Here is a 113,729-nt window from a genome sequence, read left to right on the forward strand (position 1 = left end):
GATGCGCTGGCGCATACCGCCGGAGAACTCGTGCGGGTAGTTCTCGTAACGGCTGGGCGGAATGCCCATTCCGCGCAGCGCCTCCAGCGAGCGCTCCCGGATCTCCTGCTTGGACAGGCTCTTTTCGTGGGTGCGCAGGGTCTCCTCGAACTGTTCCGAGATCTTCATCAGCGGATTGAGCCGGGTCATCGGCTCCTGGAAGATCAGCCCGAGTTCGGGGCCACGCCGTTTCTGCAGTTCCCTGGGCGTGAGTTCGACGAGGTTCGTACCGCGCAGCAGTACTTCGCCGTCGACGGCGGAACCGGGCGGCGTCAGTCCGAGCACACCTCGGCCGAGGGTCGACTTGCCGCAGCCGGACTCGCCGACCAGACCGAGGGTCTCTCCCGGCCGTACGTCGAAGCTGACGCCGTCGACAGCGCGGACCGGGCCGCGCTCGGTCCCGTACCAGACGCGCATGTCGCGCACGGACAGCACGGGTTCGCGGGCTTCGCCCGCGGCGAGCGCGGGCTGGGCGGCCGCATCTGTGGTGGTCATCGACCCTCCTTCGGGGTCTCGGCGGACTCGCCGTCCGACGCGGGGTCGGCGTCCGACGCGGATTCGGTGTCGCTCTTGGCCTCAGCGTCCGGCTTGGCCTCGGCGTCCGGCTTGGCCTCGCCCTTGGCCTCGGGCTCGCCCTTGGCCTCGGCTTCCGGCGTGGCCTCGGCGTCCGGCACGGATTCGGTGTCGCTCTTGGCCTCAGCGTCCGGCTTGGCCTCGGCGTCCGGCTCGGGCTCGGGCTTGGCCTCGGCTTCCGGCTTGGCCTCAGCGTCCGGCTTGGCCGCGGACTTCGCCTCCGCGCCGGGCTCGGCTTCGGCGTCCGCTTCGACCTCCGGCTCCTGCTCGGCCTCGGCAGTCGGCCCGGACTCCCGCTTGGCCTCGGCGTCCGGCTCGGGCTGGGCCTCCGGCTCCGGCTTCGCGGCAGGCTCGGGCTGGGCCTGCGGGGCCTCCTCGGCGGTAGCCACCTTCGCCGCGGGCTCGGTCTCGACGGCCGCCTCCTGCGTCTTGGCGGCCGGTGCCCCGGCCGTGACGACGCGGCGGGTTCCGGTGCGGGCAGGGAGGATCACCCTGGTGATACGACGCTTGCGCAGTGAGGAGTTGAGGGTGTCGTTGAGGCCCTCGCCGACCAGCGTGAAGCCGAGGATCGCCAGGATCATGGCGATGCCCGGGAACAGCGCGGTCCACCACATGCCCGCGTTGACGTCGTCGATGGCGCGTTGCAGGTCGTAACCCCACTCGGCGGCCTCGGTGGGCTGGATGCCCAGGCCGAGGAAGCCCAGCCCGGCCAGCGTGGAGATGGCGTCGGCGGCGTTCATGGTGGTGATGACCGGCACGGACTGCACCACGTTGCCGAACAGGTACTTGCGGATCACCACGGACGGCTTGGCGCCCATCGCCCGCGCCGCCTCCACGTACAGCGCCTCACGGGCGGAGAGCGCCGAGGAGCGCACCACCCGGAAGTACTGCGGGATGTAGACCACGGTGATGGAGAGCGCCGCGGTGACCACACCACCGCCGACGACGCCGGAGAACACGAATCCGGCGACGATCGCCAGCAGCAGGTACGGGAAGGCGAACAGGGCGTCCATCACCAGTACCAGGATCCGGTCCAGCCAGCCGCCGAAGTAACCGGCCAACAGTCCGAGCAGCACACCGAGGATGAGCGAGAAGACGACGGCGAGCACCATCACCTCAAGCGCGGTGCGCGCGCCGTAGATGGTGCGCGAGAGCACGTCCAGGCTCTGCACGGTCGTGCCGAACAGGTGGGCACCGTCCGGCGCCCCCTGCTTGGGGAACGGCTTCCCGCCTGACTGGTACTGGGCGAATCCGTACGGCGCGATCAGCGGCGCGAACAGCGCGACCAGCACGAACAGTCCGGAGATCACAAACCCGGACCAGAGCATGAACTTGGGGATGCCGTGGGCCTGGGCGACGGGCGCGAAGGTGCGGCGCAGTCCGCGCAGTCGGCCCGGTTTGACGGTGGGCTTGGCCACCTCGTCCGCGTCCGTGGGCGGAAGCAGGGCTGTCTGGGTCATCAGTACCGCACCCTCGGGTCGATCAGTGCGTTCACGAAGTCGATGAGCATGGAGATCACCACGACCACCAGGGCGAAGACGGTGACGATGCCCTGCACCGCCGCGTAGTCCCGCGCATTGATGTACGTGATCAACGCCTGCCCGATGCCGGGCCAGTTGAAGGTCTTCTCGGTCAGCACCGAACCGCCGAGCAGCATCGCGACCTGGAGGCCGAGCACGGTGACCACGGGCACCAGAGCGTTGCGGAAGGCGTGCCGGGTGACCACCGAGGTCTCCTTGATGCCTCGGGCGCGGGCCGCCTCCACGTAGTCACCCTGGAGCGTCTGGATCACGTTCACCCGGATCATGCGGATGAAGACACCCACGATGATCAGGCCGAGCGTGACCGACGGCAGTACGAGGTGCTGGGCGATGTCGCCGACCGCGCCCCAGTCACCGGCGATCGCCGCGTCCAGGATCAGGATGTGGGTGGTGGTCGGTACGTTCAGGCCGACCAGCAGCGAGGACTGCCCCGAGGTCGGCAGCAGGTTCAGGCCGTTGGGCCCGAAGGCGAGTTGGGCCAGCAGACCCAGCACGAACGCGGGGGCGGCGTACGTGATGATGGCGAACAGCCGCCCGGTGACGTCGATGCCGCGGTCGCGGAACCGGCCTGCCACCAGCCCGACCGGAACCCCGATGACGGTGGCGACGAGCAGGGCGCCGAAACTGAGCGAGAGGGTCGCTCCGCCGCGCTGGATGATGACCTCGCGGACGCTGAGGTTGTCGGAGAAGGTGGTGCCGAAGTTCAGGGTGGCGACCGACTTCAGGTACTCCCAGAACTGCTCGTACAACGGCTTGTCGAAGCCCGCCGCGTGCCTGCGGATGGCGAGTTCGGCCGCGGACAGCTTGCCGCCCTGGGACGCCGCGATGGGGTCGCCTGGCGCGACCCGCATCATGACGAAGACCAGAACCAGCAGGATGAAGACCATGGGTACCGCGAGCGCGATCCTGGTGAGGATGTAGCGGCGCAGCGACCCGGACTGCTTGCTCATAGGGGACGTCTTTCTTCACCGGGCGACGGGGCCGACCCGTGGCTGTCGCCATGGGTCGGCCGACGTCACATGCCGCTACTTGCTGAGTTCGTAGAAGCGGAACATCGACGGGTCGAGGGCCTTGTCGGTCCCCTTGACGCCGGTGCGGACGATCGCGGTCTGCTTGCCCTGCCAGACCGGAATGATCGGCGCGTCCTCCGCCTCGGTCTTCTGGATGTCAGCGAGGGCCTGGTTGCGGGCGTTCGGGTCGGTCGCGCTCTCTTCCTTGGCCAGGTCGTCCTGGATCTGGGAGTTCTGGTAACCGGTGCCCAGGAACGGCTGCTTGGTCAGGAACGGCGCCAGGTCGTCATCGGGGTCGGGGAAGTCCGGGTACCAACCCATCATGTACGAGGCGTAGTTGTCGGCCTTCTCGTCCTTCTGGTACTGCGTCCACTCGGTGGTCTGGACGTTCACCTTGAACAGGCCGCTGGCTTCGAGCTGCCGCTTGATGGTCGTGGCCTCGTCGGCGGAGGCGGGACCGTAGTGGCTCGGGGTGTAGAAGTACTGGATCGTGACCGGGGTGCTGATGCCGGCGTCCTTCAGCAGCTTGGCGGCCTTGTCCTTGTCGGGCGCGCCGTACTTGTCCTTGAAGGCCGGGATCTGGCCCTGGAGGCCGTTGCCCACCATCGAGTACAGCGGCTCCACGGTGCCGTTGTACGCGCTCTTGGCGATCTCCTCGCGGTCGATGAGCTGGGCGATCGCCTGCCGGACGGGCTTTTGGTCCGCAGGTTTCACCTTGGCGTCGAAGACGATGTAGCGCTTCTCCGTGCCGGAGCCCTGCACGACCTGGACGCCGCTGGCGCCCTGCATCGACTTGACGTCGGTGGGCGAGAAGGTGCGGAACGCGACGTCGACGTCGCCGGCCTGGATGGCCTGCTTCAGCGGCGAGGAGTCGGAGAAGTACTGGATGACGAACTGCTGGTTCTGCAGCTTGTCCGGACCCTTGTAGTCCTTGTTCGCCACGAACTCGGCCGACTGCTTGGCGGAGTACTTCGCCAGCGTGTACGGGCCGGATCCGACCACCTTGGAGCCGTCGAGGAGCTTGTCCTTGGGGTAGACCTTGCTGTCCACGATCAGTCCGGCGTCGGTGGCCAGGACCATCGGGAACGTGGCGTCCGGGTTCTTCAGGTGGAAGATGACCTGGTCGTCGCCCTTGGTCTCGGTGTGGTCCAGGTTGGCCAGCAGACTTGACGGCCCGTTGGGTGCGGCGATGCCGACCATCCGGTCGAAGGAGAACTTCACGTCATTGGCGGTGAGCTTGTCACCGTTGGAGAAGACAAGCCCCGCCTGGAGTGTGCAGGAGTAGGTCTTCGGGTCGGTGAAGCCGCAGGACTTCGCGGCGTCAGGCTCCGGCTTGTTTCCGCCGGTTGGGAGGTGCATCACCTTCTGGAAGACGCTGTCGAGAACCTCCCAGGAGCCGTAGTCATACGCGCCCGCGGGATCGAGGGACGACACCGTTTCGGTGGTGCCGACCACGATCGCTTTGCTACCGGACGCTGATCCCTTGTCGCCTCCGCATGCGGATACACCGATGGCCAGGAAGGCAACGGTGGTGGCAGCGACGACACGCTTGGTACGTGACATCTCGTGAATCCCCTTGCTCAAACGCCGATCGGTTGATTCGGCATTGACCAGCAAGGACCCTAGTGGGAACGCTCGACTCCGCTAAGGCACAGTGCAGTTGAGGCGATATCACGCACTGATAACGGCATGCCGCGTCCCGATATCCGAACACTGGAGCGATCTACTCTCGGTGTGACCAATCAGGACACAAGGGCAGCGGGCGGGAGGGTGGGATCAGACGGCGCGCCGACTGTCGACTGGGCGGGAATGTGACAAGTATCACGGAACCAGCGGGTCGGGCAGGCACGGAATTTCGGCCACCACATTCGTCACGGAAAACAGTCGGCCGACCGCCCACAGTTTCCGCCGCGCGCCCCGCCGAATTACCGGGGGCGCGGAAGTTGCACGGTCAGTGCGCGGCCGTGACCAGAGAGCGCAGAAAAGCCAGGTCCACCTCTTCGAGCGACCCCACGATGGTGCGGCCGGGGCCCGGCGCGATCGGCACCAGCGACGGTACGGCGACCACTCGGCAGCCCGCCGCCTCACCGGAGGCGACACCGGTGGCGGTGTCCTCCACGACCACGCATCGGGCGGGGTCCGCACCCAGCCCGGCGGCGGCCAGCAGGTACGGATCGGGGTGCGGCTTGGTGTGTTCGACCTCGTCACCGGCGACCGACAGGGCGAAGTTCTCCGGGCCCAGGGAACGCAGCACGGTGTCGATGATGTGCCGGTGCGAGGCGGAGACCAGCGCGGTGGGCACCTCGTGGGCGGCTAGTTCGGTCAGCAGCCGCCGGGCACCGGGCATCAACGGCACGCCGTGGCTTATGAGTTCGGCGAACCGCTTGTTGATCAGTACGGACAGTTCGGCGAGCGTCAGCTGGACTCCGGTCACGTCGATCAGATGATTGACGCTGCGGGTCATCGGGCCGCCGATGACGATCTGGCGGTGCTCCTCCTCCAGGATGTGCCCGAGTTCGGCGAAGACCTCGGACTCCGCCTTCCACCAGAATCCCTCGGTGTCCACCAGGGTGCCGTCCATGTCGAGAAGCACCGCCTGGAGGGCGGAGCCCTCGGCGCGGGCCGTCGTGACGGCGGGGATGCTGCTGGTCATCCGGGTCGCACCTCCGTACGGGGAACAAGAGGCCGGTCGCCTTCGCGACCGGCCTCCACCGGATCGTCCATTCTACGACCCTCGCGGATCAAGCGCGCATCTCGCCGATGGCGATCCGTAAAACCCCAGGTGAGGAGCCGGGGCCCTGGCAAGTGTTCCGGCCGGTTCACCCCGCCCTCCCCGCCGTCGTGGTCACTCAGCGCCACGGCGGCAGGACATTGTGCCACCCGACGCCGGGACGTCGACCGGTTCCCGGCGCGACAGCGAGCACCCCCACGGCGCGGTCCGGCAGTGCCACACCCACCCCGGGGCACGGCACCGCGGAAGGCCCGGGGACCGGGCGCGGCCCCAGATGAGCCCGGGGGCAGGGGCGCGTGGAGCCGGGGGCCGCGCCCCCGGCCCCCCTCCGCGTGCTCAGCGCGCGTTGAAGTACTTGGCCTCCGGGTGATGGATCACGATCGCGTCCGTGGACTGTTCCGGATGGAGCTGGAACTCCTCCGAGAGCCGTACGCCGATCCGTTCCGGTTCGAGGAGTTCCGCGATCTTCGCCCGGTCCTCCAGGTCGGGGCAGGCCCCGTAGCCCAGGGAGAAGCGCGCCCCGCGGTACTTCAGGGCGAACATGTCCTCCACGTCGGCCGGGTCCTCCCCGGCGAACCCCAGCTCCGCCCGCACCCGGGCGTGCCAGTACTCGGCGAGCGCCTCCGCGAGCTGCACGGACAGCCCGTGCAGCTCCAGGTAGTCACGGTAGGAGTCGGCGGCGAACAGTTCGTTGGCCGCGTCGGAGACCCTGCTGCCGACGGTCACCACCTGCAGGCCCACGACGTCCGTCTCGCCGGACTCCCGCGACCGGAAGAAGTCCGCCAGGCACAGCCTGCGGCCCCGGCGCTGCCGCGGGAAGGTGAACCGGGTCCGCTCGCTGCCGTCCTCGTGCAGGATGATCAGGTCGTCGCCCTTGGAGACGCAAGGGAAGTATCCGTAGGTGACCGCGGCCTCCAGCAGCCCGTCGGTCTGCAACCGGTCCAGCAGGCCGCGCAGCCGCGGACGGCCCTCGGTCTCCACCAGCTCCTCGTAGCTGGGGCCACCGGCCCGGGACTGCTTGAGTCCCCACTGGCCCTTGAACAGCGCGCCCTCGTCCAGCCACGACGCGTAGTCCTTGAGCGCGATGCCCCTGACCACGCGGCTGCCCCAGAACGGCGGGGTGGGCACCGGGTTGTCGGTGGCAACGTCGGAGCGGATCTGACCGTAGTTGGCCTCGGGCTCGTCGATCTCGACGGTCCGCTGCGCGACCCGGCGCGGCTTCAGCTCCGGCAGCGTCGCCCCGGGCACCCCGCGCTTGACCGCGATCAGCGCGTCCATCAGCCGTAGTCCTTCGAACGCGTCGCGGGCGTAGCGGACTTCGCCCTCGTAGATCTCGTGCAGGTCCTGTTCCACGTAGGCCCGGGTGAGCGCGGCGCCGCCGAGGATGACCGGGTAACTGGCCGCCAGGCCGCGCTGGTTGAGCTCCTGGAGGTTCTCCTTCATGATCACAGTGGACTTCACCAGCAGTCCCGACATGCCGATGACATCCGCCCGGTGCTCCTCGGCCGCCTCCAGGATCGCCGAAACCGGCTGCTTGATACCGAGGTTGACCACGGTGTAGCCGTTGTTGGACAGGATGATGTCGACCAGGTTCTTGCCGATGTCGTGCACATCGCCGCGCACCGTGGCGAGCACGATGGTGCCCTTGCCCTCGTCGTCGGTCTTCTCCATGTGCGGTTCGAGGTACGCGACCGCCGCCTTCATCACCTCGGCGGACTGGAGCACGAACGGCAGCTGCATCTGGCCCGAGCCGAAGAGTTCGCCGACCACCTTCATGCCTGCCAGCAGCGTCTCGTTGACGATCTCCAGCGCGGGACGTGCCCCCAGCGCCTCGTCCAGATCGGCCTCAAGGCCGTTGCGCTCGCCGTCGATGATGCGCCGCTGCAGCCGCTCCTCCAGCGGCAGCGCCGCCAGTTCCTCGGCGCGGCCCGCCTTGACCGACTTGGTGTCGACGCCCTCGAACAGCTCCAGGAACCGCTGCAGCGGGTCGTACCCCTCACGCCGCCGGTCGTAGACCAGGTCGAGGGCGACCTCTCGCTGCTCCTCGGGGATCCGCGCGACCGGCAGGATCTTGGCGGCGTGCACGATGGCCGAGTCGAGCCCGGCTTCGACGCACTCGTTGAGGAAGACCGAGTTGAGCACCATCCGGGCGGGCGGGTTGAGGCCGAAGGAGACGTTCGACAGTCCCAGCGTGGTCTGGACGTCGGGGTGGCGCCGCTTGAGTTCGCGGATCGCCTCGATGGTCGCCACCGCGTCCTTGCGGGACTCCTCCTGGCCGGTGGCGATGGTGAAGGTCAGGCAGTCCACGATGATGTCGCACTCGCGCACCCCCCAGTTGCCGGTCAGATCGGCGATCAGCCGCTCGGCGACCGCCACCTTGTGCTCGGCGGTACGGGCCTGGCCCTGCTCGTCGATGGTGAGGGCGATCAGCGCGGCGCCGTGCTCCACCGCGAGCTTGGTGACCTTCTGGAACCGGGACTCGGGCCCGTCGCCGTCCTCGTAGTTGACGGAGTTGATCACCGCGCGCCCGCCGAGCAGCTCCAACCCGGCCTGGATGACGGCCGGTTCGGTGGAGTCGAGGACGATCGGCAGGGTGGAGGCGGTCGCCAGGCGGCCCGCGATCTCCCTCATGTCGGCGACGCCGTCCCGGCCCACGTAGTCGACGCACAGGTCCAACAGGTGCGCACCCTCGCGGATCTGCTCGCGCGCCATCTCCACACAGTCGTCCCAGCGGGCTTCCAGCATGGCCTCGCGGAACTTCTTGGAGCCGTTGGCGTTGGTGCGCTCGCCGATCGCCAGGTACGAGGTGTCCTGCCGGAACGGCACGCTCTGGTAGAGGGAGGCGGCGCCCGGCTCGGGGCGCGGGCGGCGCTCGGTGATCTCCTGGCCGCGCACCCGCTCCACGAGCTGGCGCAGGTGCTCGGGGGTGGTGCCGCAGCAGCCGCCGACCAGCGACAGGCCGTACTCACGGACGAACACCTCCTGGGCGTCGGCGAGTTCCTCCGGCGTCAGCGGGTAGTGCGCGCCGTCCTTGCCGAGCACCGGAAGCCCCGCGTTGGGCATCGCGGAGACACCCACGCGGGCATACCGCGACAGATAGCGCAGGTGCTCGCTCATCTCGGCGGGCCCGGTGGCGCAGTTGAGCCCGATCATGTCGATGCCCAGCGGCTCCAGGGCGGTGAGCGCGGCGCCGATCTCGGAGCCGAGCAGCATGGTGCCGGTGGTCTCCACGGTGACCTGGCACAGCAGCGGCAGGTCGACGGCCGCGGCGCGCAGTGCCCGGCGGGCGCCGATGATCGACGCCTTGGTCTGCAGCAGGTCCTGGGTGGTCTCCACCAGGATGGCGTCCGCCCCGCCCGCGATCAGTCCCTCGACCTCGGTCTGGTAGGCGTCGCGCAGCGCGGTGTACGGGGCGTGTCCCAGGGTCGGCAGCTTGGTGCCGGGTCCGACGGAGCCGAGCACCCAGCGCGGGCGGTCGGGGGTGGCGAAGCCGTCGGCGACCTCGCGGGCCAACCGGGCACCGGCCTCGGCCAGTTCGTGGATGCGGTGGGCGATGTCGTACTCGCCGAGCGCGGCGAGGTTGGCGCCGAAGGTGTTGGTCTCGACGCAGTCGACGCCCGCGGAGAAGTACGCCTCGTGCACCGAGCGGACGATGTCCGGGCGAGTGACGTTGAGTACCTCGTTGCACCCTTCGAGGCCCTCGAAGTCGTCCAGGGACGGGTCCTGGGCCTGGAGCATGGTCCCCATCGCGCCGTCGGCCACCACGACACGGGTGGCGAGCGCCCTGCGCAGGGCGTCGGCTCGGGACTGCTGGGCGGTCTGCTGGGACGGCGAGGCCATGGACATGCTCCCTGGGATGCGACGGCTGTCGGCTTTGCGTGCCCTGTGCAGGGGCACGCACCCGGCCAGGGTAACCGTCGTCGGCTTGGGTTTCGCCAGGCGTTTCAAGGGGTGGACCGACTCAATCAAGCCACCTCGGCGGTGGATCGGCCACCGCACCGCACCGCCGAGGGATTCGGGCTACTACGATGGGTGGTCGGCATCGCCCAATGGTGTTCAGCATTGCCGAACCTGTGCTGACGCCCGGCAGAACGCAGACGGAGGTTGCCCGATGGCAGGAAGCATCCAGTCGGTTGAGCGCGCGGCTGCGGTCCTGCGCCTGCTCGCGGGAGGCGAGCGCCGACTGGGCCTGACCGATGTGGCCTCCGCCCTTGGCCTGGCCAAGGGCACCACGCACGGCATCCTGCGCACCCTCCAGCAGGAGGGGTTCGTCGAGCAGGACGACGCGTCGGGCAAGTACCAGCTGGGCGCGGAGCTGCTGCGGCTCGGCAACAGCTATCTGGACGTGCATGAGCTTCGGGCCAGGGCGCTGGTGTGGACCGACGACCTGGCGCGGGCCAGCGGGGAGAGCGTCTACCTCGGTGTGCTGCACCAGCAGGGCGTGCTGATCGTGCACCACGTCTTCCGCCCGGACGACAGCCGCCAGGTGCTGGAGGTCGGCGCCATGCACCCGCTGCACAGCACGGCGCTGGGCAAGGTGCTGACCGCGTTCGACCCGGTCGCCCACCGGGAGGCCCTGGAGCTGGAGCGTGAGCGCTTCACGCCCCGCACGGTGACGGCGGCCGACGAGTTGGAGGGTGTGCTGGACCTCACCCGGGCCCGGGGGTGGGCCGCCGACCTGGAAGAGACGTGGGACGGCGTGGCGTCCGTGGCGGCCCCGGTGCACGACCGGCGGCGGATGCCGGTGGGCGCGGTGGGCATCACCGGCGCGGTGGAGCGGGTGTGCGAGGACGGGGAGATAAGGGCCCGCCTGGTGGCGGCGGTCCGGGACTGCGCGCGCGCCGTGTCGCGCGATCTGGGAGGCGGACGCTTCTAGGATCTAACCGCTTTCCCGGCACGAAGGATCAACCGGACCTTCGGCACTTTTGGAGTCCTGGGTCACTCCTAGGTTACGAACCCTTGACGCGTTTCCTACGGAGGATAAAACTGCCGTTCGGCGGTCGACAATGTCGAACACCGGACGGGACCCGGTCCGCCACTTTGGACGAAGACAAAGGAGTCGCGATGTCCAGCGGCCACATCTTCATCGGCGAGACCATTGGCACCGCCGTTCTCATCCTGCTTGGCGGTGGCGTCTGCGCCGCCGTCACGCTCAAGAAGTCGAAAGCCAAGGACGCGGGCTGGCTCGCGATCACCTTCGGCTGGGGCTTCGCCGTACTGGCGGGCGCCTACATAGCCAACGGCTACTCCGGCGGACAGCTCAACCCGGCCGTCACGATAGGCATAGCCATCAAGACCGGCGACTGGAGCAAGGTGCCGGTGTACCTCGGCGGCCAGCTGCTCGGCGCGATGATCGGCGCGTTCCTGGTCTGGGTGACCTACCTCGGCCAGTTCACCGCCCACCTCACCGACCCCGAGGTGATCGCCGGACACGACGTCGACCCGGCCGGCCCGGTCACCAGGGACGGCGCCCGCAACCCCGGCGGTCCGGTGCTCGGCATCTTCTCCACCGGCCCGGAGATCCGCAACCCGGTGCAGAACCTGCTCACCGAGATCATCGCCACCACTGTGCTGGTGCTGTTCATCCTCACCCAGGGCATGACCAACGGACTGGCCCTCAACGGCCTGGGCATCCTGCTCACCTCGCTCCTCGTCGTCGGCATCGGCCTGTCGCTCGGCGGCCCCACCGGCTACGCGATCAACCCGGTACGCGACCTCGGCCCGCGCATCGTCCACAGCCTGCTGCCGCTCCCCAACAAGGGCGGCTCGGACTGGGGCTACGCGTGGATCCCGGTGGCCGGACCGATCATCGGCGCCGTCCTCGCCGGCGGCATCTACCACCTCGCTTTCGCGTAGGCCGTCCGCTAAGCCATTCGTATGAACCAGCCGCGCACCGCCGCCGAGACCTCAGACCCCAGGAGCACCCACGTGACCGACAACCACACCGCCGGGCCGTTCATCGCCGCGATCGACCAGGGCACCACCTCCAGCCGCTGCATCGTCTTCGACCGGGACGGCCGGATCGTCTCCGTCGACCAGAAGGAGCACGAGCAGATCTTCCCCAAGCCGGGCTGGGTCGAGCACGACGCCGCCGAGATCTGGACCAACGTCCAGGAGGTCGTGGCGGGCGCGCTGTCCAAGGCCGGGATCACCAAGGAAGACGTCAAGGCGCTCGGTATCACCAACCAGCGCGAGACCACCGTGCTGTGGGACAAGAACACCGGGGAGCCGGTGCACAACGCCCTGGTCTGGCAGGACACCCGAACCGACGCCCTGTGCAAGGAACTCGGCCGCAACGTCGGCCAGGACCGGTTCCGCCGGGAGACCGGCTTGCCGCTGGCGAGCTACTTCGCCGGGCCGAAGATCCGCTGGGTACTCGACAACGTCGAGGGCCTGCGGGAGCGCGCGGAGGCGGGCGAGATCCTCTTCGGCACCATGGACAGCTGGGTGATCTGGAACCTCACCGGTGGCCCCAACGGCGGTGTGCATGTCACCGACGTCACCAACGCGTCCCGCACTCTGCTGATGAACCTCCAGACCCTGGACTGGGACCAGCGGATCCTGACCTCCATGGAGATCCCGGCCGCCGTGCTGCCGCAGATCCGCTCCTCCGCCGAGGTCTACGGCCACGCCAAGGGCGCTCTGGAAGGCGTCCCGGTCGCCTCCGCGCTCGGCGACCAGCAGGCCGCGCTGTTCGGCCAGACCTGCTTCTCCAAGGGTGAGGCCAAGTCCACCTACGGCACCGGCACCTTCCTGCTGCTCAACACCGGTGAGACCCCGGTCAACTCGTACAACGGCCTGCTGACGACGGTCGGTTACCGCATTGGCGACCAGGCACCGGTCTACGCGCTGGAGGGTTCCATCGCGGTCACCGGCTCCCTGGTGCAGTGGATGCGCGACCAGATGGGCCTGATCAAGAGCGCCGCGGAGATCGAGACGCTGGCCAGCTCGGTGGAGGACAACGGCGGCGCGTACTTCGTCCCCGCCTTCTCCGGACTGTTCGCGCCGTACTGGCGCTCCGACGCGCGCGGTGTCATCGCGGGCCTGACCCGCTACGTCACCAAGGCGCACATCGCCCGCGCGGTGCTGGAGGCCACCGCCTGGCAGACCCGCGAGATCGTCGACGCGATGAACAAGGACTCCGGCGTCGAGCTGACCGCCCTCAAGGTCGACGGCGGTATGACCTCCAACAACCTGCTGATGCAGACCATCGCCGACGTGCTGGACGCCCCCGTCGTCCGCCCGATGGTCGCCGAGACCACCTGCCTCGGCGCCGCCTACGCGGCCGGGCTGGCGGTCGGCTTCTGGCGGGACACCGATGAGCTGCGCGCCAACTGGCGCCGCGCGGCCGAATGGACCCCCCGTATGGACGCGGCCACCCGTGACCGCGAGTACAAGAGCTGGCTCAAGGCCGTCGAGCGGACCATGGGCTGGATCGAAGAGGAGCACTGAGACACATGAGCACCCTGCAGAGCGTCCCCACCCTCGGGACGCATCCGGCCAACGGCCGCAACCCCAGCCGCAGCGAGACCCGGGACCTGCTAAGCCACGCCACGTACGACCTACTGGTCATCGGCGGCGGGATCCTCGGCACCTCAGTGGCCTGGCACGCGGCCCAGGCCGGGCTGCGGGTCGCCATGGTGGACGCCGGCGACTTCGCCGGCGCCACCTCCTCCGCGTCCTCCAAGCTGGTCCACGGCGGTCTGCGCTACCTGCAGACCGGCGCGGTCAAGCTGGTCGCGGAGAACCACCACGAGCGCCGGGTGCTGGCCAAGGACGTGGCCCCGCACCTGGTCAACCCGCTCACCTTCTACCTGCCGGTCTACAAGGGCGGACCGGTGGGCGCGGCGAAGCTGGGCGCGGGTGTGTTCGCCTACTCGGCGCTGTCCGCCTTCGGCGACGGCGTCGGCAAGGTCATATCCCCGGCCAAGGCGCAGGCCGCCAACCCGGCGCTGCGCACCGACAACCTCAAGGCCGTGGCGGTCTACTACGACCACCAGATGAACGACTCGCGGGTGGCCGTCATGACGGTCCGCGCGGCCGCGGAGTCCGGCGCCGTGGTGCTCAACCACGCCGAGGTGACCGGTCTGCGCTTCACCCAGGGCAGGGTGTCCGGCGCCGAGCTGAAGGACCGGCTGGACGGCACCGAGTTCGGCGTCAACGCCCGGGTGGTGCTCAACGCCACCGGCCCCTGGGTGGACCACCTGCGGGCCATGGAGGACAAGGGCGCCGCCCCGTCCATCCGGCTTTCCAAGGGCGCGCACATCGTGTTGAAGCGCAACTCGCCGTGGCGGGCGGCGATGGCCACCCCGATCGACAAGTACCGCATCACCTTCGCCCTCCCGTGGGAGGACCAGCTGCTGCTGGGCACCACCGACGAGGCGTACGAGGGTGACCCGGCGGAGGTGAGGGCCACCGAGTCCGACATCCACCAGATCCTGGACGAGGCCGCGTTCTCCATCCGCGACGCCGACCTGGACCGCTCGCTGATGACCTACGCCTTCGCGGGCCTGCGGGTGCTGCCCGGTGGTCCTGGTGACGTGTCGCAGGCCAAGCGCGAGACGGTGGTCACCGAGGGCAAGGGCGGCATGCTGTCGGTCGCGGGCGGCAAGTGGACCACCTACCGGCACATCGGCCGCACGGTGATGGACAAGCTCGCCAAGCTGCCGGGCAGCCCGCTCACCGAGGACATGCAGCCGGTGGGCGACCTGGTGCGCCGGGTGCCGCTGCCGGGTGTGGCCAACCCGAACGCGGTGGCGCACCGACTGCTGGTCGACCGGGAGCCCGGCACCCGCCTGGACCCGCTGACGGCACGCCACCTCGCCACGCACTACGGCGCGTTGTCGTTCGACATCGCCCGACTGGCCAACGAGGACCCGTCGTTGGCCGAGCGGATCCACCCCGACGGCCCGGAGATCTGGGCGCAGGTGGTGTACGCCCGCGACAACGAGTGGGCGGAGACGGTGGACGACGTGCTCCGTCGCCGCACCACCTTGACCATCCGCGGCCTGGACACCGACGAGGTGCGGGCCAAGGTGGAGGAGCTGCTGGCGAAGCGCGGCTGACGCGTCTCACCGCGAGGGCCCGGGAGCTTGCTCCCGGGCCCTCGCTTGTCCCGGCTGGAGGTCCGGGGGTCACCCCCGGAAGTGACACAGTCCGGCAGACTGCTGCGATGGACGTCTACGAATCACTTGTCGACGTGGTCGGCAACACCCCGCTGGTACGGCTGAACCGGATCACCTCGGGCCTCGCCGCCCCCGTCTACGCGAAGTTGGAGTACGTCAACCCGGGCGGCAGCGTCAAGGACCGCATCGCGCTGGCCATGGTGCGGGCCGCGGAGGACGCCGGGCAACTGCGGCCGGGCGGCACCATCGTGGAGGCCACCTCGGGCAACACCGGGGTGGGGCTGGCCATGGTGGCGGCGCAGCGCGGCTACCGCTGTGTGTTCACCCTGCCGGAGAAGAGCAGCGCCGAGAAGGTGGCGGTGCTGCGCGCCTACGGTGCCGAGGTGGTGGTCTGCCCCGGCGACGTGCCCCGTGAGCACCCCGACCACCCGAGGTCGGCGGCGGAGCGGATCGCGCGCACGACTCCCGGCGCATGGCTGGCCGACCAGTACAACAACCCCGCCAATCCCCGCGCGCACCGCGGCAGTACCGGCCCGGAGCTGTGGCGGCAGACCGACGGGCGGATCACGCACCTGGTGGCGGGCGTGGGCACCGGCGGCACGATCAGCGGCACCGGCGGCTACCTCAAGGAGGTCAGCGGCGGGCGGGTACGGGTGATCGGCGCCGACCCGGAGGCCTCCGTCTACTCCGGCGGGCCGGGCACCGCGTACGCGGTGGAGAGCATCGGCCTGTTCCGTCACCCGGAGACGGTTGACGACTCCTGGCCGGAGTCGTTCGACACCGATGTGGTGGACCGGTTCGAGCGGATCGGCGACCGTGAGTCGCTGCTGACCGCCCGCCGACTGGCCTGCGAGGAGGGGCTGTTGGTGGGCGGTTCGGCCGGTACCGCGGTGGCCGCCGCGCTCCGGGTCGCCGCCGGGCTCGGCTCCGAGGACCTGGTGGTCGTGGTGCTGCCGGACTCCGGCCGCAACTACCTGAGCAAGGTGTACGACGACGAGTGGCTGCGGGAGCAGATCGGTGACACCACGGCTACCGCCACCGTGGGCGGGGCATAATAGGCCGATACATCGGAGGTCTGGGACGAGGAGGTCGCTGATGGCGGTCACCGACGAGGCGATCGAGAAGATCAAGGAAATGATCGTCTCCGGCGCACTGCGACCCGGCGACCGGCTGCCGAAGGAGAGCGAACTCGCGGCGGAGCTGGGACTGTCCCGCAACTCGCTGCGCGAGGCGGTGCGCGCCCTGTCACTGATCCGGATCCTGGACGTACGGCAGGGCGACGGCACCTATGTGACCAGCCTCGACCCCCAACTGCTGTTGGAGGCGCTGAGTTTCGTGGTGGACTTCCACCGCGACGACACGGTGCTGGAGTTCCTCGCGGTGCGCCGGATCCTGGAGCCCGCCGCGACCGCCATGGCGACCCCGCGGATCAGTGCGGCCCGACTCGACGCCCTTGAGGAGCAGTTGGACGCGCTGGGGGCGCGGCCCTCGGTGGAGCAGTTGGTCGCCTGCGATCTGGAGTTCCACCGCGGCATCGTGCAGTCATCGGGCAACTCGGTGCTGTGCTCGCTGCTGGACGGCCTGTCCGGACCGACCACCCGGGCCCGGGTGTGGCGCGGTCTGACCCAGGAGGACGCCGTGGAGCGCACACTGCGCGAGCACCGCGCGATCCTCGGCGCACTGCGCGCCAGGGACGCGGAGGCGGCACGTTCCTGGGCGACGGTGCACATCGCGAGCGTGGAGCAGTGGCTGCGCGCGACGCTGTGACCGCGGGCGTCAGTCCGGACGGTTGAGGCCGTAGACCCGGGCCGCGGTACCGCCGAGCACCGCCGCCCGCTCTGTGGGGTCCAGATCGGCGACGCACCGCTCGGCGAGCGCGAGCACCTGGCCGTAGCCGGCGGCCAGGGTGCACACCGGCCAGTCGGAGCCGTACATCACCCGCCCGGGGCCGAAGGCGTCCAGGACGTGCCGGGCGTACGGAAGGATCCGCTCCGGCGTCCAGGACCGCCAGTCGGCCTCGGTGACCAGGCCGGACAGCTTGCAGACGACGTTCGGCGCGGCGGCCAGCTCGGTGATCAGACCGGCCCACGGCTGCCACTCGCCGCGCGCCACGGGTGGTTTGGCCGCGTGGTCGAGGACGAAGACCAACTCCGGCAGCTCCCGTACGGTGTTGACGGCGGCGGGCAGTTCGCGCGGGGTGACCAGCAGGTCGTAGACCAGGCCCGCCTCCGCGACCCCGGCCAGGCCGTGCCGTACGTCGGCGCGGCACAGCCAGCGCGGATCGGGCTCGTCCTGCACCTGGTGCCGGATCCCGGCCAACCGGTCGCCACCGGTTGCGGCGGACAACCGGGCGAGTCGGTCGCCGAGTCGGGGGTCGGTGAGGTCGGCCCAGCCCACGACCGCGGCGATCCGGTCCGACTCCCCCGCCAGCGCCAGCAGTTCCTCCGTCTCCGCCGAGGAGGAGCAGGCCTGCACCACAACGGTGGCCTGGATGTCGTGGGCGTCCAACTCCGGTGCCAGGTGGTGGAGGTGGTAGCTGCGGCGGATCGGGTCGGCCCACGGCCCGTCCATCCAGGGCTGCTCACGCCGGGACAGGTCCCACAGGTGGTGGTGTGCGTCGACGCGCATCGGTCACCCTTCGGTCGGCAGCGGAACGCTCTCGCCCAGCAGTCCCCGGTCCACCAGGTCGTACCAAAGTGCGTCGGGGATGTGCCGGCCGAACAGGGCGGCGTTGTCCCGCACTTCGGCGGCACCGGCCGCGCCCACGACAGCCGCCGCCACGGCCGGGTGCCCGAACGGGAAGCGCAGCGCCGCCGCCCGTAGCGGCACGCCGTGCCGCGCGCACGCGTCGCGTAGCGCCAGCGCCCTGGCGACGAGGTGCGGCGGTGCCTCCCGGTAGTCGTACGGCGCCCCCGGCCCGGGGTCGGCGAGCAGGCCGGAGTTGTAGACCCCGCCCACCACGACCGAGGTGCCCCGCCGTAGGCACACCGGCAGCAGGTCGGCCAGCGCGGACTGGTCCAGCAGCGTCCAGCGCCCCGCGCAGAGCACCACGTCGACGTCGAGGTCGGCGACGAACCGGGCCAGCGGACCGCTGTGGTTCATCCCGAAGCCGATCGCGCCCACCGTCCCGTCCGCGCGCAACTCGGCCAGGGTGGGGAAGGCCGTCTCATGCACCTCCCGTTCCCTGCCCTCCACATCGTGCAGGTAGACGATGTCGACGGCGTCCGTGCCGAGGCGCGCCAGGGACGCCTCCAGGGTGGCCAGGACGCCGTCGCGGCTCAGGTCCCACTCGCGGGCGCGCGGCGGGGTGTCGACGAACCCCTGGCCGTCCACCGCCTCCCCGGGCGCCAGGGGGCGCAGCCTGCGGCCGACCTTGGTGGACAGCAGGTACGTGCCGCGGTCCCGTCCGGCCAGCGCCCGGCCGAGCCGCTCCTCGGCCAGGCCCAGCCCGTAGTGCGGCGCGGTGTCCAGGTAGTGGCATCCGGCGTCCAGCGCCGCGTCGACCACCGTCCGCGCGTCGTGCTCGGTGACCGCGCGGTAGAGGTTGCCGAGCGGGGCGGTGCCCAGGCCGAGCGGCGGAACGTGGACGTCCGAACCGCCCAGCTTTCTGAGGCCGATGGGGTTCGGCACGCCGGCCCCCACTCAATCCTGCCGCTCGCCGCTGGCGAAGCGGGAGATGACCAGGGCGACGATGATGATCGCGCCGTTGAGGAACTGGTTCCACAGCGGTGGCACTCCGCCCAACGTCATCACGTTGACCACCAGTTGCAGGGTGAGCACACCGGTGAGCGCGCCGAACAGGGTGCCGCGGCCGCCGCTCAGGCTGATGCCGCCGATCACCGCCGCGGCGAAAACCTGGAAGATCCAGCCGTTGCCCTGGGTGGCGGAGACGGATCCGTAGTGCCCGGTGTACAGCACACCGGCGAAGGCCGCGAGCACACTGCCCAGGCACAGCACGGTCCAGGTGACCCGGTCCACCCGGATGCCCGCCGCCCGGGCGGCCTCCGGGTTGCCGCCGATCGCGTACAGCGCCCTGCCGTGCCGCAACCAGGCCAGCGCGCAGCCACCCAGCGCGTACAGCGCCAGGCAGATCCACACCGCGGCGGGCACCCCGAGCCAGGCGGCCGCTCCGAGGTAGGAGAAGGAGCCGGGGACGGTGACGATCGACTGCCCCTGGGAGATGCCCACCTGCAGTCCGCGCAGCATGGTGAGCATGCCGAGGGTGGCGATGAACCCGTTGACCCGGAGTTTGAGGATGAGGAAGCCGTTGACGGCGCCGATGGCGAGCCCGACCAGCAGGCAGAGCGGCACCGAGGTCCAACCGGGCAGCAGTCCGAGGCCGTTGAAGCGCCCGCCGTGCGCGGGCAGCACCAGCCACATGGCGATGACCGGCGCGACCCCGATGGTCGACTCCAGTGACAGGTCCATCCGCCCGCTGATCAGGATGAGCGCCTCGGCCAGCACCAGCAGGCTCAGTTCGGTGGACTGCTGGACGACGCCGACCAGGTTGTCCGTGGTCAGGAAAGCGGGCGAGACGATGAACCCGATGACGCAGAGCACCAGGACCACCGGCAGCAGTGACAGGTCCCGCAGCCGGGCCAGGTCGGGCCGGGAACCGCGGCTCATGGCGCGGTCCCGGCCCGGTGGGGCGTCGGCGGCCAGTGGTCGGGTGGTGTCGGTCATTGCCCGCCTCCCTGTCGCTCGGTGACGCCTTCCATGGCCGCGACCAGTGCCTGGTCGGTCCAGCCGCGGTCGAACTCGGCGACCACGCGCCCGTGGAACAGGGCCAGCACCCGGTCGCAGACCCGTAGGTCGTCCAGTTCGTCGGAGACGATGACCGCCGCCCGACCCGCCCCCGCCACCTCCCGCACCACCGCGAGCAGCGCCTCCTTGGACCTGACGTCCACGCCCGCCGTCGGCCGGATCGCCACCAGGCAGCGCGGCTCCCGGGCCAGTGCGCGGGCGATGACCACCTTCTGCTGGTTGCCGCCGGACAGTCCGCTGACCGGCTGGTCGGGGCCCGCCGTCTTGATGTCCAGGGCGGCGATCGCGCGGCTGGCGAACGCCCGGGTGCGGGACGGCAGTACGGTCCCCCAGGGGCCGAGTTGGTCGGCCACGGTGAGGGTGGCGTTCTCGGCGACGCTGCGGTTCAGCACCAGACCCTGCCGGTGCCGGTCCTCGGGTACGTAGCCGATCCCGGCGGCCAGCGCGTGCGGCACGCTGCCCGGGCGTACGGTGCGCCCGCACACCGTGATCCGTCCGGCGGTGGGCCTGCGCAGGCCCACCAGGGTCTCGCCGAGCGCGCTGCCGCCGCTGGCGGTGGCCCCCGCGACGCCCAGCACCTCGCCGCGCCGCACATCCAGGTCAAGCGGCTCGAACTGACCGTCCAGGCAGAGCCGTTCGGCCCGTAGGACGGTCTCCCCGGCGGCCGGGGCCGCGGTCGCCGGAGCCTGCCAGGAGGTGCGGTGCGCCGGGGTCTCGCCGGTCATGGCGGCCACCAGCTCCCGTTGGGCGAGGTCCGCGACGGGGGCGGTGAGCACATGGCGGGCGTCGCGGTAGACGGTGACAGTGGTGCACAGCTCGTACACCTCCTGGAGGTGGTGCGAGATGAACAGGAACGCGACGCCCTGCTGCCGCAGTTCCCGCAGCCGGGCGAAGAGGCGCTGGATGCCGCCCGCGTCCAGTTGGGCGGTGGGCTCGTCCAGGATGATCAGCCGGGCGCCGAAGGACAGCGCGCGGGCGATCTCCACGAACTGCCGCTGCTCCACGCTCAGTTCCAGGGCACGCCGGGCCGGGTCCACCTCGACGCCGTACTCGGCGAGCAGCGCGCGGGCCCTGGAGCGCAGCCTGCCCCAGCGGATCAGGGCGCCGCGCTGGTCGAAGCGGTTCAGGAACAGGTTCTCGGCGACGGTGAGGTCGGGAACGACCATCGACTTCTGGTAGACGCAGGCCACTTCGGCCTGCCATGCCGCGCGGTCGCCGGGCGCGGGGGCGGGCAGGCCGCGGAAGGCGACGGTGCCCGCGTCCGGGCGGTGCAGTCCGGTCAGTATCGACACCAGGGTGGACTTGCCCGCTCCGTTGCGTCCCACCAGCGCGTGCGACTCGCCGGGGCGTACGGTCAGTTCGACGCCGTCTAGCGCCACAGTGGAGCCGAAGCGCTTAACGATGCCCTGTGCGTGGACGGCGGCGGGTGCGTCCGTCACGGCTGCCTGCGCAGTTGGTTGGCCCACAGCTTCGGGTCGTCCACGTTGGCCTTGGTGACCAGGGGCGCGGGCAACTGGTCCTCCAGGCCGTTGGGTATGGCGACGATGGTCGACCCGTGGTCGGTGGCGCCCGGGTGGAAGCTCTTTCCGGCGAGTGCCGCCTTGGCGTAGTAGAGCGCGTACTCGGCGTACAGGTCAGCGGGTTGGGCGATGGTCGCGTCGATCTTTCCGGCACGGATGGCGTCGAACTCCTGTGGGATGCCGTCGTTGGAGACGATCGCGATGTGGCCCGCGGTGCCGACCGGTTTGAGCAGGCCCTTCTGCTGGAGCAGCGCAAGGGTCGGCTGGAGGAAGACGCCGCCCGCCTGCATGTAGATGCCGTTGATGTCGGGGTGTTGGGCCAGGACGCTCTGGAGCTTGGCGGAGGCCACATCACCCTGCCAGTTGGTGGGCAGCGCGAAGACCTGGGTCCGGGGGTACCTGGTCTTCATACAGTCGCCGAACGCCTGGGAGCGGTCCCGGCCGTTGATGGAACTGAGGTCGCCCTCGAACTCCACGACCTTGCCCCGCCCGCCCAGCCGCTGCCCGAGGTACTCGCACGCCTTGGTGCCGTAGGCGCGGTTGTCGGCCCGCACCACCATGTAGACCTTGCCCTTGTCGGGCCGGGTGTCCACGCTGACCACCGGGATCTTCCTGGCGGCCAGTTCGCCGAGTGTGGAGGCGATCGCTCCGGTGTCCTGTGGGGCGATGACCACGGCCTTGGCGCCCTGGTCGATGAAGGCGTGCACATTGGCGACGAGTTTGCCGATGTCGTTCTGCGAGTTGGAGACCGGAAGGGCGGAGACGACGCCGCTCTTGACGCCCTGGTTCACGTACTGCGCGTACGAGTTCCAGAAGTCGCTGTCGGCACGCGGTAGATCGATGCCGACCTTGCCGGAGGCGCCTGCGGCGGTGCTACCGCGGTTGCAGCCCGCCAGCGCGGCGACGGCCAGTAGGGCGGCACACGCCGCCGCGGCGGTTGGGTGGAGTCTCATGGGGACCTGCCTTTCGCTGTGCGCGCCGAGGTGCGTTGGTGGCGGTGCCCGCGGCCGGCGGCCGCTGATCGACACCGTGGCACCGCCGGACCGCGTGGGTTGTGGTCGCTCGCCGCGACCCGGCGGAGGCCGGACCGCTACCGCGTGAGCGGACGCGGTCTGACGCCTTGCATGCCGCCGTCGACGGCCAGCGCGGTCCCCGTCACCGCTGACGCGCCAGGGCCGGCCAAGTAGGCGACGGCGTAGGCCACTTCGTCCGCCGTGACCAGCCGTCCCATCGGCTGGCGTGCCTCCAGCGCGGTCCGTTCCGCCGCCGGGTCGGCGGCCTGGTCGAGCAGGCGGCCTACCCAGGGGGTGTCTGCGGTACCTGGGTTGACGCAGTTGACCCGTATCCCCTCGCGCACATGGTCGGCGGCCATCGCCAGGGTGAGCGAGTACACCGCGCCCTTGCTGGCGCTGTACAGGGCGCGCTGCGGCAGGCCCGCGGTGGCGGCGATGGAGCAGGTGTTGGTGATGGACGCGGTGCCGGGCCGCTCGTGCGCGGCGCGCCGCAGATGCGGCAGGGCGGCGCGGGCGGTCCGCACCATTCCGAGGACGTTGACGTCGAGCACCCGGTGCCATTCTTCGTCCGGATTGTCCTCCACGGTCCCGACGCTGCCGATTCCGGCGTTGTTGACCAGGATGTGCAGGGCGCCGAGTTCGCCGGCCGCCTCGGCCACGGCGGCGCGCACCGCCTCGTCGGAACTCACGTCGGCCTTCAGCGGCAGGCATCCGGTGGGGGCGCCGGACGGGTCCCGGTCCAGCACGGCGACCCGGGCACCGCGTGCGGTGAGCAGGGCGGCGGTGGCGGCGCCGATACCGGAGGCGCCGCCGGTGACCAGGGCGGCGAGCCCGGTGAAGTCATCTGGGTGCGGCATCAGTTGGCCTCCTTCGCGGTGGCGGACCGGGCCCGCCAGACGGGTCCGTCGGGGTAGCGGTGGGCGGCCAGCGACTCTGGGCGCATCCGGGCCGAGAAGCCGGGCGCGGTGGGCGCGCGGTAGCGGCCGCCCTCGATGACCACGGGGTCGGTGAAGTGCTCGTGGAGGTGGTCGACGTATTCGATGACCCGGCCGTCGAGGCTGCCGGAGACCGCCGCGTAGTCGAACATCGCCAGGTGCTGGACGAGTTCGCACAGTCCGACGCCGCCCGCGTGCGGGCAGACCGGGACGCCGAACCTGGCGGCGAGCAGCAGGATCGCGATGTTCTCGTTCACCCCGGCGACCCGGGCGGCGTCGATCTGCACGAAGTCGACCGCCCCGGCCTGGAGGAGCTGTTTGAAGACCACGCGGTTGGCCACGTGTTCGCCGGTGGCGACCTTGACCGGCTGACCGGCGCGTACGGCGGCGTGCGCCAGGATGTCGTCGGGGCTGGTGGGTTCCTCGATCCAGTACGGGTCGTAGGGTGCCAGCGCGCTCATCCAGCCGAGGGCGTCGGAGACGTCCCATCTCTGGTTGGCGTCCACCGCGATGCGGATGCCGGGGCCGACCGCCTCCCGGGCCAGCCGCATCCTTCGTACGTCGTCGGCCAGGTCGGCGCCTATTTTGAGCTTGATCTGGCCGAAACCGTCGGCCACCGCCTGCTGGGCCAGTTTGACCAGCTTCTCGTCGGAGTAGCCCAGCCAGCCGGGCGAGGTGGTGTACGCGGGGTAGCCGCTCGCCTTCAACTCCGCGACGCGCGCGGCCCTTCCGGGCACCGCGGCGCGCAGGATGTCCAGCGCCTGCTCGCGGTCGAGGGCGTCGGTGACGTACCGGAAGTCCACCAGGTCGACGATCTGCTCCGGCGGCATGGCGGCGAGGAACTCCCAGACCGGCAGGCCCGCCTGTTTGGCGGCCAGGTCCCAGACGGCGTTGGTGAGCGCACCGGCCGCCATGTGCGTGACGCCCTTGTCCGGCCCCAGCCAACGAAGTTGGGAGTCGCGCGTCAACCGCCGATGGAATCCGCCCAGATCGCCGACGACGCTGTCGACCGCGCGGCCTTCGACGTGGGGGCGCAGGGCGCGGATGGCGGCGGCTGCCACCTCGTTGCCGCGTCCGATGGTGAAGCAGAAGCCGTGGCCCTCCAGACCGTCCGGCGCGTCGGTGCGCAGCACCACGTACGCGGCGGAGTAGTCGGGGTCGGGATGCATGGCGTCCGAGCCGTCCAGCCGTTCCGAGGTGGGAAACCTGATGTCGTGGACCGCGACCTCGGTGATGGTCGGACTCATACATCCCCCAGAAAGACATCGGATCTTTCCTTGGCCCTCCGATGTATAGCGCTACGGCTTCCGTCGGGTCCAGAGGTGTGCAGCAAATTCGACGAGAAGACGCAGGGTGACACCTCGGATGTCTTGCGGTAGCGGGGCTACGCCTCCGTCGGCAGTCGGTGGGCTCGGGGAGACCGGTCCGGGTTGGCTCACTAGTGCCTAGGGCTGCGGACCCAGGCGGCGAAAGCCGTAGGCTGGTGACGCAAGAAAGACCAGACACACGTGCCCCGGTCCCCGGGGCGCCGCAGGACAGCAAAGCCGCGGGGGCGCACAGCCGCCGGGGCCGGAAGGAGGCGCTGGGTGATCGAGCTCGCGGGGGTACCCGAGCTGATCGACCCGGTCATGGTGGCCGCGTTCGAAGGCTGGAACGACGCCGGAGACGCCGCGTCCGCCGCGGTCGCGCACCTGGACCGGGAGTGGAAGGGCGAGGTGTTCGCGGCCCTCGACGCCGAGGACTACTACGACTTCCAGGTCAACCGGCCGACCGTATGGCTGGACGGCGGCACCCGGAAGATCACATGGCCCACCACGCGGCTGTCCGTGGTCCGTGTCCAGGGCCCCACACCACGCGACCTGGTCCTGGTCCGGGGCATCGAGCCCAGCATGCGCTGGCGCTCCTTCTGCAACGAACTCATGGGGTTCGCCCACGAGTTGGGCGTGGAGATGGTGGTGATCCTGGGCGCGCTGCTCGGCGACACCCCCCACACCCGCCCGGTACCCGTCACCGGCGTCACCTCCGACCCGGACCTGGCCCGCACGCTCAACCTTGAGGAGTCCCGGTACGAAGGCCCGACGGGCATTGTGGGCATCCTCCAGGAGGCCTGCACCCACGCGGGCATCCCCACGGTGAGCCTGTGGGCGGCGGTGCCGCACTACGTGTCCCAGCCGCCGAACCCGAAGGCGACACTGGCGCTGCTCAACCGCCTGGAAGACCTGATCGACCTGCGCATCCCGCCGGGCGAGCTACCCGAGGACGCCCGCGCCTGGCAGCTCGGCGTCGACCAGTTGGCCGCCGAGGACAGCGAGGTCGCCGAGTACGTGCAGACGTTGGAGGAGGCCCGGGACACCGCCGAACTCCCCGAGGCCTCGGGCGAGGCGATCGCCCGGGAGTTCGAGCGCTACCTTCGCCGCCGGGACGGCCAGCCCGGCTCGCACGCCACCGAGAGCGGGGAGACCGGTCCGTTCCTACGCGGCCCGCAGCTCGCCCGGGACGATGACCGGGCGGACCAGGAGGACGGCGACCCGGAGCCCCCCGAAGGCCCGGAGGAATCCGGCCAGTAGCCCGTGCGTGATGTGTGAGGGGCGCCCACCAGTGGTGGGCGCCCCTCACACATGAGTAGAACCGGGTGCCCCGGACCGGGGCACCCGATTGCCGATACGTTTCTTCCGTTCTCTGTCCGGGCCGCCCTACAGCGCGACGCCGAGCAGCGCGTCCACCGCCCGGGAGACCAGTCCCGGCGCGCTGGTGTCCGTACCGCCCTCGGCCTCCTGCGCCGCCGCCCAACGGTCCACGGCGGCCAGCGCGGCGGGTGCGTTCAGGTCGTCGGCGAGCGCCTCGCGGATCTCCTCGACCAGCGCGTCGGCGGACGGCCCGTCAGGACGGGACACGGCCGCACGCCACCGGTCGAGCCGTGCCTCGGCCTGCGCCAGCACCTCGTCGGTCCACTCCCAGTCGGCGCGGTAGTGGTGCGCCAGCAGGGCGAGCCGTATGGCGGCCGGGTCGACGCCGTCCGTGCGGAGCTTGGAGACGAAGACCAGGTTGCCCTTGGACTTGGACATCTTCTCGCCGTGCAGGGCGACCATCCCGGCGTGCACGTACGCCTTGGCGAACGGGAACTCACCGGTCAGCACCTGGGCGTGCGAGGCGCCCATCTCGTGGTGCGGGAAGGCGAGGTCGGAGCCGCCGCCCTGTACGTCGAAGCCCATACCGAGGTGGTCCAGCGCGATGGCCACGCACTCGATGTGCCAGCCGGGTCGGCCGGGCCCCAGCGAGCCTCCGTCCCAGCTCGGCTCACCGTCGCGGGCGGCCATCCACAGCATCGGGTCCAGCGGGTTCTTCTTGCCCGGCCGGTCCGGGTCACCGCCGCGCTCCGCGGACAGTCGGCGCATGACGGCCGCGTCCAACCCGGAGACCTTGCCGAAGTCCGGGTCGGACTCGACGGAGAAGTAGACGTCGCCGTCGAGTTCATACGCCGCGCCCGCGTCCCGCAGCCGCTCAACCAGCGGCACGATCCCGGGAATGGCCTCCACCGCGCCGATGTAGTGCCGCGGCGGCAGCAGCCGCAGGGCCGTCATGTCCTCGCGGAACAGCGCGGTTTCGCGCTCGGCGAGCTCGGTCCAGTCGATCCCGGTCTCGGCGGCCCGCACCAGCAGCGGGTCGTCGACATCGGTGACGTTCTGTACGTAGTGGACCTGCCGCTTCGTGTCGAGCCACACGCGCTGCACGAGGTCGAACGCGGTGTAGGTGGCCGCGTGCCCCATGTGGGTGGCGTCATAGGGGGTGATGCCGCATACGTAGATGCGGGCTACGGGACCGGGGTCCAGGGTTACCAGACCGCCCGTCGCGGTGTCGTGGAGGCGGAGTTCGCGTCCCCTGCCGGGCAGGGCGGGAACCTCCGAAGCGGGCCAGGCATGCATGCCTTGAGCCTAACCGGATGCGCGTTCCGGATACGACCCGGGACCAGCAGGGATGGCCGGATTCACGGTCTTGCGTTCTGCGGCCTGATGTGATCCACGGCCACACCCTCACGGCCGAAGGGCCCGGGAAGCGGCGAGGCCGTCAGACCGGCGGCCAGGGAATCGCGGGCCAGCGCCCGCTCGGCTCCGGATGGCGGCCGGTGGTCAGCAGCGTTTCCACCCGGGCGCGCAGCGCCGCCAGCTCGGCGTCGGTGAGCAGGGGGGACAGCCGCTCGCCCAGGTCGTCGCCAAGGGCCTCGGAGAGCCTCTGAAGCGCCGTACGGGCGTCCTCGGTAAGTGGCTCGCCCGCCCAGCCCCACAGCAGGGTGCGCAGCTTGTCGTCGGTGTGGAACGAGACGCCGTGGTCGATGCCGTACAGGTGGCCGTCCGCGGTGGGCAGCAGATGGCCGCCCTTTCGGTCGGCGTTGTTGATCACGGAGTCGAGCACGGCTAGCCGCCGCAACCGCTCGTCGTCGGCGTGCACCAGCAGCGCGGTGCGTCCCTCGCCCACCTCGGCGAAGGCCACCGCCCTCCAGCCGTCGCCGGGCTCGTCGTCCTCGACCAGCGCCAGTAGCTCGGCGCCGGGGTCGGCCTCGATCCACAGCTGGCACATGCCCTCGCCGTACGGGCCGTCGCGCAGCACGGTGGGCGGCACCAGGTCCCAGCCGGTGGCCTCGGAGACCAGGTAGGCGGCCACCTCACGGGCGGCCAGCGTGCCGTCGGGGAAGTCCCACAGCGGCCGCTCACCGGCTATCGGCTTGTAGACGCAGTTGGCCTTGCCGCCGTCGTACTGCACGGTGCAGTACAGCACCGCGTTGGAGGCCTCCCGCACCTGTCCTCGGACGGTCAGCTCGCCCTTGGCCAGCAGCTCCACGCCGCCGGCACCCTGCGGGCGAGCGGACCTCAGCCCGCCCGGCGGTACCCGTTCTGGCGCGGGCATACGTGTCCTTCCGGATCGAGGGGCAGGCTGCACAGCGGGCACGGCGGACGGCCCGCGGAGACCACGTCCAGGGCCCGTTTGGCGAACGACCTGGCCTGCGCCCCGGTCAGTCTCACCCGGAGCATCGGCGGGCCGTTCTCCTCATCCTGGAGCAGCATCTCCTCCGCCGCCTCCAGGTCCTCGGAGGACAGCTCGGAGTCGGCGTCGATCTCCACCAGCGCCTGGGCCTCAAGGATCATTCGCTCGGCGGTGGTGTCCCAGGCCAGCGCCATGGTGCCGACCCGGAACTCCTCCTCCACGGGAGTGTCGAGCGGCGCGGTGTCGTTCAGCTCGGCCGGTGCCACCGCCGGTACCGCGGCGCTGCCGCCGCTGCGCCGTACGACCTCGTCCAGCAGCTCGTCGATGCGCTCGGCCAGCGCTTCCACCTGCGTCTTCTCCAGCGCCACAGTGGTGGTGCGGCCGGCCGCGGTCGCCTGGAGGAAGAAGGTGCGCTGACCCGGCTGCCCGACCGTACCGGCCACGAACCGGTCCGGCTGCTCGTAGAAGAACACCTGACGGGGCACGTCCCGCTCCGTTTGCTCGGCTGTCTGTTTACTTGCTCGCTTCACGTACCAGCACGTGATCGAGCGGAATCCGCGGCACCACCCTACTGCGGAAGCCGATCACGGTGCGCCGGTGGCTCCGCCGACCACCGCGTCGTCACCACCCGCGAACGGTGCCGCCGGGCGGGGCAACAGCCCGGCGAACTCCCCTGTGTCACCGAGGCGCAGCAGATACGGACGTACCGGCGTGTACCGGATGGCCGTGATGGAGCAGGGCTCCACCGACAGCCGTTGGAAGAGGTCGAGGTGTATTCCCAGCGCGTCCGCGGCGATCGACTTGATGATGTCGCCGTGCGAACAGACCAGGTACATCGCGTCCGGGCCGTGGCGCTCCTCGATCCTGGCGTTCCACTCCCGTACCGCGTCGACGGCGCGAGCCTGCATGGCGCGCACCGACTCCCCCTCGTCGCCCGGGAAGACGGCGGCCGACGGATGCTGCTGGACTGTCTGCCACAGCGGCTCGTCCGCCAGCTCGGCGAGCTTGCGGCCGGTCCAGTCGCCGTACCGGCACTCGCCGATCCGGTCGTCGGTGTGGCTGGGCAGCTCCGGCCGGGCGTCCAGCAGTGGGCGCACGGTCTCGCGGCAGCGCTGGAGCGGACTGGTGACCACGGCGGTGATCGGCAGCTCGGCGAGCCGCCCGGCGAGCGCCGCCGCCTGGGCGCCGCCGCGCTCGTCCAGGCCCACACCGGGGCTCCATCCGGCGAGAACTCCGTCGGCGTTGGCGGTGGACCGGCCGTGCCGGACCAGGATCACGATGGGCATGGTTCCGAGCGTACGGCCACGGTCCGACAACGCAGAAGCGCCGAGCGCGATCTTCCGATCCCCGTGTGGTGGCCGGACGGGCAGCGCAAGCGCTGGTTCGTTGGCTCTGGAGGGTGACCCGCGGACACGGTGACATGCCGCCCGAAATCCGGGTGAATCGCGGGGGGTTGGCCGCACCGGGCCGCCTCTTGGCCGTTGTGCCGGCCCGCAGCGGCCCACATCCATGGCCCAGCCCACGTGCTGTATCGGTTCTCCACCCATCACAGCTGGGTCGTACGGCGTAACCCTTCGTCCCGCGGTGCGTTGTGTTCGGTGACGGCCGTGGCGGGGAAGACGCCCGAGCCCCCACCACGGCCGCAGAAACGTCACCACACCGCGTCCGCCCGTCCACCGCGCACCACCCTCCGGTACCGCCTCCCCGCACACGCCCCAACGCCGTCAGTGGGGCTGGGTAAGGTGCGATGGGATCGGTGGTACGCCAGGGGACGGGATCGCGAAGCAGTGGACATGTTCAGCAAGGCCGCCAGACGCCACCCGACGACCGCGCGGCCGGGGCCGGCCGGCTCCGACTGGTCCCCGTACGATCGCCTCGACGACGCCGCCCGCGCCTACTTCCTGCACGCCGACATCGCGTTGGAGGCGATCGGGGGCGTGCTGGGCCGCCGCCGGGTGCGCGGCTTCACCCTGGAGCGGGTGGTCGACCTGACGGAGTCCGGTGCCTCGGTCTGGCAGGAGGCGGCGGTGTGCGACGGTCGGCGGCTGATCCTGTGGCACAGCGAGGAGTTGACGGACACGGCCGCCCCGGGCGGCACCGTGCTGGACTCCTCGATCCAGGTGCTGCCACTGGACGCCATCGGCCACGTGGGGATGCGCACCCTGGTCGGCCGCGACGAGCGGGGGCAGCGGGTGGACCGCGGGGTCTATCTGGTGCTGGCCACGGCGACGCCGCACGAACTCAGCGCGGTGCAGACCGATCCGGACTCCCCGGTGGCCTCGGCACGGGTCCGCCCCGAGGCGTTCCGATTCAGCAAGTCCCTTGAGGACGGTGGCCCGGGGCAGATAGCGCGACTGATCGAGTTCGGCAGGCTGTTGGGACGGCTGGTGCCGAGCTGACGCCGCGGGGCTCCTGTTGGGGCGCTGGGCGGCTCCTGTTCAGGCTTCGGTTGGCTCGGCGGCGCCGTAGGACCGCCGAGCCAACCGATGGTCGCGGATCAGGCCAGTCCGGCGCGCTCGACGGCCTCAACTCCGGCGCGCAGCGCGGAAACCCGCTCGTCCAGGGTGAACCCGGCGGGCGAGAGGGTCAGCGTGGTCACGCCCGCCTCGGCGTACGCCCGCATCCGGTCGGCGATCCGGTCGACCTGGCCGAGCAGACAGGTCTTGTCGATGAGGTCGTGCGGCACCGCCGCGGCGGCGCCCGCCTTGTCGCCGGACAGGTACTTGTCCTGGATCTCGGCGGCCTCCTTCTCGTAACCCATGCGCTGGGCAAGGCGGTTGTAGAAGTTCTGCTTCCGGCTGCCCATGCCGCCCACGTACAGCGCGGTGTAGGGACGGAACTGGTCGGCCAGCGCCTGGATGTCGTCGCCGATCGCGATCGGCAGCGTCGGGCAGACGTCGAAGCCCTCCAGCGTCTTGCCCACCCGCTCACGACCGGCGCGCAGCGAGGACAGCGCGGTCTCCTCCAGGTGCTCGGCGGCGGGGAAGATCAGCAGCGCGCCGTCGGCGATCTCGCCGGTCTGCTCAAGGTTCTTCGGGCCGATCGCCGCGATGTACAGCGGGATGTACTCACGCACCGGGTGCACCGTGAGCTTCAGAGGCTTGCCCGGGCCGTCGGGGAGCGGCAGCGTCCAGTGCTCGCCCTGGTGGGAGAGGCGCTCGCGGGACATCGCCTTGCGGACGATCTCCACGTACTCACGGGTGCGGGCCAGCGGCTTGTCGAACTTGACGCCGTACCAGCCCTCCGAGACCTGCGGTCCGGAGACGCCGAGGCCGAGCCGGAACCGGCCGCCGGACAGCGAGTCCAGGGTCGCCGCGGTCATCGCGGTCATGGCCGGAGTGCGCGCCGGGATCTGGAAGATCGCCGACCCGACGTCGATGCGCTCGGTCTGCGCCGCGACCCAGGACAGCACGGTCGCCGCGTCCGAGCCGTACGCCTCGGCGGCCCAGCACACCGAGTAGCCCAGCCGGTCCGCCTCGCGCGCCACGGCGAGGTTGTCCGCGTCCATTCCGGCGCCCCAGTACCCGAGGTTGATCCCGAGCCGCATTCCGCTCGCCATACCGCTCCCCTTACTGATCAGTAACGTCGTCCTCTCCGGGACTGTAGCGCGGACCGCGCCGATCGGCGCCTGTCGGATGTGCCACACCGGCACGCGACCGGCCGACGAGCGTCCGCATTTCCCCGTGCCCGGTCAGTCCGGCCGTCACGCCACCTAGGGGCACTGCCCGGCCCTCGGCCGAAACGGCGAACCGTACACCCCGCCCCGGGCAACAACGCGCCGCGAACCTCAGTAGTCTCACCCGGCATGGAGCAAAGGCATCTCGGCCGTACCGGGCTGCGCGTCTCGCGACTCGGGCTCGGCACCTTGACCTGGGGGCGTGACGTCGAGGAACGGGAGGCCGCCGACCAGTTGAAGACGTTCTGGGAGGCTGGCGGCACCCTGGTCGACACCGCGGATGTCTACGCCGACGGGGGCTCGGAGTACCTGCTGGGCCGACTGCTGGAGAACCTGGTACCACGCGACGACCTGGTGATCGCCACCAAGGCGGGCAGCGTCCCGGACCCCGACCGGCGGTTCGACTGCTCGCGCGGGCACCTGCTCTCCGCCCTGGACGCCTCGCTGCACCGACTCGGCACCGACCACGTCGACCTGTGGCAGGTGCACGCCTTCGACCCGGCGACCCCGCTGGACGAGACGCTCCAGGCCCTCGACATCGCGGTCGCCTCCGGCCGCGCTCGGTACGCGGGGGTGTCCAACTTCTGCGGCTGGCAACTGGCCAAGGCCGCCACCTGGCAGTCGGGCGCCGTCGGCCGCACCCGGCTGGCCGGGGTGCAGATGGAGTACTCGCTGCTGCAGCGCGGTGTCGAACGCGAGGTGCTGCCCGCCGCGTTGGACCTCGGCGTCGGCCTGCTCCCCTCCTCTCCGCTCGGCCGCGGCGTCCTCACCGGCAAGTACCGGAACGGCACACCGGCGGACTCGCGCGGCGGCTCGGAGCACATGGCTGCGTTCGTCGCGCCGTACCTCGACGAGACCGCGCGCCGGATCGTGGACGCGGTGGTCACGGCCGCCGACGGTCTGGCGGTCAGCCCGTTGCATGCCGCCCTCGCCTGGGTACGGGACCGTCCCGGAGTGGCCGCCCCGATCCTCGGTGCCCGTACCGCGCAGCAGCTCAGCCAGGCGTTGTCAGTGGAGGCCCTTACGCTTCCGGATGAGATCAACCAGGCGTTGGACGATGTCTCGGCGCCGGTGCATCGCTATCCCGACCACGACTGGAGCACGCTGTGACCGACAGGCGTCGCCCCAGCCGAGCAGCGAACGGAGCAAGGCAGTGAGCACGGACCGTACCCCGGCCGAGGACGCGAACCCGGCGGCCCACCCGACCGGGCAGCCCTCCGAGGAGCTGGCCCGCCTCGCCGAGGCGGTACGGGCGATAGAGCGCGGCGACCACACGACACCCCAAACCGAGCGACCGGCACCGCCCGAGCGGCCCGCCGCCGAGGCTGCGCCCGCGGCCGCCCAGCCGTCCGCGCCCGCCGCCGTGCGCCCGGTCGCGCTGTCCGGCGAACCGGTAGAGGCGGCCCGCCAGGTGCTGGCCCGCGGCAGCGCACCGCAAGCCCTCGCGGAACCGGCCGTGGAACGGCTCGGCGAGCGGGCCGGAGAGCTGCTGGCCGAGGATCCATGGCTGGTGCTGTCACTGCCCGGGGTGCGGGTCGACCAGGCCGACGGCTTCGCCCGGACGCTGCTGGGCGCCTCCTGCCGTCCCGATGACGAGCGGCGCGGCCGGGCGGTGGTCGGCTGGCTGCTGGAGCGGGCCGCGGAGGCCGGACACACGGCACTCGAGTGGTCGGTGCTGACCACGGCGCTCCAGAAGCAGTCGGTCCCCGACCCGGACGGAACGCTGCGCAAGGCCGTGGAGGAGGGCCAGTTGATGGTCTTCCACGACGAGCAGGAGGGCGCGGCGCCCGATGACGAGGCACCGGTCACCTTGCTGCTGGGACTTGACCGCTACGCGCTCGCGGAGGAGAGCCTCGCGGACGGTCTGGTACGACTGTTGAACACCTTTGAGACGGCCGCGACCCCCTGGGAGCCGTCCGAGACCGAGTCGCCCTCCCCGTCGGCGGCGCAACTGATCCTCGCCGTCGCCGGAAGCGGCCTGACCGCGCACACCGGCGGCGAGGCGGCCCGCGCCGAACCCGCCGCCCTGGTGGCGGCGGCCCGCGCCGCCGGCCTGCGGGCCTATGCGGCGGCGCACACCGAGAACGGCAGGCGACGGCTGGCCGAACTGCTCGGCGCGGACGGCGAGCAGGCCGCGGTCACCGTGGACGGGCTGCTGTCCGGCGGCGAAGGGCCGGGGCGCGGCGCGGACGGCACGCTGGAGCTGGATCTGCTCGCCGTGCTGGACGCACCGCAGTTGGACGTGGAGCGAGCGGCCTCGCTGGTCGAATCGGTGCCGGACGGCGCCCGGTTGGTGCTCAGCGGGGATCCGGGCGTGCTGTGGTCGGCGGGTCCCGGGCGGGTGTTCGCCGATCTGCTTGCGGCGAAGGTGTGCCCGCAGGTCGCGTCCAGGACGCCGGATCCCGGGCCGATCGGGGAACTGGTCTCCGGTATCGGCATCGGGGAGTTGGCGCAGGTGGAGGCGCCGGAGCGGGAAGTGGTCATCGTCCCGGTGCGGGACGCCGGTGAGGCGGTCCACCGCACCGTGCAGCTCGTCGCCGACTCGGTTCCGCGCGCCCTCGGCGTACCGGCCGGGCAGACGCAGGTGATCACCCCGGGCCACGGCGGGGCGGCGGGCACCCGCGCGCTGAACGCCGCGCTCAAGGAGCGCCTCAACCCCGGCCCTGGCCGCTACGCGGGCTTCGACCCCGGCGACCGGGTGGTGTACGTCCCCGGCCCCGGACGCGCACTGCCCGGCACCGTTGTCTCGGCCGACTCGGACGGGCTGCGGCTGGACTGCGAGGGCGGCCCCGTGGTCGTACCGCGTGAGCAGGTGGCCTCGGCGGTGCGGCACGGCTGGGCGGTGACGGCACACCAGGCCGTCGGGGCGCGCTGGCCCGCGGCGGTCGTGGTGCTGCCGGGGGACGCCGCGGCCACGCTGACCCGGCAGTGGGTGTACTCGGCGTTCAGCCGCGCCGAGCGCCATTTGTCAGTGGTACAGGGCATCGACGAGGCGCTGCCCCGGGTGGTCGCCGAGGTGCCGGCGAAGGACCGTACGACCCGGTTGCGCACGGTCCTTCGCGAGCAGACGGCCGAGGGGTGAGCGCGGGGCCGCCGTCAGCGCTACGGGTCCAGTGACTCCAACTCGTCGTCGAACACGGCGCTGACGTCGAACCGGCAGACGATCATCTCCGGGTCGGCCTGGTCGAAGGGGGCTGCCAGCCACTCCCCCGGTTCGGCGGGTTCCACCGCCGTGACCCAGAGGGTGGAGTCGCCTTCCTCCAGTCCGAACTCCTTGTGCCTGGAGGCGATTTCGTCCGGTTCGTACTCACCGAACAACGCGCCGAGCCCGGCGTTGACCCCGTTGCCGCCCCCGGTGACGGCGTCCGCCACCCGCCCCGCCTGGGCGATCAGGCGCTGCGGGTCGGCGACCGTGTAGTCACGCCGGATCAGCACGCTGACAGCGCTCGGCTCGTCGGGGCCCGCGTACGCGGGCAGGGTGTCCCCGGCCGGGACCTCGAACGGGGTCACCTCGTCGTGGACGTCGTAGAGCAGCTCGTCGTAGGTCTCGGCTGCCGCGGCCAGGGAGTCGAAGGCGGCGAGGACGGCCGGATCATCCTCGCCCGCGCGGTTCTCGATCGCGGCCAGATGGCGGTCGATGGCTGCTTTGACCGCCTCGGCGGCGGCGCGTACCTCGGCAACGGTGGGCTGCGCGGCATCAGACATAGTGCAGACGCTATCCGTACAGGGCGGTTGCCCGCACAATAGATTCGATGCCGGAATACGAATTTCAAGACGTGTACGTGCCCAGGGGTGTCTCCCGTAGCGCCACCCGGCGCCTGTTGACCGACCACGCGGAGTACGGGCACTGGGAGTTGGACCGGTTGCGGCTCTATCCGGACGGCAGTCGCAGGGTGCGGTTGCGCCGCCGGATCATTCGCCAGGTCCGCGCCAGCTGGTGACCACGAGACACCGCCGACAGCCGGACGGGGTGGCCGCACCGTGCGTGGTGCGGCCACCCCGTCCGGATCAAGACGGTGCCCGAGGCAACAGCGCGATAAGGCTCAGCGCCTGGCCAACCGGCCCCGGCGGTAGAGCACGTACCCACCGATCAGCAGCCCGGCGCTGGCGGCGCCGATCGTGCCGAGCTGGTCCGCACCGGTGTGCGCCAGGGTGGGGGCCGCCGCCGTTGAGAGCGGCTGCGAGTGCGCCAGCACCTGGTGCGCGGGCTGGGCCGACACGTGGTTCACGTGGTGCACGGGCGCCTGCGGCTGGTGCGGCTTGGCCGACGGGGCGACGGACTGCGGCGGCGGGGTGTACGCCTGACCACTCTCCGCCGGGCCGCCGTTCTCGCAGGAGTTGCCGAACACCGGGTTCAGCACCCCGACCACGTCGATGCTGTTACCGCAGACGTTCACCGGTACGCCGACCGGCACCTGCACCACGTTGCCGGAGCCGACACCGGGCGAGCCCTTGGCCACGCCATGCGCCTGGGCGCCGCTGCCCTCGTGGTGGCCCTGGTACCTGCCGTGGTCGTCGCCGTGGTTTTCGTGCCCGACGTGCCCGTGGTCGCCCTGCCAGTTGCCGCCGTGGCCCTGGTCACCCTGACCGTGGTCGTGGTGCCCCTGGTCGCCCTGGCCCTGACCGGTGTGGCCGTACCCGTCCTCGTGGCGCTCCGAGCCGTTCGCACAGCTGTTGCCGAACGTGGGGTTGAGCGCCCCGATCACGTTGACGGTGTTACCGCAGGCGTTGACTGGCACGCTGACCGGCACCTGGACGTTGTTGCCCGACACGACACCGGGCGACCCCACGGCAGCGCCGCTGGCCCCCGTGCCCGCAAAGGCATAGCTGCCGCCGGTGACGGCCAGGACACCGCCTGTCGCGACGGCGGTAATCAGGCCCTTCTTCGCGACCTGTCTCATGGATTCCCTGCCTTCTGGTGTACCTGAATACCCGCGGGCCCAGGCCCGCGATGAGGGAACGGGCGGATGAGTTCGGTTGAGATTTTCCGACCATTCCCGGACTATCACCGACGGCCCTGGAGCAAAAGGGAGGTGCCCCAGGGCCGAGCGGGACCAGACCGTTACCGGGTCCGACTCAACGTCACTTGTTGACGCAGGTGTTGCCGAAAGACGGGTTGAGCAGCCCGACAACATTGATCGTGTTACCGCAGACGTTCACCGGAACCGAGACCGGAACCTGGGCGACGTTGCCGGAGACAACACCGGGAGAGTCGATCGCGGCGCCCTGCGCACCAGAGTCAGCAACGGCCAGGCCCGCACCCGCGAGCACCAGACCGCCTGTGGCGGCCGCGGTGGCGACAACCTTCTTGAGCATTTATTCCTCCTCGTTGAACAGCGCGGTCCCAGCCGCGGACCGCACTGATCTAACGAGGTTCATAAGGCAGGGCAACGAGCCCCTGTTTCCATTCACCCTTTCCGACTACTTCCGTACAGGCAGTCGAATAAAGGTCGCAGGGATGCGTTCAGGACTGGTCCAGGAACCGGTCCAAGACGCGCACACCGAACTTCAGCCCGTCCACCGGAACCCGCTCGTCCACACCATGGAACATTCCGGCGAAGTCAAGCTCCGGCGGCAGTTGCAACGGCGCGAACCCGAAGCAGCGAATGCCCAGGTCGTCGAACGACTTCGCGTCCGTACCGCCGGACAGGCAGTACGGAACGGCGCGTGCGATCGGGTCCTCGGCACGCAGCGCGGACTGCATCGCGTCCACCAGCGCCCCGTCGAAGCTGGTCTCCAACGCCTTGTCGGCGTGCACGTCCTCGCGCTTGACCTTCGGCCCAAGGATCCGGTCCAGGTCGGCCAGGAACTCCTCCTCGAGGCCGGGCAGGAAGCGCCCGTCGACATGCGCGGTGGCCTGCCCCGGAATGACGTTGACCTTGTACCCGGCACCGAGCATGGTCGGCGCGGCGGTGTTGCGCAGCGTGGCGCCGATCAGCTTGGCGATTCCGCCGAGCCTGGCGAGCGTGGTCTCCATGTCCTCGGGATCGAGCGGAATGCCGAGCGCGTCGGACAGCTCGTCCAGGAAGGACCGTACGGTCTTGGTCACCCGGATCGGGAACTTGTGCCGCCCCAACCGGCCGACCGCTTCGCACAGTTCGGTCACTGCGTTGTCGTCGTTGGTCATCGAGCCGTGGCCCGCGGTGCCCTCGACCGTGAGCCGCATCCAGTGCATGCCCTTTTGGGCCGTTTCGACCAGGTACAGCCGCAGGTTCTCGTTGACGGTGAAGGAGAAGCCGCCGACCTCGCCGATGCCCTCGGTCACGCCCTCGAACAGTTCGGGGTGGTTGCGCACCAGGTGCTTCGCCCCGTAGACGCCGCCGGCCTCCTCGTCCGCGAGGAAGGCGAGCACCACGTCGCGCGGCGGCTTGCGCCCGCTGCGCAGCCGGTCCCGCACGACGGCGAGCGTCATCGCGTCCATGTCCTTCATGTCGACCGCACCGCGCCCCCAGACGCAGCCGTCGGCGATCTCACCGGAGAACGGGTGGTACGTCCAGTCGTCGGCGTTGGCCGGTACGACATCGGTGTGCCCGTGGATCAGCAGGGCCGGCCGGGACGGGTCCTCCCCTTCGATCCGGGCCACCGTGGACGCCCGTCCCTTGTGCGACTCGAAGATCTGCGGCTCAAGCCCGACCTCGGCGAGCTTCTCCGCGACGTACTCGGCGGCGGCGCGCTCACCGGGACCGGAGTGGTCGCCGTAGTTGCTGGTGTCGATCCGGATCAGGTCGCGGCACAGATCGACAACCTCGTCCTCACCAGTGATCGTCCGTGCCGGATTCGACTCGCTCACGCTGCCTCCTTGTTCGCCGATGCGCCCACGCGGGGTCCCCGCCATCCTCTCTCGCCGCACCACCACACCCCAAGGTCCCCGGCCACCGTCACATGCCCGTCACACAGGGCATCCCCACCAGGGCCCTGCCTAGTCGAGGGCCTGCGGACGTGATCGAGAGTGGCCAGATGTTTGCTATGGTTAACCCCGTCGCCGAGGCGACAACCCGGTCCGGGTGGCGGAATGGCAGACGCGCTAGCTTGAGGTGCTAGTGCCCTTTATCGGGCGTGGGGGTTCAAGTCCCCCCTCGGACACAGACGAAAACCCCAGTTGAACTGGGGTTTTCTGCATTTCCGCGGCTTGCCGGGCTCGTCGGCCAGCCCCCTACCCCGCCTTCCGGCCGCGGACCAGCGGCTCCACATCGTCGTCGGGGTCGGCCGCGGGGGGCCGGAGGATGTCCGGGGGCGCCGCGTCCTGGATCCTGTTGTAGCGGAACGGGCGGTAGCGGTGGGCGGAGAGGTAGCCGCGCGTGTAGAAGCGGGCGTCCTCCCGGGCGGTGGTGCCGGAGTGGGCCTCCTCAAGGATCCTGGCCGTGGTGTGGTTGCCATCGGTCCAGCCCTTGAACAGCACGACATGGGTGGAGATGTTGTCCAGCATGTCACCGGGCTGGAGGTCGTCCAGGGAGTTCAGCTCGGTGGCGAAGTTCGGCAGCGTGCCGGTGGTCTCGCCGTAGTTGTTGGCCGGGCTGGACGGCAGGTTCCAGGCCATGGAGACGAAACCGGAGCAGTCCTGGCGGTACGTGCCGTTGCTGTCGCTGTTGTACGCGTTGCGGTTGTAGGGCACGCCCTCGGCGATCCAGCTGTGGGCCCGCGCCATGACGGCGCCGCGGGTGATGGGCTGACCGGTCCGGGCCCCCAGCGACCGGGAGTCGAGCCGCTTGGACAGCACCACGGACCGGGCGCCCGTCGCGAGCTGGACCGCGGAGGCGGTGGTCGGGTTGGCGACGGTCGGCCTGAAACGGGTGCTGTGCGCCTTGGCCGGAACCCTGGCCACGGCCGCGGGCTTCGCCACGTCCGCGTGCGTGGCTGCATGGCCGGCGGGGCCGCTCAGAGCCACGTCGGCGCTGGCGGCGACGGTGACGGACAGCACGAGGAGCTTGCAGGCACTAGGACACACGAACACTGTTACTATCCCGAAAAAGGGATGAAACGCGGTAAATAACCATGGGTGGCGTGGCGTACCACCCATCCCGCCGATCGCTTGGCCCTGACAGTTGGTCAGGACAGGTTCGAGCCCGGGCCGTTCAGCCGCGGCGGCCGACAGCCTCGAACGCCGCGGTGATCTCGGGGAGTTGGCGCCCGGTCGCGAGCAGCCGGTGCAGCAGCAGTCGCGCCTTGTACGGGGTGAGGTCGCCGCCGCGGATCAGCCCGCGGGACAGCAGGTCCCGCTCCGAGCCGGGGAAGCCGTAGGTGGCGGCGAGCACCGGCCCCGCTCCGGTACGGGAGGTGAGCACCACGGGGATGCGTGCCGCCAGCCGCTCCAGCGGCGCCACCACAGGCTCCGGCACGTGGCCGACGCCGAATCCGGCGACGACCAGGCCATGGCACCGGTCCGCGGCACCGTCCAGCAGCAACTCCAGCGCCAGGCCGTCGTCGCCGAGTGTGACGGTGTGCAGCAGGACCCGTACGCCCTCGCGCACCACGTCGCCGGCGAGTCGTGCCGAGGTGCGGTAGGGCAGGCCGTGGTGCGGCCACACCCGCCCTTCGGCCACCAGGCCGAGGGGGCCGGATCCGGGTGAGGTGAACGCGGCGGGGCTGGTGCTGTGGCCCTTGGTGACGGTGCGCGCGGCGTGGATCTCGTCGCCGAGCACGACCACGCATCCGGCGCCGCGCAGCCGCGCGGAGGAGGCGGCGACCACGGCCGCGTACAGATTGGCCGGACCGTCGGGGCCGGGCTGCGTCGGGTTGCGCAGCGCTCCGGTGACGACGACGGGGATGTCGGACCGGTGCAGCAGGTCGAGGTAGAAGGCGGTCTCCTCGATGGTGTCGGTGCCCTGGACCACCACCACACCGTCGGCGCCGTCCGCCGACTCCGCCTCGATGGCGGTGTGCAGGCCGTCCAGGTCGGCCAGTGACAGTGAGGCGCCGGGCAGGTTGCGGAAGTCGCGCACGCGCAGGGACACCCCGAGCGCGGTCAAGCCCGGTACGGCCTCGAGGAGTTGGTGCGCGGAGAGCGCGGGGCGCACGGCCCCCGTCGCGGGGTCGGCGATCATCGCGATGGTGCCGCCGAGGGTGAGCACGGCGACCCTCGGGTCACGCCGGTCCGCCGGTTCCGCAGCCACGTCGATCGCCTCGTTTCCGTTCGCGTCCGTCGCGTTCACAACGCGTTGTTCCCACCACTCGGACTCTCTCACGCCACCTCCGCAACGGTCCCGCGGAGTGTGCCGTGTGGCTCCGTTGGGCAGGGAGCCATGGGGACGCATCACGAATCGCGCAACTGTGCCGCCGTTTCACCTGAACGTGTGATGACAATCCTCGCTACTGGCCGTCACCATTGTTTTGCAGGCCACACGGGTTCAGGGGAGGGACTTTCGATGTCGGTCGATGCTGGTATTGGCGTGGAATCAGGTGGGGAATCCGGCGACGCCTCTTCCTCAAATGGCCCGGCTCGGTTGAGCCTTGGCACCGCGGCGGCACGGAACTTGGCGACCACCACCAAGTCCGCACCGCAAATGCAGGGCATTACCTCACGGTGGCTGCTGCGCGTTCTTCCATGGGTCCAGGTTTCCGGTGGCACGTATCGGGTGAACCGACGGCTGACCTACACGGTGGGCGACGGGCGGGTGACGTTCGTCCAAAGCGGGTCCGAGGTCCGGGTGATCCCGGAAGAACTCGGCGAGTTGCCGGTGCTGCGCGGTTACGACGACATCGATGTGCTCAACGCGCTGGCGGACCGTTTTGTGCAGCACGAGTTCACCGCCGGGCAGGTCATCTCGGAGGCGGGGGCACCCGCCGACCATGTCTACCTGGTAGTGCACGGCAAGGTGAACAAGATCGGCACAGGCAAGTACGGCGAGCAGGCCGTGCTGGGCGTGCTGGCGGACGGCGACCACTTCGGCAACCAGATGCTGACGCAGGACGACAGCAGCTGGGAGTTCACCGCGAAGGCCGTGACACCGGTGACCCTGCTGGGCCTGCCGAGGCAGGCGTTCCAGGCGATCGCCGAGCAGTCGGAATCGCTACGGGAGCAGATCCAGCGGTTCCTGAGCGGCACACAACTGGCGAAGAACAAGCACGGCGAGGCGGCCATCCACCTGGCCTCCGGACATGACGGCGAGCCCGACCTGCCCGGCACCTTCGTGGACTACGAACTCTCGCCGCGTGAGTACGAGTTGAGCGTCGCCCAGACGGTGCTCCGGGTACACAGCCGGGTCGCCGATCTCTACAACCACCCGATGAACCAGGTCGAGCACCAGTTGCGGCTCACCATCGAAGCGCTCCGCGAACGCCAGGAGCACGAGCTCATCAACAACCGTGATTTCGGGCTGCTGTACAACGCCGACTACAGCCAGCGGATCCACACCCATTCCGGCCCACCCACCCCGGACGACCTCGACGAACTCATCAGTCGGCGCCGCAACTCCCAGTTCCTGCTGGCGCATCCGCAGACCATCGCCGCGTTCGGACGGGAATGCAACCGGCTGGGCATCTATCCGGGCACCATTGATTTCCACGGTAATGCGGTGCCGTCATGGCGCGGACTACCGCTGCTGCCCTGCAACAAGATTCCCATCAACGACGGCCACACCAGCTCCATCATCGTGCTGCGCGTCGGCGAGGACAATCAGGGCGTGGTCGGGCTGCACCAGATCGGCCTGCCCGACGAATACGAGCCGGGGCTGTCCGTACGCTTCATGGGCATCAACGAAAAGGCCATCATCTCCTACCTGGTGAGCGCCTACTACTCGGCCGCGATCCTGGTGCCGGACGCCATCGGCATCCTGGAGAACGTGGAGGTCGCCCGCGCTCGGAACTGAGGGGTCCTCCGTCCCAGCGGTCACTGACGAAATCGAGGTGTGGCAACCATGGGAATGTCAACGCTCGATCGAGAGGGCCATGAGGCCGCGGAGATCCTGTCCCGTACCAGGCTCACGGTGGATCCCGCGTTACGTACGGCGGTTGAGTCGCTGCCCGAGTCGATGCGCCGCGTCGCCGGGTACCACTTCGGCTGGCTGAACGCCGATGGCTCCCCCGCCTACGCAGACGCGGGAAAGGCGATTCGTCCCGCGCTGGTACTGGCTGCCGCGCATGCGCTTGGTGGCCCACCCGGCCCGACGGCATCGGCCGCCGCGGCCGTGGAGTTGGTGCACAACTTCACACTGCTGCACGACGATGTGATCGACCGCGACCCAACCCGCCGCCACCGCCCGTCTGCCTGGGCGGTGTTCGGCACCGAGGACGCCATCCTCGCGGGCGACGCCCTGCAGGCCCTGGCCCTGCGGCTGTTGGCCGAGGACACCCATCCCGCCGCCGGTAGGGCCGCCACCCGGCTGACCGAGTGCGTGATCGAGCTGTGCGACGGCCAGCACGCGGACTGCGAGTTCGAGCGGCGCACGGATGTCTCACTCGACGAGTGCCTGGCCATGGCCGAGGCGAAGACCGGAGCACTGCTGGGCTGCGCCTGTGCGCTGGGCGCGCTGTACGCCGGGGCCGATGACGCGACAGCGGACGCGCTGGACGCGTTCGGCCGCCAGGTGGGATTGGCGTTCCAGCTGATCGATGACCTGATCGGCATCTGGGGGGACGCGGAGGTCACCGGCAAGCCGGTCGGGGCGGACCTGGCGGCCCGTAAGAAGTCACTTCCGGTGGTGGCGGCGCTGCGTTCGGGGTCGTTGGCCGGGGCCGAGCTGGCCCGGATCTACGCTCGCGATGACGCACTGTCCACCGACGACCTGTGCCGGGCGGCGGAGGCCATCGAGCGGGCAGGGGGCCGTGACTGGGCCCAGGCCCAGGCCTGCGACCGGATGGCGGGAGCGATCGACCATCTGTCGGGAGTCGTCCCCGACGGCGTCGCCGCCGGGGACCTCCTGGCGCTGGCCGAGCTGGTGACCCGCAGGAACCACTAGGGCTCAGCCCGTGGTGCGGCGCAGCCGTACCACGGGGATGTCCCGGCTGGTCTTGCGCTGGTACTCCTCGTACGGGGCGAACACCTCCACCAGATGCGGCCAGACGCGCGCCTTGTCCTGCGGGGAGAGGGTTTCGGCGTGGGCCGCGAACCGTTCGGTGCCGACGCGCAGATGGACGTCGGGGTTGTGCTCCAGGCTCAGGTACCACAGGGGGTGGTCGTCGGCGCCGCCCTTGGAGGCCACGATCAGATAGTCCTCGCCGTCCCGCCCGTAGATCAGCACGGTGCGGCGCCAGTCCCCGCTGCGCCGCCCTCGGTAGTCGAGCAAGAGGCAGGGCGAACCGTGTATCTCGGTGCCCTGGGTGCCGCCGGAACTCTCGTACAGCTCGGCCTGCTGGGCGACCCAGTCGGTGGGGCTGGGCTTGGTGCTGGCGGGGTCGTACTCCGTCATGTCGTCGCCTCCGTCGTCGGTGGTTGAGGGGTGTTCGACTGCTGACCTCCCAACAGCCCTCAACGGTAGGACGTCGGTGCGGAATTCCTCGAACAGACAGTGTCCGTATCCCACGTGTTGTCCGAGAGCGTGGTGACATGCCATGAGTCAGCAAATCATTCAATCGCCAGCACAATCATCCCCGGAAGTGACAGCAGAGCCGACCTCAGGGGGCATCATGAATCCGCGACCGCGAAGACTGCGTATGGCCTTGGCGGTGCTCGCCGCATGCGGGGCGCTGTTGGCGGAGTCCGCGGCGGGCACCGCGCAGGCCGCACCGGCGGTGAGTCTGCAGGCCGGTACGCAGACCGCGATCGCCCCAGGAGTGCGGTACCAGGAGTTCTCGGTGCACGCCTCGCACGGCACGGTGTACGGGCATCTGCTCATCGCTGACCTGAGCAACCCTCATGTCTCGGTGGACCTGCTGACGCCCGGTGTGGTGGCGGCCCGGGAGCCGGTCTCCCGGATGGCCGACGCGCGGGGCGCGGTGGCCGGGGTCAACGGGGACTTCTTCGACATCAGCGAGGCGCAGCACCCCGGTGTGGTCGCGACCGGCGCGGCGGTCGGCCCAGCGGTCGAGGGCGGGGTGCCGGTCAAGGCGGCGGTGCCGAACGGTCAGCGCTTCGGTCCTCCGTTGCCGCCGGGCACCTCGACCCGGGATGTGATCGCGGTGGGCGAGGACGGGGTGGCGCGGCTGGCCCAACTGTCGTTCACCGGTTCGGCGTCGACCGCTGGTGGGACGATTCCCCTGCGCGGGTTCAACCAGTACGCCCTGCCGGTGGGCGGGGTCGGCGTCTACACCTCGCGCTGGGGAAGCGTGTCCCGGGAGCGCGCGGTGTGCGGTACCGATCGGCTGCGGGCGGCGGGATGCAGCCGGGACACCTATGAGGTGACGGTGCGCGGCGGCCGGGTGACCGCGGTGGCCGGCAGGCCCGGTGCCGGGGCGGTGCCGCGCGACGGCTTCGCGCTGGTGGGCCGGGACGGTGGGGCGCGGGCGCTGCGGCGGCTGCGGCCGGGTGCCCGGGTGCGGTTGAGTGACGGGCTGTCGGGCGCGGCTGGGCTGCGGTTCGCGGTGGGTGGCTTTCCGGTGCTGCGCGGGGGTAGCCCACTGTCCGGTCTGGACAGGGCGGTCGCCGCGACCCGCACGGCGGCCGGATTCGGGTCGGGCGGCCGCCGGTTGTATCTGCTGGCGCTGGACGGCAACGCGGAGCGAGATGCCGGGTTGACCATCGCGGAGTTGGCGAGTTTGATGCGGCAGCTCGGCGCCGAGTCGGCGGTGGACCTGGACGGCGGCGGTTCCTCCACGCTGGTCGCCCGCTCCCCGGGCAGCCACCGGGTGACGGTGCGCAACCATCCGTCAGGTGGGTCCGAGCGTCCGGTGCCGGAGGGCATCGGACTCTTCTCCCGCTAGCCGACCGGGCGGACGCGCGCCCACCGTGGCCACGGCCCGTGCGCCGGTACGGCATCCGGCGGCAGCCGCCTCGGCCGGGTCCGCGCCGTGCAGCAGTGCCGCCAGGAAGCCACCGGTGAAGGCGTCGCCCGCGCCGGTGGTGTCCACAGGGGTGCTCGGTACCGGGGGTATGCGGAGGGTGGGCGCGCCGCGTCGTACGACCAGCGCGCCCTGGGCGCCGAGGGTCACCACCACCGTATGGTGGTCCTCGGCCAACTCCCGTGCAGCGTCGGCCGGTTCACGTCGGCCGGTGAGCAGTCGGGCCTCGGCCGCGTTGGGCAGCAGCAGATCGGCGCCGCGTATGGTGTCGCGCAGCACGGCCACTCCGGTGCGGGCCATGAAGCCGGTGGAGGCGGGATCCACGCTGACCGTCGCGCCCCGCTGCCGCGCCCGGGTGATGGCGAGCGCGGCCAGCCGCCGACCGGGCTCGGTGAACAGCGGGTAGCCGGAGAGGTGGAGGTGCCGGACACCGTCGAGCAGTCGGTCGTCCCAGTCGTCCGGGCCGAGGTGGACGGCGGCTCCGCTGTCAGTGACCAGGGTGCGCTCGGCGCGGCTGTCCACCAGTGCGATCACCACCGCGGTGGGTCGCTGGTGGTCGGTGCGCAGCACCGGCCGCACTCCCTCGGCGAGCAGCGCGTCCCGGTGCCATGCGGCGTCCGCTGCGCCCACCCGGGCCAGCAGCCGGACGTCGGTGCCGCAACGCGCCGCCCACGCCGCCGCGTTGGCCCCGGCGCCGCCCGGCCGTACCGCGATCCGGGCGGGGGTGTCGGTGTCCGGGGCGAGCGCTCCGGTGTGCCGGGCCACGATGTCGGTGACCGCCTCGCCGATGACCAGCAGTGCCCGGTCGCCGGTCATTCGGCGCGCGCCCAGGCGCCCGCGACCGCGGCGGCCAGCCGTACGTTTCCGCGCACCGCGGCAAGGTTGGCCTCCAGTGAGGCGCCGCCGGTGTGCCGTACCAGGTGGTCCAGCAGATACGGGGTGATGGCCTGGCCGGTGACGCCCTCGACGGCCGCGGCGTGCAGCGCCTCGGCGAGCACCCGGTCGTGCAGTTCGGGGTCGAGTTGCCGGTCCTCGGGTACCGGGTTGGCGACGATCAGGGCGGAGTCGGGGCCGCCGAGCGCGTCCTGGGCGTGCATCACGGCGGCGACATCGGCCGGTTCGCGCACCGTCCAGTCCACGGGCTCGCCGGAACTGTGCAGATAGAAGCCGGGGAAGGCGGCGGTGCGGTAGCCGACCACGGCCACCCCCAGGGTTTCGAGGCGTTGCAGGGTGGCGGGGATGTCGAGGATGGACTTCACGCCGGCGCACACCATGGTGATGCGGGTGCGTGCGAGCAGCCGCAGGTCGGCCGACTCGTCCTGGGTGCTGGTCCAGTCGCGGTGTACGCCGCCGAGTCCGCCGGTGGCGAAGATCCGCAGGCCGGCTCGGGCGGCGAGGAACGCGGTGGCGGAGACGGTGGTCGCGCCGCTGGCCCCCGTGGCGATGGCGGGTGCCAGGTCGCGGTGGCCCAGCTTGCGCATCGAGGGGTCGCCCGCGACCCGCTCCAACTGGGCCGCGTCCAGGCCGACATGGGGTACGCCGTCGAGTACGGCGATGGTCGCCGGGACCGCCCCGCCCTCACGTACCAGTGCCTCCAGCTCGGTCGCGACCCGCAGGTTGCGCGGCCGGGGCAGGCCATGGGCGATGATCGTCGATTCCAGGGCCACCACCGGGGCCGCGCGCCGCACGGCGTCGCGGACCTCGGCGGACAGCTTGATGACGGGCATGTGCGACCTCCTGCGCTCGACTTCCCCATGTCTGGCACGCGGTCGGCCGCCGCAAACCCTCCGCATTGATCAAACCCGTCGCGGGTGATCACATCGGATCGATTTCGGTCAGTTCACCATCCATCCTCAGCCAACGGGTGGCCCCGATACCGCGTAGGAACGGCACGTCATGACTGGCGATGATCAGCGCGCCCTGGTAGGACTCCAGCGCCCTGGTCAGTTGGCGGACGCTGGCCAGATCCAGGTTGTTGGTCGGCTCGTCCAGCATCAGCAGCTGCGGCGCGGGCTCGGCGAGCATCAGCGCCGCGAGCGTCGCCCGGAACCGTTCGCCGCCGGACAGTGTGCCGACCGGCTGGTCGGCGCGGGCTCCCCGGAACAGGAACCGGGCCAGCCGGGCCCGGATCACGTTGTTCTCCGCGGTGGGCGCGAACCGGGCGACGTTCTCCGCGACGGTGAGCGCGTCGTCCAGCACGTCGAGCCGCTGCGGCAGGAAGCGCACCGGGACGTGCGCCACCGACTCGCCCGCCACCGGCGTAAGGTGCCCGGCGATGGTGCGCAACAAGGTGGACTTGCCGGACCCGTTGCCGCCCACCAGTGCCACCCGTTCCGGGCCGCGCAGTTCCAGGTGGGCCAGCGCGCCGTGCACCAGCTCGGCCTCACGCAGGGTCAGTACGCCGCGGCCGGGCGGCACCGCGGTGTGCGGCAGGTCGACGCGGATCTCGTCGTCGTCCCGCACCGCCGATACCGCCTCGTCCAGGCGGGCCTTGGCCTCGGCCACCTTCTCGGTCTGCATGGTGCGGTACTTGCCCGCGGAGACCTGGGCCTCGCGCTTGCGTGCGTTCATCACGATGCGCGGTTCGCGCTTGTTGTCGTACTGCTTCTGCCCGAAGCGGACCCGTCGGGCCAACTTCACGTGGGTTTCCTCCAGTTCGCGCCGCTGCCTGCGCAGATCGGCCTCGGCGGCCCGGACCATGCGCTCGGCCGCCTCCTGTTCCACGGCGAGTGCCGTCTGGTAGGCGGTGAAGTTGCCGCCGTACCAGCGCACTTCGCCGCCGCGCAGTTCGGCGATCTGGTCGACCCGCTCCAGCAGCTCCCGGTCGTGGCTGACCACGACCAGCACCCCGCGCCAGGCGGCGACGGCGTCGTGGAGCCGTTGCCTGGCGGCCAGGTCCAGGTTGTTGGTCGGCTCGTCCAGCAGCAGGACGTCGGGGCGGCGCAGCAGCAGTGCCGCGAGCCGCAGCAGCACCGACTCGCCGCCGGACACCTCGCCGACCGTACGGTCGAGGCCGATCCGGCCGAGCCCCAACTGGTCGAGGGTGGCGCGGGCGCGCTCCTCGACGTCCCAGTCGTCGCCGACCGTGGTGAAGTGGTGTTCGCTGACTTCACCCCGCTCGATGGCGTGCAGGGCGGCCCGTACCCGGTGGATGCCGAGTGCCTCGTCCACCCGGACGGTGGTGTCGAGGGTGAGGCTCTGCGGCAGGTAGCCCACCTCACCGGTGACCCGCAAGGTGCCCTGTGTGGGCGTCAGTTCGCCCGCGAGGAGCCGCAACAGGGTTGACTTTCCGGAGCCGTTGAGGCCGATCAGGCCGGTGCGGCCGGGGCCGATGGCGATCTGGAAGCCGTCGAACACGGTCGTTCCGTCGGGCCAGGAGAATCCGAGGTCCGCGGTGGTGATGGAGGGGGACGCGACAGACATATGTGGTCTCCGGTTGCTCAGTGGATCTGGGATCGGGCAACACGTGGAGACACCGCGGCAGGTGGCAACGCTCAAGCGGCAGATGGAACGAGGGCGCCCCGGCATGCGGAAGGCGGCTCATGGCTGAGGTCGCACACGGCTTCGCGTGGTGTACGCGGTCGCGGTGTCTGCTGGGACCTCAGTAGAGCAACGGCCTTCTCCGATCGACGACAACAGGGCCGACAACAACCGTAGGCAGGGGCGCGCCGGATGGCAATCGGATTTTCCGGCGCCGCCCAGATGGCCGTGCGCGGCCTTCCGTGGTGGCGGGTGGTGTGGTGTGCTGGCGACCATGGTTGACGAATGCGCTCACCGCACGGTGCCGCTGCGCCCGATGGCCGTCCCCGGCGACGAGGCGGAAGCGCGTAGCAGGGCGTTCCACGAGGTGATGGCACGCCGCCGCACGGTGCGTGACTTCTCCCCCCGACCGGTCCCCGACGGGGTGGTGGAGTGGGCCGTACGCACCGCTGCCACCGCCCCCAGTGGCGCCAACGTGCAGCCGTGGCGCTTCGTGGTTCTCACCGACCCGGAGCGCAAGCGGCGGCTGCGTGAGGCGGCCGAGGCCGAGGAGCGGGAGTTCTACTCCCGGCGGGCCTCGCAGGAGTGGCTTGCGGCCCTGGAGCCGCTGGGCACCGACTGGCGCAAGCCGTTCCTTGAGCAGGCCCCCGTGGTGGTCGTGGTGTTCGAGGTGCACAAGGGACCGGAATCGCCGCGCCCGTACTACACCAAGGAGTCGGTGGGCATCGCGGTCGGCCTGCTGCTGGCCTCGCTGCACCAGGCGGGGCTCGCGACGCTCACCCACACCCCGAGCCCGATGCGGTTCCTCAACGAGGTGTGCGACCGGCCGCCGGAGGAGCGCGCCTCGTATGTGATCCCGGTCGGCTACCCGGCCGAGGGCGCGCGGGTGCCGGACATCCACCGCAAGGACCTCGATCAGGTTCTGGTCCGGCTCTGAGCGGCGCGGGTGGCAGTCACGGCGTGATGCGTCCCGTGTGCGAGCTCCGGCCGTCCGGGGCGCGTGTCTCGCTGCGGCAGGTCTCCACCCAGCCACCGAGCGAGAGGACGCGCCGCGTCAACTCCCCACGCACTGCCAGGTCGTAAGCGAACCGCTCCCAGTCGAACACGAGGCAGACGCGGCGCTTGTCGGTCCCTGCCGCGCGCATGGTGTTGCACAGGTGATCGAGCGCCGGGCGGCGGTTGAGGGACAGCGCGTCCTCACCCCGGTCAACGAACCATCCGCCGTAACCCCAGCCCTGCTTCTGCACGTACGCCGCGCAGGCTTTCAGGCGTACGTCGAGGGTGATGATGTTCTTGGTGACGTGGCGGTCGTAGATGAACGCGAGGGTTGGCTGAGTGGCTGTCATGGTCGGCTCCGAACGGCACATCGACGGTGGGTAACCGACCGTAGGTCCCCGGTGACGGGGGCTCAATGGCACTTTTCCAGCGGCCTGCCGCGAAGTGCCACGCAGTGCTAAATCGGCAGGCCGACCGTGTCCGCCAACTCTCGTATCTCGCCCGTCAACGTTCGCCGCCTGGTGACGATGCGCTCCACGATGTCCCGTGCGTACCGCTGGTGCGCCAGCCACTGGGGTGCAGCTTGGCGGACCGCGTTCAGCACCTCTACCGCCTCGGCGTACTGGCGTTGCCGGACACGGGCGTTCGCCACGTCAAGCCGGTGCCGGTTCAGGTTGTTCGATGATGGCCGCAATCCCTGCGTTGGGATGCTGGCCGCGAGTCTGAGCACTTGGTCGGGTCGATCTGCGATCATCGCCGTCTCTGCCTGCTTCAACGCCACCGTAACGGGGCCGAAGGTGCGCAGGAAATCACCGGCGGGTGTCCACTCCTGACCGGTGGCGACCGCCGCCGACTTGGCGAGCCTGAGCGTATCGTCGGCTTCACCTGGACGGTTGTCGCGGATCGACGCGGCCGAGGCGCGTAGCAGGAGCCAACCCCACGCGCTGAGGTCCTCCGGCGTGGCCCGCGACATTCGCGGCTCCACCTCGTCCGCCCACTGGATTGCCAACTCCCTTGCGTCCGCGACACTGCCGCGGCGCAGTAGCAGCCAGCACTGGGTGCTGACCGTCGCGGCGGCGTCAAGCCGGTCGGCGGCGTCGTCCATGGCTCGCTCCATCACGGCCTCGGCGGCGTCGAACTGCCGTGTCTGGGTGAGCAGCCACCCGGTCAACTGCAAGAGTTTGCCGCGCACCCGGCGTGCGGCCGGGGAAACCTCGACGAGGGCATCGGCATCGCGCAACAGGGCGGGCAGAATGGTGCTCAACTCGGCGAACTGGTCGGAGGCGAACAGCGGTACAGCTGCCTTGATGGCATCACGTACCCCGTCGAGGGTGGGGGGCTCGTCCGGCCCGGACGGTGCCGGGGTGAGGAGCGCTTCACGCACTGCCGCCCAGCGATCAACGGTCTGGGGATCGGCACCCTCTTCATGACGGTCGGCGATGAGCCGGGACGTGGGGACGCGTAGGGCGACGGCAAGCCGCCGTGCGGTCTCCAGACGGGTGTCGGGCCGCTCGCCTTGTTCCAGCTTCCGGACGAGCGACAGAGAGACACCGGACGCGGACGCGAGACCCTGCTGGGTGAGCCCTCGTCGCTTGCGAATTTCCCGCAGCCGCCCCCCGATGTGAGACGAGGTCTCCTCAGTCATGCTGGTCTCCGTTCTGGCGACAACGGAACCGTACCCCCAGTCGGCACCCGTGGAACGGTCGTTGGCCCGTGCTTCTGCCGGTGCGGGCGCTACCTCTGGCGGCGTACGGGGGTTGTCCCCCGGGTGCGTGGCGGTGGACTCCCCCGGTCAGCCCGGGTGGTGACTCCATGGTTCGGGCGGCGGCGGGTTCCTAGGTTCTAGGGGTCAGCTTCCCGCCCCGTCACCAGGAGTTCCGCATGCCGCCGACCAGCACGCTCGCCGCGCCGCCCAGCACCAGGGGAAGCGAGTTCGCGCCGCTGCTGCGGCTGGCCAAGGAACGCGGTCTACTGGGCCGACGCGCCGGATACTACATACGGACGATCACGTTCAACGCCCTGGCCCTGGCGGCCACTTGGGCGGGTGTGCTGATGCTGGGCGGCTCCTGGTGGGTGCTGCTGCTCGCCGTCCCGTTGGCGGTGCTGTGCGGCCGTACCGCCTTCATCGGGCATGACGCGGGCCATCAGCAGATCGCCCGCAGCCGCGGGGTGAACCGGGTGCTGGGGCTGGTGCACGGCGACCTGCTGCTGGGGATGGGCTACGGCTGGTGGAACGACAAGCACAACCGGCACCACGCCAACCCCAACCATGTGGGCAAGGACCCTGATGTGGAGGTCGGCGCGCTGGTGTGGAGCCGGGCGCAGGCGGTCCAGCGGGAGGGCTTCGCCCGCTTCCTGGCGAAGCATCAGGCCCGCCTGTTCTTCCCGATGCTGCTGCTGGAGGGCTTCGCGCTGAAGGTGGCCACCGTGCAGGACCTCAGGCGACGGCCCCCGCGAGACCGGGCCGTCGAGGCCGTGCTGCTCGCGGCACACCTCGCCGGGTACGTGGCGCTGCTGCTCACCGCGATGCCGGTGGGAACCGCGGTGGTCTTCGCCGTGCTGCACCACGCCCTGTTCGGACTGCACCTGGGATGCTCGTTCGCGCCGAACCACAAGGGGATGGCGATGCCGGAGGACGACGGGCAGCGCTGGGGTCATCTGCGCCGCCAGGTGCTGACCTCGCGTGACGTCCGCGGCGGCCGCGCCACGGACTGGTTCCTCGGCGGGCTCAACTACCAGATCGAACACCATCTGTTCCCCAGCATGCCGCGCCCGCACCTGCGGCTGGTGCAGCCGCTGGTGCGCGAGCACTGCCAGCGGCTCGGCGTCCCGTACGCGGAGGCCGGGCTCATGGAGTCGTACGCACAGGCGCTGCGCCATATGCACGCCGTCGGTGCTCCTTTGCGCGGCGCGTGAACGGGTGGCTCCTCGCGTCCCTGCTCACGCGGCCCCCGGCCAGCCGCTAGCGTCGGGAACAGGAACGCCCTGCCGCAGGAGGACCGGGATGAACGGTGCGCAGTCCCTGATCCGCAGCCTCGCCGACGCCGGTGTGGAGGTCTGCTTCGGGAACCCCGGTACGTCCGAGATGCACCTGGTGGCGGCGTTGGACGAGGTTCCCGCGCCGCGTGCGGTGCTGTGCCTGTTCGAGGGCGTGGCCACGGGGGCGGCGGACGGGTACGGGCGGATGGCGGACCGGCCCGCGGCCACCCTGCTGCACCTCGGTCCAGGTCTGGGCAACGGTCTGGCCAATCTGCACAACGCCCGCCGCGCCTGCACCCCGCTGGTGAACGTGGTGGGCGACCACGCCACGTACCACAAGCGGCTGGATCCGCCGCTGGAGTCGGACATCGACGCGGTGGCGGCGACGGTGTCCGGCTGGTTGCGCCGGGCGGGCGCGGCGGACGATCTGGCCGCCGACGCGGCGGACGCGGTCGCCGCGGCACTGACCCCGCCGGGCCGGATCGCCACCCTGATCCTGCCCGCGGATCTGGCGTGGACCGATGTGTCGTGGAGCGCTGCCCCGGCAACCGGTGGTCCCGGCACGGTCGATGTGGTCGGGCCGATCCCGGTGGCGGACGAGGTGGTGGCGCGCACCGCCGGCATCCTGCGGTCCGGTGAACCGGGGGCGCTGCTGATCGGGGGCGCGGCCGCCCGGGGCGAGGGGCTGCGGGCAGCGGGCCGGATCGCGGCGGCGACCGGCGCCAGGCTGCTGTGCGAGACGTTCCCGGCCCGGCTGGAGCGCGGGGCCGGGGTGCCCGTGGCGGAGCGGCTGGCCTATCGGGCGGAGGCGGTCGCCGGTCAACTGGCGGGCGTACGGCACCTGGTGCTGGCCGGCGCGGTCTCACCGGTGTCGTTCTTCGCGTATCCCGGAGCGGTGGGCGATCTGGTCCCGGAGGACTGCCAGGTGCACGTCCTGGCGCACGGCCAGGAGGACCTGACCGGGGCACTGACCGCGCTGGCGGACGCCACTGCCGGGGGCGCCGCCGCCCAACTGGCCGCGCCCGAGCGGCCGTCGCCGCCGGGCGGCGCGCTGACCGCCGAGACCATGGCGTACGTGGTCGGCGCGCTGCTGCCGGAGCGGGCGATCGTGGTGGACGAGGCCAACACCTCGGGCCCCTGGCTACCAGGCGCCACCGCGGGCGCTCCGCCGCACGACTGGCTGACGCTGACCGGTGGGGCGATCGGCCAGGGGCTGCCGGTGGCCACCGGTGCGGCGGTGGCCTGCCCGGACCGGCCGGTGCTCTGCCTGGAGTCGGACGGCAGCGCCATGTACACCATCTCGGCCCTGTGGACCCAGGCGCACGAGGGCCTCGATGTGACGACGGTCGTACTGAACAACAGCGCGTACGCGATCCTGGACATGGAGCTGCGGCGGGCGGCCGCCGCCGAGCCCGGGCCGAAGGCCCGCGAACTGCTGGACCTGTCCCGGCCCGGGCTGGACTTCGTGAGCATCGCGCGCGGCATGGGCGTTCCGGCCGAACGCTCCGTCACCGCCGAGGAGTTCACGGGGGCGCTGGGCCGCGCGCTCGCCGAACCGGGACCGCATCTGGTCGAGGCCGTGGTGCCACCGCTGGTGTGAGCGGTTTCGCAACCTCGCTGAGACAGCAATACTGTCTCACCAGACCGCCGCGGTCGCCGACCAGAAAGCGAGGGCCAGTCGATGACTCCGCCGCCGAGCCTCACCGTGGACGAGTTGGCCGCGCGGGCCGGGGTGACGGTGCGGACCGTCCGCTTCTACGGCACCAAGGGCCTGCTGCCGCCTCCGGTGCTCGGCCCGCGCCGGGTGGGGCACTACGGTCCCGAGCACCTGGCCCGGCTGGCGCTGATCGAGGAGTTGCAGCACCAGGGGCTGACGCTGGCCGCCATCGAACGGTATCTGGAGCAGCTCCCGGCCGACATCACCGCACACGACCTCGCCATCCACCGCGCGCTCGTCGCCTCCTGGCTGCCGGAGGACGCGCAGGAGGCGACCCGTGAGGAGTTGGAACGGCGGGCGGGCCGGGCGCTCAGCGAGCAGGACGTGGACCGGCTGGCGGCGATGAACGTACTGCGGCGCGGTGACGACCCGAACGTGTTCGAGGTGGACCCGGGCATCCTGCACCTGGGCGTGCGGCTGCTGGACGTGCCCGTGGCGCTGGAGACGATCCTGGCGGCGCGCGAGGTCATGCTCCAGCACTCCCGCGCGGCGGCACGGGAGTTGAGCCGGATGTTCCGGGACGAGATGTGGGAGGAAGGCAGCCTGCGCGAGGTGAAGTCGCTTTCGGCGCATATGCAACCGCTGGTCGTGCAGGCACTGGTCACGGCGTTCCAGCGGTCCCTGCGCGAGGAGCTGCGGGCGCTGTACGCGCAGCGTTCTGTTGAGTGATGCCCTGCCGCGAGGGCGGGACCGGGCAGGCATCCGGAAACGGTCGGCGGCTCATGGGCAGCGCTGGCGGCCTGGACCGCCGTCCCGATGATCGTCGCCGTGGCCGTCGTACGGCGACGGGACGTGTGAAGTCCCGTTACACGGGCGGTGTTGGGGGCGAGCCCCCAACACCGTCCGGCGCCACGCTACGCGTCCGTGAAGACCTCGCCGCGTTCTGCCTTGTCCAGCAGCAGCCGCGGCGGGGCGAAGCGTTCGCCGTACGCGGCCCGCAACTCGCGGGCCCGGGCCACGAATCCGGGTAGTCCGCCCTCGTAGCCGTTGATGTACTGGAGTACACCGCCCGTCCACGCGGGGAAGCCGATGCCGAGCAGGGAGCCGACGTTGGCGTCGGCGACCGAGGTCAGGACGTTCTCCTCAAGGCAGCGCACCGAGTCCAGCGCCTCGGAGAACAGCATCCGCTCCTTGATGTCCTCGAACGGAACCGCCACCTCCGGCTTGCCGAAGTGCTCGCGCAGCCCCGGCCACAGACCGGCACGCTGGCCGTTGTCGTACTCGTAGAAGCCCGCTCCCCCGCTGCGGCCGGGTCGGCCGAACTCGTCCACCATGCGGTCGATGACCGCCTCCGCGGGATGCGGCTGGTAGCTGCCGCCGGCCTCCTCGACCGCCCGGCGGGACTCGTCGCGGATCTTGCGCGGCAGGGTGAGCGTCAACTCGTCCATCAGCGACAGCACCTTGGCCGGGTAACCGGCCTGCGCCGCCGCCTGCTCCACCGAGGAGGGGTCGACGCCCTCGCCGACCATCGCCACGCCCTCGTTGATGAACTGCCCGATGACCCGGGAGGTGAAGAAGCCGCGCGAGTCGTTGACCACGATCGGGGTCTTGTGGATCTGCCGGACCAGGTCGAAGGCGCGGGCCAGCGCCTCGTCACCGGTCCGCTCGCCCTTGATGATCTCCACCAGCGGCATCTTGTCGACCGGCGAGAAGAAGTGCAGTCCGACGAAGTCCTGGGGCCGGGCGACTCCGTCGGCGAGCATGGTGATCGGCAGGGTGGAGGTGTTGGAGCACAGCAGCGCGTCGGGTGCGACGACCTCCTGGATCTCCTGGAAGACCTTGTGTTTGACCGCCGGGTCCTCGAAGACCGCCTCGATCACCGCGTCGCAGCCCGCCGCGTCCGCGGCGTCGCCGGTCGGGGTGATCCGGGCCAGCACCTCGTCACGCTGCTCGGGCGTCGTCCGGCCCTTGGCCACCGCCTTGTCCAGCAGCCCGACCGAGTACGACCTTCCGCGCTCGGCGGCCTCCAGCGAGACGTCCTTGAGCACCACGTCGATGCCGGAGCGCGCACAGGCGTAGGCGATGCCCGCGCCCATCATTCCAGCACCGAGTACCACGACCCTGCGGACGGTGTGCGGTGCGATGCCGTCCGGGCGGGACGCACCGGAGTTGACCGTCTGCATGTCGAAGAAGAAGCCCTGGATCATGTTCTTGGAGATCCGGCCGCAGGCCAACTCGGTGAAGTAGCGGGCCTCGATGACCTGCGCGGTCTCGAAGTCCACCTGGGCGCCCTCGACCGCGGCGGCCAGGATGTTGCGCGGTGCGGGGTAGGGGGCGCCACCGAGCTGCTTCTTGAGGTTGGCGGGGAACGCCGGGAGGTTGGCGGCGAACTTCGGGTTGGCTGGCGTGCCGCCGGGGATCCTGTAGCCGTCGGCGTCCCAGGGCTGCCGGGCGTCGGGATTGGCGTCGACGAAGGCACGGGCGCGGGCCAGCAGGTCCTCGCGGCTGTCGGCGACCTCGTGGATCAGCCCGGCCGCCAGGGCGCGCCGCGGGGTGTACTGGGTGCCCTGCACCAGCACCTTCAGCAGGGCGTCGGCGACGCCCAGCAGCCGTACCGTGCGGACCACGCCACCCGCCCCGGGCAGCAGGCCGAGGGTGACCTCGGGCAGCCCGATCTTCGTGCCGGGCGCGTCCAGCACCACCCGGTGGTGGCAGGCCAGCGCGATCTCGTAACCGCCGCCCAGCGCCGCGCCGTTGACCGCCGCGACCACCGGCCTGCCGAGCGTCTCCAGTCGGCGCAGCAGCCGCTTGACGCGCATGCCCCCCGCGAAGACGTCCGCCGCCCGGTCGGGGGTGGCGCGGATCAGGTCGCGTAGGTCGCCTCCGGCGAAGAAGGTCTTCTTGGCGGAGGTGACGATGACGCCGCGCAGCTGCTCGCGTTCGGCCTCCAGGCGTGCCACGACGGCTTCGAACGAGTCGGCGAAGGCGTCGTTCATGGTGTTGGCGGACTGGGCGGGGTCGTCCAGCACGAGGGTGACGACGCCGTCGGCGTCCTGTTCCCACCGGATGGTGGTGCGCGTGGTCATTCCTGGGGCTCCAAGTTTCGGGGTCCAGGGGCAGCACCCCTGGTGAAGGGAATCAGCAACGGCGAACGTGTTCAGAGGCGTTCGACGACGGTGGCGATGCCCATGCCGCCGCCCACGCAGAGGGTGGCCAGGCCGTAGCGCTGGTCGCGCCGCTCCAACTCGTCGATGAGGGTGCCCAGGATCATCGCGCCGGTGGCGCCCAGCGGGTGGCCCATGGCGATCGCACCGCCGTTGACGTTGATCCGGTCCAGGTCGATCTCCATGTCCCGGGCGAAGCGCAACACCACGGCGGCGAACGCCTCGTTGATCTCGACGAGGTCGATGTCGCCGGTGCCCAGGCCCGCCTTGGCGAGCGCCTTTCGGGCGGCGGGGGCCGGGCCGGTGAGCATGATGGTGGGGTCGGCGCCGCAGACCGCGGCGGAGACGATACGGGCGCGCGGGGTGAGCCCGTGGCGCTCGCCGACCTCGCGGTTGCCGATGGCGACCAGGGCGGCGCCGTCCACGATGCCGGAGGAGTTGCCCGCGTGGTGGACGTGGTCGATCTTCTCGACCCAGTGGTACTTCTGCAGCGCCACGGCGTCGAAGCCGCCGGCCTCGCCGATGGCGGCGAACGACGGCTTGAGCCCGGCGAGGCTCTCCACAGTGGTGCCGGGGCGGATGTGCTCGTCGCGGTCGAGCACCACCAGGCCGTTGCGGTCGCGCACCGGGACCACGGACCGGTCGAAGTACCCGGACTTCCATGCCTCGGTGGCGCGTGCCTGTGACTCCGCGGCGAAGGCGTCCACATCCGCGCGGCCGAAGCCCTCGATGGTGGCGATCAGGTCGGCGCCGATGCCCTGGGGCACGAAGCCGGTTTCGAAGCTGGTCATCGGGTCCATGGCCCAGGCGCCGCCGTCGGACCCCATCGGCACCCGCGACATCGACTCCACGCCGCCCGCCAGGACCAGGTCCTCCCAGCCCGAACGCACCTTGGCCGCGGCCATGTTGACCGCTTCCAGACCCGAGGCGCAGAAGCGGTTCTCCTGCACGCCCGCGACGGTGTCCGGCAGGCCCGCGGCAATGGCGGCGATCTTGGCTATGTCGGAGCCCTGGTCACCGAGCGGGCTGACCACGCCCAGCACCACGTCGTCGATGGCGGCCGGGTCCAGGGCGGGGAAGCGGCGGCGCAGTTCATGGATCAGCCCGACGACCAGGTCGACCGGCTTGGTGCCGTGCAGCGCGCCGTTGGCCTTGCCGCGACCGCGCGGGGTGCGGATCGCGTCATACACGTACGCTTCGGTACTCAACGTTCTTCTTCTCCGTGGTTGATGGGATGTCTGAAGGTCTTCTCAGGACAGCAGCGCGCGGCCGATGATCTCCTTCATGATCTCGGTGGTGCCGCCGTAGATCGTCTGGATGCGGCCGTCGGTGAAGGCCTTGGCGACCGGGTACTCGGTCATGTAGCCGTAGCCGCCGTGCAGTTGCAGACAGCGGTCGGCGACCCGCTTCTGCAGTTCGGTGGCCCACCACTTGGCCATCGAGGCGTGCACCGCGTCCAGTCCGCCGCGGTTGTGCTCGGTGACGCAGCGGTCCACGAAGGTCCGGGTGACCGCGCACTCGGTGGCCATCTCGGCGATCTCGAAGCGGACGTGCTGGAGTTTGGCCAGCGGTCGGCCGAACGCCTCGCGCTCCTTGACGTAGGTACGGGTCAGTTCCAGCAGGTGCTCGGCCGCGGCGATGGCGGCGACCGCGATGGCCAGCCGCTCCTGCGGCAGATTGGCCATCAGGTGGCCGAAGGCGCCGTTCTCGGTGCCCAGCAGGTTCTCCTTGGGCACAGGTACGTCGGAGAAGAACAACTCGGCGGTGTCCTGGGCCTTCTGGCCGATCTTGTCGAGGTTGCGGCCCCGTTCGAAACCGGGCGTGCCGCGCTCCACGACCAGCAGGCTCAGTCCCCTGGCGCCGCCCTCCGGTGTGGTTCTGGCCACCACGACGACCAGGTCGGCCAGGATCCCGTTGGAGATGAAGGTCTTGGTACCGTTCAGCAGCCAGTGGTCGCCCTGGTCGGTGGCGGTGGTACGGATCCCCTGGAGGTCGGAGCCGGCGCCCGGTTCGGTCATGGCGATGGCACCGATGCTCTCGCCGCCGCAGAACCCGGGCAGCCAGCGGCGCTTCTGCTCCTCGCTGCCGAGCGAGGTGAGGTACGGGCCGACGATGTCGTTGTGCAGGCCGATGGCGAGCCCGGAGGCACCGGCCCTGGTGAACTCCTCCGCGAGCACGACCGCGTAGCGGAAGTCGTCGGTGCCGCCGCCTCCGTACTCCTCGGGTACGGCGAGGCCCAGCAGCCCCTGCCGTCCCGCGGCCAGCCAGGCGTCCCGGTCGACCACGCCCGCCCGCTCCCAGCGGGCGTGGTGCGGTAGCACCTCCTTGGCCAGGAAGGTGCGCACCGTCTCACGGAACGCCTCATGTTCCGCGGTGAACAGGTCCCGCCGCATGCTGCTGGCTCCCTCTTGTCGTGTTCGCTGGCCGGAGGCGGGGGCACCCGGTGCGTGCCACCACGGGTTCGCTCAACGCCCGTTGAGCGCCGGCAGGTTCCAGTCACGGGCCACTTCCCCGGTGTGGGCTCCCGGCACCGCGGGCGGACGGCGCAGCCCGCCCGGGGTGGCCGAGAACCGTGGCGCGGGCGCGGGCTGGGTGCGTCCCTCGGCGTCCGCGGTGAAGGTGCCGCGGGCCGCCAGATGCGGATGGCGGGCCGCCTCGCGCAGCGAGAGCACCGGTGCCACACAGGCGTCCCGCCCCTCGAAGACCTCGGTCCACTCCTGCCGGGTACGGGACCTGAAACGCTCGGCGACGCGCTGTCGCAACTCGCCCCAGCGGGACGGGTCGTCGCGGTCCGGAGCATCCTCGCCGAGTTCCAACAGCGCGGCGAACTCCGCGTAGAACGGCCGCTCCAGGGCGCCGACGGCCATGTGGCCGCCGTCAGATGTCTGGTAGACGCCGTAGTAAGGGCAGCCGCCGTCCAGCAGGTTGACACCGCGCCGGTCCTGCCACGCGCCCGCGCCGAGCATCCCCCAGATCATCGCGCCCAGATGCGCGGTGCCGTCCACGATGGCGGCGTCCACCACCTGTCCGGCGCCGGTGGACCGGGCGTGGTGCAGGGCGGCGAGCACTCCGACGGCGAGGTAGAGGGAGCCGCCCGCGTAGTCGCCGAGGAGGTTGGCGGGTACGGAGGGTGGGCCCTCGGCGGGGCCGATCATGCCGAGGGTCCCGGCGGTGGCGATGTAGCCGATGTCGTGTCCGGCGCTGTGGGCGAGCGGTCCTTCCTGGCCCCAGCCGGTCATCCGCCCGTAGACCAGGCGGGGGTTCGCGGCCAGGCACTCGTCGGGTCCCACGCCCAACCGCTCGGCGACGCCCGGCCGGTAGCCCTCGATCAGGATGTCGGCACGCCGCGCCAGCTCGACCACGAGTCCTGGTCCGGCCTCGGACTTGAGGTCCACGACGACGGAGCGCTTGTTGCGGTTGGTGACGTCGTGCGCGGGGTCGATGCCCAGCGGCGCGCCGCCCGGCCGGTCGACGCGGACCACATCGGCGCCGAGGTCCGCCAGCAGCATCGCGGCGAACGGTCCCGGGCCGATGCCGGCCAACTCCACGACCCTGACTCCCACCAGCGGACCGGGACTTCTCGGCTCGTCCATGGACCGGCTCCCCTGCCACGACAGCCATCACTTTGACAGTACAGGTGTAACATCAGGGATGTTAGAAGTCCGCGGCACGCGGGGCAAGGGCCACCCCGGCCGGTGGCGGCGAATTCTTCGGGGGCTTCACCGCGCATTCCGGGTCTTCGGGGCTTCGCCGCCCGGCCCCAGGCCCTACGGTCCCGAACTTCCCCGCCCGTCATGCCCTTTGCGCCCCAAAGCCAAAAGGGCCGGGACGCTCGGCGATCCCTGGAATCCGCCTCTCGCGTCCCGGCCCTTCTCGTGGGCTACCGGCGGCCGCGGCCCGGGCCGCCGTCGCCGCTCACCAGGCCTGCCCGGCGCAGCGCGTCGGCCAGCGCGCCGCCGCCCCCGGAGTCCCTTGCCTGGCCGCGGTTCTGCCTCGGCGGCGCGTTCCGCTTCGCACCGCCCCTGCCACCGCCGCGCTGCTCGACCTTGCCTCCGCCGCGCTGCTCGCGCTCACCGCGCGGCGCGCCCGCCTCGTCGTCCAGCCGCAGCGTGAGGCCGATGCGCTTGCGCGGGATGTCCACGTCGAGGACCTTCACCCGCACCACGTCGCCGGGCTTGACCACATCGCGGGGATCCTTGACGAACGACTTGGACATCGCGGACACATGGACCAGACCGTCCTGGTGGACGCCGATGTCCACGAACGCGCCGAAGGCCGCGACGTTGGTGACCACGCCCTCCAGCAGCATCCCGGGCACGAGGTCCTTCAGCTCCTCGACGCCCTCCTTGTAGGTGGCGGTCCTGAAGGCGGGACGCGGGTCGCGGCCCGGCTTCTCCAACTCGCCCAGGATGTCGGTGACGGTGGGCACGCCGAAGGTCTCGTCCGCGTAGTCCTGCGGCCGAAGCCCGCGCAGCTTCTTGCTGTCGCCGATCAGCGCCTTGATGTCGCCGCCCGCCGCGGAGACGATGCGGCGCACCACCGGGTACGCCTCCGGGTGCACGGCGGAGGCGTCCAACGGGTCGTCGCCGTCGGTGATCCGCAGGAAGCCCGCGCACTGCTCGAACGCCTTCGGCCCGAGCCTGGCCACGTCCTTGAGGTCCTTGCGGGTGCGGAACGGGCCGTTGTCGTCGCGGTGTTGGACGATGTTGTCGGCGAGCGTCGCCGTGATGCCGGAGACCCGGCGCAGCAGCGGTGCGGAGGCGGTGTTGAGGTCCACGCCGACGCCGTTGACGCAGTCCTCGACCACCGCGTCCAGCGAGCGGGACAGCTTGGCCTCCGCCAGGTCGTGCTGGTACTGGCCGACGCCGATCGACTTGGGGTCGATCTTGACCAGTTCGGCGAGCGGGTCCTGTAGCCGTCGGGCGATGGAGACCGCGCCGCGCAACGACACGTCCAGGTCCGGGAGTTCCTGGGAGGCGTAGGCGGAGGCGGAGTAGACCGACGCGCCCGCCTCGGAGACCACGACCTTGGTGAGGTTCAGCTCTGGGTGCGCCTTGATCAGGTCGGCGGCGAGCTTGTCGGTCTCCCGGGAGGCGGTGCCGTTGCCGATGGCGATCAGGTCCACCTTGTGGGCGGCGCACAGCTTGGCGAGGGTGGCCAGCGACTCGTCCCAGCGGCGCTGCGGTACGTGCGGGTAGATCGTCTCGGTGGCGACGACCTTGCCGGTCGGGTCGGTGACGGCCACCTTGACGCCGGTGCGGAAGCCGGGGTCGAGGCCCATGGTGGCGCGCGCCCCGGCGGGTGCGGCGAGCAGCAGGTCGCGCAGGTTGGCGGCGAAGACCCGGACCGCCTCGTCCTCGGCGGCGGTGCGCAGCCGGGTGCGCAGGTCGATGCCCAGGTGGACCAGGATCCGGGTGCGCCAGGCCCAGCGGACCGTCTCCAGCAGCCACGCGTCGGCCGGACGGCCGCGGTCGGCGATCTCGAACCGGGCGGCGATGGCCCGCTCGAAGGTGGACGGGCCGTCCTGCGGCTCCTCGGGCTCCAGGGTGAGGTCGAGCACCTCTTCCTTCTCACCGCGGAACAGCGCGAGGATGCGGTGCGAGGGCAGTTTCTCGAAGGGCTCGGCGAAGTCGAAGTAGTCGGCGAACTTGGCGCCCGCTTCCTCTTTGCCCTCCCGTACGCGGGAGCTGAGCCGTCCCCGCGACCACATGCGCTCGCGCAGGTCGCCGATGAGGTCGGCGTCCTCGCCGAAGCGCTCCACCAGGATCGAGCGGGCGCCGTCCAGTGCGGCGGCGGCGTCCGCGACGGTGTCGTTGACGAACTCCTCGGCCGCGGACCGGGGTTCGACGGTGGGGTCGGCGAGAAGCCGGTCGGCGAGCGGTTCCAGACCCGCCTCGCGGGCGATCTGCGCCTTGGTGCGCCGCTTGGGCTTGTAGGGCAGGTAGATGTCCTCAAGCCGCGCCTTGGAGTCGGCGGCGAGGATCTGCGCCCGCAGCGCGTCGTCCAACTTGCCCTGCGCTTCGATGGATTCCAGGATGGCGGCGCGGCGGTCCTCCAACTCCCGCAGGTAGCGCAGCCGCTCCTCCAGGGTGCGCAGCTGCGCGTCGTCGAGGGCGCCGGTGGCCTCCTTTCGGTAGCGCGCGATGAACGGCACGGTCGCCCCGCCGTCCAGCAGGTCGACCGCGGCCTTGACCTGCCCTTCGCGCACCCCCAGCTCCTCGGCGATCACGCGTCCGATGGACTCGGTGGCGCCGGTGGCGCTCTCCCCCATGGCCTTGAGGGCGTGGGAGGTGCCCCCTGCACCGGTGGACCCGATAGACGTTGTCGTCACTATCCGTTCCGCTTCCTCTGCCTCGCTGAGCTTTGCTCTGCATTGTGCCGGTGCGGTGGCGGGCTTGTCGCGCAGGGGCCGGGTGCGCGCCGCCCCTAACCTTCTTGAACTTTCAAGCTTCTGGGGCGTACGGTGGAGGCGACGGCCCCACCCGGCCGGTTCCTCACCCCAGGAGCACGCCATGCCCGTACGACGCCTGAACCACGCGGTGCTCTACGTCCGCGACACCGCCGACGCGGTGGAGTTCTACACGAATGTGCTCGGTTTCAAGGTCGACACCGAGATACCCGACCGGGCTGCCTTCCTCAGCGCGCAGGACACCCTCAACGACCATGATCTCGGACTGTTCGCCGTCGGCGCGCACGCCCCCGGCCCGGAGCAGGGCCGGGTCGGCCTGTACCACCTCGCCTGGGAGGTCGGCACGCTCGGTGAACTCGCCGAGATCGCGGACCGGTTGACCGAGCGCGACGCCCTGGTCGGTGCCACGGACCACCTGGTGTCCAAGTCGCTGTACGCCAAGGACCCGGACGGCAACGAGTTCGAGGTGATGTGGCGGGTGCCGCGCGAGGACTGGCCGGGCGCCGAGGAGCCGCACCGGCTGCGCCCGCTCGACCTGCGCGCGGCCCTGGAGCGCTGGGGTCCGGACCGGCTGACCGGCGCGGCGGCGGGCTCCGCCACCTGATCCGGTGGCCGGTCAGTAGCCGACCGCGAACCGCTCGCCGATGTGCCGCGGGTTCTCGATCTCGTCGACCACCGCGATCGCGAAGTCCTCGACGGAAATGCGGCTTTCACCCTGGTCGTCGACGACCAGGTCCTCCGACGCGGTGCGGTAGGAGCCGGTGCGCTCACCGGGTTCGATCGTCGCCGCGGGGCTGACGCTGGTCCACCGCACGTCCTTCACGGTGCGGAAGAAGTCCAGCGCCTCGCCGTGCGCGTGCATGATCTGCAGCAGGAACGCGGGCAGTCCCGGCGCGTCCCACACGCGTGTACCGTCCGCCCTGCGCAGCGATCCGGCGCCGCCGACCGTGATCAGTCGCGGCGCCTGCGGGCCGAGCGTGCGCAGGCCGCCGATCAGCGACTCGGCGGCCGGCCTGATGGTGGCGATGTGCCCGGGACCGTTGCCGCTGCCTCCTCCGACCGCGCTCACCACCGCGTCCTTGCCCTGGGCGGCGGCGGCCACCGTCGTCGGGTCGAGCACATCGCCCTTGGTGACCGACAGCCGGGTGTGCTCGGTGGTGAGTTTGGCCGGGTCACGGACCACCGCGGTGACCTCGTGCCCGCGGCTGAGCGCCTCGCGCAGTATGCGGCCACCGAGGGTGCCGGTGGCTCCGAACAGGGCGATGGTCGACATCTCGGTTCTCCTCCGCTGTCCCGCCACTGCGCGGGCGCTGTCCGCGTTCGGTCCGGTTCCCAAGGTCCCCCACTTCCGGGCCGGGTGCGAACCGGGGTTACGCCGTCGCGGGGGCGGCCAGTGCGGCGTGGTGGCGGCGGGCCACACCGGGGTGCGCGCGCAGCCAGCCCTTCAGCTCGTTGCGGCCGTACTCGGCGAACAGCGGATTGGCCGGGTCCTGGGTGGTGCCCGGTGCCCGCTCGGCGTGCGGGAACGGCAGCGGTTCGATGCGGGCGTCCAGCCGCGGGTTGTAGAAGAACGGCACGGAGAATCGTTCCTGCGCGGCGGCCGGGCTGACCACCCGGTGGTTGGTGGCCTTCAGATAGCCATTGGTGGCCACCTCCAGCAGCTCGCCGAGGTTCACCACGAACGCGCCGGGCAGCGGCGGTACGTCGTGGAAGACTCCGTCCTCCCGCTCGACCTGGAGGCCGCCGATGTCGTCCTGGAGCAGCAGGGTGAGGAACCCGTAGTCCTTGTGCGCGCCCACACCCTGGTCGGCGCCGTCGGGCGCGCGGCCCGGGTAGCGGACGATCTTCAGATGCAGATGGGGGTGGTCGGCGAAGGCGTCGTCGTAGAAGTCTGCGGGGGCGCCGATGGCGGTGAGCAACTCCCTCAGCAGCCGGCCCGCGACCGCGCTCAGCCGGTCGATCCAGGCCAGGGCCGTATCGCGCAGTTCGGGCAGGGCGGCGGGCCACTGGTTGGGGCCCTCCAGCCACCAGTAGGCGGGCTCGCGGGGGCCGGGGACGCGCGCGGCGCGTTCGGCGCCGATGTCGAGCTGGTCGCGCCAGTCGGGGCTGCCGCCGGTGCGCTCGTCGCCGATGCGGGTGTAGCCGCGAAAGTGCGGGGAGTTGAGGTTGGAGATGGCGAACCGCTCGCTCTCCGGCAGCGCGAAGAACGCCCGTACCACGGAGTTGAGCGCGGCGGTCTCGGCGGACGTGATGCCGTGGCCGACGAGTTGGAAGAAGCCGACGTCGTGCGCGGCCGAGTGGAGTTCGGCGTGCAGTCGGGCACGCGCGGCGGGGCCGCCGGAGGCGGCGGACAGGTCGATGACCGGAAGCTGATGCGACATGGGTGTGGTCCGCAGGGTGAGGTCCGGACACGCCCCGGCGGTGGCCGGGCACGCCGCGAGCGGGCCGGGGTACGGCGGGATCGCGGAGCCGGAGAGGCGACTGGAGAGGGGAAGCCGTGGGATCAGCCGCTGCGGCGACAGGACATGCTCGTGACGCGGACGAAGTCCACGTGGCGACGGCGTACGAGCGCGAGCATGCGGGCAGCATACCTCGCTGATCCGCAGGCCGGGTCACGGTGGTTCGGACCGCCGGACGCCGCCGCGGCGCAGGGTTGCCACCGCCGCGACGGCGAGTACCCCGCGGCGGAGCCCGGCGGTGCCGAACCGGTCCGCTCCCCGGCGAAGTGGACTACGGCAGGCGCGACATCCGGGGCGCTCCCCGGACCCCGGACAGGGTCCGCCCCACCGGATGCGTCACCGGGCCGGGGCCGACCGCCCGTATCAGCGCCGGGTAGCCGCCGACCAGCGGAAGGTCGGCCGAGGAGTGCGCGAGGTCGACGCTGACGGTCGGAGTGGTGTCGGGCGCGACGATGAGCCCGTTGTCGGTACCGGCGACGATCAGGGCCAGCCGGTGCCCGGCCGGGACGACGTGGTCGCTGGCGGCCAGCCGCAGTGTGATGGTGTACGGCTGGCCCGGGGTGAGCGGCACGCCGTGCAGCGACGGGGCGTAGTGGCCGAGGTCGGCCCAACCGCGGCTGAACACCGTGAAGTTGACGTTGGTGGTGTCCGCGGCGGTGTCGTAGAAGCAGGCACTGTCACCGGAAGTGCTCTCGCCCCAGCACGACTTGGTGTTCAGGGTGGTGATGCCCTCGCCGTCGCCGCCGTAGTTGCGGATGGTGGCGGGCCCCAGGTCGACCAGTACAGCGGACAGATGGGCGCTGGTGGTGGAGGAGGTCGCGGTGAGCGTCACCGTACCGCTGCCGGACAGCCGCAGGTCCCGCTTGAGCACCCCGGTGGTGAAGGCGACCTTGTCGTTGTTGGCCTGGTCGACCTGCGCCGACCAGTCGGTCTCGCTCTGCGACGGGTCGTCGGTGTACGTCTCGGTGCTGCCCGCCGCGGGGGGCGCGACTCCGAGCGTGCCCAGTCCGTTGCCGCTGCCCGGGTCCAGCTGGACCTCGGTGGCCGCGGTGCCGGGGGCGGGCCATACGGCGTCGGTGGTCCAGTGGTCGGGGGTGCGCTCGATGTCGGCCATGGGGGCGCGGTCGATGCCGTTGTCGACGCCCATCAGGTAGTGGTCGAACCACTGGTGCAGGGTGTCCACCCAGGCCGAGCGGCGGTAGTCGAACGGATCGACATGGCCGGTCTGGGAGAGCCAGACCTTGCGCTGTACGCCGTGCGCGGCGAGCGCGTCCCACCACTGGCCGAAGTTCTTGGTGCGGACGTTGAGGTCCTCCATGCCGTGCACCAGGAAGACGCTGGCCTTGACCTTGGCGGCGTCCGCCGCGTAGTCGCGCTGCTGCCAGGCGCTCGTCCAGTCGCCGTCGCGCGGGGCGCCGTCGCGCAGCCGCTGCTGCTCGGCGGAGCAGTTGGCCTGCGCGTTCCGGCTCTCCACGTCACCGGCGAGGGCGTCGGGGCCACCGTCGTAGAGGGCGGCGCCCTGGGCGAAGTAGTAGTCGTACCAGGAGCTGATGGCGCTGATCGGCACCACGGTCTTCAGGCCCGCGACGCCGGTGGCCGCCACCCCGTTGGCGATGGTGCCGTCCCAGCTCTTGCCGATCATGCCGACCGAGCCGTTGGCCCAGCTCGCCGTGGCGGCCTGGCCTCCGGTGCGCGAGCTGTAGCCCTTCGCGCGGCCGTTGAGCCAGTCGATGACCGCCTTGGCGGAGGTGATGTCGGACGGTCCGCCGACGTCCACACAGCCGTCGGAGCGGTTGGTGCCCGCGAGGTCGACCAGGACGACGGCATAGCCGCGTGGTACGAAGTAGTTGTCGTAGTAGAGCGGGAACTGGACCGGTTTCCCGTTCTTGTCGTAGGTCTTGACCTGGTTCTCGTTGCCGCGCCCGCAGCAGGAGTAGTACGGGCTGGCGTCCATGATGACCGGGACCTTCTGCCCGGCCGCCGCCGGTTCACGGGGCCGGATGATGTCGGCGGCCACCCGGTCGCGCTTGCCGTTGCCCTCGCCGTCCAGGCCGGTGTCGACCCAGACGGACTCCCGGATGGCGTTGGCGTACGAGTAGACGGGTTGCGTCGGTCCGGTTCTGGGTCGGCCGTGCGCCATGGCCGGCGCGGTGAACGCGGCGACCAGGGCGGTGACGACGACCGCCACGACCGCTATGGATGGGATGCGGAATCTCCGCGCAAGTGACAGCACGGGCCGCACGGTACCGCCTGTCATTGCCATGACAAATAGCATTTGCGAAAACTTATTCGGGAGACACCGGACCTGCCCCCCGAAAGGCGGTATTGAGCGGTGTCCGGAAGGCGAAGGCTGTACACAATGTTTCAGTGATGTCCATTGATCGCCGCAGCGTTCTGGCCGCGGCCGCCGCCGCGCTGACCGCCGGATGCGCGGGCGGCCGGCCGCCCGCCTCATCACCCCGGGCGGCGGCCCCGTCCAGCGCCGCCCCGTCACGCACCCCCGGCGCGCCGCTGCCCGCCGGGCTGCCGGACCAGATCAGCCACGGCCCGCGGGACCGCCAGATGGTGGCGCTCACCTTCCACGGCCAGGGTGAACCCCGGCTCGTCGAGGGGCTGTTGGGCGAGGTGGAGCGGGCCGGGGCACGGATCACCGTGCTGGCGGTGGGCAGTTGGCTGGACGTCTATCCGCGAATGGCCCGCCGGGTACTGGACGGCGGCCACGAACTCGGCAACCACACCCAGAACCACCGCGGCATCTCGGCCATGCCCGCGGACCGGGCGTCGGCCGAGATCACCCAGTGCGCCGAGCGGCTGCGCAGGTTGACCGGTGACATCGGCCGCTGGTTCCGGCCCTCACAGGCCCAGTACGCCACGCCACTGGTCCAGCGATTGGCCCGCGCCGCGGGGTACCGCCATGTCCTGTCGTACGACGTGGACTCCCTTGACTACACCGACCCCGGCGCCGAGGCGGTGCGCCGTACCGTACTCGCCCAGGCGCGGCCCGGGTCGGTGGTGAGCTTGCACTTCGGGCACGCGGGCACGGTCGAAGCGCTGCCCGCTCTCCTCGACGGCCTCAAGCAGCGCGGTCTGCGCGCGGTGACCACCTCGGAGTTGCTGACCTGATGCGTGCCATACCCCGTACCCCGCTGCACACGGCGCTGCTGGCCGTCGTGTGCGTACTCGTCGCCGTCGGCTGCTCGTCGCTGAGCAGCCGCCACAACACCCCGTCCCGCCCGAGGAGTTCGACCTCGCCGGGGGCGGGCACCATGGGCGTGGCGTTCGACGGACTGCCGGGCATGCCGCCCCCACTCGATCCGCACGACCTCTACGCGGCCGACCGGCCGGGCGCGCTCTCCGCCGCCGTGCGGAACTTCCCGAACCTCATATACGTGCCGAACACGATATCCAACACGGTGTCGATCATAGATCCGGCGACCGACAAGGTGATCCGGACGATACGGGTGGGCCGCCAGCCGCAGCACGTCGTCCCGTCCTGGGACCTCAAGACGCTGTGGGTCAACAACGACCTGGGCAACTCGCTCACCCCGATCGACCCGGCGACCGGCAAGGTGGGCAAGCCGGTCGACGTGCACGACCCGTACAACCTCTACTTCACGCCGGACGGCAAGCACGCGGTGGTGATGGCCTCCCAGGACCGGCAGCTGGTCTTCCGGGACGCCCACACCATGGCCGTCGACAAGGCGGTGCCGGTCTCCTGCGGCGGGGTCAACCACGCCGACTTCTCGCCGGACGGCAAGTACTTCATCGTCTCGTGTGAGTTCTCCGGTGAACTCCTGAAGGTCGACACCGCCGCGATGAAGGTGGTGGGCCAGCAACGTCTGGCGTACCAGGGCTCGATGCCGCAGGACGTGAAGCTCTCGCCGGACGGAAGGACCTTCTACATAGCGGACATGTCCGCGGACGGGGTGTGGGTGCTCAACGGCGACACCTTCGCCGCGCCCACCCTGCTGAAGACCGGCAGGGGCGCGCACGGCACCTACGTCAGCCGGGACTCCAGGTATCTCTACGTCTCCAACCGGGGTGAAGGCTCCATCTCCGTGCTGGAGTTCGCCACCGGCAAGCTGGTGAACAAGTGGTGGCTGCCCGGCGGCGGCAGCCCCGACATGGGCGGCGTCTCCACGGACGGCAACATCCTGTGGCTGTCCGGGCGTTACAACTCCGAGGTGTACAAGATCGACACCCGCTCCGGGAAGCTGATCGACCGGATCCCGGTCGGCGCCGGCCCGCACGGCCTGTGTGTGTATCCGCAGCCCGGCCGGTACTCGCTCGGCCACACCGGGATCTTCCGCTGAGGGATGACACAGGAAGCCGCGCGGTGCCCGCTGGCGCCGCGCGGCTCGGGTGTACCGTATCCGACCGGGTGTCATCGCTTGAAGTGCATGTCGCGGTGCGTGTCCATCCGCTCGTGACGCATCACACCGGTGTGGTACGAGGTGTGACGACGCAGGTGCGTGTGACGGTAGTGGCTGTGGTGGCGGTGGTGACGCGAAAGCCTGGCCTCATGCCCCTTGGTGAGGTGCTTTCCGTGGTGGTGCTGGGCGCTGCCGACCGAGGGAGCGGCGGAGGCGCCGCCCGCCGCGAGCAGCAGAGCGGCGGCGCCGCCAACCAGTACCCAGGCGCCGCGAACGGCCGACGACGTCGTAAGGGACTTCATGGTGTGTTGCCTCCAAGAGCGTTGAGAACGGGCCCCGACAACGAGCTGTGACACATCGGGCTCGGGCTCTGCCCAACGACCCAGGTAGCAAAGGGTATGGAGACGGTTACCGAATTTTGCCATTTATTGGGGAATTCCGGTCATCTGTGTCAGATGCTGCTAGATGCCGCCTTACGCCGACAGCAGGAGGGACCTTCGTCCCGGTTGGCGATCGGACGAACTGGGAGAATCGACCAGAGCGGCCATCTCGGGACGCCGCCCGCCAGGATCGTACGAAGGAGAGCCGGATGACCGCCCGCCCGCCGCGCCGCAGCCCGTGGCACGCGCCGGCCCGCTGCTGGCCCGCCCGGCTCCGGGCGCGCCGCGCCGCGTGGCTGGCGCTCGCCGTGGTGCCCGCGTTCGGCATGCTGCCGGTGACCTGCTGGCTGGGGATGCACGGGCCGGTCGGGCGGGCGTGCAAGGTGGGCGTGGTCTGCCTGTTGTACCTGGCGGGCGTGGTGCTCCACGCGCGGACGCTGAGCGGGCAACGGGGACGCGTGGCGTCGGCCGGGTTCCACGGTGCGGCGTATGTGGGCGCCACGCTGCTGGAGCCGTGGCTGGTCATTCCGTTCGGCCTGTACCTGGCCCGGGCGATGGTGCTGCCGACCCGGGCGCTGTCGCTTCGGGCGGTCGGCGGGATCGAGGCGACGGGTGCGGCGGTGCTGGGGGCGACGCTGCTGCTGGCGGTGTAGGGGCCGGGCACGCCCGGGAAATAGTTGAACGGTCTCATACTTTCGGCCAACGCCAAGTGGCCGGACAGCCGAGGCGCGCGGGCTGATCCACTTCCTACCGTGAGGTGGTCGCAGGAGTCGTCCCCCCACCGCACCACGAGGCGATCGGTAGATGAGGCAGATGTCGTCCCCCCGGATCATCCAGCGTTGGCTGCACTGGCCGATCATGGTCCGCGGTGCCATGGCGGGCACCCTGCTGGCGATCCTGCTGTGGGAGGAGGGGGGACTGCTCAGCGGCCACCCCTCGGGCGCGCACCTCGCGGTGTGGATCGCCGGGGTACTGGTGAGCCTGTGCCTGTTGCCGTGGGGTCCGCTGGCGGTGCGGGCCGGGGTCGCGGCCGGGGTCTCCTGGACCGCGACCGTGGTGCTGCTGTGGTACGGCAGCCATGTGGTGGTCTGGGGGCTGACCGAGACACTGGTGCTGCTCGTGCTGCTGGTGCAGGTGCTGCGCCGGGTTCCGGTACGGGCCGCGGTCCTGGTGGGGGCGGCGCTGGCGGCAGGGGCGGTGGCGGCGCCGGTGCGCGACGCGCAGTCGAACAACGTGGCCGCCATCTCGTACGCGGTCATCGTGGCCGGGGCCGCCGCACTCGGGCTGTACCTACGCGCGTGGGACGTGGAGCTGGAGCGGTCGCAGACCGCGGCGCGGAACGCGGAACGGCTCGAACTGGCCGGGGAACTCCACGACTTCGTGGCACACAACGTCACCGCGATCACGGTGCTGGCTCGCGCCAGCGAGCAACTCGCCGTCGACAACCCGTCGATCGCGGCATCGCTGCGGGACATCGAACTCGCGGGAGGAGAGGCGATGACCTCGTCCCGTCGGATGCTGAGGGTGCTGCGGGCCGAGCGCCCGCAACGCCAGCCGCTGGCCGATCTGGAGAAGATCGAGGACCTGGCGCACGCGTTCCGGCTGCCCTCGGCCGAGCCCGGCGCGGTGCGGCCCGCGGTGAGCCTCACCGTCGACCCGCGGTTCTACTCGGGACTCGCCCCGGACCTGGCCACCACGGTGCACCGGATCGTGCAGGAGGCGCTGGCCAACGTGGCCAAGCACAGCCCGCGGGCCACCACGGTACGGATCGCGCTGCGCTGCGACGGGGGCCGGTTGCACGTTTCCGTCCGCAACGACGGTCACCGCCCGCGCAGGGCGGCCGAGGACACCGGTGGCCTCGGCCTGGTCAGCCTCTCCGAACGGGCCGACGCGATCGGGGGCTCGCTCATCGCCGGACCGCTGCCCGACGGAGGGTGGGAGGTCCTGGCAGTGCTTCCGGCGGAATGAGGCAGGGCCCGGGGGCGATGGGGGCTTGCCCCAAAAAGGCTGGAGCGCCGCATCGGTGGGCCACCACGGCGGTGGGGTCCGCCGGTGCCGAAACCACCGCGACCCGGACCCACCGCCCGCTAGCGCGCGTCCCGCACCGTGCTGCCCCGCGGCGTCAACCGCGGCCGCTCGTCCAGGACGTGGACCGCGGACCCACCGTCGAGCAGCGCGAGCAGCGCCGTGGCCGCGCGGCGGCCGAACGCGCTGGTGTCCCGGACCAGGGCGGTCAGCCCTGGATGCGTACTGCGGCACAGTACGGAGTCGTCCCACGCCACGATCGCCAGATCGCCCGGTACCGCGAGCCCTCGCTCGGCGGCGACCGCCAGACCGGCCACCGCCATCACGTCGTTGTCGTAGACGATCGCGGTCGGCGGGCGCTCCCCCGCCAGTACCGCACGGGTCGCCGCCGCGCCCTCGGTGTCCGAGTAGTCGGTGCTCACCGAGCGGACCTCGGTCAGCCCGCGAGCGTTCGCCGCCGCGCGCAGCGAGTGCGTTCGCCGCTGGGTGTGGGCGAGTTCGGGCAGCCCCGCGATGTGCACGATACGGCGGTGCCCGAGCTGGAAGAGGTGGTCCACGATGGACGCCATCGCCCCGGCGTCGTCCGTGCGCAGCTGGGAGATGGCCGGGTACTCCACCGCGCCGTCCGACAGCGCCGGCTCCAGGCCGCCGATGATGACCGCGGGCAGCCCCAGCGAGTCCAGCAGCCCCGGCCGTGGGTCGTCATGGCGTGGGTCCACCACCAGCAGTCCGTCCACCCGGTGCTCGGCCCACCAGCGCCGGTACACCTCGCACTCCGCCGCCACGTCCTCCACCACCTGGAACAACAGGCCCAACCGCCGTTCCGCCAGCACCTCCTGAACGCCGGAGACCAGCCGCAGGAAGAACGATTCCACCCCGAGGGTGCGCGCCGGCCGGGCCAGCACCAGCCCCACGGTGGCCGCGCCCTCCCCGGACAGCGCCCGCGCCGCCGTACTGGGTTGCCAGCCCAGTTGCTCGGCCACCCGCCGCACCCGCTCCCGGGTGGCCGGTGAGACGCCGGGCCGGTCGTTGAGCGCGAACGAGACGGCGCTCTCGGAGACACCGGCCCGGCGCGCTATGTCCTTCATCGTGGGTCGGCGGGCGGGTCGGCGCACGGTCAGGCCTCTCAGGATCGTTGAACGCTGCGCACCGCGACCGGCCGATCAGTCCGCCCGTAGGGCTAAAGCGCTTGAGCAACTCCATGCTAAAGCGCATTAGTTCATGACGGAAGTATTGACTGCGCCCGCTCGCCGGGTGCACCTTCGTGACCGCCACTCCCGGCCCGACCGAAGGAGTTCACCGGCCATGCCCATATCCCGTGGAACCCTGCCCCGTAAGGCGGTTGGCGCCGCCGTGCCAGTGGTCCTGGCCGCCCTCACGCTCACCGCCTGCGGGGGAGGCGGCGGCGGAACAAGCGCGGACGGGAAGGTCGCGGGCGACATCAGCTTCCAGACCTGGAATCTGCGGGCCAACTACAAGGACTACTTCAACGGCCTCATCGCGCAGTTCGAGAAGGAGTACCCGGACGTACGGGTGAAGTGGATCGACCAGCCCGCCGACCACTACGCGGACAAACTCAGCGCCGACGCGGCGGGCGGCACCATGCCGGACGTCGTCAACGTCTCCCCCGACCTGGCCTATCCGCTGGCGAGGGCCGGGGTGTTGACGAACCTGGACAAGGAACCGGCGAGCGCCAAGTACCGGGGCGAGTACACCCCGGAAGCCTGGCAGGCCAACGAGATGCCGGGGCTGAACGGCGGTTACGCCTTCCCCTGGTACCTCAACACCGGGCCGCTGTTCTACAACAAGGCGTTGTTCGCGCAGGCCGGTCTCGACCCCGACAGACCCCCGAAGACCTATGACGAGTTGTTCGCCGACGCCGACGCGATGGCCAGGCACTCCGGCGGGAAGGTCGCCACCCTCGCCGCCACTCCGGCCATCGAGGACTTCGGACGCTACGGCGTGCGCCTGATGAACGCGGACGCCTCCGAGTTCACCTACAACGAGCCCAAGGGCGTGGAACTGCTCAACAGATACAAGCAGCTCTACACCAGCGGAGGACTCGACTCGACGGCGCTCACCAACGGCCCGGAGGAGTCCGGTCAGAAGTTCCTGGAGCAGAAGGTCGCGATGAATCCCGGCAGCGCGCACGACCTGAGCAATTTCAAGGAGAACGCGCCCACCCTCTACAAGAACCTGGGAATCACCGACGCGCCCAACAACACCGGCCACCCGAACATGTACGTAATGGGCCTGGGAATAAGCAGCACCAGTCGGCACAAGGCCGCCGCCATCGCGTTCGCCCATTTCGTCACCGACAAGCGGAACCAGGAGTCCTTCGCCCACAAGGTGGCGATATTCCCGTCGACGAAGGGCTCGTTGGACGAGCCGTACTGGACCAGGGACGACGGCACCGACGAGGGCCGGGTGCGGGTGGCGGCCGCGAGGATGCTCAAGGGCGCGGTCAACTACACCCCGGTGGTGATGAGCGACGAGATGAAGACCGTCCTGCAGAACCAGGTGGCCCTCGCGCTACAGGGCAAGAAGTCGCCGAAGCAGGCGCTGGACGACGCCGTCGCGCAGAGCGACAGACTGCTCAAGCAGAGCTGAGGCGCCCGACATGCGCCAGTCACGAGGGGCCGCCACCCATTGGGCCGCCAGCCCCTGGCTCTTCCTGCTGCCCGGCCTGGCCGTCATCGCGGTGTTCAACCTGTACCCGTTCCTGGCCACCGTCTGGCAGTCCTTCACCGACGCGCGAACCCTGCTGCCGGGCCACTGGGTCGGGCTGCGCAACTTCCAGGACATGCTGCACGACGACCAGTTCTGGACCGCGCTGCGCAACAGCGCCCTGTACGTGGCGCTCGTGGTGCCCTGCACGGTGCTGCTGCCGCTGCTGCTCGCCCTGCTGGTCCAGCCGCGCGTGCGCTTCGTCGGCTTCTTCCGCGCCGCGTTCTACACCCCGGTGGTGGCCTCGGTCGTGGTGGTGGCGCTGATCTGGAACTGGATGCTCGACGACCGGGGGCTGATCAACGGCATCCTGCACGCCCTCGGCGCCGGGCCGGTCCCGTTCCTGGGCAACGGTTGGCTGCTGCTGTTCAGCGCCATGGCGCTGACGGTGTGGAAGGGCCTCGGCTACTACATGATCATTTATCTCGCGGCGCTCGCCAACGTGCCCCGGGAGCTGCACGAGGCGGCCTCGGTCGACGGCGCCGGAGCGGTGCGCCGGTTCCTCAGCATCACGGTGCCGTCGGTGCGCTCCACCATGGTGCTGGTCGGCGCGCTGTCATCGGTGGCCGCCTTCAAGGTGTTCTCCGAGGTCTTCTTGATGGCCGGTCCCACCGGTGGCCCGGCCGGGCAGGACACCACGCTGGTGATGCTGGTGGAGCGCACCGGCACCGGGCTGTCCGGACGGGTCGGCTACGCCTCGGCGCTCTCCCTGGTGGTGTTCGTCATCACCCTGGTCCTGATGCTGCTGGTGCTGCGCGCCGGTCGAGGGGAGGGCGAGCGGTGAGGGCTTCCCGGATCTGGGGCCGCGCCCTGCGCTACGCGGTGCTGCTGGCGGTACTGGTGATCACCGTCGGACCGTTTCTTTGGCAGCTGTCCACATCGCTCAAAGGGCGCACCGAGGACATCTACACCTTTCCGCCGCGGCTGCTGCCACGGCAGCCGACTCTGGGGAACTACAAGGGTGTCGCGGACATCATCCCGGTCTGGGACTACGCGCTCAACTCGCTGACGGTCGCCGTGACGAACGTGGTGACCAATCTGGTCGGCGCCTCGCTCGCCGGATACGCGCTGGCCCGCCTGCGCTTCCGGGGCCGCAGGGCCGCCGCGCTGGCCTTCGTGCTGGCGCTGCTGGTGCCGTTGGAGAGCGTCGTCGTCGCCCAGTTCACGCTGATGCGCCAACTCGACCTGAACAACACGCTAATAGCGGTGGTGCTCCCCGGCTGTGTCGGCGCGATGAACGTGCTGCTGATGCGCAACGCGTTCGGTCAGCTGCCGTACGAGACCGAGGAGGCGGCGGTCATCGACGGCGCCAACGTCTGGCAGCGGTTCGTCCGGATCGCGCTGCCCTCGGTCAAGGGCACGCTGGCGGTGGTCGCGATCTTCTCCTTCATGGGTTCGTGGGACGACTTCCTGTGGCCGTTGATCGTGCTCTCCGACTCCTCGAAGTTCACGCTCACGGTCGGACTGAACTATCTGCATGGCACGTTCTCCAACAACCAACGGCTGGTCGCGGCCGGGACGATCATCGCCGTCGCGCCGCTGATCGCGATGTTCGCCTGCCTCCAGCGGTACTTCTTCCGCGGTGTCGGCGAGGGCGCCGTCAAGGGCTGACCCGCACCGCCACCTGGCCTCGAACCGAGGAGGACCCCGCTATGAGCTCTGTGCGCTTCGGTGTCAACTACACGCCAACGCACGGCTGGTTCCACCACTGGCTGGACTTCGATCTGGACGAGGTCCACGCCGATCTCGACTCCATCGGACGGCTCGGCCTGGACCACATCCGGGTCTTCCCGGTGTGGCCGGTCTTCCAGCCCAACCGCGCGCTGATCAGGCCGCGCGCCGTGGAGCAGTTGGTGCGGCTGGTCGACACGGCGGCGGAACACGGCCTCGACGTCAACGTCGACGGGCTGCAAGGGCATCTGTCCAGCTTCGACTTCGTCCCGTCGTGGACCACCACCTGGCACCGCCGCAACCTGTTCACCGACCCCGCGGTGGCTGAGGGCCAGGCCGAGTACCTGCGCACGCTGGCCGAGGCGCTCGCCGACCGGCCCAACTTCCTCGGCATGACCGTCGGAAACGAGATCAACCAGTTCTCCGCCGCGCCCCACCCGGACCCCGATCCGGTCACCCATGAGCAGGCTGCCGACTGGCTGCGCCGGATGCTCGACGCCTGCGAGCGGGGCGCGCCGGGCCGCTGCCATCTGCACGCCAGCTACGACGCCGCCTGGTACCACGACGGCCATCCGTTCACCCCCGCCCACTCGGCCCGGCTGGGCGCCATGACCGCCGTGCACTCCTGGGTGTTCAACGGCACCGCGCAGCGGCACGGCGCCACCGGCGCCGCCACCGAGCAGCACGCGGCCTATCTCGTCGAGCTGTCCAAGGCCTGGGCCGACCGCCCGGACCGCCCGGTGTGGCTCCAGGAGGTCGGTGCGCCCGCCCCGCACATCCCGCCCGAGCGCGCCGCCGCCTTCACCGAGGCCACGGTCGCCAACGCGCTGGACTGCTCGGGCGTTTGGGGCGTGACGTGGTGGTGCTCGCACGACGTGGACCGGGCCCTGGCCGACTTCCCGGAGCTGGAGTACGGGCTCGGGCTGCTCACCAACGACCGCGAGGTCAAGCCCGCGGGTCGGGCGATCGCCCGGATCGTACGGGAGCAGCGGGGCCGCGAGCACCAACCGCCGCCGCGGCACATCGCGTTGGTGCTCGACGTGGACGACGCGTACGGCGCGCCCGACCGGTCCGGGTGCGCGCCGGGCGGCGAGTACTTCGAGGCGTGGATGCGACTGGCCGCACAGGGCCTGCGCCCGGCCGTCGTACTGGCCGAACGGGCCGCGGACGCCCGGCACTTGGCGGACCGCGGCATCACCGAGGTCGTCACCGTATCGCAGACCCTCAAGGGGGCAGGCCGATGAACCGGTATCCGATACCCCGCCGCGCCGTCCTGCTGGCCGGGGCCGCGCTCGCCGTGCCCCGGGCCTCGGCTTCCGCGGCCACCGCGGGCGCCACGCTCCAGCAGCCGTACGCCTCCTACTGGTTCCCCGACTCGCTGCCGTCCGGCACCCCGCAGCCCGGGGTGGTGTGGCGCAGCCTGAAGGAGTGGGATCCGCGCACCGACCCCGATGTGCCGTTCAACACGTCGTCGGTGCCGCTCGCCCCGCGGTTCGCTCCCCCGCCGCCGAACTCCACGGCGCACACCGGCCAGGCCCGGATCAGCGCACTGGCCGCGTTCGACCACACCTCGGGCAATCCCGCACAGGGCTCGCCCACCGCCGACTACTACGCGCTGACCCAGTGGGCCTACCTGGACGAGCTGGTGTTCTGGGGCGGCTCCTCCGGCGAGGGCCTGATCCTGGCCCCCAACGCTCCGGTGATCGACGCCGCGCACCGAAACGGCGTCCCGGTACTGGGCACGGTCTTCCTGCCGCCGGTGGCGTACGGCGGCGATCTGCGCTGGACCCGCGACCTGGTGCGCCGCGACGCCTCGGGGGCGTTCCCGCTGGCCGACCAGATGGCGCTGGTCTGCGCGACGTACGGGTTCGACGGCTGGTTCGTCAACGCGGAGACCGACGGGGGCGATGCGGCGCTCGCCGCCGACATGCGGGACTTCGTCGCCCGGCTGCGGTCCAGGGGCCTTCGGGTGACCTGGTACGACGCGATGACCGACACCGGGCAGGTCAACTGGCAGAACCAACTGGACGCCGCCAACCAGGAGTTCTTCACCGCCGCGGACACGATCTTCCTCAACTTCGACTGGGACCGCGCGGGCCTCGCCTCCTCGGCCCACGCCGCGGAGCGCCTCGGCCGCGAGCGCTACGCGGTGCGGGCTGGGGTGGACGTGGAGTCGGACGGCTGGGACACCCAGGTGGACTGGGAGGCGGTGGTGCCCACGACGGGTCCCGCCGTGCTGTCCTACGGGTTCTACCGGCCGGAGTGGACGTGGACCAGCCTGCCGCAGGACCAGCGCAGCCCCGCCGCCTTCCATGACCGCGACGACCGCTTCTGGTCCGGCCAGCGCCTGGACCCCACGGCACCGGGCGGCACCAGCGGCTGGCGGCCACCCGCCTCGGCCGTCGGCGACCGCTCCACGGTGACCGGGCTGCCGTTCGCCACCAGCTTCAACACCGGCCACGGCCTTGGCTGGTACGAGAACGGCATCCGGCTGTCGGACGCCCCGTGGAACCATCTGGGCCTACAGGACCGGCTGCCCGCCCGCCGCTGGGTGGTCCGCAGCGCCGCCGCCCGCCCGGCGGTCGGCTTCGACTTCGCCACCGCATGGCGCGGTGGCAGCAGCCTGCTGGTCGGCGGTGCGCTGGGGGCGGCCAGTACGGTGGAGCTCTACTCGGTGCGGCTGCCGGTGTCCAAGGACACCGTGGTCGACCTCGTGCACCGCTCGGAAGCCCAATCCGGCGGCGTGGTCGTGGAGTTGGCGGTCGCGCTGGCCGATCCGGCGGCCGGTGCGCCGTATCCGTTCCGGTACCTGCCGGTGGGCACGCTGCGCGCGGGCGGCCAGGGCTGGACCAGCACCACGCTGCGCCTCGGCCGGGTGCTCGGCGCCGGGCACACCGTGCACGCGCTGGGCGTCCGGCTCACCGGCCAGGGCGGCGCGGTGCGCTGGCGGCTGGGGTCGCTCGCCGTACACGACGCGGCGGCCGGCGCGCCGTCCCGACCGGGGACGCCGCAGATCACCGCCGCGCTGCGGGGCATCGACGGGACGGCCGCGCTACGGCTGGCCTGGGGGCGGTCGGCCGGGCCGGTCCGGCACTACGAGGTGCACCAGGCGCTGCCCGGCGGCGGCCGGAGGTTCCTCGGCGGTACCTGCCAACTCGCCACCTACCTGCTGGAACTGCGCCGGGAGGGGGGAGAGCCGGCGACCCGGATCGAAGTGCGGGCGGTCGGCGAGCTGTTCGACGCCTCCGCACCCGCCAGCACCCAGTTCACCTGGTAACCCGAACCCGTAGGGAGCCCCCGGTATGCACAACGACCCCGCCGTGACCGAGGCGCGCCTCAAGCGCGTCCTGGACGAACGCATCCGCCCGGCCGTCCATCCGGCCTCGGTGCCGCTGGAGGTGGGCGTCTGGACCGCGCCCGGCGAACCGGTGCCGGTCAGTGAGGGCCTGGCCGCGCCCCGCACCCCGATCGCGGTGGGCGAACCGTGGGGCCCACCGTGGGGCACCAGTTGGCTGACGGTGCGCGGAACCGTACCGCGGGAGTGGGCGGGGCGCACCGTGGAGGCACTGCTCGACCTGGGCTTCGACGAGAACATGCCCGGCTTCCAGTGCGAGGGCCTGGTCTACCGGCCGGACGGCTCACCGGTGAAGGGCCTCAACCCGCGCAACCAGTGGGTGCGTGTCGGCTCGCCGGTGGTGGGCGGCGAGCAGGTCACCCTGCACATCGAGGCGGCGGCGAACCCGGTGATCCTCGACTACCACCCCTTCCTGCCGACGGAGTTGGGCGACAGGGACACGGCGGGCGACACACCCCAGTACAAGATCGCCAGGATGGATCTGGCGGTCTTCGACGCCACGGTGTGGGAGCTGGTCCAGGACCTCGAGGTGCTGGGCCAGTTGGCGGCCGAGCTACCGAAGGACACACCGCGCCGCTGGGAGATACTGCGGGCGGTGGACCGGGCGCTGGACGCCGTCGACCTCCAGGACGTCGGCGGCAGCGCGGCCCGCGCCCGGCAGCGGCTCGCCGGGGTGCTCTCGTCGCCCGCGCACGCCTCCGCGCACCGGATCAGCGCCGTCGGCCACGCCCACATCGACTCGGCCTGGCTGTGGCCGCTGCGCGAGACGGTGCGCAAGGTGGCCCGTACCACGGCCAACATGACGGCGCTGCTGGACGACGAACCGGACTTCGTCTACGCGATGTCTCAGGCGCAGCAGTACGCCTGGCTCAAGGAGCACCGGCCTGAGGTGTACGCGCGGGTCAAGAAGGCGGTGGCGGAGGGCCGTTTCGTGCCCGTGGGCGGCATGTGGGTGGAGTCGGACACCAACATGCCGGGCGGGGAGGCGCTGGTACGGCAGTTCACGCACGGCAAGCGGTTCTTCCTGGAGGAGTTCGGCGTCGAGACCGAGGAGGTATGGCTGCCCGACACCTTCGGCTACTCGGCGGCGCTGCCGCAGATCGTGCGGCAGGCGGGCGCCAGGTGGTTCCTCACGCAGAAGATCTCCTGGAGCCGGACCAACAAGTTTCCGCACCACACGTTCTGGTGGGAGGGGCTGGACGGCACGCGGGTGTTCACGCACTTCCCGCCCATCGACACCTACAACGCGCAGCTGTCCGGCGAGGAGATCGCCCACGCGGTGCGCAACTTCCAGGACAAGGGCGCGGCCAACCGCTCGCTGGCGCCCACGGGTTGGGGCGACGGTGGTGGCGGCACCACCCGCGAGATGCTGGCCAGGGCCAGGCGGCTGGCGAACCTGGAGGGGTCGGCGCGAGTGGCCTTCGAGAAACCGGCCGACTTCTTCGCCGAGGCGCACGCCGAGTACCCGGACGCACCGGTGTGGGTCGGCGAGCTGTACCTGGAGTTGCACCGCGGGACACTCACCAGTCAGGCCCGCACCAAGCAGGGCAACCGGCGCAGTGAGCACCTGCTGCGCGAGGCGGAGTTGTGGGCGGCCACCGCGGCGGTCAGGACCGGATTCCGGTATCCCCAGGCCGAGTTGGACCGGATCTGGAAGACCGTGCTGCTGCACCAGTTCCATGACATCCTGCCCGGGTCCTCGATCGCCTGGGTGCACCGTGAGGCCGAGACCACGTACGCCGCGCTGGCCGAGGAACTGGAGGGCATCATTCAGGACGCGCAACGGGCGCTCGCCGGGTCCGGCGGCTCGACCCTGGTGTTCAACGCCGCCCCGCACACCCGGTCCGGCGTTCCAGCGGGCGGCGCGGCGGTCGAGGCGGCGGGGCATGCCCGGGTCGACGTACGGGAGCGGGCGGACGGCGGGTTCACGCTGGACAACGGACTGCTGCGAGTGGCGATCGACGCGCGCGGGCTGGTGGTGTCGGCGTACGACATCGAAGCGGACCGCGAGACGGTGGCGCCGGGCCAGGCGGCCAACCTGCTCCAACTGCACCCCGATTTCCCGAACATGTGGGACGCGTGGGACGTGGAGGAGTTCTACCGCAACACGGTGACGGACCTGACCGGTGTCGAGACGCTGGAACTGGACGAGCGGACCGCGACGGTACGGGTGGTGCGGACGTTCGGAGCGTCACGGGTGGAGCAGCGGCTGGCGCTGCCGGCCGGGCACAGGCGGCTGGACATCGACACCGAGGTCGACTGGCGGGAGACGGAGAAGTTCCTCAAGGCCGCCTTCCCGCTCGACGTCCACGCCGAACGGATCGCCGCGGAAACCCAGTTCGGCCATCTGTACCGGCCCACCCACACCAACACCAGTTGGGACGCCGCCAAGTTCGAGGCCTGCGCGCACCGCTTCGTCCACCTGGCCGAGCCCGGCTGGGGTGTGGCGCTGGTCAACGACTCCACGTACGGCTACGACGTGACTCGCGCCGTACGCCAGGGGCCGGGTTCGCGGGCGGCGGGCACCACGACGACGGTGCGACTGTCCCTGCTGCGCGCGCCGCGCTTCCCCGATCCGCGCACCGACCAGGGCGTCCACCGCTTCCGCCACGCCCTGGTGCCGGGCGCCGAGATCGGCGACGCGGTGCGCGAGGGGTACCGGATCAACCTGCCGGAGCGCCGGGTGCCGGGCGGTGCCGCGGTACCGCCGCTGGTGGCGGTGGACGACGACGCGGTGGTCGTCACGGCGGTCAAGCTGGCCGACGACGGCAGCGGTGACGTGGTGGTCCGGTTGTACGAGTCACGGGGCGGCCGGGCCCGCACCCGGCTGCGCGCCGGGTTCGACGCGTCGGCGGCGTACGTCTGCGACCTGCACGAGCGGCCGACCGCTCCGGCCGAGTTGACCGACGGCCAACTGCCGCTCGTCCTCGCCCCGTTCGAGATCGTCACGCTGCGCGTGGCGCGCGCCGGGGCGTGACGTCGGGGCTGCGGTGCCCGTGGCCGAAGGCCGCTGACGGACGCCGCGGCGCCGCCGGATCGCCCCATGTCGCTGACCGCCCCGGCGGGTTCCCGGTCAGGCCAGCGACCGCCCCGCTGGGATGAGTTTGCCCACACGGGCGACCAGTTCCGCGAGGCGGTCCATCGAACGCGGGTCATGGACATCGGGAATGCTGAGGATGATGTGTTCGACGCCGTGGGCGGCCAACTCCTCGCAGCGGTCGGCGCACTGGTCGACCGAACCGCCGGGGCCGGTGAGCGGCAGCCTCGCGGCGACGGTCTTCTCGATCTCGTCGTAGGGCCGCCCCTCGCGTTCGCAGTGCTCGCGCAGCACGGTCAGCTTGTGCGGGACCTCCGGGGTGTCGAACAGGTTGCAGGCGTCCGCGTACTTCGCCACCAGCCGCAGCGTCTTGCGCTCGCCCGAGCCGCCCACCAGGATCGGCGGACGCGGACCGGACAGCGGCGCGGGCGAGACCAGTGGACGCTGAAGCGAGTAGTGGCGGCCCTCGAACGGCCGGGTGTCCCCCGACCACGCGTGCCGCACGATCCGCAGCGTCTCCTCCAGCCGCTCGAACCGCTCGGCCACGGGCGGGAACGGAATGCCGAGGCCGGCCGCCTCCGCGTCGTACCACCCCGCGCCGATGCCCAGCCAGGCGCGGCCCCCGGAGAGGACGTCCAGCGTGGTCACCGTCTTGAGCAGGACACCGGGGTGCCGGTAGATCACGCCGGTGACCAGTGTGCCCAGCCGCAGCCGCCGGGTGTGCGCGGCCGCGAACGCCAGCGCGGAGTACCCCTCAAGCATCGGCTCGTCCTCGGCGCCGTTCATCGGGATCTGCCAGAAGTGGTCCATCACCCACAGGCTCGCCAGCCCCGCCTCGTCGGCGTCGCGCGCGACGCGCCCCAGGGTCGGGCCGATCGCCTCCGGCCCACCTGGCCAGCTGAACGAGGTCACCGTCAAACCGATTCGCACTGTTTCTCCCGTTATGTTCGACTTCCGGCTCACGGTCACGCTAGACGCACCGCACACCGTGCGCCGCGGGACCGCCAGCCCTGCCCACCGCGGTTAATCCGTTCGGCCGGGCGGGCCGTACAGTGATCCGCGTCCGCCTGCCCCGCGACGAACAGGAGCGGCCGCACCATGCACGACCCCGTGGAGACCGTGAGGACGGCCGTCAGCGGCGGCATCGGCTCGCTGGTGCTGGACCGGCCCGGCGCGCTCAACGCCCTTGACCTGCGGATGGTCCGGGGGATGCGGGAGGCACTGGACGCGTGGCGCGCGGACGACGCGGTGCGTGCGGTGGTGGTGCGCAGCACCTCGCCCAAGGCGTTCTGCTCAGGCGGCGACATCAGGGCGGTGCGCGAGGCCGCGCTGCGCGGCGACCACGCGGCGGTGCGCGAGTACTTCGTATCCGAGTACGGGCTCAACGCCGCGATCGCCGCATACCCCAAGCCGTATGTGGCGCTGATCGACGGCTACGCGCTGGGCGGCGGGCTGGGGATCTCGGTGCACGGCGCGGTGCGTGTGGTGACCGAACGGTCGGGGTTGGCCATGCCGGAGACCGCGATCGGCTTCTTCCCGGACATCGGCGCCAGCTACTTCCTGCCCCGGCTGCGCGGCCGGACCGGCTGGTACCTGGGGCTGACCGGGCGCCGGATCTCGGGTGCGGCGGCGGTGGAGTGCGGGCTGGCCACGCACTATGTGCATTCCGTCGAGTTCGCCGCACTGGAGCGCGAGTTGACCGCCACCGGCGGCGAGCGGCTCACCGAGGTGCTGGGCCGCCATGCCACGGTGCCGCCCGCGTCCGAACTCGCCGGCCACCGTGAGGCGATCGACCGCTGCTTCGCCGCCGACAGCCTGAACGGGGTCTTCGAGCGGCTGACCGCCGAGGGCGGCGACTGGGCCGAGGAGACGCTGGCGGAACTGCGCCGCGCCTCACCGTCCGCACTCCATGTGACGTTCGAGCTGCTACGGCGCGGCGCGCGTCCGGACGCCTCGCTGGCGGACTGCCTGGCCCTGGAGCTGCGTACGGCCTGCCGGACAGCGGCCACCCATGACTTCGCGGAGGGCGTGCGGGCGGCACTGGTCGACAAGGACCGCAGGCCGACCTGGGACCTGGCCCAACTCGACACCGTACGCGGCTGGTTCGAACAGTAGCGGTCAGCACCCGTGCGGGACCGCTCCCATGGTGTGACCTGGCGTAACTCACCGGCGGGGTTCGGCAGTTATCGCTGGTGACGCCTCCGCGTGAGGTGAGCCGTACGGAGAGTAGGACCGCATGCCGCCCAGGAGCAACCCCACGGCGCGCCAGGTACGACTGGGCGCCGAAATGCGCAGGATGCGCGAGCGCGCAGGCGTCACGGCACGGGACGCCGCCGCCTTCCTCAATTCCAACCCGATCCAGATGAGCCATGTGGAGTCCGGCCGCAGCGGCATCAGCGAGGAACGCGTCCGGCGGCTCGCCGACTACTACTCGTGCGAGAACCCGCGCTACGTCGACGCACTGGTGGAAATGGCCAACGAGCGGGGCAAGGGGTGGTGGGAGGAGTTCCGCGGCCGGCTCTCCCCGGTATCACTGGACCTCGCCGAGATGGAACACCACGCGGTGTACATGCGCGCACTGGAGGTGCTCCATATCCCTGGCCTCCTGCAGACCGAGGACCACATGCGGGCCGCTTTCTCGTACGTGAATCCGGACCTCCCGCCGAAAAAGCTGGACACCTGGGTGGAATTCCGTTCCCGCCGCAAGGCCGCGCTGGCCGACTGCACGTTCGGCGCGGTGATCCACGAGGCGGCGTTGCGGCTGAAGGTGGGCGGGACGAAGGAGGCCCGTGCCCAGCTCACCTACCTCCTGGAGATGTCGGAGTGGGACAACGTCACGGTGCGGATCATCCCGTTCGACGCCGAGGGCTTCGCGGGCGCCGGGTACTCCATGCTCTACGTCGGCGGCCGGGTCTCACAGCTGGACACTGTACAGATGGACACCATGGACGGTTCCAGTTTCGTTGACGGGGAATCCCGTTTGAGGAAGTACCGCACACTGCTCGACCGGATCGAGTGCTCGGCCCTGACACCCGCCGCCTCACGGGACTTCATTCGCCGCGTCGAAGGAGAGTTGTAGCCTTGGCCACCTCGATCACCTGGCAGAGGTCCTCCTATTCCGCGGGCTCGGAGGGGAACACCTGTGTGGAGGTGGGCACCTCCGCGAACCGAATACACCTTCGGGAAAGCGACACGCCCAACGCGATCATCACTACCAATCGCACGCATCTCTCCGCCTTCATTCGCCGTATAAAGGCGGGGCGTTGAAGCATGGGCCGGGTACTGATCGTCGATGACGACGCCGCGATCCTGCGCTCGCTCGGGCGCGGACTGCGACTGAACGGTTACACCGTCACCCTCGCGGACAGCGGCGAAGCCGCCTTGGAGCAGCTGACCGCGGCCCCGGCCGACGTCATCGTGCTGGACGTCTCCATGCCGGGCATCAGCGGCACCGAGGTGTGCCGCCGGCTGCGTGCCGCCGGAGACGACACACCGGTGCTGATGCTCTCCGCGTTGGACGAGGTCAAGGACCGGGTGGCCGGGCTACAGGCCGGGGCCGACGACTACCTCGTCAAGCCGTTCGCGCTCCAGGAGCTGCTGCTGCGGTTGCAGGCGCTGCTGCGCCGACGCCCGCCCTCACCCAGCGAGCCCGTCCGGGTCGGCGACCTGGTGCTCGATCCCTCCTCACGCGAGGTGCGCTACCAGGGCGAGCCGATCCGGCTCACCCGCCGCGAGTTCGAGCTGCTTGAGGTGCTGGCGCGCAACGCGGGCGTGGTGCTGAGCCGGGACCAGCTGCTGGAGCGGGTCTGGGGGTACGACTTCGACGTGCGCACCGACGCCGTCGACACGTTCGTCAGCTACCTGCGGCGGAAGATGGAGGCGCGGGGACGCCCTCGGTTGCTGCACACGGTGCGCGGGGTGGGGTTCGTACTACGGCAGGAAGCGAAATGAGGGCGGAGCGCAGCTCCTCACTTGAGGGTGGTGGCGGGCGGCGGGCGGGAATGCGGCTGTCCACCCGGATCGCGATCGCGGTGGGCGTGACCGTGCCCCTGCTGGTGCTGGCGTCGGCGGCGCTGCTGCTGCGACTGGTGAGCGTTGACGCGCACGCCGCACAGGACTCGCATCTGCGGGACCGGGCGGCCGTGGTGCTGCCGATGGCCCGCAACCTGATCAACGTCAACCGTGCCGGACGCTACCAGCAGGAGCGCAACCGCGAACACCGGCTGTTCGCCAATGCGTTGGACGTGGGCGTACGGGTGGTGACCGGGCCGGACGCCACACCGATCGCGGCGGGCGGCCCGCAGCCCGGCCTCGGCGTCTCACTGCCCGCGGCGACGGCGAACCCGGTGACCGTACAGGCGAACGGCAGGGCGTGGCGGGCGTTCCGGCTACCGGTCACCGGGGAGCGGGCGGGGGACGCGCTGTGGGTGTTCTCGCCCGCGTCGGTGGTGCGCAGTGGGGTGGACGCGGTGCGCGGCCGGATCCTGCTGACCGCGCTGATCGCGGCACCGGTCTCGGCGCTGCTGGCGCTGCTGGTCGCGGAGCGGGCGACCCGCTCGCTGCGCAGGTTGCAGCGGCAGGCCAGCGGGCTCGACCCCCGGGTGAGCGAGGCCCGGCTGGAGCACCGGCCGTCCCGTGTCACCGAGGTCGACGACCTGGCGCGCACCCTGCAGACGCTGCTGGCGCGCTACGACGAGCAGGCGGCCCGCACCGGTGAGGCACTGGCCACCGCCCGGTCGTTCTCGGCGGCGGCCTCGCACGAGTTGCGCACCCCGCTGATGAGCATGCGGACCAACCTGGAGATCCTTTCCGGCCATCCGGATCTGGACCCGGCCGAGCGCACCGAGGTGCTGGCGGACCTACGGGACGAACACGCCCGGCTGGAGGGGCTGTTGGTGACGCTGCGGGCGCTGGCGCAGGGCGATCTGGTGGAGGCGGACGCGTTCACCGCCGTGGATCTGGGCGAGCTGGTCGAGGCGTCGGTGGCCGACGCGGCCCGCCGTCATCCCGAGGCGCTGATCACGGTACGGGCGGACGCGGCCCCTCGGCTGCGCGGCTGGGAGCCGGGGTTGCGGATGATCGCCGACAACCTGCTGAACAACGCGGTGGTGCACGGCCGTCGCCCGGGCCGCGCGTCCGAGGTCCAGGTGACGCTGCGCCGTACGGACGAGCACGCGGTGCTGACGGTGGACGACGCCGGTCCGGGCATCCCGCCCGAGGCTCGGGACCGGGTCTTCCAGCGCTTCGAACGCGGCCCGCAGAGCCCCGGCACCGGGCTCGGGCTGACGCTCGTCGCCCAGCAGGTCGATCTGCACCGCGGCACCGTGCGCATCACCGAGCGGCCCGACGGTGAGCCCGGCAGCAGCTTCGAGGTGCGGCTGCCGATGTCCGCAGCGGCGATGCCCGAACTACCGCCGCACCGCGACTGGTTGAGCGGTTCGGTGCGTTCCGCGCAATGACCGTCCGCCCCCACAAGGAAACCACAAGAACCACTTCTACGGTCTGCGTCGAGCGGCCCGCCCACCGTCTCCCAGCGGGGGCGGACCGCGCCCCAACCGTCACCACGAAGTGGAGAGAGTCATCATGCAGCGTCGCAAGGCGACGGTGACCGCGACCGTCGCGGGACTCGTCCTCACCGGTTCACTGGCGGCCGTGGCCGCGCCCGCGTACGCGGACGGCAGCAGCCCGTCCCCCTCCGCCGGCACCGCCCCGCACGCCCACCCGAAGGGTCCGAAGACGGACGGTGCGCGGGCACTGTGCCGCCGGGTGCCGAAGCTGGACCGCCGGATCGCACGGGAGATCAAGCGACTGGATTCGGGCGTCGGCACGCCCGGCTCGATCGCGTTCCTGAGGCAGCGCGTCGAGAACGCCAAGAAGGAGAACCACGCGGCGATCGCCAAGTTCCTCGGCGACCGGCTCAGCGCGCGGCAGGCCCTGCTGGTCAACCTCAAGCAGCGGCAGAGCGATCTGAAGGATGTCGCCACCTGGTGCAAGGCGAACGGCAAGGGCAAGCCGGCCAACAGCACCACGAGCGCGTGAGCCGCCGCCGACGTCTCACCCTGCTGGCGACGGCGGCACTGGCGGTGCCGCTGCTGGCCGGGTGCGGGCACTCCGCCACCGGCTCGGCCAGCGGCACGCCGTCGGCCACGTCGACACCGGGTTCGTCCTCCGCGAGCCAGCTCCAGCAGATGCAGCACAAGGTCGACGCCGCCCAGAGCGCGGCGGACGCGGCGGACCAGGACGCCCGCAGTAACTAGCCCTTCCGGCGGATTCCCGCCCGGTTGCCGTCGGTGCGCCGGAAGATGCCGTCTGACGTGCGCGAACGCCCCCGCTCCTGGCGGGGGCGTTCCAGCATTCGGGTGAGGCCCGGCGTTCGGTTCGCATCGCAAGCGGGGCCGAGAGGGGGTTGCATCCTGGTGAGCCGGTCGGGCCAACGCGGCCACGCAGACCGCGCCGTCCGGCGCCGGGAGAGTGCCATGTCCTCTGGTCGAATCACCGCGGTCGCCCTGGCCGCCGTTGCCACGCTCGGATTCACCGCCGCGGCCGCCGTGGCCAGTGTGCACCCCGATCCGGTGGGTCCGGGGCAGCAGTTGCGGCTGAGCGACGACAGGAAGTGCGACATGTCGATGGGCGCCCACGCTTCCTCACCGCTGTTCGGTGAGACGGCGCTGGCCGCAGGGGCGGACCGGATGGTGGCCGGCGTCACCACTCCCGCGACCGCGCGGCCCGGCAGCTATCCGGTGACGATCCGCTGCGGCGCGGGCGGTGTCCGGGTCACCGGCACGGTCACCGTCCAGGCCGCCCCCTCCAAGGGCGCCGAGGCGGGCACCGGCGCCCCCGGCGGGGGCGCGCCCCAACTCGCCTGCGGTACCGCGCTGTTGGCCTTGGCGGCCTGCGGCGCCGTACGCCGACGGCGCGGCCCCTCCCACCGCTAGCACGGTTGCGCCGGGGCGGGTTCGGGCTCGCGGCGGGCCCGGCGTCCCGCATGCGAACCCCAGCGGGCGTCAGCCGTCCACGCGGGCGTGAAGGTGCATGTCGTGCCAGCCATCGGCATGCAGTGTCGCGCTGCGCTTCGTACCCTCCAAGGCGAACCCCGCCTTCTCCGCCACACGGCAGGACGCCGTGTTCGCCACCCCGTGGGTGAGTTCGAGCCGATGCAGACCGAGGTCGCGGAAGGCCCATCGCGCGACCCTGTTGGTGGCGTGCAGGGCCACTCCCGCGCCGCGGGCGGCTGGCAGCACCCAGTAGATGTACTCCGCGGTGCCCTGCCGCAGGTCCATGCCGCCCAGGGCGACCGACCCCAGCACCGAGTCGTCGTCGGCACGGGTGATGCCCCAAGTGGCAGCCGCCTCCTCGTGCCACCGCCGCCCGTAGCGCGCGATCCGCTCCCGGGCCTGCTCGACGCCGCCGGTGGGCGGGCGGTTCCACTGCCGGATCGCCGGGTCCTGCCAGGCGGCGGCCAGCGCGGGGGCGTCCTCCTGCCGCCATGGCCGCAGGGTGAGCCCGGCGTCGGCTATGTGCAGTACGGGTTGCGCGGCACAGCCCATCCGTCCGGCGGGGACGACATCGGGTATGCGCTCGTTGATCGGGTTCATCGCCGCATCCTGCCAGACGCGTTCACCCCGCCCCGGCCCAACCGGTCGGCCAGGAAGCCCTCAAGGCAAGCCCCGCGGCGGCGAGCGGCCACGACGGCGGAGACCGGCGGTGCCGAGCCGACCGCGTCCCGCATGCGAACCCCGGCGGGCGTCAGCCGTCCAGCAGCCAGGTACTGGACGGAAGTGTCTGCTCCCGCGCCGCCGAGCGCAGGTGCTCGCGCAGCACGCTGCGCAACTCCCGTGCGGCTCGCGGCGGTTCGACGTCCTTGCGGTGGGCGACCGCGATGGTGCGGTGCAGCCCGGGCGGGGCGAAGGGGGTGACCCGTAGCCCGGATCGGGCGGCGACCATGGAGGGGATCACGGCGAGGCCGAGGCCAGCTCGGACGAAGCCGAGTACCGCGTCCATCTCACCGCCCTCGACGGTGAAGACGGGGTCGAATCCGGCCGCCCGGCACGCCGAGGTGGTGAACTCACGTAGGTCGTAGCCGCGCCGGAACATCACCATTGGCTGGTCGCGCAGGTCCTCGATGCGGATCCGGCCGCTGCGGGCCGGGGCGGACGACGGCGCGGAGACCACGACGAGGTCCTCGCGCAGCAGCTCGGTCGCGGCCAGCGCCGGGGCCTGGCCGGGCAGCGGGGTGATGATCAGGGCGAGATCGAGTTCACCGGCCGCCAGCACCCGTACCAGGTCCTGCGAGCCGTCCTCGTGGACCACCAGGTCCACCCCGGGGAAGCGGTCGTGGAAGTCCCGCAGCACATCCGGCACCAGACTGGCGCACAGGCTGGGGGTGGCCCCGATGCGGACCCGGCCGCGGCGCAGCTGGGCGACCTCCTGCACCTCCCTGCGCGCCGTCTCGGCGTCGGCGAGGATCCGCTGGGCGAGCGGAAGCAGCGCCTCGCCCGCGTCGGTGAGCGTGATATGACCGCGGGCGCGGTGGAACAGCTCGGCGCCCAACTCCCGTTCCAGGGCCCGGATCTGCTGGGATAGCGAGGGCTGCGCGACATGCACCCGGGCGGCGGCCCGGGTGAAGTGGCGGGTCTCGGCGACGGCCGCGAAGTACTGGAGCTGGTGCAGCTGCACGGCTGCCACGATACCCCCACACGATAGGGAACGCCTATCGAAACCAGCCGCACCATGTCTTGGACCGATCCACCCTGACCTGCCTACCGTCTGTGTCATGGCACTGGCGACGCGGACGGTCCGACGGCCGTCCACCTTGGCAACCCTGTGGCGGTCGACCGTCGGCAAGAAGACCGTGATGGCCGTCACCGGCGTGATCATGCTGCTGTACCTCGTCGCGCACATGCTGGGAAACCTGAAGATCTTCTTCGGCTCGACGGAGTTCAACGGCTACGCGCACTGGTTGCGCACCATCGGTGAGCCCGCGCTGCACTACAGCTGGTTCCTGTGGATCGTGCGGGTGGTGCTGGCCGCCTCGGTGGTGCTGCACGCGGTGTCCGCGTACCAGCTCAGCCGCCGTGACCTGGCCGCCCGCCCCACGGCCTACGCGCACCGGCGGCCGCGGGCCGGCTACGCGACCCGCACCATGCGGTGGGGCGGGGTGATCCTCGGCCTGTTCATCGTCTGGCACCTGCTGGACCTGACCACCCTGACGGTGAACCCGCGCGGTGAGGCGGGCCACCCGTACCAGAACGTGGTGGCGGACTTCCACAACTGGTACGCCGACGTGGTCTACATCGTCGCGATGCTGGCCCTCGGGCTGCACATCCGGCACGGCTTCTGGAGCGCTGCGCAGACCCTCGGCGCCAACAACGCGCGCCGCGACAGGACGCTCAAGTTCACCGCCAACGCGCTGGCCCTCGTCCTGACCGCGGGATTCGTCGCGGTGCCCGTCTCGGTGATGACCGGAGTGGTGAGCTGACATGACCTCGTACACCGCCTACCTGACCGGCGAGCCGATCGCCGACACCAAGGCCCCGGCTGGGCCGATCGAGGAGCGGTGGGACCGCCGCCGCTTCACCGCGAAGCTGGTCAATCCGGCCAACCGCCGCAAGCACACCGTGATCGTGGTCGGCACCGGCCTCGCGGGCGGCTCCGCCGGTGCCACCCTGGCCGAACAGGGCTACCGCGTCATCCAGTTCTGCTACCAGGACTCACCGCGCCGCGCCCACTCGATCGCCGCCCAGGGCGGCATCAACGCGGCCAAGAACTACCGCAACGACGGCGACTCCATCCACCGGCTGTTCTACGACACCGTCAAGGGCGGCGACTTCCGCGCCCGCGAGTCCAACGTCCGCCGCCTGGCACAGGTCTCGGTGGAGATCATCGACCAGTGCGTGGCGCAGGGCGTGCCGTTCGCCCGCGAGTACGGCGGACTGCTCGACACCCGCTCCTTCGGCGGTGTGCAGGTCTCGCGCACGTTCTACGCCCGGGGCCAGACCGGCCAGCAGCTGCTGCTCGGCGCCTACCAGGCGCTGTCCCGGCAGATCGCGGCGGGGAACGTGGAGATGCACGCCCGTACCGAGATGCTGGACCTGATCGTGATCGACGGTCGGGCGCGCGGCATCGTCGCCCGCGACCTGGTCACCGGTGAGATCGCCACGTACTTCGGGGACGCCGTGGTACTGGCCTCCGGCGGCTACGGAAACGTCTTCTACCTGTCGACCAACGCCAAGAACTCCAACGCCACAGCCATCTGGCGGGCGCACCGGCGCGGCGCGTACTTCGCCAACCCGTGCTTCACCCAGATCCACCCCACCTGCATTCCGCGCTCCGGCGAGCACCAGTCGAAACTGACGCTGATGAGCGAGTCGCTGCGCAACGACGGACGGATCTGGGTGCCCAGGGCGAAGGGCGACAACCGCCCGCCGGAGCAGATCCCGGAGGACGAGCGCGACTACTACCTGGAGCGGATCTACCCCTCGTTCGGCAACCTGGTGCCGCGCGACATCGCCTCGCGGGCCGCGAAGAACGTCTGCGACGAGGGACGCGGTGTGGGTCCCGGCGGGCAGGGCGTCTACCTGGACTTCGCCGACGCGATAGCGCGGATGGGACGCGAGAAGGTCGCGGAGAAGTACGGCAACCTCTTCGAGATGTACGAGCGCATCACCGCGGAGAACCCGTACGAGGTGCCGATGCGCATCTATCCGGCGATCCACTACACCATGGGCGGACTGTGGGTGGACTACGACCTGCAGACCACCGTCCCCGGCCTGTTCGCCGTCGGGGAGGCCAACTTCTCCGACCACGGCGCCAACCGGCTCGGCGCCAGCGCGCTGATGCAGGGGCTCGCCGACGGCTACTTCGTGCTGCCGTCCACCATCAACGACTACCTGGCGCGCCATCCGCACGACACCGTCGACCCCCGGCACCCCTCGGTCACCGAGGCGGTCGACGGTGTCACCGCGCGCCTGGAGCGGCTGCTGGCGGTGGACGGCGACCGGACCCCGGACTCCTTCCACCGCGAACTCGGCGAACTGCTCTGGGACAACTGCGGGATGGCGCGCAACGACGCCGGACTGCGCAAGGCGCTTGAGCGGATCCCGGAGCTGCGGGCGGAGTTCTGGCGCCGGGTGAAGGTGCCGGGCAGCGGCGAGGAGCTCAACCAGTCACTTGAGAAGGCCAACCGGATCGCCGACTACTTCGAGCTGGCCGAGCTGATGTGCCTGGACGCCCTGCACCGCGAGGAGTCCTGCGGCGGTCACTTCCGCGAGGAGAGCCAGACCCCGGACGGCGAGGCGGCCCGCGACGACGACCGGTTCTCGTACGCCGCCGCCTGGGAGTTCACCGGTACCGGCGCGCCGCCCGTGCTGCACAAGGAGCAGTTGGTCTTCGAGTACGTCCACCCCACCCAGCGGAGTTACGCATGAGGCTCACCCTGCGCGTCTGGCGCCAGCGCGGCCCGGAACAGCCCGGCGCCATGACCACGTACGAGGTCGACGGCATCAGCGAGGACATGTCGTTCCTGGAGATGCTCGACACGCTCAACGAGCGGCTGATCCTGGACGGCGACGAGCCGGTGGCCTTCGACCACGACTGCCGTGAGGGCATCTGCGGCGCGTGCGGGATGGTGATCAACGGCCAGGCGCACGGCCCGGAGCGCACCACCACCTGCCAGTTGCACATGCGGCACTTCTCGGACGGCGACACCATCGACATCGAACCGTGGCGGGCGGCGGCCTTTCCGGTGGTGAAGGACCTGGTGGTGGACCGGTCGGCGTTCGACCGGATCATCGGCTCCGGCGGCTATGTCACCGCGCCGACCGGCAGCGCGCCGGAGGCGCATGCCACGCCGGTGCCCAAGCCCGTCGCCGACACGGCGTTCGAGCACGCCGAGTGCATCGGGTGCGGGGCGTGTGTGGCGGCCTGCCCCAACGGGTCGGCGATGCTGTTCACTTCGGCGAAGGTGGTCCACCTCAACGTCCTGCCACAGGGCGCTCCCGAGCGGGAGAGCCGTGTCCTCGACATGGTCGACACCATGGACGCGGAGGGCTTCGGCGGCTGCACCAACACCGGCGAGTGCGCGCTGGCCTGCCCGAAGGGGATCCCCCTGCAGTCCATCGCCACCATGAACCGCGAGTTCCTGCGCGCCGCCCGCAAGGCGCCCCGCCAGGCACGGCCGATGTGATCATGGTGCGGGGTGGGGCGTCCTAGACTCCACCGGGACGTTCCGGATCATCCAGTCACCAGGAGGCGGCAAGAGTGCGGCACGACGCGAAAGGCGTGGGGCAGCGGGACGAGGCGGCGTTGGTCGAGTTGGCCGATGGTGTGTCGGCCTACGTACAGCCGCGGGGCGGGTGGTGCGTCAGCAACGCCGGGGTGCTGGTCGGCCGGGAAGCGGTCACGCTGATCGACTGCACGGCCACCGAGTCGAGCGCGCTGCGGCTGCGTTCGGCGATCGCCGAGCGCACTCCCGCGCCGGTCGGCACCATGGTGCTCACCCACCACCATGGCGACCACCACTACGGCGCCGGGGTGTTCGGCCCGGGCCTGACCGTCGTCGCGCATGAGCGGACCCGGGAGACGATGCTGCGGGAAGGCGTGAACCTGCCCTCGATCTGGCCCGATGTGCAGTGGGGCGACGTTCGGCTGGTGCCGCCGCAGCTGACGTTCACCGACCGGATGACGCTGTATGTCGACGAGCTGCGGGTCGAGTTGATCCATCTGGGCCCGGCGCACACCACGGGGGACGTGGTGGCCTGGCTGCCGGAGCGGCGGGTGCTGTTCACCGGCGACCTCACGTTCTCCCAGAGCACGCCGTTCTGCCTGCAGGGGTCGCTGGACGGCACCCTGGAAGTGCTGGCGGCGCTGCGGGAGTTGGACGCGCAGGTGGTGGTCAGCGGGCACGGTCCGGTCGGCGGCCCGGAGGTCCTGGACGCCAACGCGGAGTACCTGCGCTGGGTGCGCGAGCTGGCCGCCGAGGGCTTCGCCGCCGGGCGGGAGCCGTTGGAGGTGGCGCGGGGCGCCGATCTCGGGGCGTTCGCCGGGCTGTTGGAGCCGGAGCGGCTGGTGGCCAACCTCCACCGCGGGTACGCGGAGCTGCGCGGCGAGCCGCGCGGCGTCGAACTGCCGCTGCCCCCGATCCTGAAGGACCTGGTCGCCTTCAACGGCGGTCGGCCGCTGTCCTGTTCGGCGTAGCGCTCGTCATGGCGGCCAGCCTGCGGTAGGAGCCGAACACGGCTTCCCGGTCGTAACCGCTCGTCGTCACCAGGAACTCGTCGGCCTCGGTGCGCCCGATCAACGCACCGAGGCCGTCGGCCACTTCCTCCTCCGTACCGAGGATGTGCCCGGTCATGGCGCGTTCGAACTCGGTGCGCTCGCGGCTCGTCATGTCCAGCGCCCGGATCTCCTCGGCGGGTGCCAGCGGCGGGAACTCGCCGTGGGTACGGGAGTACGCGGTGGACCAGGCCTCCGGGACCAGCAACTCGCGTGCGGCCTCGGCGGTGTCGGCGACCGCCACCGTGCCGGAGACGATCACATAGGGCCGGTCCGCCCACGCGGACGGCCGGAAGTGCTCGCGGTAGCCGTCGATGGCCTCCAGCATCCGCCGCTCACCGCGCGCGGCGGCGATCACCAGCGGCAGCCCCGCCTCCGCGGCCACCCGCGCCCCGGCGCCGGTGGCCAGTACGAACGCGGGAACGGTCAGTCCCTCGGCGGGGCGGGCGTGCACCGGGTGCTCACCGGTGAAGTAGCCGAGCAGCTCGGTCAGTTGGGCGGCGAAGTAGTCGGCCGCGTCCTTGTCCCGGCCCAGTGCCCGCCGCACCCCGTCGGTGAACGCCACCGAGCGGCCCAGGCCCATGTCGATCCGGCCGGGGAACAGTGCCGCGAGCACCCCGAACTGCTCGGCCACCACCATCGGTTGGTGGTTGGGCAGCATGACTCCGCCGGTGCCGACCCTGATCCGGCTGGTGGCGGCGGCCACGGCGGCGGCCAGAACGGTGGGCGCCGAGCCCGCGACACCGGGCACGCCGTGGTGCTCGGAGACCCAGAAGCGGTGGTAGCCCCAGGCCTCGGCCTGCCGGGCGAACGCCACGGTGTCGCGCAGCGCCCGCGACGGGTGCCGTCCGCGCCGGGTCCGGGAGCGGTCCAGCACCGACAGCCGGACCGTGGGCGTCTTCAAGGTCACTTACAGCACAACGCCCACGGCCGCCCGGAATTCCCGTCTCAGTCGTCCAGCCAGTGGCTGCGGCCCAGCCGGATCAGCCGCAACTGGCGGCGGGCGATGTTGGCGATGTCCTCCTCGGACTCGGGGTGCTCGGGTGGGACGTCCAGGAAGGCGATGGCGATCATCACCATGTGGTCGACATAGAGGTCGGCGAGCATCCGGACGTCCTGCGGGCTCCAGCCCTCGGACTCCGGCTGTGCCGCGAGGTCGCTCGCCAGCTCCTCGGCGAACAGCCGTAGTTCGTCGGCGATCGCCTCACGCACCGGCTGTACACCGCCGTACCGTTCGCGGGCGATGAAGCGGAAGTGCGGGCGGTGTTCGCGCACATAGCGCGCGATCACCGCGACGGTGCCGTCTATCACCTCGTCGGCCTTGGCCTGCTCGCCGCGGATGGCCCGCACCATCTCGCGCAGCGACCCGAAGGACTCCTCGACCAGTGCGACACCGAGGTCGCCCATGTCGCGGAAGTGCCGGTAGAACCCGGCGGGCGCGACCCCGACCTCACGGGTCAGTTCGCGCAGCCCGAGGCTGCTCAGACTCTGGTGTTCCAGCAGCCGCAGCCCCGCGTCCAACAGCGCCTGGCGGGTGCGCAGTTTCTGGGCCTGTCTGGCGCCCAGGGGTTTGTGGGCCTGGTCGGCCCCGAGCATGTGACTCACATCATCCAGTAAACAGTCGTTCGCTCGTTTTCGCCAGGCTAGAGTGGGCATGTCAGTGAACAACTGTCATCCCAACTGTTCACTGACTGTTCGGTTCACCGAAGTCCCACGTCTTACGGAGAAGGCCCGTCATGGCTCTCGCCCTGATCGTCATCGCCCTCGGAACCCTTTTCGGCGCGGCGGCCTACGCACCGGCCCCGGTGTTCATCGGCGCCGCAGCGTTGATCGGCGGCTGGCTGCTGGTGTTCTACGTCCGTGAGCGCCTCGCCCGCGCCCGCAACCACTGACCGCTCCCGCATCCGGAAGGGAATCCACCACCATGGACACCGTCGTCCCGGCCCGGACCACGGCCACCGCCCGGCGTTCGGACGCCGACGGCACGGCCGTCGCCTCGTTCATCCTGGGGCTGCTCGGCACCTTCGTGCTGAACATCGTCTTCGGACCGCTCGCCATCATCCTGGCCTCGGTCGCCCTGGTACGCGGCACCCGGCGGCGCGGCCGTGCGCTGCTCGGGCTGTTCCTCGGCATCGCCGACATCGCCATCCTGGTCGCCCTGATCACCGCCCACCAGGACATCGCCTGGACCCCAGGCTTCTGAAACGCCGCCGCTGGCCGAACAAGCGTTTAAGCTCGGCCGGTGACCAACTACCACCGCACGGCGCACCGCCATGGCTGAGTTGATCGCCGTGGCCGCCGATCCGGTGGGGCCGGGCGGACGGCTGCAGGCGCTGGACGGGGACGGCACCCCCGTCTCGGCCGCCGAGCCGGTGCCCGACCTGGCGTCCGCGGTCGCCGGGCGGGAGGAGCGGCTGCGACCCCGCTGGGTGTGGGCGGCCACCGACGATCTGTATCCGCGGCTGCTGGACCGGATCCCGGTGCGGCTGGGCCGCTGCCATGACCTCAAACTCGTCGAGGCCCTGCTGCTCGGCCACGAGAGCGGCCACGGGCAGCCTCGTTCACTGGGCGCGGCCTGGGCACGGCTGCACCGGCTGCCGGTGCCGGATGATCCGCGCGACGGCGGCGCCGACGGACAGCCGTCGTTGTTCGCCGCCGACCGTCATCAACTCCCGCCCGATGTGGACCAGTTGACCGCCGTGGTGGCGGTCCACGCCGAGCAGCGGCGGCGGATCGCGGCGGTGGAGCACCCGGAGCGGATGCGGCTGCTGTGCGCGGCGGAGTCGGCGGGCGCGCTGGCCGCGGTGGAGATGGCCAGGGACGGCCTGCCGTGGAGCGCCGCCGTCCATGACGCGCTGCTGACCGAGTTGCTGGGGCCGCGCCCGGCGGGTGGGGCCCGGCCCGAGCGGGTGGAGCGGTTGGCGGCGCGGTTCCAGGAGGCGGTCGGCCGCCCGGTCAACCCGGACTCCCCCGCGCAGGTGCTGGCGGCGTTCGCCCGGGTCGGGGTGAGCCTGCCGTCCACCCGCAGCCATGTGCTGAAGGCGGCCGACCATCCGGCCGCCGCGATCCTGCTGCGCTACAAGGAGCTGTCCCGCGTCCACTCGGCGCACGGCTGGGCGTGGCGCGAGCAGTGGGTGCGCGACGGCAGGTTCCGCCCGGAGTACGTGGTCGGCGGGGTGGTCTCCGGCCGGTGGGCGACGCGCGGCGGTGGCGCGTTGCAGATTCCGCGGCTGCTGCGCTCCGCGGTGGTCGCCGATCCCGGGCACCGTTTGGTGGTGGCCGACGCGGGCCAGTTGGAGCCCCGGGTGCTGGCGGCGATGTCCGGCGACCGCGGACTGTGCGCCGCGGCGGCGGGCGGCGACATGTACGCGGACCTGGCACGCACCGCGTTCGACGGCGACCGCGGGCGGGCCAAGATCGGGCTGCTGGCCGCGATGTACGGGCAGACCAGCGGCGAGGCCGGGCAACTGCTGGCGATACTGCGCCGCCGTTTCCCGGCCGCCATGGCACTGGTCGAGGAGGCGGCGCGCATCGGTGAGGCGGGCGGCGTGGTCCGCTCGCAGTTGGGCCGCACCTCGCCGCGACCGTCGGACCTGTGGGCGGGAAGCGACGAGGAGTCGGCGGACGGCGTGTCCCCGGCGCTGCGTGCGGCGCGAGCGTGGGGGCGGTTCACCCGTAACTTCACCATCCAGGCCAGCGCCGCCGACTGGGCGCTGGCGGTGCTGGCCGCGCTGCGCCGCAGGCTGGCCGCGCTGGACTGCGACGGCCGCACACCGCCTCGGCTGGTGTTCTTCCAGCACGACGAGGTGATGGTGCACACCCCGGTCGAGTTGTCCGAGGCGGTGGCGGCTGCGGTCGCCGAGTCGGCGCGGGAGGCGAGCCGGCTGGTGTTCGGGGACACGCCGGTGCGCTTCCCGCTGGAGACCAGCGTGGTGGAGTGCTACGCGGACGCCAAGTGAGGCTCACACCTCGGGTGCGGCGGGCGGCTCTCCGTCGACGGCCACCGACGCCACCGTGTCGTAGAACGACAGATGGCCCTTGATCGCCTCGACGCTCGGCAGCGGGTCCTGGTACGACCAGACCACGTCCGCGTGCGTGCCGCTGCCGTCGCCCACGTAACTCCAGTACGACGCCACGCCCTTGAACGGGCACGTGGTCCGCGTGTCCGTGGACTCGAACAGGGTGAGGTCGACATCCTCCGGCGGCAGGTAGTAACGGACCTTGTGGCCCGTCTCGTACACCAGGACCGGGCGGCGGCTGTCGGCCACCATCCGGCCGTCGATCTCCACCCTGACGTGCTGGGAACCGGGCACCGCGGTAACGCGGTGGCCGTGCTCACGCTCTGACATCACGCCTCCTCATTCCCTCTTCGCACCTTGGGGCAACACCGCTGTCAGGCGGAGTGTTCCACCTCGATCAGCACCTTGCCCACCGCGTTGTCGCGCACCGCGTCATGGGCGTCGGCGGTGCGCTCCAACGGGAACCGGTGCAGCGGCAGTCCCGCCCGCTCACCGACCCGGAACGCGCCGTCCGCCACCGCCGCCGAGACATCGGCGACCGCGTTCTTCTTGGCCTCGTTGGAGACGAAGTACAGCAGCACGCCCTGCCAGCGCAGATTGCCGGTCATCGCCGCCCGCACCGGGATCCGCAGTTCGTCATCGGGGTTGCCCGCGTAGTAGGCGATCACCGCGTTCTGCGCGGCCACCGCGTGGTCCAGCTCGGCGTTGGCCGCCGGAGCCACCTCCACGATGATGTCGACACCCGCGGGCGCAATCTCACCGATCGCCGAAGCGGCGTCCCGCGTACGGTAGTTGACCACATGGTGGGCACCGGCCGCCTTGGCCAGCTCCACCTTGTACGGACCGCTGACCGTGGTGATCACGGTGGCCCCGGCCCAACGCGCCAACTGGATCGCGGCGTTGCCCACCGCCCCCGCCCCGCCGGCGACCAGCACGGTGCGGCCCGCGAGGCTGCCCGGGGTCAGCCGAGTGGGTCCCCCGTCGGCGACGGTCAGACAGCGGTGCGCGGTGAGCGCCGGGACGCCCAGGCTCGCGCCCAGCTCGAAGGAGGCGTGCTCGGGCAGCGCCACGGCCTGCCGCTGGGGAATGACCAGGTACTGCTGCGCGGTGCCGTCGGCGCGCCGCCAGGCCGCCTCCCACAGCCACACCCGCTCGCCGATCCGGTCGGCGGGCACCCCCTCGCCGACGGCGTCGATGACCCCGGCACCATCCTGGTTGGGCACCTGCCCCCGCTCACCGAGCGGGCCGAACACCGGGGCGGTACGGGTCTTCCAGTCGGTGGGGTTGACACCGGAGACGTGCACCCTGACCCGGACCTCGCCCGGCCCAGGCTCCGGAATCGGCCGTTCCACAAGAGTGAGGACATCGGAACCGCCGTGTTGGGTGTAGACGATCGACTTCATGTCCCCGTACAAGTCACCCGGCGGCCGGATTCTTCCCGTCCGGCAGCCGGGCCGCGAGATACGGCGCGGTACGGCTGGCGGGCTGGGCGGCGACCTGGGCGGGGGTGCCCGCGGCCACGATCCGGCCGCCCTCGTCGCCACCGCCCGGGCCGAGGTCGATGACCCAGTCGGCGGCGGCCACCACATCCATGTCGTGCTCCACGACGACCACCGAGTTCCCCGCCGCCACCAGCTCGGACAACTGGCTCATCAGCACCTCGGTGTCGGCCGGATGCAGCCCGGTGGTCGGCTCGTCCAGCAGGTAGAGGGTGTGCCCGCGATCGCGGTGGGTGGCCCGCTGCAGCTCGGCCGCGAGCTTGACGCGCTGCGCCTCGCCGCCGGACAGCTCGGTGGCGGGCTGGCCCAGCCGCAGATAGCCGAGGCCCACCTGGCGCAGCGTGCGCAGGCTGCGAACCGCGGCGGGCACGTCGGCGAGGAACTCGGCCGCCGCGTCGACCGTCAGCTCCAGGACGTCGGCGATGGAGGCACCCCGGTACGTCACCTCCAGGGTCTCCCGGTTGTAGCGGCTGCCGTGGCACTCCGTACAGGGCGCGTAGCCACCCGGCAGGAACAGCAGCTCCACGCTGATGAAGCCCTCGCCCTGGCAGGTCTCGCAGCGGCCACCCGCGACGTTGAACGAGAAGCGGCTGGCGGTGTAGCCGCGCGACTTCGCCTCCTCGGTCGCCGCGAACAGCTTCCGTACCGCGTCGAACAGCCCGGTGTAGGTGGCGAGGTTGGACCTCGGGGTACGGCCGATGGGCCTCTGGTCGACACGCACGAGCCGGTGGACGGCCGAAAGCCCCTCGACGGCGGCTACTTGTCGAGCCGTCAGGTCGGCTGTCGTCTCCTCGGCCTGGGCGGCGGTGCCCAGGTGCTCCGCCAGCACCTCGGCGAGGACCTGGCTGATCAGCGTCGACTTGCCGGACCCGGACACTCCGGTGACGGCGGTGAACACGCCGAGCGGTACGTCCGCGTCCAGGTCGCGCAGATTGTGCCGGGTGACACCGCGCAGCCGCAGCCACGCCGAGGGTCGGCGGGGCCTGCGGGCCGCCTCGGCGCCGGGCGGCGTACGGAACAGGAAGCGCCGGGTGGCCGACTCATCGACGTCCCGCAGCGCGGCGACCGGGCCGCTGTGCAGGATCCGCCCGCCCCGCTCCCCCGCGTGCGGCCCCACGTCGACCAGCCAGTCCGCGCGGCGCACCAGGTCCATGTCGTGCTCGACCACCAGCAGCGAGTTCCCCGCGGCGATCAGCCGTTCCAGCACGGTGAGCAGCGCGACGGTGTCCGCCGGATGCAGCCCGGCCGACGGCTCGTCCAGCACGTACACCACGCCGAACAGGCCGGACCTCAACTGCGTTGCCAGCCGCAGCCGTTGCAGCTCGCCCGCGGACAGCGTGGTGGTGGCCCGGTCCATTCCCAGGTAGCCGAGGCCGAGTTCGGTCAGCACCTCGATGCGCGCGACCAGGTCGCGGGCGATGGTCCGGGCCACACCGTCGCCGGGGGCGTCGGCGGTCGGCCGCAGCACCTCGGCGAGCCGGGCCAGCGGCATCGCCGCCAACCGCGCGATGTCGTACCCGGCGAAGGTGACCGCCAGCGCCTCCGGCCGCAGCCTGCGCCCGTCGCACACCGGGCACCGCTCACTGACCAGGAACCGCTCGGCACGGGCGCGCAGCGCGGGGCTCTTGGAGTCGGCGAAGGTGTGCAGCACATACCGCCGTGCGCTCTGGTAGGTGCCCTGGTACGGGCGTTGGATGCGGTCCGCCTCCCGTACCGGGTGAACGGTGACCACCGGCTGCTCGTCGGTGAACAGGATCCAGTCGCGGTCCCGTTGCGGCAGTTCGCGCCAGGGGCGGTCGGTGTCGTAGCCGAGGGCGTCCAGGATGTCCCGCAGGTTCTTGCCCTGCCAGGCGCCCGGCCAGGCGGCGATCGCGCCCTCGCGGATGCTGAGCCCCGGGTCCGGCACCAGCGAGCGTTCGGTGACGCGATGCACCGTGCCCAGACCGTGGCACTCGGGACAGGCGCCCGCCGCGGTGTTCGGCGAGAACGCGTCGGAGTCCAGCCGTTCGCCCGCGTCGTGCGGATACGTTCCGGCGCGCGAGAGCAGCATCCGCAGCGAGTTGGACAGCGTCGTCACGGTGCCCACCGAGGAGCGCGAGGTCGGCGCGGAACGGCGCTGCTCCAGCGCCACCGCGGGCGGCAGCCCGGTGATCTCGCCGACCTTGGGCACCCCCACCTGGTGGATCAGCCGCCGGGCGTACGGCGCGACGGACTCGAAGTAGCGGCGCTGCGCCTCCGCGTAGATCGTCCCGAAGGCGAGTGAGGACTTGCCGGAGCCGGACACTCCGGTGACCACGACCAGCGCGTCGCGCGGCAGGTCCACATCGACACCGCGCAGGTTGTGCTCACGCGCGCCGCGGACCCGCACGAACGGATCGTGCGGGTCGTGCGCCGGCGGTACGGAGGCGGCCGGGGCCGGGTCGGTCATCGGTGGTCGTCTCCGTGGCTCTGCGTCAGGGATACGCGGTGATTTTACGGTTTGATCCGCAAGTCCTCCGCGCCGCGCGGGTTACGCCGCGACACCAGACGGTAGCCGTCGCCGTCCCGCCGTACGCGACCGCCGGTCGGTGGGGCGAAATGGGTGCCGAGCAGCAGCGTGTCGGTCTGCGCGACCTCGGCCAGCAGTGCCTGGCGGGTGCGCACGGCCTGCGCCGGGTCGGTGTCGAAGACGCTGCACACCTCGGTCCTGGCCAGCTGTACCGGATGGTGCATGCAGTCCGCGGTGATCAGCGCCGCGCCACCCGCCCCGGCCAGCCGCACCGTTACCTGCCCGGGAGTGTGGCCCGGCGCCGGTAGCAGGGTGAGCCCGGGAACGACCTCAAGACCGGTGGGCGGTACGTCCACCAGATCCAGCAGGCCGCTGTCGCGCACCGGGTCGACGGACTCGGTGAACATCCGCCGCCGCTCCGGCGGGAGATCGGCCGAATACCAGTACTCGTACTCGACACGGGTCGTCAGATAGCGGGCGTTGCGGAAGGTGGGCACCCAACGGCCGTTGTCCAGGCGGGTGTTCCAGCCGATGTGGTCGGCGTGCAGATGGGTGTTGACCACCAGGTCGACGCTCTCCGGCGGAAAGCCGATGGCGGCCAGCCGGTCGAGGAACGGGGTGTCCAGGCCGCTCCACCGCGGGTTCGGCAGCGTCTTTCCGTTGCCGATCCCGGTGTCGACCAGGACCTTGCGGCCCGCGACCTCCACCGCGAACGTCTGGACGGCGCCGACGAGTTCACCGGACGCGTCGACGTGGTCGGGGGCCAGCCACGGGGTGAGCGGCACGAGATCGGACGGCAGGTCGGCGAAAACCCGGGGGCCCATGCCGGTGAGCGCCAGCTCGTCCACCCGGTGCACGGTGATGGCGCCGATCCGCCAGCTCGCCGCCGGGCCCTCGAAGTCCTGAGTCGCTGTCATACGCCGATCCTAGGAGGCGCGTGCGGGCGTGACGCGGACGCCGATGTCGGCCGGCGGCGCCCTGGCTCGGATTAGGCTCTTCGCCTGGGTTCCGGCCCTTCCCATCCCATACCGCCCGGAGGACAACCGACCGTGCGTGACGAGACGATCAGCGGATTCCTGGAGCGACTGGCCGCGCGGCAGCCGGCCCCCGGCGGCGGTGCGTCGGCCGCGCTGCACGCTGCGCAGGGGGCGGCCCTGCTGGGCATGGTGGCCCGCTACACCACCGGCGCCAAGTACGCGGAACACCACGAGGCCATCGAGCGGATCATCACCGCGACCGACGAGCTGCGGGCGGCGGCCCTGCAACTCGCGCAGGACGACGCGGCGGCGTTCGGGGCCGTGGCGGACGCGTACCGGTTGCCCAAGGGCACCGACGAGGAGAGGGCGGCGCGCTCGGCCGCCATCGCCGCGGCCCTCGTCGGCGCCGCCTGGCCGCCCTCGGAGGTCATCGGCGTCGCCGAGCAGGTGGTGACCGCGGCTGAAGGACTGCTCCCGGTGGGCAACCGCAACGTCCTGTCCGACGTCGCCGCCGCGGTCGAGGCCGCCCGCGCGGCGGCCACCACCGCCCGGGTCAACATCGAGGTCAACCTGGGCGGCATCACCGACGAGCGGGCGCGCGCCGAACTGGCCGAGGTGGCCGGCGAGGTGGACGGCATCGCGACCCGCGCCGACCGGGTCACCGCCACGGTACGCGCGGAGATCGCCGAATGACCGCCACCGCCCTGTACGGCAGGGAACTCGCCGCCGCCATCCGCGCCGAGACCACCGAGCGGGCGGCGGCCCTGACCGCCTCCGGCCGTCCGCCGAAGCTGGCGGTGGTGGTGGCGACGGCCGACGAGTCCAGTGCCTGGTACGTGCGGTCCATCGCCAAGGCGGCCGGGCAGAGCGGCATCGCCTGCGACATCGTCGACCTCGGGCCCGACGCGGCGGCGGACACCATCGTGGCGGCTCTCGACCGCCTCAGCGCGGATGGCTCGGTGCACGGGGTGATGCTGCAGACGCCGCTGCCCGGCGGGGCCGCGTTGGAGGAGCTGGCCGGTGCCATCGCGTTCGGCAAGGACGTGGACGGCGCGAATCCGCTCAGCCTCGGCCGGTTGGCGGCCGGACTGCCCGCCCATCCTCCGGCCACCGCCGAGGCGGTGGTGGCGTTGCTCGACCACTACGGCGTCGAACTGGCCGGACGGCGGGTCGCGGTGGTCGGCCGCTCCACGGTGGTGGGCAAGCCGCTCGCGCACCTGCTGCTGGACCGGAACGCCACGGTCACCGTCTGCCATTCGCGCACCGTCGACCTGCCGGGCGTCACCTCGACCGCGGACGTGGTCGTGGCGGCCGCAGGGCGGCCCGGACTGATCACCGCGGACCATGTCCGCCCCGGCGCGACCGTGATCGACGTCGGCACCAACCCGACGTCCGACGGCGGGCTGACCGGTGACGTGGCCGCCGAGGCGGTCGGCCATCGCGCGGCGGCGCTCACCCCGGTCCCGGGCGGCGTGGGACCGGTCACCACGGCGCTCCTGCTCCGCCACACGGTGAGGGCCGCGGCCGACCGCTGAGCTGGATGGACGGACGCCAGACCCCCGCGTTGGCGCCCGTCCACAGGTCTATGGATACGCCCCGCGACGTCAGCGGGCCGTAAAGGCGCCAGGAGGGGGCCGGTACCGCCTGGGGCGGCACCGTCCGTCAACGCGCCGTAAAAATCGGCCGGTTGCCGGTATGGGTGGCGCTAACGTCCCGGCGCTTCGGGACGCCGTGCGCCTTCCGCTGGACAGGCTCAAGCGGGAGGTGAGCCCAATGGCTTCGGTGCACTGGGTGCGAGTGGCGCGGCGTGGCTCCCGGCCGCGTACGTTGATCGGTGATCTTGTGCTGCCGGTCGGCTACGCGTCGGCGGCGGTGCTGGCCGCCGCCCTCGCGTTGGGTGGCGGGCGCGGTCACCTGTGGTTTTCGACGGCGGTCTTCGCCGTGCTCACCGCCGGGGTCGCCGCGCAGACCACGAGGATGGTGTGGGCTCCGGCGGTGGCGGTGGTCTGCTGGCTGTTCTTCGACGGGTTCCTCGTCAACCGCCAGGGCGAACTGGCCTGGCGGTCGACGGACCGCGCCGGGCTCGTCGTCCTGCTGGTCGCGGCTCTCGTCGGAGCCGTGGCCGCGGCGCTCGACCGGCGCCGGAACCAGTAGTGGGGCGGGTCCGGCGGACCCGCCCCACATGGGCGGTTACTGCTCGTGGGCCAGGTCCACGTCGAACCCTTCTCGCCCGGTGGTGTCGAGCTGCACCTGGGTGGCGACCGGCGGGTACCCGCTGGCGATCACCGTGTACTGGCCGCGCTCCAGGTCGCTGAACCCGTACACGCCGTCGGCCCCCGTGGTCGAGGTGCCGACCACGTTGCCGGCCGGGTCGAGCAGGGTCACCCTGGCCGCGTCCAGCGGCGCACCGTCCGGCGTGCGCACCGTGCCGCGGATGCGGGCACCCGGCGAGAGCCGCACCTCGTACCAGTTGGGCGTGCCGCTCACCACCTCGACGGGCAGTGCGGCCGGGCGGTGCCCGTCGGCGCTGACCGCGAGCGTGTAGCTGCCCGGAACCAGTTCACCGAAGGCGAAGTCGCCCTCCACTCCGGCGGCGCCGGAGGCAACGACCTCGCCGCGCACATCGGTGGCCACCACCAGCGCGCCCGGCAGCGGTTCGCCGTCCGTTGCGTCCCGTACCGCACCGGTCAGACCGGCCGCACCGCTGAGCGTGAGGTCGAAGTCGACCGGGGCGTCGCCGAGCACCACGGTGGCCGCCTGCGGCTGACGGGCCCCGGCGGAGCCGATCAGCACATAGGTGCCGCTACCGGGCGCGTCGAGAACGTACCGGCCGTCGGCCTGGGTGGTGGTACGGCCGAGCTGGCGCCCGCCGACGTCGATCAGGGTGATCACGGCCTGCGGGACGGGGGCGCCCTCGCCGTCCGTCACCAGACCGCGTACCGACAGACCGGTGCGGTCCAACAGGGCCGTGGCGGCGGCCAGTTCGACGGCTTCCGTCGGTCCGCCCTCCCGCCGGTGGGCGCCGCTGCCGGGCTCGACCGCCACGGCCGCGGCCTGCTCCACGGTCGGTGCGGCGGACGGCTCGCCGGCATCCCCGGCCGACTCCGCCGCCTCGGCGGCGCGGGCCTGGAGGCCGGAGACCTGGCGCAGCGGGACCTCCTTGATGAACAGCATCAGCAGGAACGCCACCGCGACCACGACGGCACCCAGCAGGAAGACGGTGTGCATCGAGTCGGCGAAGCCCTGCTTGAAGGGCTCGGCCAGCCGCGGGTCCAGCTTCTGGATGAACGACGAGTCGTTGAGCACACCTGAGGAGCCGCCGGCCGCACCGGGGTGCTTCAGCATGCTCAGCACGGGCTGGTTGGCGGAGTTGGACAGCACCGACGGGTCCTGCAGCGCCGCCTGGAACCAGTCGGTGTGCACCGCTGCCTTGAACGCCGAGGAGATCTTGCCGCCGACGTTGCTGAAGAGCACCGACAGGAAGATCGCGGTACCGGCGGTGGCGCCCATCTGCCGGAAGAAGGTGGACGAGGCGGTCGCCACGCCCATGTCCTTCGGCGGCACGGCGTTCTGCACCGCGAGCACCAGGGTCTGCAGACATCCGCCCAGGCCGAGGCCGAAGACGAGCATGTAGACCATGGTCTGCCACAGCGGGGTGTCCCACTGCACCTCGCGGTAGAACAGCAGCATCGAGGCAACCATCAGCAGGGTGCCGATGACGGGGAAGATCTTGTAGCGCCCGGTCCTGGACGTCACCTGGCCGGAGACGACCGAGGCGATGATCATGCCGAGCATCAACGGCAGCATTTCCAGACCGGACTTGGTCGGGCTGGCGCCCTTAACGATCTGGAGGTACTGCGGGATCATCAGCATTCCGCCGAACATGCCCATACCGATGAGCACGGACAGCAGGCTGGTCTTGCTGAAGGTGCCGTTGCGGAACAGCCGCATCGGGATCAGCGCGTCGTCGCCGATCCACCGCTCCACGAAGATCCAGGCGATGATGCCGACAGCGCCGATCGCGTAGCAGACGACGGACTTCGTGGAGCCCCAGCCCCAGTCGCGGCCCTGCTCTGCGACGAGCAGCAGCGGCACCACGCCGATGGCGATGGTGACGGCGCCCCACCAGTCGATGCGGTGCTCGCGGCGGGTGTGCGGGATGTTGAGCACCTTGGCGACGACGAACAGCGCGACGATGCCGATCGGCACGTTGACCAGGAACACCCAGCGCCAGCCGGTGATGCCCAGCAGGGAGCTCTGGCCGGCCAGGAAGCCGCCGATCAGCGGTCCGGCGACGCTCGATGTGGCGAAGGTGGCGAGCATGTAGCCCTGGTAGCGGGCGCGCTCGCGGGGCGGCACGATGTCACCGATGATCGCCAGGGCGAGCGACATCAGACCACCCGCGCCGATGCCCTGGAACGCCCGGAAGGCCGCCAGCTCGGTCATCGAGGTGGAGAAGGTGCACATCGCCGAGCCGACGATGAACACGCTGATCGCGGTGAGGAAGTACGGCTTGCGCCCGTGCAGGTCGGACAGCTTGCCGTACAGCGGCGTGGCGATCGTGGAGGTGATCAGGTACGCGGTGGTGGCCCAGGCCTGCTGGCTCAGTCCGTGCAGGTCGTCGGCGATGGTGCGGATCGAGGTGCTGACGATGGTCTGGTCCAAAGCGGCCAGGAACATGCCGAGCATGAGGCCGCTGAGGATGGTCAGGATCTGCCGGTGGCTCATGCCGCCCGGCGAGGGTATCGCCTTGGGCTCCGCGGTCGGCGGAGACGCGGACGTGCTCATACGTGTATTTCTCCCTGCTTCGCCGCGGTGCCCGCGTGTCCCCCGGGGCAGAGCCGCGCCTGTTGTTGTTCCACCAAGTCGTCGTTGAGTCGTGCCATGAGCCGGATCAGCTCACGGCGGTCCTCAGCTGGCCAGGGCTCCAGGAGCTCGGCCAGTTCCGCGTCGCGCTGGCGCTGGTAGTGCTCGAACGCCGCGCGCCCGGCCTCGGTCGCGGTCAGCAGCGACCCTCGCCGGTCCTCCGGGTCCGGTCGGCGTTCGACCAGCCCCCGCTCCACCAGGGAGCGCACCTGCCGACTGACGGTCGACAGGTCGAGGAAGGCGTCCGCGGCCAGATCGGTCGCCCTGCGCTCGCCACCGATCACCAGTCTGGCGAGCAGCACCCGGTCAGCGGCGCCCGGCTCGTGCTTGGCGCGCTGCTTCCAGGCCGCGATCAGCCGGGTGAGCCGTACCAGCTCGGTACCGAGACCGGCCGCCGCTTCGGGCAGCCCCGCCTGGTCCGTCCCCTCGCCCATCGCCTTCCGCCTCCACAGTGTATTGCTTGTATCCAGCAAGCTAGTCTAACCCGCTCCGGTGCGCCTCTAGCACGCGGGGGGTGAATTTGTCATAAGAACCGGGCGCGCCCCGCGGCCCCTCGAAGATCACCGAGCGGTCGACGCGCATCACGGGACGCCACTCCACCCATGGCCATGGTTTCCGGCGCGTCACCGGACAGGAGTAGTGTGCCGCCCCTCTCACAGGCTCGCGGCGCAACGGGGGCGCCGCCAGGGGAAGTTGAAGGAGAGCACATGACCAGAGCGAGCCGTGGCGGCAGGAGATCGGGCGTCGTCGCCGCTGCCGTCCTCACGGCCCTGCTCGGGAGCGGCGTACTCGCCGCGCCCGCCTCAGCACATGTCCCGGGTTGGTCGGTGACCTGCGACAAGGTCTCGATCGACCTCACCTACTACAACGCTCGCGCCACGAACACGGTGGCGGTCAAGGCCGACGGCAGGGACCTGCTGCCGACGACCGCGTTCGGCGACGCCTATCACAACTCGCTCCGACTGCCCGCGCACACCGGCCCGTTGCAGGTGGAGCTGATCGTGCGGGCCGGTGACGACCAGCGGTACAGCGTGGACCAGACCAAGACCGCGCCGGTGTGCGCGAGCACCTCGCCGTCGCCCAGCCCCACCCCGTCCAGCGCGCCGCCGTCCAGCAGCCCGCTGCCCACCGTCACGGCGACGCTCAGCTCCTCCCCGTCCGCCGTCGCACCGGTCCCCTCGCCCTCGAAGTCGGGCGGCCTGGCCGAGACCGGTGGCTCCAGCGCCACACCGGTCGTCGCCGGTGCCGCGGCCGCCGTGCTGGCCGCCGGTGGCGCACTGCTGGTACTGGGCCGCAGGCGCCGGGCGCACGGCTCGCACGCCGCCCGCTGACCCTGTAGGGCCCGGGCGGGGCGTGCGGGTTCGCCGCCGCGTCCGGGCCAAACGGGTCTCGTTTCAGCCCTGTTCGGTCGCTCGTCGGCCATTCTTCGCCGTGTGACATCCGCGACGACACATCCAGCGGGCATCGTCGGCCCCCATGAGTCGCACCGAACCTCCTACGTCCCGGCCGTCCGTCTCCCGCCGGGGCCTGCTCAGCGCGGCCGGAGCAGGTGTCTCCCTCATCGCCGTGGACGGCGGCCGGGCCACCGCCCTGCCCGCCCCCTCCGCCACCCTGCTGACCACCCCGAGCAGGCTGGACGCTCCCGCACTCACCGGAGTGCACCTGCAGTTCGGCGCCGACGCCTCCCGCGAGGTGACGGTCTCCTGGCAGACGGATGTCTCGGTACGCCGTCCCCGGGTGCTGCTCGGCACGGTCGAGCACGGCGTCGGCACCACCTGTCCGGCGGAGACCCGGACATACCGCGACCCGGTCACCGGCGAGGAGGTACAGGCCCACCACGCCCGCATCCGGGGTCTGCGACCCGGCACTGAGTACCTGTACATGGCGGTGCACGACGGGGCCACCCCGGAGGCGGGCACCTTCCGTACGGCACCGCGCGGACGGCGCCCGTTCACCTTCACCAGCTTCGGCGACCAGGCCACCCCGCAGGTCAACAAGGCGCAGTCCGGGGGACTCTGGGGCCAGGACAACTTCGGCTCGCAGTACGCGGGGGACACCACGTCCGCGGTGGAACAGGTGGCTCCGCTGTTCCACCTGCTCAACGGGGACCTGTGCTA

The 113,729-nt window shown here is 71.2% G+C and carries 100 protein-coding genes and 1 tRNA gene (2 of these 101 only partly in view); 50 read left to right on the forward strand and 51 right to left on the reverse strand.

What is annotated here, in order from left to right; translation table 11 throughout:
- The 6 genes from O5O46_RS10435 to metH form a co-directional block, all read right to left on the reverse strand.
- Positions 1-534: the beginning of an ABC transporter ATP-binding protein gene (locus O5O46_RS10435; protein WP_269855036.1), read on the reverse strand. Its footprint begins 561 nt before the window's first position; 534 of the gene's 1,095 nt are visible here — the first part of the coding sequence; it begins with the start codon at positions 532-534; its stop codon lies beyond the left edge, outside the window.
- Positions 531-2,072: an ABC transporter permease subunit gene (locus O5O46_RS10440; protein ID WP_269855037.1), complete on the reverse strand. Its 1,542-nt coding sequence runs from the start codon at positions 2,070-2,072 to the stop codon at positions 531-533. The genes O5O46_RS10435 and O5O46_RS10440 overlap by 4 nt, the downstream gene beginning before the upstream one ends.
- Positions 2,072-3,103 (reverse strand): ABC transporter permease, encoded by a 1,032-nt coding sequence (locus O5O46_RS10445; protein ID WP_269855038.1) that lies wholly within the window; start codon positions 3,101-3,103, stop codon positions 2,072-2,074. The genes O5O46_RS10440 and O5O46_RS10445 overlap by 1 nt, the downstream gene beginning before the upstream one ends.
- A 75-nt stretch (positions 3,104-3,178) precedes the next feature.
- Entirely contained in the window at positions 3,179-4,726 is a 1,548-nt protein-coding gene (locus tag O5O46_RS10450) for an ABC transporter substrate-binding protein (protein ID WP_269855039.1), read from the reverse strand.
- A 388-nt stretch (positions 4,727-5,114) separates the two neighbouring features.
- Entirely contained in the window at positions 5,115-5,816 is a 702-nt protein-coding gene (locus O5O46_RS10455; RefSeq protein WP_269855040.1) for an HAD family hydrolase, read from the reverse strand.
- Between the two features lie 414 nt (positions 5,817-6,230).
- Positions 6,231-9,734, reverse strand: coding sequence for a methionine synthase (gene metH, locus O5O46_RS10460; RefSeq protein ID WP_269855041.1), 3,504 nt, complete (start codon positions 9,732-9,734; stop codon positions 6,231-6,233).
- Between the two features lie 271 nt (positions 9,735-10,005).
- On the opposite strand from metH, the gene O5O46_RS10465 reads away from it, so the two are divergent.
- The 6 genes from O5O46_RS10465 (at position 10,006) to O5O46_RS10490 (ending at position 16,786) form a co-directional block, all read left to right on the forward strand.
- A complete protein-coding gene (locus tag O5O46_RS10465) occupies positions 10,006-10,770 on the forward strand; it encodes an IclR family transcriptional regulator (protein WP_269855042.1) in 765 nt (254 codons plus the stop codon).
- Between the two features lie 188 nt (positions 10,771-10,958).
- Positions 10,959-11,750, forward strand: coding sequence for an MIP/aquaporin family protein (locus O5O46_RS10470; protein ID WP_269855043.1), 792 nt, complete (start codon positions 10,959-10,961; stop codon positions 11,748-11,750).
- Positions 11,751-11,822: 72 nt separating this feature from the next.
- Positions 11,823-13,346 (forward strand): glycerol kinase GlpK, encoded by a 1,524-nt coding sequence (glpK, locus tag O5O46_RS10475; RefSeq protein ID WP_269855044.1) that lies wholly within the window; start codon positions 11,823-11,825, stop codon positions 13,344-13,346.
- Between the two features lie 5 nt (positions 13,347-13,351).
- Positions 13,352-14,959: a glycerol-3-phosphate dehydrogenase/oxidase gene (locus O5O46_RS10480; RefSeq protein WP_269855045.1), complete on the forward strand. Its 1,608-nt coding sequence runs from the start codon at positions 13,352-13,354 to the stop codon at positions 14,957-14,959.
- Between the two features lie 107 nt (positions 14,960-15,066).
- Positions 15,067-16,074 carry a PLP-dependent cysteine synthase family protein gene (locus tag O5O46_RS10485; protein ID WP_333482353.1) on the forward strand — a complete coding sequence of 336 codons (1,008 nt, stop codon included), beginning with the start codon at positions 15,067-15,069 and terminating at the stop codon, positions 16,072-16,074.
- 40 nt (positions 16,075-16,114) lie between these two features.
- Positions 16,115-16,786, forward strand: a complete 672-nt coding sequence (locus O5O46_RS10490; RefSeq protein WP_269855046.1) for a FadR/GntR family transcriptional regulator — start codon at positions 16,115-16,117, stop codon at positions 16,784-16,786.
- A 9-nt stretch (positions 16,787-16,795) separates the two neighbouring features.
- Here the strand turns inward: O5O46_RS10490 and O5O46_RS10495 are convergent, their stop codons facing one another.
- The 7 genes from O5O46_RS10495 to O5O46_RS10525 all read right to left on the reverse strand — a co-directional run bounded on the left by O5O46_RS10495 (position 16,796) and on the right by O5O46_RS10525 (position 24,498).
- Positions 16,796-17,647 carry an amidohydrolase family protein gene (locus O5O46_RS10495; RefSeq protein ID WP_269855047.1) on the reverse strand — a complete coding sequence of 284 codons (852 nt, stop codon included), beginning with the start codon at positions 17,645-17,647 and terminating at the stop codon, positions 16,796-16,798.
- A 3-nt stretch (positions 17,648-17,650) separates the two neighbouring features.
- Positions 17,651-18,649 (reverse strand): aldo/keto reductase, encoded by a 999-nt coding sequence (locus O5O46_RS10500; protein WP_269855048.1) that lies wholly within the window; start codon positions 18,647-18,649, stop codon positions 17,651-17,653.
- 12 nt (positions 18,650-18,661) lie between these two features.
- Entirely contained in the window at positions 18,662-19,702 is a 1,041-nt protein-coding gene (locus O5O46_RS10505) for an ABC transporter permease (protein WP_269855049.1), read from the reverse strand.
- Positions 19,699-21,222: a sugar ABC transporter ATP-binding protein gene (locus tag O5O46_RS10510; RefSeq protein WP_269855050.1), complete on the reverse strand. Its 1,524-nt coding sequence runs from the start codon at positions 21,220-21,222 to the stop codon at positions 19,699-19,701. The genes O5O46_RS10505 and O5O46_RS10510 overlap by 4 nt, the downstream gene beginning before the upstream one ends.
- Positions 21,219-22,256: a sugar ABC transporter substrate-binding protein gene (locus O5O46_RS10515; protein ID WP_269855051.1), complete on the reverse strand. Its 1,038-nt coding sequence runs from the start codon at positions 22,254-22,256 to the stop codon at positions 21,219-21,221. Before O5O46_RS10515 ends, O5O46_RS10510 begins: the two co-directional genes overlap by 4 nt.
- Before the next feature lie 137 nt (positions 22,257-22,393).
- Positions 22,394-23,173, reverse strand: a complete 780-nt coding sequence (locus tag O5O46_RS10520; RefSeq protein ID WP_269855052.1) for an SDR family NAD(P)-dependent oxidoreductase — start codon at positions 23,171-23,173, stop codon at positions 22,394-22,396.
- Positions 23,173-24,498, reverse strand: a complete 1,326-nt coding sequence (locus O5O46_RS10525; protein ID WP_269855053.1) for an enolase C-terminal domain-like protein — start codon at positions 24,496-24,498, stop codon at positions 23,173-23,175. Before O5O46_RS10525 ends, O5O46_RS10520 begins: the two co-directional genes overlap by 1 nt.
- 339 nt (positions 24,499-24,837) lie before the next feature.
- Here O5O46_RS10525 and O5O46_RS10530 point away from each other — a divergent pair, with 339 nt between their 5' ends.
- Positions 24,838-25,818, forward strand: coding sequence for a PAC2 family protein (locus tag O5O46_RS10530; RefSeq protein WP_269855054.1), 981 nt, complete (start codon positions 24,838-24,840; stop codon positions 25,816-25,818).
- Between the two features lie 126 nt (positions 25,819-25,944).
- On the opposite strand, the gene mshC is transcribed toward O5O46_RS10530, so the two are convergent.
- The 4 genes from mshC to O5O46_RS10550 form a co-directional block, all read right to left on the reverse strand.
- Positions 25,945-27,174: a cysteine--1-D-myo-inosityl 2-amino-2-deoxy-alpha-D-glucopyranoside ligase gene (gene mshC / locus O5O46_RS10535; RefSeq protein WP_269855055.1), complete on the reverse strand. Its 1,230-nt coding sequence runs from the start codon at positions 27,172-27,174 to the stop codon at positions 25,945-25,947.
- Positions 27,175-27,316: 142 nt separating this feature from the next.
- A complete protein-coding gene (locus tag O5O46_RS10540) occupies positions 27,317-28,153 on the reverse strand; it encodes an SCO1664 family protein (protein ID WP_269855056.1) in 837 nt (278 codons plus the stop codon).
- A complete protein-coding gene (locus tag O5O46_RS10545) occupies positions 28,117-28,716 on the reverse strand; it encodes a DUF3090 domain-containing protein (RefSeq protein ID WP_269855057.1) in 600 nt (199 codons plus the stop codon). The genes O5O46_RS10540 and O5O46_RS10545 overlap by 37 nt, the downstream gene beginning before the upstream one ends.
- A 99-nt stretch (positions 28,717-28,815) precedes the next feature.
- Positions 28,816-29,517, reverse strand: coding sequence for a histidine phosphatase family protein (locus tag O5O46_RS10550; RefSeq protein WP_269855058.1), 702 nt, complete (start codon positions 29,515-29,517; stop codon positions 28,816-28,818).
- Between the two features lie 507 nt (positions 29,518-30,024).
- Between O5O46_RS10550 and O5O46_RS10555 the strand changes: the two genes are divergently transcribed.
- Complete coding sequence (locus O5O46_RS10555; protein WP_269855059.1) at positions 30,025-30,630, forward strand: hypothetical protein; 606 nt, start codon at positions 30,025-30,027, stop codon at positions 30,628-30,630.
- A gap of 98 nt (positions 30,631-30,728) precedes the next feature.
- Here the strand turns inward: O5O46_RS10555 and O5O46_RS10560 are convergent, their stop codons facing one another.
- The gene (locus tag O5O46_RS10560) at positions 30,729-31,778 is read right to left on the reverse strand and encodes an LLM class F420-dependent oxidoreductase (RefSeq protein ID WP_269855162.1); all 1,050 of its coding nucleotides are present in this window, start codon (positions 31,776-31,778) and stop codon (positions 30,729-30,731) included.
- Positions 31,779-32,036: 258 nt separating this feature from the next.
- Between O5O46_RS10560 and O5O46_RS10565 the strand changes: the two genes are divergently transcribed.
- Both O5O46_RS10565 and O5O46_RS10570 read left to right on the forward strand, forming a co-directional pair.
- The gene (locus O5O46_RS10565; protein ID WP_269855060.1) at positions 32,037-33,017 is read left to right on the forward strand and encodes an aldo/keto reductase; all 981 of its coding nucleotides are present in this window, start codon (positions 32,037-32,039) and stop codon (positions 33,015-33,017) included.
- Positions 32,965-34,989 carry a helix-hairpin-helix domain-containing protein gene (locus tag O5O46_RS10570; protein WP_443072445.1) on the forward strand — a complete coding sequence of 675 codons (2,025 nt, stop codon included), beginning with the start codon at positions 32,965-32,967 and terminating at the stop codon, positions 34,987-34,989. The genes O5O46_RS10565 and O5O46_RS10570 overlap by 53 nt, the downstream gene beginning before the upstream one ends.
- A gap of 20 nt (positions 34,990-35,009) precedes the next feature.
- Here O5O46_RS10570 and O5O46_RS10575 read toward each other — a convergent pair whose 3' ends face one another.
- Entirely contained in the window at positions 35,010-35,612 is a 603-nt protein-coding gene (locus tag O5O46_RS10575) for a hypothetical protein (RefSeq protein ID WP_269855062.1), read from the reverse strand.
- Between the two features lie 47 nt (positions 35,613-35,659).
- Here O5O46_RS10575 and O5O46_RS10580 point away from each other — a divergent pair, with 47 nt between their 5' ends.
- The gene (locus O5O46_RS10580; RefSeq protein ID WP_269855063.1) at positions 35,660-35,848 is read left to right on the forward strand and encodes a DUF5703 family protein; all 189 of its coding nucleotides are present in this window, start codon (positions 35,660-35,662) and stop codon (positions 35,846-35,848) included.
- Between the two features lie 102 nt (positions 35,849-35,950).
- On the opposite strand, the gene O5O46_RS10585 is transcribed toward O5O46_RS10580, so the two are convergent.
- The 3 genes from O5O46_RS10585 to O5O46_RS10595 form a co-directional block, all read right to left on the reverse strand.
- Positions 35,951-36,808 (reverse strand): chaplin, encoded by an 858-nt coding sequence (locus O5O46_RS10585; protein ID WP_269855064.1) that lies wholly within the window; start codon positions 36,806-36,808, stop codon positions 35,951-35,953.
- 181 nt (positions 36,809-36,989) lie between these two features.
- The gene (locus tag O5O46_RS10590; protein WP_269855065.1) at positions 36,990-37,223 is read right to left on the reverse strand and encodes a chaplin; all 234 of its coding nucleotides are present in this window, start codon (positions 37,221-37,223) and stop codon (positions 36,990-36,992) included.
- A 148-nt stretch (positions 37,224-37,371) separates the two neighbouring features.
- Entirely contained in the window at positions 37,372-38,697 is a 1,326-nt protein-coding gene (locus O5O46_RS10595; RefSeq protein WP_269855066.1) for a M20/M25/M40 family metallo-hydrolase, read from the reverse strand.
- Between the two features lie 208 nt (positions 38,698-38,905).
- Here O5O46_RS10595 and O5O46_RS10600 point away from each other — a divergent pair.
- A tRNA-Leu gene (locus tag O5O46_RS10600) sits at positions 38,906-38,990 on the forward strand.
- Positions 38,991-39,060: 70 nt separating this feature from the next.
- On the opposite strand, the gene O5O46_RS10605 is transcribed toward O5O46_RS10600, so the two are convergent.
- Positions 39,061-39,825, reverse strand: a complete 765-nt coding sequence (locus O5O46_RS10605; protein ID WP_269855067.1) for a hypothetical protein — start codon at positions 39,823-39,825, stop codon at positions 39,061-39,063.
- Positions 39,826-39,979: 154 nt separating this feature from the next.
- Positions 39,980-41,017 (reverse strand): asparaginase, encoded by a 1,038-nt coding sequence (locus O5O46_RS10610; RefSeq protein ID WP_443072456.1) that lies wholly within the window; start codon positions 41,015-41,017, stop codon positions 39,980-39,982.
- A gap of 252 nt (positions 41,018-41,269) precedes the next feature.
- Here O5O46_RS10610 and O5O46_RS10615 point away from each other — a divergent pair, with 252 nt between their 5' ends.
- Positions 41,270-42,712 carry a family 2B encapsulin nanocompartment shell protein gene (locus tag O5O46_RS10615; protein WP_269855163.1) on the forward strand — a complete coding sequence of 481 codons (1,443 nt, stop codon included), beginning with the start codon at positions 41,270-41,272 and terminating at the stop codon, positions 42,710-42,712.
- A gap of 48 nt (positions 42,713-42,760) precedes the next feature.
- Positions 42,761-43,801: a family 2 encapsulin nanocompartment cargo protein polyprenyl transferase gene (locus O5O46_RS10620; RefSeq protein WP_443072448.1), complete on the forward strand. Its 1,041-nt coding sequence runs from the start codon at positions 42,761-42,763 to the stop codon at positions 43,799-43,801.
- A 3-nt stretch (positions 43,802-43,804) separates the two neighbouring features.
- Here the strand turns inward: O5O46_RS10620 and O5O46_RS10625 are convergent, their stop codons facing one another.
- Positions 43,805-44,251, reverse strand: a complete 447-nt coding sequence (locus O5O46_RS10625; RefSeq protein ID WP_269855069.1) for a nitroreductase family deazaflavin-dependent oxidoreductase — start codon at positions 44,249-44,251, stop codon at positions 43,805-43,807.
- A 217-nt stretch (positions 44,252-44,468) separates the two neighbouring features.
- Here O5O46_RS10625 and O5O46_RS10630 point away from each other — a divergent pair, with 217 nt between their 5' ends.
- Positions 44,469-45,701, forward strand: a complete 1,233-nt coding sequence (locus O5O46_RS10630) for a phosphodiester glycosidase family protein (protein WP_269855070.1) — start codon at positions 44,469-44,471, stop codon at positions 45,699-45,701.
- Here O5O46_RS10630 and O5O46_RS10635 read toward each other — a convergent pair.
- The 3 genes from O5O46_RS10635 to O5O46_RS10645 all read right to left on the reverse strand — a co-directional run bounded on the left by O5O46_RS10635 (position 45,648) and on the right by O5O46_RS10645 (position 49,202).
- Positions 45,648-46,595 (reverse strand): carbohydrate kinase family protein, encoded by a 948-nt coding sequence (locus tag O5O46_RS10635; protein WP_269855071.1) that lies wholly within the window; start codon positions 46,593-46,595, stop codon positions 45,648-45,650. The two genes, O5O46_RS10630 and O5O46_RS10635, sit on opposite strands and share 54 nt — an antisense overlap.
- Positions 46,592-47,506: a pseudouridine-5'-phosphate glycosidase gene (locus O5O46_RS10640; protein ID WP_269855072.1), complete on the reverse strand. Its 915-nt coding sequence runs from the start codon at positions 47,504-47,506 to the stop codon at positions 46,592-46,594. The genes O5O46_RS10635 and O5O46_RS10640 overlap by 4 nt, the downstream gene beginning before the upstream one ends.
- A gap of 88 nt (positions 47,507-47,594) precedes the next feature.
- Positions 47,595-49,202, reverse strand: coding sequence for an ABC-F family ATP-binding cassette domain-containing protein (locus tag O5O46_RS10645; protein ID WP_269855073.1), 1,608 nt, complete (start codon positions 49,200-49,202; stop codon positions 47,595-47,597).
- A gap of 331 nt (positions 49,203-49,533) precedes the next feature.
- On the opposite strand from O5O46_RS10645, the gene O5O46_RS10650 reads away from it, so the two are divergent.
- On the forward strand, positions 49,534-50,196 hold the full coding sequence (locus O5O46_RS10650) for a nitroreductase family protein (protein ID WP_269855074.1): 663 nt from the start codon (positions 49,534-49,536) through the stop codon (positions 50,194-50,196).
- Positions 50,197-50,212: 16 nt separating this feature from the next.
- Here O5O46_RS10650 and O5O46_RS10655 read toward each other — a convergent pair whose 3' ends face one another.
- Positions 50,213-50,605 (reverse strand): recombinase family protein, encoded by a 393-nt coding sequence (locus O5O46_RS10655; protein WP_269855075.1) that lies wholly within the window; start codon positions 50,603-50,605, stop codon positions 50,213-50,215.
- Positions 50,606-50,712: 107 nt separating this feature from the next.
- Positions 50,713-51,900, reverse strand: coding sequence for a helix-turn-helix domain-containing protein (locus O5O46_RS10660; RefSeq protein ID WP_269855076.1), 1,188 nt, complete (start codon positions 51,898-51,900; stop codon positions 50,713-50,715).
- 236 nt (positions 51,901-52,136) lie between these two features.
- On the opposite strand from O5O46_RS10660, the gene O5O46_RS10665 reads away from it, so the two are divergent.
- The 3 genes from O5O46_RS10665 (at position 52,137) to O5O46_RS10675 (ending at position 55,620) form a co-directional block, all read left to right on the forward strand.
- Entirely contained in the window at positions 52,137-53,171 is a 1,035-nt protein-coding gene (locus O5O46_RS10665; protein ID WP_269855077.1) for a fatty acid desaturase family protein, read from the forward strand.
- A gap of 88 nt (positions 53,172-53,259) precedes the next feature.
- Positions 53,260-54,834 carry an acetolactate synthase large subunit gene (locus O5O46_RS10670; RefSeq protein ID WP_269855078.1) on the forward strand — a complete coding sequence of 525 codons (1,575 nt, stop codon included), beginning with the start codon at positions 53,260-53,262 and terminating at the stop codon, positions 54,832-54,834.
- Positions 54,835-54,915: 81 nt separating this feature from the next.
- Positions 54,916-55,620, forward strand: coding sequence for a MerR family transcriptional regulator (locus O5O46_RS10675; RefSeq protein WP_269855079.1), 705 nt, complete (start codon positions 54,916-54,918; stop codon positions 55,618-55,620).
- A 185-nt stretch (positions 55,621-55,805) separates the two neighbouring features.
- Here O5O46_RS10675 and O5O46_RS10680 read toward each other — a convergent pair whose 3' ends face one another.
- The 5 genes from O5O46_RS10680 to O5O46_RS10700 form a co-directional block, all read right to left on the reverse strand.
- Positions 55,806-57,977 (reverse strand): 3-hydroxyacyl-CoA dehydrogenase NAD-binding domain-containing protein, encoded by a 2,172-nt coding sequence (locus O5O46_RS10680; RefSeq protein ID WP_269855080.1) that lies wholly within the window; start codon positions 57,975-57,977, stop codon positions 55,806-55,808.
- A 71-nt stretch (positions 57,978-58,048) separates the two neighbouring features.
- Positions 58,049-59,263, reverse strand: a complete 1,215-nt coding sequence (locus tag O5O46_RS10685) for an acetyl-CoA C-acetyltransferase (protein ID WP_269855081.1) — start codon at positions 59,261-59,263, stop codon at positions 58,049-58,051.
- Between the two features lie 42 nt (positions 59,264-59,305).
- Entirely contained in the window at positions 59,306-60,448 is a 1,143-nt protein-coding gene (locus O5O46_RS10690) for an acyl-CoA dehydrogenase family protein (RefSeq protein WP_269855082.1), read from the reverse strand.
- A gap of 72 nt (positions 60,449-60,520) precedes the next feature.
- Positions 60,521-61,648: a CaiB/BaiF CoA transferase family protein gene (locus O5O46_RS10695; RefSeq protein WP_269855083.1), complete on the reverse strand. Its 1,128-nt coding sequence runs from the start codon at positions 61,646-61,648 to the stop codon at positions 60,521-60,523.
- Positions 61,649-61,935: 287 nt separating this feature from the next.
- Complete coding sequence (locus tag O5O46_RS10700) at positions 61,936-64,326, reverse strand: Tex family protein (protein WP_269855084.1); 2,391 nt, start codon at positions 64,324-64,326, stop codon at positions 61,936-61,938.
- A gap of 241 nt (positions 64,327-64,567) precedes the next feature.
- Between O5O46_RS10700 and O5O46_RS10705 the strand changes: the two genes are divergently transcribed.
- The gene (locus O5O46_RS10705) at positions 64,568-65,068 is read left to right on the forward strand and encodes a VOC family protein (RefSeq protein WP_269855085.1); all 501 of its coding nucleotides are present in this window, start codon (positions 64,568-64,570) and stop codon (positions 65,066-65,068) included.
- Between the two features lie 12 nt (positions 65,069-65,080).
- Here the strand turns inward: O5O46_RS10705 and O5O46_RS10710 are convergent, their stop codons facing one another.
- From O5O46_RS10710 to O5O46_RS10720, 3 genes are all read right to left on the reverse strand, one after another.
- Complete coding sequence (locus O5O46_RS10710; protein ID WP_269855086.1) at positions 65,081-65,737, reverse strand: NAD(P)-dependent oxidoreductase; 657 nt, start codon at positions 65,735-65,737, stop codon at positions 65,081-65,083.
- A 97-nt stretch (positions 65,738-65,834) separates the two neighbouring features.
- Complete coding sequence (locus O5O46_RS10715; protein ID WP_269855087.1) at positions 65,835-66,845, reverse strand: isopenicillin N synthase family dioxygenase; 1,011 nt, start codon at positions 66,843-66,845, stop codon at positions 65,835-65,837.
- Between the two features lie 349 nt (positions 66,846-67,194).
- Complete coding sequence (locus O5O46_RS10720) at positions 67,195-69,063, reverse strand: Xaa-Pro dipeptidyl-peptidase (RefSeq protein WP_443072457.1); 1,869 nt, start codon at positions 69,061-69,063, stop codon at positions 67,195-67,197.
- A 230-nt stretch (positions 69,064-69,293) separates the two neighbouring features.
- Between O5O46_RS10720 and O5O46_RS10725 the strand changes: the two genes are divergently transcribed.
- Both O5O46_RS10725 and O5O46_RS10730 read left to right on the forward strand, forming a co-directional pair.
- Positions 69,294-70,046, forward strand: coding sequence for a polysaccharide deacetylase family protein (locus tag O5O46_RS10725; protein WP_269855088.1), 753 nt, complete (start codon positions 69,294-69,296; stop codon positions 70,044-70,046).
- The gene (locus O5O46_RS10730; protein ID WP_269855089.1) at positions 70,046-71,236 is read left to right on the forward strand and encodes a YncE family protein; all 1,191 of its coding nucleotides are present in this window, start codon (positions 70,046-70,048) and stop codon (positions 71,234-71,236) included. Before O5O46_RS10725 ends, O5O46_RS10730 begins: the two co-directional genes overlap by 1 nt.
- A 71-nt stretch (positions 71,237-71,307) precedes the next feature.
- On the opposite strand, the gene O5O46_RS10735 is transcribed toward O5O46_RS10730, so the two are convergent.
- Positions 71,308-71,598, reverse strand: coding sequence for a hypothetical protein (locus O5O46_RS10735; protein ID WP_269855090.1), 291 nt, complete (start codon positions 71,596-71,598; stop codon positions 71,308-71,310).
- A 287-nt stretch (positions 71,599-71,885) separates the two neighbouring features.
- Here O5O46_RS10735 and O5O46_RS10740 point away from each other — a divergent pair, with 287 nt between their 5' ends.
- A complete protein-coding gene (locus O5O46_RS10740) occupies positions 71,886-72,329 on the forward strand; it encodes a hypothetical protein (protein ID WP_269855091.1) in 444 nt (147 codons plus the stop codon).
- A gap of 151 nt (positions 72,330-72,480) precedes the next feature.
- Positions 72,481-73,644 (forward strand): sensor histidine kinase, encoded by a 1,164-nt coding sequence (locus tag O5O46_RS10745; RefSeq protein ID WP_269855092.1) that lies wholly within the window; start codon positions 72,481-72,483, stop codon positions 73,642-73,644.
- Between the two features lie 119 nt (positions 73,645-73,763).
- On the opposite strand, the gene O5O46_RS10750 is transcribed toward O5O46_RS10745, so the two are convergent.
- Entirely contained in the window at positions 73,764-74,789 is a 1,026-nt protein-coding gene (locus O5O46_RS10750; RefSeq protein ID WP_443072450.1) for a LacI family DNA-binding transcriptional regulator, read from the reverse strand.
- Positions 74,790-75,006: 217 nt separating this feature from the next.
- Here O5O46_RS10750 and O5O46_RS10755 point away from each other — a divergent pair, with 217 nt between their 5' ends.
- Genes O5O46_RS10755 through O5O46_RS10780 form a run of 6 tightly spaced genes read left to right on the forward strand, consistent with a single transcriptional unit; the run spans position 75,007 to position 84,431 of the window.
- Positions 75,007-76,311 carry an ABC transporter substrate-binding protein gene (locus O5O46_RS10755; RefSeq protein WP_269855093.1) on the forward strand — a complete coding sequence of 435 codons (1,305 nt, stop codon included), beginning with the start codon at positions 75,007-75,009 and terminating at the stop codon, positions 76,309-76,311.
- A gap of 10 nt (positions 76,312-76,321) precedes the next feature.
- Complete coding sequence (locus tag O5O46_RS10760) at positions 76,322-77,212, forward strand: carbohydrate ABC transporter permease (protein WP_269855094.1); 891 nt, start codon at positions 76,322-76,324, stop codon at positions 77,210-77,212.
- Complete coding sequence (locus O5O46_RS10765) at positions 77,209-78,039, forward strand: carbohydrate ABC transporter permease (protein ID WP_269855095.1); 831 nt, start codon at positions 77,209-77,211, stop codon at positions 78,037-78,039. The genes O5O46_RS10760 and O5O46_RS10765 overlap by 4 nt, the downstream gene beginning before the upstream one ends.
- Before the next feature lie 41 nt (positions 78,040-78,080).
- Positions 78,081-79,343, forward strand: coding sequence for a glycoside hydrolase 5 family protein (locus tag O5O46_RS10770; protein WP_269855096.1), 1,263 nt, complete (start codon positions 78,081-78,083; stop codon positions 79,341-79,343).
- Positions 79,340-81,376 carry an endo-beta-N-acetylglucosaminidase gene (locus tag O5O46_RS10775; protein ID WP_269855097.1) on the forward strand — a complete coding sequence of 679 codons (2,037 nt, stop codon included), beginning with the start codon at positions 79,340-79,342 and terminating at the stop codon, positions 81,374-81,376. The genes O5O46_RS10770 and O5O46_RS10775 overlap by 4 nt, the downstream gene beginning before the upstream one ends.
- 25 nt (positions 81,377-81,401) lie before the next feature.
- Positions 81,402-84,431 (forward strand): alpha-mannosidase, encoded by a 3,030-nt coding sequence (locus O5O46_RS10780; RefSeq protein WP_269855098.1) that lies wholly within the window; start codon positions 81,402-81,404, stop codon positions 84,429-84,431.
- Positions 84,432-84,527: 96 nt separating this feature from the next.
- Here O5O46_RS10780 and O5O46_RS10785 read toward each other — a convergent pair whose 3' ends face one another.
- Positions 84,528-85,421: an LLM class F420-dependent oxidoreductase gene (locus O5O46_RS10785; protein ID WP_269855099.1), complete on the reverse strand. Its 894-nt coding sequence runs from the start codon at positions 85,419-85,421 to the stop codon at positions 84,528-84,530.
- Positions 85,422-85,589: 168 nt separating this feature from the next.
- Here O5O46_RS10785 and O5O46_RS10790 point away from each other — a divergent pair, with 168 nt between their 5' ends.
- The 8 genes from O5O46_RS10790 to O5O46_RS10825 all read left to right on the forward strand — a co-directional run bounded on the left by O5O46_RS10790 (position 85,590) and on the right by O5O46_RS10825 (position 91,426).
- Entirely contained in the window at positions 85,590-86,606 is a 1,017-nt protein-coding gene (locus tag O5O46_RS10790; RefSeq protein WP_269855100.1) for an enoyl-CoA hydratase/isomerase family protein, read from the forward strand.
- Positions 86,607-86,727: 121 nt separating this feature from the next.
- Positions 86,728-87,570: a helix-turn-helix domain-containing protein gene (locus tag O5O46_RS10795; protein WP_269855101.1), complete on the forward strand. Its 843-nt coding sequence runs from the start codon at positions 86,728-86,730 to the stop codon at positions 87,568-87,570.
- Positions 87,507-87,758: a DUF397 domain-containing protein gene (locus tag O5O46_RS10800; RefSeq protein WP_269855102.1), complete on the forward strand. Its 252-nt coding sequence runs from the start codon at positions 87,507-87,509 to the stop codon at positions 87,756-87,758. Before O5O46_RS10795 ends, O5O46_RS10800 begins: the two co-directional genes overlap by 64 nt.
- 3 nt (positions 87,759-87,761) lie before the next feature.
- The gene (locus O5O46_RS10805) at positions 87,762-88,442 is read left to right on the forward strand and encodes a response regulator transcription factor (protein WP_269855103.1); all 681 of its coding nucleotides are present in this window, start codon (positions 87,762-87,764) and stop codon (positions 88,440-88,442) included.
- Entirely contained in the window at positions 88,439-89,950 is a 1,512-nt protein-coding gene (locus O5O46_RS10810; protein WP_269855104.1) for a sensor histidine kinase, read from the forward strand. Before O5O46_RS10805 ends, O5O46_RS10810 begins: the two co-directional genes overlap by 4 nt.
- A 124-nt stretch (positions 89,951-90,074) precedes the next feature.
- The gene (locus O5O46_RS10815; RefSeq protein ID WP_269855105.1) at positions 90,075-90,530 is read left to right on the forward strand and encodes a hypothetical protein; all 456 of its coding nucleotides are present in this window, start codon (positions 90,075-90,077) and stop codon (positions 90,528-90,530) included.
- Positions 90,527-90,748, forward strand: a complete 222-nt coding sequence (locus O5O46_RS10820; protein ID WP_269855106.1) for a hypothetical protein — start codon at positions 90,527-90,529, stop codon at positions 90,746-90,748. Before O5O46_RS10815 ends, O5O46_RS10820 begins: the two co-directional genes overlap by 4 nt.
- Before the next feature lie 219 nt (positions 90,749-90,967).
- Positions 90,968-91,426: a hypothetical protein gene (locus tag O5O46_RS10825; protein ID WP_269855107.1), complete on the forward strand. Its 459-nt coding sequence runs from the start codon at positions 90,968-90,970 to the stop codon at positions 91,424-91,426.
- Positions 91,427-91,495: 69 nt separating this feature from the next.
- Here the strand turns inward: O5O46_RS10825 and O5O46_RS10830 are convergent, their stop codons facing one another.
- Entirely contained in the window at positions 91,496-92,086 is a 591-nt protein-coding gene (locus O5O46_RS10830; protein WP_269855108.1) for a GNAT family N-acetyltransferase, read from the reverse strand.
- 151 nt (positions 92,087-92,237) lie between these two features.
- Positions 92,238-93,167, reverse strand: coding sequence for a LysR family transcriptional regulator (locus tag O5O46_RS10835; RefSeq protein ID WP_269855109.1), 930 nt, complete (start codon positions 93,165-93,167; stop codon positions 92,238-92,240).
- A 97-nt stretch (positions 93,168-93,264) separates the two neighbouring features.
- Between O5O46_RS10835 and O5O46_RS10840 the strand changes: the two genes are divergently transcribed.
- The 4 genes from O5O46_RS10840 to O5O46_RS10855 all read left to right on the forward strand — a co-directional run bounded on the left by O5O46_RS10840 (position 93,265) and on the right by O5O46_RS10855 (position 97,685).
- Positions 93,265-93,969: a succinate dehydrogenase cytochrome b subunit gene (locus tag O5O46_RS10840; protein WP_269855110.1), complete on the forward strand. Its 705-nt coding sequence runs from the start codon at positions 93,265-93,267 to the stop codon at positions 93,967-93,969.
- A 1-nt stretch (position 93,970) separates the two neighbouring features.
- Positions 93,971-95,917 (forward strand): fumarate reductase/succinate dehydrogenase flavoprotein subunit, encoded by a 1,947-nt coding sequence (locus O5O46_RS10845; RefSeq protein WP_269855111.1) that lies wholly within the window; start codon positions 93,971-93,973, stop codon positions 95,915-95,917.
- Entirely contained in the window at positions 95,914-96,675 is a 762-nt protein-coding gene (locus O5O46_RS10850) for a succinate dehydrogenase/fumarate reductase iron-sulfur subunit (RefSeq protein ID WP_269855112.1), read from the forward strand. Before O5O46_RS10845 ends, O5O46_RS10850 begins: the two co-directional genes overlap by 4 nt.
- A 74-nt stretch (positions 96,676-96,749) precedes the next feature.
- Entirely contained in the window at positions 96,750-97,685 is a 936-nt protein-coding gene (locus O5O46_RS10855) for an MBL fold metallo-hydrolase (protein WP_269855113.1), read from the forward strand.
- On the opposite strand, the gene O5O46_RS10860 is transcribed toward O5O46_RS10855, so the two are convergent.
- Together O5O46_RS10860 and O5O46_RS10865 are read right to left on the reverse strand one after the other, a co-directional pair.
- Entirely contained in the window at positions 97,651-98,673 is a 1,023-nt protein-coding gene (locus O5O46_RS10860; protein WP_269855114.1) for an LLM class flavin-dependent oxidoreductase, read from the reverse strand. The genes O5O46_RS10855 and O5O46_RS10860 overlap by 35 nt on opposite strands.
- 38 nt (positions 98,674-98,711) lie before the next feature.
- Positions 98,712-99,359 (reverse strand): TetR family transcriptional regulator, encoded by a 648-nt coding sequence (locus tag O5O46_RS10865; protein WP_269855167.1) that lies wholly within the window; start codon positions 99,357-99,359, stop codon positions 98,712-98,714.
- Positions 99,360-99,499: 140 nt separating this feature from the next.
- On the opposite strand from O5O46_RS10865, the gene O5O46_RS10870 reads away from it, so the two are divergent.
- From O5O46_RS10870 to O5O46_RS10880, 3 genes are all read left to right on the forward strand, one after another.
- Entirely contained in the window at positions 99,500-99,655 is a 156-nt protein-coding gene (locus O5O46_RS10870; protein WP_269855115.1) for a hypothetical protein, read from the forward strand.
- 32 nt (positions 99,656-99,687) lie between these two features.
- The gene (locus O5O46_RS10875) at positions 99,688-99,966 is read left to right on the forward strand and encodes a DUF4190 domain-containing protein (RefSeq protein ID WP_269855116.1); all 279 of its coding nucleotides are present in this window, start codon (positions 99,688-99,690) and stop codon (positions 99,964-99,966) included.
- 70 nt (positions 99,967-100,036) lie between these two features.
- Complete coding sequence (locus tag O5O46_RS10880; RefSeq protein ID WP_269855117.1) at positions 100,037-101,722, forward strand: bifunctional 3'-5' exonuclease/DNA polymerase; 1,686 nt, start codon at positions 100,037-100,039, stop codon at positions 101,720-101,722.
- Positions 101,723-101,725: 3 nt separating this feature from the next.
- Here O5O46_RS10880 and O5O46_RS10885 read toward each other — a convergent pair whose 3' ends face one another.
- From O5O46_RS10885 to O5O46_RS10900, 4 genes are read right to left on the reverse strand one after another with little or no spacing between them, the layout of a single operon-like run.
- Positions 101,726-102,112: a DUF427 domain-containing protein gene (locus tag O5O46_RS10885; RefSeq protein WP_269855118.1), complete on the reverse strand. Its 387-nt coding sequence runs from the start codon at positions 102,110-102,112 to the stop codon at positions 101,726-101,728.
- A 44-nt stretch (positions 102,113-102,156) separates the two neighbouring features.
- The gene (locus O5O46_RS10890; RefSeq protein WP_269855119.1) at positions 102,157-103,185 is read right to left on the reverse strand and encodes an NADPH:quinone reductase; all 1,029 of its coding nucleotides are present in this window, start codon (positions 103,183-103,185) and stop codon (positions 102,157-102,159) included.
- Positions 103,186-103,198: 13 nt separating this feature from the next.
- Positions 103,199-105,709 (reverse strand): excinuclease ABC subunit UvrA, encoded by a 2,511-nt coding sequence (gene uvrA / locus O5O46_RS10895; protein ID WP_269855120.1) that lies wholly within the window; start codon positions 105,707-105,709, stop codon positions 103,199-103,201.
- 44 nt (positions 105,710-105,753) lie between these two features.
- Positions 105,754-106,686 (reverse strand): MBL fold metallo-hydrolase, encoded by a 933-nt coding sequence (locus O5O46_RS10900; RefSeq protein ID WP_269855121.1) that lies wholly within the window; start codon positions 106,684-106,686, stop codon positions 105,754-105,756.
- 132 nt (positions 106,687-106,818) lie between these two features.
- Here O5O46_RS10900 and O5O46_RS10905 point away from each other — a divergent pair, with 132 nt between their 5' ends.
- The 3 genes from O5O46_RS10905 (at position 106,819) to O5O46_RS10915 (ending at position 108,900) form a co-directional block, all read left to right on the forward strand.
- Complete coding sequence (locus O5O46_RS10905; protein WP_269855122.1) at positions 106,819-107,439, forward strand: cyclodeaminase/cyclohydrolase family protein; 621 nt, start codon at positions 106,819-106,821, stop codon at positions 107,437-107,439.
- Positions 107,436-108,281, forward strand: coding sequence for a bifunctional 5,10-methylenetetrahydrofolate dehydrogenase/5,10-methenyltetrahydrofolate cyclohydrolase (locus O5O46_RS10910; RefSeq protein WP_269855123.1), 846 nt, complete (start codon positions 107,436-107,438; stop codon positions 108,279-108,281). The genes O5O46_RS10905 and O5O46_RS10910 overlap by 4 nt, the downstream gene beginning before the upstream one ends.
- A gap of 238 nt (positions 108,282-108,519) precedes the next feature.
- Complete coding sequence (locus O5O46_RS10915; protein ID WP_269855124.1) at positions 108,520-108,900, forward strand: DUF4118 domain-containing protein; 381 nt, start codon at positions 108,520-108,522, stop codon at positions 108,898-108,900.
- Positions 108,901-108,936: 36 nt separating this feature from the next.
- On the opposite strand, the gene O5O46_RS10920 is transcribed toward O5O46_RS10915, so the two are convergent.
- Positions 108,937-111,534, reverse strand: a complete 2,598-nt coding sequence (locus O5O46_RS10920) for an MFS transporter (protein ID WP_269855125.1) — start codon at positions 111,532-111,534, stop codon at positions 108,937-108,939.
- A complete protein-coding gene (locus tag O5O46_RS10925; RefSeq protein ID WP_269855126.1) occupies positions 111,531-112,046 on the reverse strand; it encodes a MarR family winged helix-turn-helix transcriptional regulator in 516 nt (171 codons plus the stop codon). Before O5O46_RS10925 ends, O5O46_RS10920 begins: the two co-directional genes overlap by 4 nt.
- Before the next feature lie 273 nt (positions 112,047-112,319).
- On the opposite strand from O5O46_RS10925, the gene O5O46_RS10930 reads away from it, so the two are divergent.
- Together O5O46_RS10930 and O5O46_RS10935 are read left to right on the forward strand one after the other, a co-directional pair.
- Positions 112,320-112,943, forward strand: coding sequence for an LAETG motif-containing sortase-dependent surface protein (locus O5O46_RS10930; RefSeq protein WP_269855127.1), 624 nt, complete (start codon positions 112,320-112,322; stop codon positions 112,941-112,943).
- A gap of 145 nt (positions 112,944-113,088) precedes the next feature.
- On the forward strand, positions 113,089-113,729 hold the beginning of the coding sequence (locus O5O46_RS10935) for a purple acid phosphatase family protein (RefSeq protein WP_269855128.1). 928 nt of this gene lie beyond the right edge of the window; only the first 641 of its 1,569 coding nucleotides appear in the window; it begins with the start codon at positions 113,089-113,091; its stop codon lies off the right edge, out of view.

Source organism: Streptomyces sp. RPT161, from assembly GCF_027533845.1.
Lineage (GTDB): Bacteria > Actinomycetota > Actinomycetes > Streptomycetales > Streptomycetaceae > Streptantibioticus_A > Streptantibioticus_A silvisoli_A.

Bases quoted from the DNA above. Each gene is read 5' to 3' on its own strand.
- O5O46_RS10480 (WP_269855045.1), top strand. From the start codon at position 13,352: ATGAGCACCCTGCAGAGCGTCCCCACCCTCGGGACGCATCCGGCCAAC.
- O5O46_RS10845 (WP_269855111.1), top strand. From the start codon at position 93,971: ATGACCTCGTACACCGCCTACCTGACCGGCGAGCCGATCGCCGACACC.
- O5O46_RS10695 (WP_269855083.1), bottom strand. From the start codon at position 61,648: ATGGACGAGCCGAGAAGTCCCGGTCCGCTGGTGGGAGTCAGGGTCGTG.
- O5O46_RS10465 (WP_269855042.1), top strand. From the start codon at position 10,006: ATGGCAGGAAGCATCCAGTCGGTTGAGCGCGCGGCTGCGGTCCTGCGC.
- O5O46_RS10565 (WP_269855060.1), top strand. From the start codon at position 32,037: ATGGAGCAAAGGCATCTCGGCCGTACCGGGCTGCGCGTCTCGCGACTC.
- O5O46_RS10875 (WP_269855116.1), top strand. From the start codon at position 99,688: ATGGACACCGTCGTCCCGGCCCGGACCACGGCCACCGCCCGGCGTTCG.
- O5O46_RS10930 (WP_269855127.1), top strand. From the start codon at position 112,320: ATGACCAGAGCGAGCCGTGGCGGCAGGAGATCGGGCGTCGTCGCCGCT.
- O5O46_RS10825 (WP_269855107.1), top strand. From the start codon at position 90,968: ATGTCCTCTGGTCGAATCACCGCGGTCGCCCTGGCCGCCGTTGCCACG.
- O5O46_RS10660 (WP_269855076.1), bottom strand. From the start codon at position 51,900: ATGACTGAGGAGACCTCGTCTCACATCGGGGGGCGGCTGCGGGAAATT.
- O5O46_RS10890 (WP_269855119.1), bottom strand. From the start codon at position 103,185: ATGAAGTCGATCGTCTACACCCAACACGGCGGTTCCGATGTCCTCACT.
- O5O46_RS10715 (WP_269855087.1), bottom strand. From the start codon at position 66,845: ATGTCGCATCAGCTTCCGGTCATCGACCTGTCCGCCGCCTCCGGCGGC.
- O5O46_RS10840 (WP_269855110.1), top strand. From the start codon at position 93,265: ATGGCACTGGCGACGCGGACGGTCCGACGGCCGTCCACCTTGGCAACC.
- O5O46_RS10445 (WP_269855038.1), bottom strand. From the start codon at position 3,103: ATGAGCAAGCAGTCCGGGTCGCTGCGCCGCTACATCCTCACCAGGATC.
- O5O46_RS10630 (WP_269855070.1), top strand. From the start codon at position 44,469: ATGAATCCGCGACCGCGAAGACTGCGTATGGCCTTGGCGGTGCTCGCC.
- O5O46_RS10730 (WP_269855089.1), top strand. From the start codon at position 70,046: ATGCGTGCCATACCCCGTACCCCGCTGCACACGGCGCTGCTGGCCGTC.
- mshC (WP_269855055.1), bottom strand. From the start codon at position 27,174: ATGCATGCCTGGCCCGCTTCGGAGGTTCCCGCCCTGCCCGGCAGGGGA.
- O5O46_RS10705 (WP_269855085.1), top strand. From the start codon at position 64,568: ATGCCCGTACGACGCCTGAACCACGCGGTGCTCTACGTCCGCGACACC.
- O5O46_RS10760 (WP_269855094.1), top strand. From the start codon at position 76,322: ATGCGCCAGTCACGAGGGGCCGCCACCCATTGGGCCGCCAGCCCCTGG.
- O5O46_RS10740 (WP_269855091.1), top strand. From the start codon at position 71,886: ATGACCGCCCGCCCGCCGCGCCGCAGCCCGTGGCACGCGCCGGCCCGC.
- O5O46_RS10440 (WP_269855037.1), bottom strand. From the start codon at position 2,072: ATGACCCAGACAGCCCTGCTTCCGCCCACGGACGCGGACGAGGTGGCC.
- O5O46_RS10645 (WP_269855073.1), bottom strand. From the start codon at position 49,202: ATGTCTGTCGCGTCCCCCTCCATCACCACCGCGGACCTCGGATTCTCC.
- O5O46_RS10810 (WP_269855104.1), top strand. From the start codon at position 88,439: ATGAGGGCGGAGCGCAGCTCCTCACTTGAGGGTGGTGGCGGGCGGCGG.
- O5O46_RS10680 (WP_269855080.1), bottom strand. From the start codon at position 57,977: ATGACCACGCGCACCACCATCCGGTGGGAACAGGACGCCGACGGCGTC.
- metH (WP_269855041.1), bottom strand. From the start codon at position 9,734: ATGGCCTCGCCGTCCCAGCAGACCGCCCAGCAGTCCCGAGCCGACGCC.
- O5O46_RS10770 (WP_269855096.1), top strand. From the start codon at position 78,081: ATGAGCTCTGTGCGCTTCGGTGTCAACTACACGCCAACGCACGGCTGG.
- O5O46_RS10865 (WP_269855167.1), bottom strand. From the start codon at position 99,359: ATGCTCGGGGCCGACCAGGCCCACAAACCCCTGGGCGCCAGACAGGCC.
- O5O46_RS10470 (WP_269855043.1), top strand. From the start codon at position 10,959: ATGTCCAGCGGCCACATCTTCATCGGCGAGACCATTGGCACCGCCGTT.
- O5O46_RS10570 (WP_443072445.1), top strand. From the start codon at position 32,965: ATGTCTCGGCGCCGGTGCATCGCTATCCCGACCACGACTGGAGCACGC.
- O5O46_RS10520 (WP_269855052.1), bottom strand. From the start codon at position 23,173: ATGCCGCACCCAGATGACTTCACCGGGCTCGCCGCCCTGGTCACCGGC.
- O5O46_RS10665 (WP_269855077.1), top strand. From the start codon at position 52,137: ATGCCGCCGACCAGCACGCTCGCCGCGCCGCCCAGCACCAGGGGAAGC.
- O5O46_RS10505 (WP_269855049.1), bottom strand. From the start codon at position 19,702: ATGACCGACACCACCCGACCACTGGCCGCCGACGCCCCACCGGGCCGG.
- O5O46_RS10775 (WP_269855097.1), top strand. From the start codon at position 79,340: ATGAACCGGTATCCGATACCCCGCCGCGCCGTCCTGCTGGCCGGGGCC.
- O5O46_RS10815 (WP_269855105.1), top strand. From the start codon at position 90,075: ATGCAGCGTCGCAAGGCGACGGTGACCGCGACCGTCGCGGGACTCGTC.
- O5O46_RS10620 (WP_443072448.1), top strand. From the start codon at position 42,761: ATGGGAATGTCAACGCTCGATCGAGAGGGCCATGAGGCCGCGGAGATC.
- O5O46_RS10755 (WP_269855093.1), top strand. From the start codon at position 75,007: ATGCCCATATCCCGTGGAACCCTGCCCCGTAAGGCGGTTGGCGCCGCC.
- O5O46_RS10640 (WP_269855072.1), bottom strand. From the start codon at position 47,506: ATGCCCGTCATCAAGCTGTCCGCCGAGGTCCGCGACGCCGTGCGGCGC.
- O5O46_RS10720 (WP_443072457.1), bottom strand. From the start codon at position 69,063: ATGGCGCACGGCCGACCCAGAACCGGACCGACGCAACCCGTCTACTCG.
- O5O46_RS10450 (WP_269855039.1), bottom strand. From the start codon at position 4,726: ATGTCACGTACCAAGCGTGTCGTCGCTGCCACCACCGTTGCCTTCCTG.
- O5O46_RS10515 (WP_269855051.1), bottom strand. From the start codon at position 22,256: ATGAGACTCCACCCAACCGCCGCGGCGGCGTGTGCCGCCCTACTGGCC.
- O5O46_RS10485 (WP_333482353.1), top strand. From the start codon at position 15,067: ATGGACGTCTACGAATCACTTGTCGACGTGGTCGGCAACACCCCGCTG.
- O5O46_RS10710 (WP_269855086.1), bottom strand. From the start codon at position 65,737: ATGTCGACCATCGCCCTGTTCGGAGCCACCGGCACCCTCGGTGGCCGC.
- O5O46_RS10690 (WP_269855082.1), bottom strand. From the start codon at position 60,448: ATGCGGCGGGACCTGTTCACCGCGGAACATGAGGCGTTCCGTGAGACG.
- O5O46_RS10540 (WP_269855056.1), bottom strand. From the start codon at position 28,153: ATGCCCGCGCCAGAACGGGTACCGCCGGGCGGGCTGAGGTCCGCTCGC.
- O5O46_RS10635 (WP_269855071.1), bottom strand. From the start codon at position 46,595: ATGACCGGCGACCGGGCACTGCTGGTCATCGGCGAGGCGGTCACCGAC.
- O5O46_RS10850 (WP_269855112.1), top strand. From the start codon at position 95,914: ATGAGGCTCACCCTGCGCGTCTGGCGCCAGCGCGGCCCGGAACAGCCC.
- O5O46_RS10490 (WP_269855046.1), top strand. From the start codon at position 16,115: ATGGCGGTCACCGACGAGGCGATCGAGAAGATCAAGGAAATGATCGTC.
- O5O46_RS10700 (WP_269855084.1), bottom strand. From the start codon at position 64,326: ATGGGGGAGAGCGCCACCGGCGCCACCGAGTCCATCGGACGCGTGATC.
- O5O46_RS10885 (WP_269855118.1), bottom strand. From the start codon at position 102,112: ATGTCAGAGCGTGAGCACGGCCACCGCGTTACCGCGGTGCCCGGTTCC.
- O5O46_RS10625 (WP_269855069.1), bottom strand. From the start codon at position 44,251: ATGACGGAGTACGACCCCGCCAGCACCAAGCCCAGCCCCACCGACTGG.
- O5O46_RS10910 (WP_269855123.1), top strand. From the start codon at position 107,436: ATGACCGCCACCGCCCTGTACGGCAGGGAACTCGCCGCCGCCATCCGC.
- O5O46_RS10575 (WP_269855062.1), bottom strand. From the start codon at position 35,612: ATGTCTGATGCCGCGCAGCCCACCGTTGCCGAGGTACGCGCCGCCGCC.
- O5O46_RS10650 (WP_269855074.1), top strand. From the start codon at position 49,534: ATGGTTGACGAATGCGCTCACCGCACGGTGCCGCTGCGCCCGATGGCC.
- O5O46_RS10745 (WP_269855092.1), top strand. From the start codon at position 72,481: ATGAGGCAGATGTCGTCCCCCCGGATCATCCAGCGTTGGCTGCACTGG.
- O5O46_RS10560 (WP_269855162.1), bottom strand. From the start codon at position 31,778: ATGCGGCTCGGGATCAACCTCGGGTACTGGGGCGCCGGAATGGACGCG.
- O5O46_RS10780 (WP_269855098.1), top strand. From the start codon at position 81,402: ATGCACAACGACCCCGCCGTGACCGAGGCGCGCCTCAAGCGCGTCCTG.
- O5O46_RS10615 (WP_269855163.1), top strand. From the start codon at position 41,270: ATGTCGGTCGATGCTGGTATTGGCGTGGAATCAGGTGGGGAATCCGGC.
- O5O46_RS10880 (WP_269855117.1), top strand. From the start codon at position 100,037: ATGGCTGAGTTGATCGCCGTGGCCGCCGATCCGGTGGGGCCGGGCGGA.
- O5O46_RS10735 (WP_269855090.1), bottom strand. From the start codon at position 71,598: ATGAAGTCCCTTACGACGTCGTCGGCCGTTCGCGGCGCCTGGGTACTG.
- O5O46_RS10805 (WP_269855103.1), top strand. From the start codon at position 87,762: ATGGGCCGGGTACTGATCGTCGATGACGACGCCGCGATCCTGCGCTCG.
- O5O46_RS10525 (WP_269855053.1), bottom strand. From the start codon at position 24,498: ATGAGTCCGACCATCACCGAGGTCGCGGTCCACGACATCAGGTTTCCC.
- O5O46_RS10725 (WP_269855088.1), top strand. From the start codon at position 69,294: ATGTCCATTGATCGCCGCAGCGTTCTGGCCGCGGCCGCCGCCGCGCTG.
- O5O46_RS10585 (WP_269855064.1), bottom strand. From the start codon at position 36,808: ATGAGACAGGTCGCGAAGAAGGGCCTGATTACCGCCGTCGCGACAGGC.
- O5O46_RS10925 (WP_269855126.1), bottom strand. From the start codon at position 112,046: ATGGGCGAGGGGACGGACCAGGCGGGGCTGCCCGAAGCGGCGGCCGGT.
- O5O46_RS10790 (WP_269855100.1), top strand. From the start codon at position 85,590: ATGCACGACCCCGTGGAGACCGTGAGGACGGCCGTCAGCGGCGGCATC.
- O5O46_RS10555 (WP_269855059.1), top strand. From the start codon at position 30,025: ATGTTCAGCAAGGCCGCCAGACGCCACCCGACGACCGCGCGGCCGGGG.
- O5O46_RS10920 (WP_269855125.1), bottom strand. From the start codon at position 111,534: ATGAGCACGTCCGCGTCTCCGCCGACCGCGGAGCCCAAGGCGATACCC.
- O5O46_RS10830 (WP_269855108.1), bottom strand. From the start codon at position 92,086: ATGAACCCGATCAACGAGCGCATACCCGATGTCGTCCCCGCCGGACGG.
- O5O46_RS10655 (WP_269855075.1), bottom strand. From the start codon at position 50,605: ATGACAGCCACTCAGCCAACCCTCGCGTTCATCTACGACCGCCACGTC.
- O5O46_RS10675 (WP_269855079.1), top strand. From the start codon at position 54,916: ATGACTCCGCCGCCGAGCCTCACCGTGGACGAGTTGGCCGCGCGGGCC.
- O5O46_RS10495 (WP_269855047.1), bottom strand. From the start codon at position 17,647: ATGCGCGTCGACGCACACCACCACCTGTGGGACCTGTCCCGGCGTGAG.
- O5O46_RS10670 (WP_269855078.1), top strand. From the start codon at position 53,260: ATGAACGGTGCGCAGTCCCTGATCCGCAGCCTCGCCGACGCCGGTGTG.
- O5O46_RS10870 (WP_269855115.1), top strand. From the start codon at position 99,500: ATGGCTCTCGCCCTGATCGTCATCGCCCTCGGAACCCTTTTCGGCGCG.
- O5O46_RS10795 (WP_269855101.1), top strand. From the start codon at position 86,728: ATGCCGCCCAGGAGCAACCCCACGGCGCGCCAGGTACGACTGGGCGCC.
- O5O46_RS10900 (WP_269855121.1), bottom strand. From the start codon at position 106,686: ATGACAGCGACTCAGGACTTCGAGGGCCCGGCGGCGAGCTGGCGGATC.
- O5O46_RS10915 (WP_269855124.1), top strand. From the start codon at position 108,520: ATGGCTTCGGTGCACTGGGTGCGAGTGGCGCGGCGTGGCTCCCGGCCG.
- uvrA (WP_269855120.1), bottom strand. From the start codon at position 105,709: ATGACCGACCCGGCCCCGGCCGCCTCCGTACCGCCGGCGCACGACCCG.
- O5O46_RS10550 (WP_269855058.1), bottom strand. From the start codon at position 29,517: ATGCCCATCGTGATCCTGGTCCGGCACGGCCGGTCCACCGCCAACGCC.
- O5O46_RS10590 (WP_269855065.1), bottom strand. From the start codon at position 37,223: ATGCTCAAGAAGGTTGTCGCCACCGCGGCCGCCACAGGCGGTCTGGTG.
- O5O46_RS10455 (WP_269855040.1), bottom strand. From the start codon at position 5,816: ATGACCAGCAGCATCCCCGCCGTCACGACGGCCCGCGCCGAGGGCTCC.
- O5O46_RS10750 (WP_443072450.1), bottom strand. From the start codon at position 74,789: ATGAAGGACATAGCGCGCCGGGCCGGTGTCTCCGAGAGCGCCGTCTCG.
- O5O46_RS10580 (WP_269855063.1), top strand. From the start codon at position 35,660: ATGCCGGAATACGAATTTCAAGACGTGTACGTGCCCAGGGGTGTCTCC.